92 protein-coding genes and 1 tRNA gene are annotated in these 100,000 nt (G+C 56.7%); 48 read left to right on the top strand and 45 right to left on the bottom strand.

Annotated elements, in window-relative coordinates:
• Positions 1-713: 713 nt before the first annotated feature.
• The 9 genes from K9U38_RS18810 to K9U38_RS18770 all read left to right on the top strand — a co-directional run bounded on the left by K9U38_RS18810 (position 714) and on the right by K9U38_RS18770 (position 9,895).
• Positions 714-1,670 carry an alpha/beta hydrolase gene (locus K9U38_RS18810; protein ID WP_224495883.1) on the top strand — a complete coding sequence of 319 codons (957 nt, stop codon included), beginning with the start codon at positions 714-716 and terminating at the stop codon, positions 1,668-1,670.
• 5 nt (positions 1,671-1,675) lie between these two features.
• Positions 1,676-2,863 carry a CaiB/BaiF CoA transferase family protein gene (locus K9U38_RS18805; protein WP_224495882.1) on the top strand — a complete coding sequence of 396 codons (1,188 nt, stop codon included), beginning with the start codon at positions 1,676-1,678 and terminating at the stop codon, positions 2,861-2,863.
• On the top strand, positions 2,847-4,496 hold the full coding sequence (locus tag K9U38_RS18800; RefSeq protein WP_224495881.1) for a thiamine pyrophosphate-binding protein: 1,650 nt from the start codon (positions 2,847-2,849) through the stop codon (positions 4,494-4,496). The genes K9U38_RS18805 and K9U38_RS18800 overlap by 17 nt, the downstream gene beginning before the upstream one ends.
• A 104-nt stretch (positions 4,497-4,600) precedes the next feature.
• The gene (locus K9U38_RS18795) at positions 4,601-5,332 is read left to right on the top strand and encodes a glycosyltransferase family 2 protein (RefSeq protein WP_224495880.1); all 732 of its coding nucleotides are present in this window, start codon (positions 4,601-4,603) and stop codon (positions 5,330-5,332) included.
• Positions 5,325-5,645, top strand: coding sequence for a lipid-A-disaccharide synthase N-terminal domain-containing protein (locus K9U38_RS18790; protein WP_106710275.1), 321 nt, complete (start codon positions 5,325-5,327; stop codon positions 5,643-5,645). Before K9U38_RS18795 ends, K9U38_RS18790 begins: the two co-directional genes overlap by 8 nt.
• Before the next feature lie 13 nt (positions 5,646-5,658).
• Positions 5,659-7,347: an ArnT family glycosyltransferase gene (locus K9U38_RS18785; protein WP_224495879.1), complete on the top strand. Its 1,689-nt coding sequence runs from the start codon at positions 5,659-5,661 to the stop codon at positions 7,345-7,347.
• A 117-nt stretch (positions 7,348-7,464) separates the two neighbouring features.
• On the top strand, positions 7,465-8,004 hold the full coding sequence (fae, locus tag K9U38_RS18780; RefSeq protein WP_224495878.1) for a formaldehyde-activating enzyme: 540 nt from the start codon (positions 7,465-7,467) through the stop codon (positions 8,002-8,004).
• Between the two features lie 162 nt (positions 8,005-8,166).
• Positions 8,167-9,228 (top strand): hypothetical protein, encoded by a 1,062-nt coding sequence (locus K9U38_RS18775; protein ID WP_224495877.1) that lies wholly within the window; start codon positions 8,167-8,169, stop codon positions 9,226-9,228.
• A 4-nt stretch (positions 9,229-9,232) separates the two neighbouring features.
• On the top strand, positions 9,233-9,895 hold the full coding sequence (locus K9U38_RS18770) for a hypothetical protein (protein ID WP_224495876.1): 663 nt from the start codon (positions 9,233-9,235) through the stop codon (positions 9,893-9,895).
• Positions 9,896-10,129: 234 nt separating this feature from the next.
• Here K9U38_RS18770 and K9U38_RS18765 read toward each other — a convergent pair whose 3' ends face one another.
• From K9U38_RS18765 to K9U38_RS18730, 8 genes are all read right to left on the bottom strand, one after another.
• Positions 10,130-11,449 (bottom strand): UDP-glucose dehydrogenase family protein, encoded by a 1,320-nt coding sequence (locus K9U38_RS18765; RefSeq protein WP_224495875.1) that lies wholly within the window; start codon positions 11,447-11,449, stop codon positions 10,130-10,132.
• Between the two features lie 132 nt (positions 11,450-11,581).
• On the bottom strand, positions 11,582-12,643 hold the full coding sequence (mgrA, locus tag K9U38_RS18760; RefSeq protein ID WP_224495874.1) for an L-glyceraldehyde 3-phosphate reductase: 1,062 nt from the start codon (positions 12,641-12,643) through the stop codon (positions 11,582-11,584).
• A 109-nt stretch (positions 12,644-12,752) separates the two neighbouring features.
• Positions 12,753-13,754: an ABC transporter ATP-binding protein gene (locus tag K9U38_RS18755; RefSeq protein WP_224495873.1), complete on the bottom strand. Its 1,002-nt coding sequence runs from the start codon at positions 13,752-13,754 to the stop codon at positions 12,753-12,755.
• Positions 13,755-13,782: 28 nt separating this feature from the next.
• On the bottom strand, positions 13,783-14,844 hold the full coding sequence (locus K9U38_RS18750; RefSeq protein ID WP_224495872.1) for a Gfo/Idh/MocA family protein: 1,062 nt from the start codon (positions 14,842-14,844) through the stop codon (positions 13,783-13,785).
• A complete protein-coding gene (locus K9U38_RS18745; protein WP_224495871.1) occupies positions 14,841-15,680 on the bottom strand; it encodes a carbohydrate ABC transporter permease in 840 nt (279 codons plus the stop codon). The genes K9U38_RS18750 and K9U38_RS18745 overlap by 4 nt, the downstream gene beginning before the upstream one ends.
• A gap of 12 nt (positions 15,681-15,692) precedes the next feature.
• Complete coding sequence (locus tag K9U38_RS18740) at positions 15,693-16,643, bottom strand: carbohydrate ABC transporter permease (protein WP_224495870.1); 951 nt, start codon at positions 16,641-16,643, stop codon at positions 15,693-15,695.
• A 146-nt stretch (positions 16,644-16,789) separates the two neighbouring features.
• Positions 16,790-18,049 carry an ABC transporter substrate-binding protein gene (locus tag K9U38_RS18735; protein ID WP_224495869.1) on the bottom strand — a complete coding sequence of 420 codons (1,260 nt, stop codon included), beginning with the start codon at positions 18,047-18,049 and terminating at the stop codon, positions 16,790-16,792.
• A 35-nt stretch (positions 18,050-18,084) separates the two neighbouring features.
• Positions 18,085-18,996: an N-acetylmuramic acid 6-phosphate etherase gene (locus tag K9U38_RS18730; protein ID WP_224495868.1), complete on the bottom strand. Its 912-nt coding sequence runs from the start codon at positions 18,994-18,996 to the stop codon at positions 18,085-18,087.
• Positions 18,997-19,194: 198 nt separating this feature from the next.
• Between K9U38_RS18730 and K9U38_RS18725 the strand changes: the two genes are divergently transcribed.
• The 9 genes from K9U38_RS18725 to ugpC all read left to right on the top strand — a co-directional run bounded on the left by K9U38_RS18725 (position 19,195) and on the right by ugpC (position 28,054).
• Positions 19,195-20,082, top strand: a complete 888-nt coding sequence (locus tag K9U38_RS18725; protein ID WP_224495867.1) for a glucosamine kinase nucleotide-binding domain-containing protein — start codon at positions 19,195-19,197, stop codon at positions 20,080-20,082.
• A complete protein-coding gene (locus K9U38_RS18720) occupies positions 20,075-20,863 on the top strand; it encodes a GntR family transcriptional regulator (RefSeq protein ID WP_224495866.1) in 789 nt (262 codons plus the stop codon). Before K9U38_RS18725 ends, K9U38_RS18720 begins: the two co-directional genes overlap by 8 nt.
• Positions 20,864-20,883: 20 nt before the next feature.
• Positions 20,884-21,894, top strand: a complete 1,011-nt coding sequence (locus K9U38_RS18715) for an SIS domain-containing protein (protein ID WP_224495889.1) — start codon at positions 20,884-20,886, stop codon at positions 21,892-21,894.
• On the top strand, positions 21,891-23,051 hold the full coding sequence (nagA, locus tag K9U38_RS18710; protein WP_224495865.1) for an N-acetylglucosamine-6-phosphate deacetylase: 1,161 nt from the start codon (positions 21,891-21,893) through the stop codon (positions 23,049-23,051). The genes K9U38_RS18715 and nagA overlap by 4 nt, the downstream gene beginning before the upstream one ends.
• A gap of 54 nt (positions 23,052-23,105) precedes the next feature.
• Positions 23,106-23,705 carry a bifunctional nicotinamidase/pyrazinamidase gene (gene pncA, locus K9U38_RS18705; protein WP_224495864.1) on the top strand — a complete coding sequence of 200 codons (600 nt, stop codon included), beginning with the start codon at positions 23,106-23,108 and terminating at the stop codon, positions 23,703-23,705.
• 138 nt (positions 23,706-23,843) lie between these two features.
• On the top strand, positions 23,844-25,154 hold the full coding sequence (ugpB, locus tag K9U38_RS18700; RefSeq protein WP_224495863.1) for a sn-glycerol-3-phosphate ABC transporter substrate-binding protein UgpB: 1,311 nt from the start codon (positions 23,844-23,846) through the stop codon (positions 25,152-25,154).
• Between the two features lie 65 nt (positions 25,155-25,219).
• Positions 25,220-26,110 carry a sn-glycerol-3-phosphate ABC transporter permease UgpA gene (ugpA, locus tag K9U38_RS18695; protein WP_224495862.1) on the top strand — a complete coding sequence of 297 codons (891 nt, stop codon included), beginning with the start codon at positions 25,220-25,222 and terminating at the stop codon, positions 26,108-26,110.
• Positions 26,111-26,118: 8 nt separating this feature from the next.
• Positions 26,119-26,967 (top strand): sn-glycerol-3-phosphate ABC transporter permease UgpE, encoded by an 849-nt coding sequence (gene ugpE / locus K9U38_RS18690; protein ID WP_224495861.1) that lies wholly within the window; start codon positions 26,119-26,121, stop codon positions 26,965-26,967.
• 7 nt (positions 26,968-26,974) lie between these two features.
• Positions 26,975-28,054: a sn-glycerol-3-phosphate ABC transporter ATP-binding protein UgpC gene (gene ugpC, locus K9U38_RS18685; protein ID WP_224495860.1), complete on the top strand. Its 1,080-nt coding sequence runs from the start codon at positions 26,975-26,977 to the stop codon at positions 28,052-28,054.
• Positions 28,055-28,081: 27 nt separating this feature from the next.
• On the opposite strand, the gene K9U38_RS18680 is transcribed toward ugpC, so the two are convergent.
• The 5 genes from K9U38_RS18680 to K9U38_RS18660 form a co-directional block, all read right to left on the bottom strand.
• Positions 28,082-28,861, bottom strand: a complete 780-nt coding sequence (locus K9U38_RS18680) for a MetQ/NlpA family ABC transporter substrate-binding protein (protein WP_224495888.1) — start codon at positions 28,859-28,861, stop codon at positions 28,082-28,084.
• 28 nt (positions 28,862-28,889) lie between these two features.
• Positions 28,890-29,555, bottom strand: a complete 666-nt coding sequence (locus tag K9U38_RS18675; RefSeq protein WP_224495859.1) for a methionine ABC transporter permease — start codon at positions 29,553-29,555, stop codon at positions 28,890-28,892.
• Entirely contained in the window at positions 29,545-30,585 is a 1,041-nt protein-coding gene (locus K9U38_RS18670; protein WP_224495887.1) for a methionine ABC transporter ATP-binding protein, read from the bottom strand. Before K9U38_RS18670 ends, K9U38_RS18675 begins: the two co-directional genes overlap by 11 nt.
• A gap of 391 nt (positions 30,586-30,976) precedes the next feature.
• A complete protein-coding gene (locus K9U38_RS18665; protein WP_224495858.1) occupies positions 30,977-31,336 on the bottom strand; it encodes a YybH family protein in 360 nt (119 codons plus the stop codon).
• A 105-nt stretch (positions 31,337-31,441) separates the two neighbouring features.
• Positions 31,442-32,539, bottom strand: coding sequence for an NADH:flavin oxidoreductase/NADH oxidase (locus tag K9U38_RS18660; protein ID WP_224495857.1), 1,098 nt, complete (start codon positions 32,537-32,539; stop codon positions 31,442-31,444).
• A gap of 102 nt (positions 32,540-32,641) precedes the next feature.
• Here K9U38_RS18660 and K9U38_RS18655 point away from each other — a divergent pair, with 102 nt between their 5' ends.
• Positions 32,642-32,944 carry an ArsR/SmtB family transcription factor gene (locus tag K9U38_RS18655; RefSeq protein ID WP_224495856.1) on the top strand — a complete coding sequence of 101 codons (303 nt, stop codon included), beginning with the start codon at positions 32,642-32,644 and terminating at the stop codon, positions 32,942-32,944.
• 354 nt (positions 32,945-33,298) lie between these two features.
• Positions 33,299-35,641, top strand: coding sequence for a putative bifunctional diguanylate cyclase/phosphodiesterase (locus tag K9U38_RS18650; RefSeq protein WP_224495855.1), 2,343 nt, complete (start codon positions 33,299-33,301; stop codon positions 35,639-35,641).
• A gap of 123 nt (positions 35,642-35,764) precedes the next feature.
• On the opposite strand, the gene K9U38_RS18645 is transcribed toward K9U38_RS18650, so the two are convergent.
• Positions 35,765-37,582 carry an acyl-CoA thioesterase gene (locus K9U38_RS18645; protein WP_224495854.1) on the bottom strand — a complete coding sequence of 606 codons (1,818 nt, stop codon included), beginning with the start codon at positions 37,580-37,582 and terminating at the stop codon, positions 35,765-35,767.
• 225 nt (positions 37,583-37,807) lie between these two features.
• On the bottom strand, positions 37,808-39,202 hold the full coding sequence (locus tag K9U38_RS18640; RefSeq protein WP_224495853.1) for a sensor domain-containing diguanylate cyclase: 1,395 nt from the start codon (positions 39,200-39,202) through the stop codon (positions 37,808-37,810).
• A 127-nt stretch (positions 39,203-39,329) separates the two neighbouring features.
• On the opposite strand from K9U38_RS18640, the gene K9U38_RS18635 reads away from it, so the two are divergent.
• Positions 39,330-39,881: a cupin domain-containing protein gene (locus K9U38_RS18635; RefSeq protein WP_224495852.1), complete on the top strand. Its 552-nt coding sequence runs from the start codon at positions 39,330-39,332 to the stop codon at positions 39,879-39,881.
• Between the two features lie 8 nt (positions 39,882-39,889).
• On the opposite strand, the gene K9U38_RS18630 is transcribed toward K9U38_RS18635, so the two are convergent.
• A complete protein-coding gene (locus K9U38_RS18630) occupies positions 39,890-40,393 on the bottom strand; it encodes a peptide deformylase (RefSeq protein ID WP_224495851.1) in 504 nt (167 codons plus the stop codon).
• 223 nt (positions 40,394-40,616) lie between these two features.
• On the opposite strand from K9U38_RS18630, the gene K9U38_RS18625 reads away from it, so the two are divergent.
• The 5 genes from K9U38_RS18625 (at position 40,617) to K9U38_RS18605 (ending at position 47,671) form a co-directional block, all read left to right on the top strand.
• Positions 40,617-42,749 (top strand): sensor histidine kinase, encoded by a 2,133-nt coding sequence (locus K9U38_RS18625; RefSeq protein WP_255607418.1) that lies wholly within the window; start codon positions 40,617-40,619, stop codon positions 42,747-42,749.
• A gap of 719 nt (positions 42,750-43,468) precedes the next feature.
• Positions 43,469-44,815, top strand: a complete 1,347-nt coding sequence (locus K9U38_RS18620; RefSeq protein ID WP_370631993.1) for a PAS domain-containing HWE histidine kinase family protein — start codon at positions 43,469-43,471, stop codon at positions 44,813-44,815.
• Between the two features lie 118 nt (positions 44,816-44,933).
• Entirely contained in the window at positions 44,934-45,332 is a 399-nt protein-coding gene (locus K9U38_RS18615) for a hypothetical protein (protein WP_224495848.1), read from the top strand.
• Positions 45,333-45,450: 118 nt separating this feature from the next.
• On the top strand, positions 45,451-45,636 hold the full coding sequence (locus K9U38_RS18610; protein WP_224495847.1) for a hypothetical protein: 186 nt from the start codon (positions 45,451-45,453) through the stop codon (positions 45,634-45,636).
• A 118-nt stretch (positions 45,637-45,754) separates the two neighbouring features.
• Positions 45,755-47,671, top strand: a complete 1,917-nt coding sequence (locus K9U38_RS18605) for a TPR end-of-group domain-containing protein (protein WP_224495846.1) — start codon at positions 45,755-45,757, stop codon at positions 47,669-47,671.
• An 89-nt stretch (positions 47,672-47,760) separates the two neighbouring features.
• Here the strand turns inward: K9U38_RS18605 and K9U38_RS18600 are convergent, their stop codons facing one another.
• Positions 47,761-48,231 (bottom strand): DUF992 domain-containing protein, encoded by a 471-nt coding sequence (locus K9U38_RS18600; protein ID WP_224495845.1) that lies wholly within the window; start codon positions 48,229-48,231, stop codon positions 47,761-47,763.
• 306 nt (positions 48,232-48,537) lie between these two features.
• On the opposite strand from K9U38_RS18600, the gene K9U38_RS18595 reads away from it, so the two are divergent.
• Both K9U38_RS18595 and K9U38_RS18590 read left to right on the top strand, forming a co-directional pair.
• Positions 48,538-48,954: a GFA family protein gene (locus K9U38_RS18595; protein ID WP_370631994.1), complete on the top strand. Its 417-nt coding sequence runs from the start codon at positions 48,538-48,540 to the stop codon at positions 48,952-48,954.
• Positions 48,955-49,191: 237 nt separating this feature from the next.
• Entirely contained in the window at positions 49,192-49,587 is a 396-nt protein-coding gene (locus tag K9U38_RS18590; protein WP_224495843.1) for an Ohr family peroxiredoxin, read from the top strand.
• Positions 49,588-49,761: 174 nt separating this feature from the next.
• On the opposite strand, the gene K9U38_RS18585 is transcribed toward K9U38_RS18590, so the two are convergent.
• Together K9U38_RS18585 and K9U38_RS18580 are read right to left on the bottom strand one after the other, a co-directional pair.
• Complete coding sequence (locus K9U38_RS18585; protein WP_370631992.1) at positions 49,762-50,265, bottom strand: MarR family winged helix-turn-helix transcriptional regulator; 504 nt, start codon at positions 50,263-50,265, stop codon at positions 49,762-49,764.
• Positions 50,266-50,379: 114 nt separating this feature from the next.
• Entirely contained in the window at positions 50,380-51,567 is a 1,188-nt protein-coding gene (locus tag K9U38_RS18580) for an acetate/propionate family kinase (RefSeq protein WP_224495842.1), read from the bottom strand.
• Between the two features lie 379 nt (positions 51,568-51,946).
• On the opposite strand from K9U38_RS18580, the gene K9U38_RS18575 reads away from it, so the two are divergent.
• On the top strand, positions 51,947-54,406 hold the full coding sequence (locus K9U38_RS18575; RefSeq protein WP_224495841.1) for a phosphoketolase family protein: 2,460 nt from the start codon (positions 51,947-51,949) through the stop codon (positions 54,404-54,406).
• 127 nt (positions 54,407-54,533) lie between these two features.
• Positions 54,534-55,853 carry a glucoamylase family protein gene (locus K9U38_RS18570; RefSeq protein WP_224495840.1) on the top strand — a complete coding sequence of 440 codons (1,320 nt, stop codon included), beginning with the start codon at positions 54,534-54,536 and terminating at the stop codon, positions 55,851-55,853.
• Between the two features lie 4 nt (positions 55,854-55,857).
• On the opposite strand, the gene K9U38_RS18565 is transcribed toward K9U38_RS18570, so the two are convergent.
• Complete coding sequence (locus K9U38_RS18565; protein WP_224495839.1) at positions 55,858-57,045, bottom strand: succinylglutamate desuccinylase/aspartoacylase domain-containing protein; 1,188 nt, start codon at positions 57,043-57,045, stop codon at positions 55,858-55,860.
• 383 nt (positions 57,046-57,428) lie between these two features.
• Here K9U38_RS18565 and K9U38_RS18560 point away from each other — a divergent pair, with 383 nt between their 5' ends.
• The 4 genes from K9U38_RS18560 to K9U38_RS18545 all read left to right on the top strand — a co-directional run bounded on the left by K9U38_RS18560 (position 57,429) and on the right by K9U38_RS18545 (position 60,746).
• Positions 57,429-58,361, top strand: a complete 933-nt coding sequence (locus K9U38_RS18560; RefSeq protein WP_224495838.1) for a DUF2971 domain-containing protein — start codon at positions 57,429-57,431, stop codon at positions 58,359-58,361.
• A 306-nt stretch (positions 58,362-58,667) separates the two neighbouring features.
• Positions 58,668-59,423, top strand: coding sequence for an SDR family oxidoreductase (locus K9U38_RS18555; RefSeq protein WP_224495837.1), 756 nt, complete (start codon positions 58,668-58,670; stop codon positions 59,421-59,423).
• 86 nt (positions 59,424-59,509) lie between these two features.
• A complete protein-coding gene (locus K9U38_RS18550) occupies positions 59,510-59,911 on the top strand; it encodes a cupin domain-containing protein (protein ID WP_224495836.1) in 402 nt (133 codons plus the stop codon).
• 190 nt (positions 59,912-60,101) lie between these two features.
• Positions 60,102-60,746 carry an HD domain-containing protein gene (locus K9U38_RS18545; protein ID WP_224495835.1) on the top strand — a complete coding sequence of 215 codons (645 nt, stop codon included), beginning with the start codon at positions 60,102-60,104 and terminating at the stop codon, positions 60,744-60,746.
• Between the two features lie 79 nt (positions 60,747-60,825).
• On the opposite strand, the gene K9U38_RS18540 is transcribed toward K9U38_RS18545, so the two are convergent.
• Positions 60,826-61,593, bottom strand: coding sequence for an isochorismatase family protein (locus K9U38_RS18540; protein WP_224495834.1), 768 nt, complete (start codon positions 61,591-61,593; stop codon positions 60,826-60,828).
• A gap of 881 nt (positions 61,594-62,474) precedes the next feature.
• Between K9U38_RS18540 and K9U38_RS18535 the strand changes: the two genes are divergently transcribed.
• The gene (locus K9U38_RS18535; RefSeq protein WP_224495833.1) at positions 62,475-63,392 is read left to right on the top strand and encodes an MBL fold metallo-hydrolase; all 918 of its coding nucleotides are present in this window, start codon (positions 62,475-62,477) and stop codon (positions 63,390-63,392) included.
• Between the two features lie 61 nt (positions 63,393-63,453).
• Here the strand turns inward: K9U38_RS18535 and K9U38_RS18530 are convergent, their stop codons facing one another.
• Positions 63,454-64,638 carry an adenylate/guanylate cyclase domain-containing protein gene (locus K9U38_RS18530; protein ID WP_224495832.1) on the bottom strand — a complete coding sequence of 395 codons (1,185 nt, stop codon included), beginning with the start codon at positions 64,636-64,638 and terminating at the stop codon, positions 63,454-63,456.
• 322 nt (positions 64,639-64,960) lie between these two features.
• Positions 64,961-65,761: an SDR family NAD(P)-dependent oxidoreductase gene (locus K9U38_RS18525; protein ID WP_224495831.1), complete on the bottom strand. Its 801-nt coding sequence runs from the start codon at positions 65,759-65,761 to the stop codon at positions 64,961-64,963.
• A 100-nt stretch (positions 65,762-65,861) separates the two neighbouring features.
• Between K9U38_RS18525 and K9U38_RS18520 the strand changes: the two genes are divergently transcribed.
• The gene (locus tag K9U38_RS18520) at positions 65,862-66,416 is read left to right on the top strand and encodes a TetR/AcrR family transcriptional regulator (protein WP_224495830.1); all 555 of its coding nucleotides are present in this window, start codon (positions 65,862-65,864) and stop codon (positions 66,414-66,416) included.
• Positions 66,417-66,479: 63 nt separating this feature from the next.
• Here the strand turns inward: K9U38_RS18520 and K9U38_RS18515 are convergent, their stop codons facing one another.
• From K9U38_RS18515 to K9U38_RS18505, 3 genes are all read right to left on the bottom strand, one after another.
• The gene (locus tag K9U38_RS18515) at positions 66,480-66,842 is read right to left on the bottom strand and encodes a nuclear transport factor 2 family protein (protein ID WP_224495829.1); all 363 of its coding nucleotides are present in this window, start codon (positions 66,840-66,842) and stop codon (positions 66,480-66,482) included.
• A gap of 167 nt (positions 66,843-67,009) precedes the next feature.
• Positions 67,010-67,086 (bottom strand) — tRNA-Ile (locus K9U38_RS18510).
• A gap of 145 nt (positions 67,087-67,231) precedes the next feature.
• The gene (locus tag K9U38_RS18505; RefSeq protein WP_370631991.1) at positions 67,232-68,260 is read right to left on the bottom strand and encodes a sugar-binding transcriptional regulator; all 1,029 of its coding nucleotides are present in this window, start codon (positions 68,258-68,260) and stop codon (positions 67,232-67,234) included.
• Between the two features lie 147 nt (positions 68,261-68,407).
• Between K9U38_RS18505 and K9U38_RS18500 the strand changes: the two genes are divergently transcribed.
• A complete protein-coding gene (locus K9U38_RS18500; protein ID WP_224495828.1) occupies positions 68,408-69,151 on the top strand; it encodes a hypothetical protein in 744 nt (247 codons plus the stop codon).
• On the opposite strand, the gene ptsP is transcribed toward K9U38_RS18500, so the two are convergent.
• The 5 genes from ptsP to K9U38_RS18475 are packed head-to-tail and all read right to left on the bottom strand — an operon-like array spanning position 69,139 to position 73,843.
• Positions 69,139-71,121 carry a phosphoenolpyruvate--protein phosphotransferase gene (gene ptsP / locus K9U38_RS18495; protein ID WP_224495827.1) on the bottom strand — a complete coding sequence of 661 codons (1,983 nt, stop codon included), beginning with the start codon at positions 71,119-71,121 and terminating at the stop codon, positions 69,139-69,141. The genes K9U38_RS18500 and ptsP overlap by 13 nt on opposite strands.
• Before the next feature lie 38 nt (positions 71,122-71,159).
• On the bottom strand, positions 71,160-71,537 hold the full coding sequence (locus K9U38_RS18490) for a PTS glucitol/sorbitol transporter subunit IIA (RefSeq protein WP_224495826.1): 378 nt from the start codon (positions 71,535-71,537) through the stop codon (positions 71,160-71,162).
• A 31-nt stretch (positions 71,538-71,568) separates the two neighbouring features.
• The gene (gene srlE / locus K9U38_RS18485) at positions 71,569-72,585 is read right to left on the bottom strand and encodes a PTS glucitol/sorbitol transporter subunit IIB (RefSeq protein WP_224495825.1); all 1,017 of its coding nucleotides are present in this window, start codon (positions 72,583-72,585) and stop codon (positions 71,569-71,571) included.
• Positions 72,586-72,607: 22 nt separating this feature from the next.
• Entirely contained in the window at positions 72,608-73,366 is a 759-nt protein-coding gene (gene srlA / locus K9U38_RS18480; protein ID WP_224495824.1) for a PTS glucitol/sorbitol transporter subunit IIC, read from the bottom strand.
• Positions 73,367-73,408: 42 nt separating this feature from the next.
• On the bottom strand, positions 73,409-73,843 hold the full coding sequence (locus K9U38_RS18475) for a transcriptional regulator GutM (RefSeq protein ID WP_224495823.1): 435 nt from the start codon (positions 73,841-73,843) through the stop codon (positions 73,409-73,411).
• Positions 73,844-74,013: 170 nt separating this feature from the next.
• Here K9U38_RS18475 and K9U38_RS18470 point away from each other — a divergent pair, with 170 nt between their 5' ends.
• Positions 74,014-74,670, top strand: coding sequence for a hypothetical protein (locus K9U38_RS18470; RefSeq protein ID WP_224495822.1), 657 nt, complete (start codon positions 74,014-74,016; stop codon positions 74,668-74,670).
• On the opposite strand, the gene K9U38_RS18465 is transcribed toward K9U38_RS18470, so the two are convergent.
• The 4 genes from K9U38_RS18465 to K9U38_RS18450 are packed head-to-tail and all read right to left on the bottom strand — an operon-like array spanning position 74,633 to position 79,341.
• On the bottom strand, positions 74,633-75,937 hold the full coding sequence (locus tag K9U38_RS18465) for an acetoin dehydrogenase dihydrolipoyllysine-residue acetyltransferase subunit (RefSeq protein WP_224495821.1): 1,305 nt from the start codon (positions 75,935-75,937) through the stop codon (positions 74,633-74,635). The two genes, K9U38_RS18470 and K9U38_RS18465, sit on opposite strands and share 38 nt — an antisense overlap.
• Positions 75,938-75,940: 3 nt before the next feature.
• Entirely contained in the window at positions 75,941-76,939 is a 999-nt protein-coding gene (locus K9U38_RS18460; RefSeq protein ID WP_224495820.1) for an alpha-ketoacid dehydrogenase subunit beta, read from the bottom strand.
• Positions 76,936-77,970 (bottom strand): thiamine pyrophosphate-dependent dehydrogenase E1 component subunit alpha, encoded by a 1,035-nt coding sequence (locus K9U38_RS18455; protein WP_224495819.1) that lies wholly within the window; start codon positions 77,968-77,970, stop codon positions 76,936-76,938. The genes K9U38_RS18460 and K9U38_RS18455 overlap by 4 nt, the downstream gene beginning before the upstream one ends.
• A gap of 51 nt (positions 77,971-78,021) precedes the next feature.
• The gene (locus tag K9U38_RS18450; protein ID WP_224495818.1) at positions 78,022-79,341 is read right to left on the bottom strand and encodes an NAD(P)H-dependent oxidoreductase; all 1,320 of its coding nucleotides are present in this window, start codon (positions 79,339-79,341) and stop codon (positions 78,022-78,024) included.
• A 141-nt stretch (positions 79,342-79,482) separates the two neighbouring features.
• Here K9U38_RS18450 and K9U38_RS18445 point away from each other — a divergent pair, with 141 nt between their 5' ends.
• A complete protein-coding gene (locus K9U38_RS18445) occupies positions 79,483-80,172 on the top strand; it encodes an HAD family hydrolase (RefSeq protein ID WP_224495817.1) in 690 nt (229 codons plus the stop codon).
• Between the two features lie 15 nt (positions 80,173-80,187).
• Here K9U38_RS18445 and K9U38_RS18440 read toward each other — a convergent pair whose 3' ends face one another.
• A complete protein-coding gene (locus K9U38_RS18440) occupies positions 80,188-80,472 on the bottom strand; it encodes a hypothetical protein (protein ID WP_224495816.1) in 285 nt (94 codons plus the stop codon).
• Between the two features lie 146 nt (positions 80,473-80,618).
• Here K9U38_RS18440 and K9U38_RS18435 point away from each other — a divergent pair, with 146 nt between their 5' ends.
• Positions 80,619-81,350 (top strand): SIMPL domain-containing protein, encoded by a 732-nt coding sequence (locus K9U38_RS18435; RefSeq protein WP_304622565.1) that lies wholly within the window; start codon positions 80,619-80,621, stop codon positions 81,348-81,350.
• A 60-nt stretch (positions 81,351-81,410) separates the two neighbouring features.
• Here K9U38_RS18435 and K9U38_RS18430 read toward each other — a convergent pair whose 3' ends face one another.
• Together K9U38_RS18430 and K9U38_RS18425 are read right to left on the bottom strand one after the other, a co-directional pair.
• Positions 81,411-81,761 carry an antifreeze protein gene (locus K9U38_RS18430; RefSeq protein ID WP_224495815.1) on the bottom strand — a complete coding sequence of 117 codons (351 nt, stop codon included), beginning with the start codon at positions 81,759-81,761 and terminating at the stop codon, positions 81,411-81,413.
• 89 nt (positions 81,762-81,850) lie between these two features.
• Positions 81,851-82,318 carry a YcgN family cysteine cluster protein gene (locus K9U38_RS18425; RefSeq protein ID WP_224495814.1) on the bottom strand — a complete coding sequence of 156 codons (468 nt, stop codon included), beginning with the start codon at positions 82,316-82,318 and terminating at the stop codon, positions 81,851-81,853.
• 74 nt (positions 82,319-82,392) lie between these two features.
• Between K9U38_RS18425 and K9U38_RS18420 the strand changes: the two genes are divergently transcribed.
• Both K9U38_RS18420 and K9U38_RS18415 read left to right on the top strand, forming a co-directional pair.
• Positions 82,393-84,693, top strand: a complete 2,301-nt coding sequence (locus K9U38_RS18420) for an OmpA family protein (RefSeq protein WP_224495813.1) — start codon at positions 82,393-82,395, stop codon at positions 84,691-84,693.
• 109 nt (positions 84,694-84,802) lie between these two features.
• The gene (locus tag K9U38_RS18415) at positions 84,803-85,327 is read left to right on the top strand and encodes a TIGR00645 family protein (RefSeq protein WP_224495812.1); all 525 of its coding nucleotides are present in this window, start codon (positions 84,803-84,805) and stop codon (positions 85,325-85,327) included.
• Positions 85,328-85,411: 84 nt separating this feature from the next.
• Here K9U38_RS18415 and rpoD read toward each other — a convergent pair whose 3' ends face one another.
• Both rpoD and dnaG read right to left on the bottom strand, forming a co-directional pair.
• Positions 85,412-87,436, bottom strand: a complete 2,025-nt coding sequence (gene rpoD / locus K9U38_RS18410; RefSeq protein WP_224495811.1) for an RNA polymerase sigma factor RpoD — start codon at positions 87,434-87,436, stop codon at positions 85,412-85,414.
• 291 nt (positions 87,437-87,727) lie between these two features.
• A complete protein-coding gene (dnaG, locus tag K9U38_RS18405) occupies positions 87,728-89,695 on the bottom strand; it encodes a DNA primase (protein WP_224495810.1) in 1,968 nt (655 codons plus the stop codon).
• A gap of 365 nt (positions 89,696-90,060) precedes the next feature.
• Here dnaG and K9U38_RS18400 point away from each other — a divergent pair, with 365 nt between their 5' ends.
• Positions 90,061-91,731 (top strand): Na/Pi cotransporter family protein, encoded by a 1,671-nt coding sequence (locus K9U38_RS18400; protein WP_224495809.1) that lies wholly within the window; start codon positions 90,061-90,063, stop codon positions 91,729-91,731.
• Between the two features lie 10 nt (positions 91,732-91,741).
• On the opposite strand, the gene K9U38_RS18395 is transcribed toward K9U38_RS18400, so the two are convergent.
• Positions 91,742-91,906, bottom strand: a complete 165-nt coding sequence (locus tag K9U38_RS18395) for a hypothetical protein (protein WP_224495808.1) — start codon at positions 91,904-91,906, stop codon at positions 91,742-91,744.
• Positions 91,907-92,089: 183 nt separating this feature from the next.
• Between K9U38_RS18395 and K9U38_RS18390 the strand changes: the two genes are divergently transcribed.
• A complete protein-coding gene (locus K9U38_RS18390; RefSeq protein WP_224495807.1) occupies positions 92,090-92,626 on the top strand; it encodes a DUF1003 domain-containing protein in 537 nt (178 codons plus the stop codon).
• Positions 92,627-93,059: 433 nt separating this feature from the next.
• Here K9U38_RS18390 and K9U38_RS18385 read toward each other — a convergent pair whose 3' ends face one another.
• A complete protein-coding gene (locus tag K9U38_RS18385; protein WP_224495806.1) occupies positions 93,060-93,509 on the bottom strand; it encodes a GatB/YqeY domain-containing protein in 450 nt (149 codons plus the stop codon).
• Between the two features lie 290 nt (positions 93,510-93,799).
• Here K9U38_RS18385 and carA point away from each other — a divergent pair, with 290 nt between their 5' ends.
• Positions 93,800-95,053, top strand: a complete 1,254-nt coding sequence (gene carA, locus K9U38_RS18380; RefSeq protein WP_224495805.1) for a glutamine-hydrolyzing carbamoyl-phosphate synthase small subunit — start codon at positions 93,800-93,802, stop codon at positions 95,051-95,053.
• Positions 95,054-95,081: 28 nt separating this feature from the next.
• On the opposite strand, the gene K9U38_RS18375 is transcribed toward carA, so the two are convergent.
• Complete coding sequence (locus K9U38_RS18375; RefSeq protein ID WP_224495804.1) at positions 95,082-96,002, bottom strand: aldo/keto reductase; 921 nt, start codon at positions 96,000-96,002, stop codon at positions 95,082-95,084.
• Positions 96,003-96,171: 169 nt separating this feature from the next.
• Here K9U38_RS18375 and K9U38_RS18370 point away from each other — a divergent pair, with 169 nt between their 5' ends.
• Positions 96,172-96,645, top strand: coding sequence for a nuclear transport factor 2 family protein (locus K9U38_RS18370; protein WP_224495803.1), 474 nt, complete (start codon positions 96,172-96,174; stop codon positions 96,643-96,645).
• A gap of 3 nt (positions 96,646-96,648) precedes the next feature.
• Positions 96,649-97,206 (top strand): TetR/AcrR family transcriptional regulator, encoded by a 558-nt coding sequence (locus K9U38_RS18365; protein WP_224495802.1) that lies wholly within the window; start codon positions 96,649-96,651, stop codon positions 97,204-97,206.
• Positions 97,207-97,222: 16 nt separating this feature from the next.
• Here the strand turns inward: K9U38_RS18365 and K9U38_RS18360 are convergent, their stop codons facing one another.
• Together K9U38_RS18360 and K9U38_RS18355 are read right to left on the bottom strand one after the other, a co-directional pair.
• Complete coding sequence (locus K9U38_RS18360) at positions 97,223-98,494, bottom strand: TCR/Tet family MFS transporter (protein ID WP_224495801.1); 1,272 nt, start codon at positions 98,492-98,494, stop codon at positions 97,223-97,225.
• A 157-nt stretch (positions 98,495-98,651) separates the two neighbouring features.
• Positions 98,652-99,116 (bottom strand): Lrp/AsnC family transcriptional regulator, encoded by a 465-nt coding sequence (locus K9U38_RS18355; RefSeq protein WP_224495800.1) that lies wholly within the window; start codon positions 99,114-99,116, stop codon positions 98,652-98,654.
• Positions 99,117-99,265: 149 nt separating this feature from the next.
• On the opposite strand from K9U38_RS18355, the gene K9U38_RS18350 reads away from it, so the two are divergent.
• Positions 99,266-99,988 (top strand): aspartate/glutamate racemase family protein, encoded by a 723-nt coding sequence (locus K9U38_RS18350; protein ID WP_224495799.1) that lies wholly within the window; start codon positions 99,266-99,268, stop codon positions 99,986-99,988.
• Positions 99,989-100,000 lie beyond the last annotated feature (12 nt).

Raw genomic sequence — 100,000 nt, 5'->3', positions numbered from 1 at the left:
TCGTGCAACGGCGCTATGCGTGGTTCGACGGGCTCACCATGAGGGAGGCTGTGGGCTGCACGATAATCACCAACGCTGCAGAGTATAACTGCCTGCAATCAGTCCACGTCCCTCATGGTGAGCTTCATCATAGCGAGCCTGTCGAGCTACGAACCATGCACAGCGCTTTGGCAAGCCGTTATCCTGACACCACTCCTCTACGTCGTCCCAGTCCTCGGGTTTAACCCGAGGATGACGGCATTGATTGTGGTAGTTCGCTCTTAGACAGTCTCAGGATGTCGATCTAACTGAAGTTGGCCTTATGCACGCGGTCAACTTGGCCCAAAACGAGCGAAACCGGGTGCGGATATTTCCGTCACCCGGTTTCCCCTCTGGTGCCGCATTCGGGGAGCGTCCTCTTCTCCCTTGAACGGCCATGTAGCTGGCAAGACCTGGATTGCCGGGATCATCGATTTTCAACCTGCAATGCAACACTCATTTAGCGTGCTTTCGGTTGTATCAATCGACGAGAACATCAGCAGCCGATGTCTTTCGGAATGAAGTTCTGCGGCATGTTTTTGATGTTTGCAAGGGGTATTGCAAAATAAAATTGCATCAAAGTATCCATGATTATTAATTGTGCAGCATCGGACTAATTTAGGCGGATTCAACCCGGATTTTTTCCGCATTGACTAATCGTGCGCCAGCCTTTCAAACTGCGAAGGGAGGCATGAATGGCATTTGACGACGTAGAACCGGTGACATCCGCAACGGGGGCAACGCTCGCCATGCGCTTTTCACCCGCTGATGGCCCACCACGTGCCCTCATCCAGATTAATCACGGCGTTAGTGAGCATTCCGGTCGCTATGGCCGTTTCGCGCGGTTTCTCAACGCAAGAGGCTTTCACGTCTACGCCCACGACCATCGTGGCCATGGATTGACCAAGGCGCCGGGCGCACCGGCCGGGCGCTTTGCTCAATCCAACGGTCTTGCTCTCGTGCTGGATGATGTCGATGCAATCAATGAACTGTCCCACAGCCGCCATCCGGGTCTGCCAGTGATTGTCTTTGGCCATTCAATGGGCGGCCTCATTGCCTTCAACTACGCGTTGAAGCACCCGGGCAAGATCGATGCAGCGGCGATTTGGAATGCCAACTTTTCGGCAGGTGTCCTTGGGCGCCTGGCACAGGGTATCCTGCGGGCCGAACGCATGTTTCTGGGGTCGGATGTTCCAAGCATGGTCTTGCCCAAACTTACGTTTCAGGAATGGGGCCGAAGCATCAAGAACGGACGGACCGCATCTGACTGGCTATCGCGTGATCCGGATGAAGTGGATGCCTATCTCGCCGACCCGCTTTCGGGCTGGAATCCGACCGTAAGCATGTGGCGCGATATCTTTGGCTTTATCTTCGCAGGCTCCGATGATGGCCTCCTGAACAACGTGCCGCGCGACATGCCGTTCAATCTCGTCGGCGGAGCAGAAGATCCGGCCACGGCCAAAGGCAGGGCCATCAGAGATCTTGAAAGCCGCTTACGCAAGTTCGGCTTTACGAATGTCACGGCGAGGATATACGAAGACACTCGCCATGAAGGTCTCAATGAGATCAACCGGGAGGTGGTCATGCAAGATTTCGTAGATTGGGCCGGACAGGTCGTCAGCCGGCGGACAATGAAGCTCAAGAGTGCCTGAAAATCATGGCTGATGCCCCCCTCAAAGGAATACGTGTCATCGAACTGGCCCGCGTCCTCGCCGGCCCTTGGGCCGGACAGATTCTCGCCGATCTGGGCGCGGACGTTATCAAGGTTGAAAACCCCGCTGGCGGCGATGAGACCCGGGGCTGGGGCCCACCCTTCATCACCAGCAAGGAGGGGGAGAATCTTTCCGCCGCCTATTTTCACTCCTGCAATCGCGGCAAACGTTCAATCACCGTCGATTTCACCTCGGCTGAAGGTCAGGAAACCGTCAAGGCGCTATGCCGGAACGCTGATGTGGTACTGGAGAATTTCAAGGTCGGGGGCCTCAAGAAATATGGCCTCGATTATGAGTCGCTCAGTGCAGGCAACCCGCGCCTTGTCTATTGCTCGATCACCGGTTTCGGTCAGTCTGGCCCCTACGCCGCCCAGGCGGGCTATGACTTCATCATCCAGGGCATGTCGGGACTGATGTCGGTAACGGGAGACCCCGACGGAGAGCCGCAGAAAGTCGGCCTTGCCGTTGCCGATGTCTTCACCGGACTTTACTCCGTCATAGCCATTCAGGCGGCGCTCGCGCATGCCGCCAAGACCGGCGAAGGCCAAATGATCGACATGGCGTTGTTTGACGTTCAATCGGCAGTAATGGCCAATCAGGCGATGAACTACCTTGCGACGGGGAAAAGCCCGCATCGCATGGGCAATGCACACCCGAATATTTCGCCCTATGAGGTGGTGCCGACATCGGACGGTCACATGATCCTCGCCGTCGGCAATGACGGCCAGTTCGCCCGGTTCTGCGGCATCGTGGGCCTGCAACATCTTGCCAGCGAGCCGCGCTTCCTGACCAACCGTGCCCGGCTGGAAAACCGCACCGAACTGACGCAGCTGATCAGTGCCGAGACCGTCAAACAGACGCGCGCCGAACTGCTGGCAGCCTGCGCCAGCAACGCTGTACCGGCGGGCCCGATAAACCAGATCGGCGAAATGTTCGATGATCCGCAGATCGTTTCACGCCAGTTGAAGCTTGATCTCGACGATGCACATGGCAGCAGCATTCCTTCGGTGCGCACACCCATTCTCATGTCGAAGACACCACTCAGCTATGACCGGCCAAGCCCACGTCTTGGTGAACACAGTGCAGAAATAACGAGCGAACTTAAGGATATGACTGATGAAAACCGGCGGTGAACTGATCGTTGAGGCGTTGGTCGCCAATGGTGCCGAGCGCCTTTTCTGCGTTCCGGGCGAAAGCTACCTGGCGGTGCTTGATGCGCTGTATGACGCCGATGTCGGCGTAACCGTCTGCCGCGCCGAAGGCGGCGCCACGATGATGGCGGAGGCTTGGGGGAAGCTGACCGGCAAGCCCGGCATCTGCTTCGTCACCCGTGGTCCGGGTGCCACGAACGCCTCTCCCGGCATCCATATAGCCAAACAGGACTCGACCCCGCTGATCCTGTTCATCGGCCAGGTGCAGCGCGACGCCCGCGAGCGCGAGGCCTTCCAGGAGGTCGAATACCGGCGCTTTTTTGCCGATACTGCGAAATGGGTCGCGGAAATCGACGACGCAAGGCGCATTCCCGAATTCGTCACCCGGGCATTTTCGGTGGCGACATCCGGCCGCCCCGGCCCTGTCGTGCTGGCATTGCCTGAGGACATGCTGACAGACGAGGTCGAAGCCGTCTCGGCACAGGGCTGGCAGATGGTTGAAACCGGCCCCTCGCCCAACAGCATCGAGAGGCTGGCTGATCTCCTGCAAGGCGCATCCAACCCTTTCATGATCCTCGGCGGCTCGCGCTGGAGCGAACGGTCGGTTCACTCCATCACTCGCTTTGCAGAAAAATGGCATCTTCCTGTCGGCTGCTCTTTCCGCCGGCAGATGTTGTTCGATAACCTTCATCCGAACTATGCTGGCGATGTGGGAATCGGCATCAATCCGGACCTCGCAGCGCGCATCAGACAAGCGGATGTCCTTCTGCTTGTCGGCGGGCGTTTTGGGGAAATGCCATCCTCCGGCTACACGTTGATGGATAGTCCTTACCCCAAGCAGACGCTGATCCATGTGCATCCCGACGCGGACGAACTCGGACGCGTTTATCGTCCAAGTCTCGCCATCAATGCCGCACCGGACGCCTTTGCCGAAGCGGTCGAACACCTCGCTGCCCCTTCCCATATCAACTGGCCCGGACAGGCCGAGATTGCCCACAAGTCCTATCTCACCTGGTCAACGCCGCCGAAGACCGGACCGGGCAAGGTGGCGATGGGCCCTATAATGACCTATCTCGAAAGTGTATTGCCCGAAGACGCGATCATGACGAATGGCGCCGGCAATTACGCCACATGGCTGCACCGTTTCCATCGCTTCCGCCGCTTCGCAACCCAGGCCGCCCCAACCTCGGGCTCCATGGGTTACGGATTGCCGGCAGCTGTCGCGGCCAAGCAGCTCTATCGCGAGCGCACCGTCGTGTGCTTTGCCGGCGATGGCTGCTTCCTGATGAACGGCCAGGACTTCGCAACGGCCGTCAAATACGATCTTCCGATCATTGTTCTCGTGATCAACAACAATATCTACGGCACGATCCGCATGCATCAGGAGCGTGAATATCCCGGACGTGTGTCTGCCACGGACCTGACCAACCCGGACTTCGCCATGCTCGCACGTGCCTATGGCGGTCACGGCGAGACCGTTGAAACGACGGAGCAGTTCGAGGGCGCATGGGAGCGCGCTGTTGCGAGCCGCAAGCCGGCAATCATCGAAATCCGCCTCGACCCAGAGGCGATCACACCGGCCAAGACGCTGACCGACATCCGCAACAGGCGCTGATTATCCCCCGCACCATTGGGGCGCCGTGACACAAATGAGGATAGCAAGGCGCGGTTTTCAATGTTATGGAGCGCCCCTGATGAGACATTACGAAAGCGTCTGACTTGAGCAATCCGGCAATCACAATCGTCATTCCGTGCCGCAACGAGGCCGCAAATCTAGCCTTTCTCCTCGACGAAGTGGATGCTGCCATGGATGGCCGCAGCTACGAGGTGGTCGTCGTTGATGACGGCTCGACGGATGCAACGGGCGAGGCGCTCGCGGCAAGGATGAAGGCCGGAAAGCCGCTACGCCATGTGCGCCATGACAAGTCCGCCGGTCAGAGCGCGGCGGTACGCTCCGGCGTATTTGCCGCGAAAGGCATGGTCGTCGTCACCATGGATGGCGATGGACAGAACGACCCCGCATACCTGCCCCGGCTGGCCGATGCGCTGCTGCAGGCCGGGCCTGCGGTCGGCATTGCTGCCGGTCAGCGCCTGAAGCGGACCGATACCAAGCTGAAGCAAATCGCGTCGAAATATGCAAACAAGCTGCGCGGAGCCATCCTCAAGGACAATACGCGCGATTCCGGCTGTGGCCTGAAGGCCCTGCATACACAGCTCTTCCGCGAATTGCCGTTCTTTGACGGTTGGCACCGGTACCTGCCGGCGCTCGTCATACGTGAAGGCTATGGCGTCGTACACGTCGATGTGGTCGATCGCGAGCGGCGCCACGGCAAGTCCAATTACGGGATCTTCGATCGCGGCCTGCGCGGCGTTCTCGATCTGTACGGGGTCTGGTGGCTGAGAAAGCGTCGCAAGACCGTTCCAACGATTACGGAGATCAGCCATGGCTGACGCTATCACCAACTGGCTGCACTCGGTTTTCATCGCCCAGTTCGATGCCTGGGTCGTGCTCGGTTTTTTCGCACAGGCCTGCTTTACCATGCGCTTCGTGCTGCAGTGGCTCGCCTCGGAACGGGCAAAACGCAGCGTCGTGCCGGTGACATTCTGGTTTTTCTCGCTGTTCGGCGGCGCGCTGCTGTTCGTCTATGCCATCGTGCGCAAGGACCCGGTCTTCATCGCCGGCCAGGGCCTCGGCCTTGTCGTATACATCCGCAATCTCTGGCTGATAGCCAATGAGAAGAAAGCAATGACGCAGGACACGTGACACAGTGGCATCGATGACCGAAACGCACACTGCAGCCCCCAGTAGCCTGAGACGGCTTCGCGTCAGTCACTGCCTCTTGCTGATCTTCATCTGCCTTGTCTCCTTCCTTCCCGGCATCGGTTCGATACCGCCCCTCGACCGGGATGAATCGCGCTATGTCCAGGCAACGCATCAAATGGCCGAAAGTGGCGATTACGTCGATATCCGCTTTCAGGACGCCTCCCGCTACAAGAAGCCGATCGGCATCTACTGGCTGCAAAGCGCCGCGCTGAAGCTCGCCGGACACGACGGCAATGCACCCATCTGGGTCTACAGACTGGTTTCGGTGACGGGAGCAACCGTAGCCGTGATTGGCACTGCAGCGCTGGGCGCTGCCTTCTTTGGCCAGAGTGCTGGCCTGTTGGCCGGGATCGCGCTTGCCGCAATCGTCATGCTTGGCTTTGAGGCACGCGTGGCCAAGACCGACGCCATGGTCCTTGCTACCGTCGTCTTTGCGCAGGGTGGCCTCGCATGGATCTGGATGGCAAGCCGCATGCAGGCGCCGGAAAGATGGGCGCCAGCACTGGTTTTCTGGGTGGCAACCGCGGTCGGCATCCTGATCAAGGGGCCGATCACGCCGTTTGTCAGCTTGCTCACCATGGCAGCGCTCAGCGCATTCTACCGCGACTGGCGCTGGCTCAAGCGGTTGAAGCCGCTGAGCGGTCTCTTCATCCTCCTGGCGATTGTCCTGCCCTGGCTTATCCTTATCACCCTGAAGAGCGGCGGCGCATTCTTCAACGAATCCGTCAACAAGGACTTCCTCTCCAAAGTCGGTGAGGGTCAGGAAAGCCACGGGGCGCCGCCCGGCTATTTCGCGCTGATCTTCGTCGTCTTCATCTGGCCGTTCGGCGTGCTGGCCCTTCGCGGCGGCCTGCATGCCCTGAGCCGACTGCGTGAGGATCCACGCCTCGCCTTTCTGGTCGCCTGGTACGTGCCGTTCTGGCTGGTGACGGAGCTCATCCCGACCAAGTTGCCGCACTACATCCTGCCGGCCTATCCGGCCCTGTTGCTGATGATGGCATGGGCGATCGATACCGGCATCGCCACTGAACCCTATCGCGGACGCTGGCAGATATGGCTGGAGCGCCTGACGCTGCTGGGTCTTGCCGCGGCAACACTGGCATTCATGGGAGCGGGCCTCGTCCTTCCCTATGTGATGACGGGCTCTTTCTCATTGCCAGGCATAATCGCCTTCTTCACGGCCCTCGCGGCCGGCCTTTTCGCCAGCGGCCTCATCCTGAATCATAATCTCAAGGGAGCAATGCAAGCTGCTGCAACTTTTGCGATTATTACCTTCGGCCTGCTTACCTGGGGTGTCGTCCCGGCCCTGACGCCGATCTGGCTGAGCCCGGCTATTGCCGATGCGTTCAAGGCGGCCCGGCAGTGCGACAACAGCGTGCTCGCCTCCGCAAGCTTCACGGAGCCAAGCCTCGTGTTTTTGGCCGGAACGGCAACGGTGCTGACCAATGGTGCGGGCGCGGCGCAACATATTCTGGCGGATCCGGCCTGCGCCATCGCGGCCGTTGATGAGCGGGAACGTGACGCTTTCTTCAGCAGTCTGCCCGAGGGCGAGAAATCGGTTGCGGCAGTGGCGACGGTTTCGGGGATCAACTACAGCAAGGGCCGCAGGACGACGATAACGCTTTACAAGGCTTTGCAATAAGCCTGCCGGCGGCTTCCCGTATGGCGCCGCCTTACCTCAGGACAAGCGAGCTTTCGTCAAGTGGACGTGAAACAGGCGCTATCGATAGCGTCGGACAGCAAATCAAAGGGAAAAGACATGACCGACATATGGTTTCGTACAGGTGAAGCAACGGTTCTGGCAGCCGAGGGTCAGGCGACAGACGCCATGCCGGAAGTTGTCATCGGGTCAGTCAAGGGTCCTGTGGGACACGCCTTTGCCTCGATGATGGGACAAGTGAAGGGTCATACACGCATGTTTGTCGTCCGCGACCTCAACCAGGCGGTTCGACCGGCAACAATGATGACCAGCAAGGTCACCATCAAGAACATGGCCTATGCCGAATTGCTGGGTGGCGTCGTGCAGGCCGCCATGGGCGATGCGATTGTCGATTGCCTCATTGAAAACATCCTTCCGAAGGATGAGGCCGACGAGCTGTGCATGATCATCACGGTATGGCTCGATCCACGCTGTGTCGACGACGAGAACCTCGACCGCAAGGATCTGTACCGGACCAATTATGAGGCCACCAAACTTGCGATCTCGCGCGCCATGACAGGCTCGCCGACAGTTGACGAACTGATCGCCAATCGCAAGTCGGTCAAGCATTATGCGCTGGACGGTGTCATCGACTACTAGCAGTTGACACGAGCCACGACCGGGCTGGCAGGACAGCCTGGTCATGGCAGGAGTCAGCCCACCAGCCAACGCAATGGGTGATCTGGGCAAATGCTACTAATGTAGAATTGACGATGGCGGACACATGAATAGGATTATAGTCCTTTAACAAGGACATTATTCATGTATCAATCGCCAAAAGAAAATCCTCTTTACCATCAGCTCATTCGCCAAATCAAAACCAACGATATTCGATTGAGGACGCCGAAGCGGGGCATCCCGCTCGCCGAAGAGAAGGCGCAATACCGGTTGCTCGAGCGGCAACAGGATATGCTCTACGAGCAGCTCAGGTTCTGGGACGAACTTGAACTCCTCCTTAAATACGACCCGAACCAACCTCGTGTTCCAGCGGGCCATCCTGACGGCGGCCAATGGACCGATGGCAATGGCGCCATTGATCCGGTTCTGACCGGGGCAACCTTGGCGCAAGGCGCATCCAAACCGGGCAACAGCTCCTGGATAGGGCGAGCCGAACAAATCGGTCGACAGATCGATCGCGAGATTCCGCTTCGGGCGATCGTAAGAAGCAATCCTGTCATCCGTTCAGCTACGAGCCTCTTGTCATTCCTGAAAGCGCCCGAGCTCGAGTACCCGCTTGCCGAAGCCGTGCAGCAGTACAACGCCGTTGCCACAGCGGAGGATCCTTATGTTGTTCCAATATTATCGCTGCGTGCCAAACAGTTCACCAAGGGAGATTCTGATGCCAAGGTATGGGCAAGCGTGCGCGAGGTGGATCGCGAGACGGTGAACAAATTCTGTCCGGAATATTTTACTGTGCAGACTGTCGTAAACAAAATCGCAACCAGTATGGGTGCGTTGCCCGAAGGCGGGTCGCCGCAGGGCTATGGATTGGCTTTTCACCTTGGCGTTGAGCTTGAGATAAACTTGATTGGAGAGGGTCGGCTCTATCCCGAGTTGTACATCAAAAAGCCGCGCGACGGCGCACCAGATGAATATTATCACGAGCGCATAAAACGCAAAGAAAGGGACACAGTCGGCCTCGACATCTACGAACCCGTTGGGGACGACCTAGCCTGCATCTACGACGTCAAGACGGGCAGAACGGGATTTGACGATCGGCGGATGGAGCTACTCTCACGCTCGGCGGCAAAGAAGTTTCCCAACGTCAAGCATTTCTTCCTCATAGAAGTGAGACCTACCAACGGATACAGTCAGGACAGATAACCCAATGACAACGACGCGAGACGTAAGGTTGGCAGTGCAGCCGTTGGTGCAAGGACGCAAGGACTTGGTATCGATCGGTCGCTTTGTCTTCATCAAACCCATCCACCATATTTTGAAGGGGGTATACATTGACAGTTCACGCAATCCCGACGCATTTGTGCCAAGCGTATCAATAGACCTGCTCGTGCCTGCGCATACCCACGTACATCCTGGCTGGGGGGCACGCTTTATCCAGTCCTTTCAAGACTCACCGGTCAAAGAATCGGGATGGGATCGGACCAAGCCCGACACTGTTGCCTATATGCTGAGATCGATCGAAGAAACTCTTTCGCTGTTAGACTCGATACAAACATTCGATGAATACTTTTCTTTTGTTTCCAACCTTAAGATGCCATGGATTGTATCGACATATATAGAATTTCTCGAAATGCTTTTACCAATTATCAAAGGCGATCTGGAATTGCCCAGGAAGATACTTGGCGGCAATGAGAGGATGCGTGCACATGTCGATCGTATTTCACCAGATTTCTATCCGGCACTGGTCGCCGGGGACTGCATCGAACTCGCACGAATTCTCCATGATTGGGAGACCACCTCCGTAACAACCTACAAGATTCAAAAATTCTGGGAACGGACGCCTTTTCCGTTGGAGATGCACGGTACCTAGTAACTCATGTCGACAGGCAGCGGCGGAGTGCGCACCACCCATCTCGGGGAAAGGTGACACGTGTTATGACCACAACAAGGCAGGTAGAACAGGCAGTAAAGCCGCTCGCGAGCAGGTCGCTTTCACTTCGCGCCAATGGGAGGCTATGGTTGTGAGGTCGATGAGGCTTGAGCAGCTTTGGGAATCTGTACCGTTTGAATTTGAATTAACGGACGGTGTCGCAACAAGCCAACGTTAGTCACCCTTCCCGACCAGCGGCCGGCCGACCGAACGATAATCAAGGCCGGTGCCTTCAAGATCCTGGGCGCTGTAGACATTGCGCAGGTCGAACAGGATATTCCCGCTCATCAGGCTTGCCACGCGCTTCAGGTCAAGGGCGCGATAGGCATTCCATTCGGTCAGAAGAACAGCGATGCCAGCACCGTCCGTCGCTTCATAGGCCGACTTGCACCAGATGACGCCGGGCAATACCGGTTCTGCCACGGAGCGCGCTTCGGGATCATGCGCACGCACGGCCAAGCCTGCCTTTTGCAGCGCAGGAATGATGTCCAGCGCAGGCGACTCTCGGATGTCGTCCGTATTGGGCTTGAACGCGATGCCAAGGACCGCAACGCTCTTCGCGCCCGTTTTCTGGGCAGCTTCGATAACCCGCTCAGCCATGGAGCGCTTGCGCAGTTCATTGACGGTTACAACCTGCTCGATCAGCGTCTGCGGCGCATTCATCTTGCGGCCCGTCGCGGCATAGGCACGCGTATCCTTGGGGAAGCACGAGCCGCCGAAACCTGGACCCGCATGCAGGAACTTCGAGCCGATGCGATTGTCCATGCCAATAGCCCGCGCCACGTCCTGCACATTGCCGCCGACCTTTTCGCAAAGATCGGCAACCTCATTGATGAACGTGACCTTCATTGCCAGAAACGCATTGGCCGCATACTTGATGATTTCAGCGTTTTCCAGCGTCGTCACGATCATCGGCGTCTCGCGAAGATAAAGCGGACGGTAGACGCGTTTCATGGCCGCCGTGCCACGTTCGTCGTGGACGCCGACAACGACCCGATCCGGTCGCATGAAATCTTCGACTGCAGAACCTTCACGCAGGAACTCCGGATTGGAGACCATGGAGAACGGAACCCCCGGCCGGGCTCGGGCGATACGCTCGCGTACGTCGGCATTGGTGCCAACGACGACGGTGGATTTGATCACGACCACGGCATCAGGCTTCATTGCGGCCGCAATTTCATCGGCCGCCGCATGGATGTATTGGAGGTCGGCCTCGCCATCACCTCGGCGTGAAGGTGTGCCCACGGCGATGAAGATGACATCGGCCTCGGAAACGGTGGTGGCGAGATCGGTGGTGAACACCAGACGGCCATCACGGGCATTGCGCACCAGCAGCTCGTCCAGACCAGGCTCAAAGATTGTGACTTCACCGGCCTGCAAGCGCTCGATGATCGCCGGGTTCTTGTCCACGCAGGTGACCTGAAAGCCGAACTCGGCAAAGCAAACACCCGACACCAGACCGACATAACCGGTCCCGATCATCGCAATCTTCATCGAACTATTCCAATCCGCATAATTTCATGGCGTAGACATTTCGCACATTAGCGCTGTGCTGCCAATCTCGGCGTCGGGCGAAAAGAACGCCAACGACAGGGATGCGTTGGCGTTGGGATGTGATCACCGATATCAGGCCAGTTTCGGAGGCACACGCTGCGGACCGTCACGTTCGGCGGACGCCGCCCACAGGTTGACATTGGCATCGTTGGCATACTTGTCGATCTCGGCAAGCTCGGCATCCGTAAACTCAAGGTTATCGAGTGACTTGACGCAATCGATAACCTGCTGCGGCTTGCTGGCTCCAATGAGAGCTGTCGTGATACGCCCTTTCCTGAGTACCCAGGCGATCGCCATCTGTGCCAGCGTCTGACTACGCTTGGCGGCGATGTCATTGAGGGCACGAATATTGGCGATGTTGCTTTCGCTCAGGAAGTTCGGATTGAGGGACTTGCCCTGCGCGGCACGGCTCTCCTCCGGCACGCCCTTGAGGTATTTGTCGGTAAGCATACCCTGGGACAGCGGCGAGAAAACAATCGAACCGATCCCGAGGTCTTCCAGGGTGTCGATAAGACCGTCCTCTTCGATCCAGCGATTGATCATCGAATAGCTGGGCTGATGAATGAGGCACGGCGTACCGAGCTCTTCAAGAATGGCCTCGGCTTCGCGGGTTCGCTTCGAGTTGTAGGAGGAAAGGCCGACATACTGTGCGCGGCCGGACCGGACAATATGATCCAGCGCCATCATCGTCTCTTCCAGCGGCGTATCCGGATCGAACCGGTGCGAATAGAAAATGTCGACATAGTCAAGGCCAAGCCGTTTGAGACTCTGGTCGCAGCTGGCGATGACATATTTGCGGCTGCCCCATTCCCCATAGGGGCCAGGCCACATGCCATAGCCCGCCTTCGAGGAAATGATCAGCTCGTCCCGATATCCTTTGAAGTCATTGCGCAGGATTTCGCCGAACGCTTCTTCCGCCGATCCGGGCGGCGGGCCGTAATTGTTGGCGAGATCGAAATGCGTTATCCCGAGATCGAAGGCCTGGCGGCAGATCGCCTGCTTGAGGCTGTGCGGCGTGTCGTGACCGAAATTGTGCCACAGCCCCAGGGAGATGGCGGGAAGCTTGAGACCACTCCTGCCGCAGCGATTGTACTTCATTGTGTCGTAGCGTTTGGAATCCGGTGTCCAGCCCATCGTCATCGTCCTGTTTTTCTGTCCCTTTAAGCGGCACGTGAAATCGATTCCACGGCGCGCCGGACTATGGCCCAAACGTTTGACCATGTCATGACATGAATCGGCAAAATCAGCCCTTGATGACCTGCCCGTCATTATCAAACCGGTAGGTACGACCCGCATCCGGCGTTGCATAGAGAACGCCATCGACATCGTAGTTGTGCTCGCCGAAAAGGCGGACGGTCAGCGGACCGAAATCGGTCTGGAGATAGATGATCGTATCGGCGCCGAGGTGTTCAACGTGGATGACCGAGCCCTTCCATTCGCCTGAGCTCTTGCTGACCTGAATGTGTTCCGGCCGGATGCCAATGGTCTTTGCCCCGCTTTGACCAAGCTTGGTCGCGTCAATCAGGTTCATCTGCGGCGAGCCGATGAAGCCGGCAACGAAGATCGTCTGAGGCGCGTTGTAGAGTTCCATGGGCGAGCCTACCTGCTCGATCCTGCCGTTGTTCAGCACCACGATCTTGTCGGCGAGCGTCATCGCCTCGACCTGATCATGCGTCACATAGATCATGGTCGCCTTGAGCTGCCGGTGCAACCGCGCGATCTCCAGGCGTGTATTGACGCGCAAGGCGGCATCGAGGTTCGACAGCGGTTCGTCGAAGAGGAACAGTTGCGGTTCGCGCACAATGGCGCGGCCGATAGCGACACGCTGGCGCTGACCGCCGGAGAGTTCAGCCGGGCGACGCTCCAGATATTCGTCCAGCGACAACATGTTGGATGCGATCCTGGTGCGCTCCTTGATTTCGTCCGCGGGCTTGCCCGCCTGCTTCAGGCCAAGGCCCATATTGTCGCGAACGGAGAGATGCGGGTAGAGCGCGTAGGTCTGGAACACCATGGCAATGCCGCGCTTGGCTGGCGGGGTGTTGTTGACCTTCTTGCCATCGATCAGGATTTCACCCGACGTCGCATCCTCAAGTCCGGCGATCACCCGTAGCAGGGTAGATTTCCCGCAACCGGACGGCCCGACAAAAATCACAAACTCGCCATCCTTGACCTCGAGGTCGATGCCTTTGAGCACGTCGACATGGCCGAAGGACTTGCGGATATTTTCAATCTTCAAAGAACCCAATGTCTTGTTCCCGTTTCTTGATTCAAATTCAAAGGTTGACCGGCTTGCCCGTCCTGACGCTTTCGTCGGCCGCGAGGCAGACACTGAGCGAGCGGACTGCATCCTGCATATGCCGGCCGAGATCGATGTCTTCGCGAATTGCCTTCAGGACAAATGCCTGTTCCAGGTCACAAAGCTCCTGGTGGCCGGGCTCCCCGGCCATGTTCAGGAGTTCGTCCGGCCTGGCAAAGCGCCCGTCCGGACCCGTTGCTGCTGAATGCAAGCGAATGGTCGAGGTTTTGGTATGGGAGTCGATGTCATCCGATTTGGCGTCCTGGTCCATGACGATCGAGACACAACCGTTGGGGGAGATGACATCCTTCACGAAGAAGGCCGTCTCCGACATCATGGGTCCCCAACCTGCCTCGTACCAACCGACGCTGTTGTCATCGAACAGGACCTGCAGATGGCCGTAATTGTACATGCCGGCGGCAATCTCATCGGACAGGCGCACGCCCATGCCGCGTACCTGAACCGGTTTGGCGTCTGTGATCTGCAGCATCACATCGAGATAGTGCACGCCGCAGTCGACAATGGGTGACGTCGTCTGCATCAGCGACTTGTGGGTTTCCCAGGTAGCACCGCTCGACTGCTGGTTGAGGTTCATGCGGAAGACATAGGGGCCGCCGAGCTTGCGCGCCTCTTCGATCAGTCGCACCCAGGAAGGGTGATGGCGCAGGATATAGCCAATCACGAGCTTGCGGCCATGTTTCCTTGCGGCAGCAACGACCCTTTCCGCATCGGCCACCGTTGTCGCCAGCGGCTTTTCGACGAAGACGTCGGCCCCTGCTTCCATGGCTGCGACGGCAAAATCAGCGTGGCTGTCCGAATAGGTATTGATCGACACCAGATCAGGCTTGAGCTCGGCCAGCGCCTGTTCGAAGGCCGGATGGATCGTGTAGGCGCGCAGTTCTTCCGGAAGGGCCACAACCGAACGATTGACCAGCCCTATAATCTCGAACCCTGGATTGTTGTGGTAGGCAAGCGCATGGCTGCGGCCCATGTTGCCGAGACCCGCCACGAGAACCCGGATTGGCTTTTGTGCCGTCATTTGACCGCTCCAGAGGTAATGCCGCGGATGAGCTGCCGCGAAAAGATGAGATAGAGGACGAGAACAGGCACGATGGCGAGTGTCAGGGCCGCAAGGACCGCGTTCCAGTTGGTCACGAACTGACCGATGAATACCTGACTGCCGAGCGTCACCGTCTTGGTGGCATCGCTTGGTGCAAGGATCAGCGGGAACCACAGGTCGTTCCAGATCGGGATCATAGTGAAGACCGCGACCGTTGCCATGGCGGGCCGGACCAACGGCAGCACCAGCCGGAAGAAGATCGAGTATTCGGAAAGACCGTCAATGCGCCCGGCGTTCTTCAGATCATCTGAGACGGTCCGCATGAACTCCGTGAGGATGAACACCGCAAGCGGCAGGCCTTGCGCCGTGTAGACCAGTATGAGTGCCGTCAGTGTATTGACGAGACCGGCGGCAACCATTCCCTGCAGGATCGCCACTGTACCAAGGCGAATGGGAATCATGATGCCAAGCGCAAGATAGAGGCCCATCATGGTATTGCCTTTGAAGCGATATTCCGAAAGCGCAAAGGCGGCCATGGCGCCGAACAGCAGAACGAAGAAGATCGATACGGCTGTGACGATGAAACTGTTCTGGAAATAGAGGACGAAATCTCCCTGCCCCAGGACCGTATGATAACCGACGAGGCTGAATGTCGATGGTGTTGGCAGGCCGAGCGGATCACGGAAGATCGATGCCCGATCCTTGAACGAGTTGATAACGGTCAGGAACACCGGGAATAGCGCGATGAGCGTGTAGGTGCCGAGCGCGAGATGAACGAGGCCGGTACGAAGGGGCGATGCTGTGGGTTTGGCCATGGATCGCTTCTCCTAGAACTGGTACCGGCGCATGCGCCGCTGAATGGCAAAGAGGTAGAGGCAGACGCCCGACAGGATGATCAGGAACATCACGGTCGCGATCGTCGCCCCCATCGATTTGTCGCCGATCTGCAGCTGAAAGCCGAAGAAGGTGCGGTACAGCAAGGTACCAAGGATATCCGTCGAGCCGTCGGGTCCAGCGAGCGCACCCTGCACCGTATAGATCAAGTCGAAGGCATTGAAATTGCCGACGAAAGTGAGGATCGAGATGATGCCGATCGATGGCAGGATCAGCGGCAACTTGATTTTCCAGAACTGGCTCCAGCCGGTTACGCCGTCGCACTCGGCCGCCTCCAGCACCTCATCGGGGATATTCAACATGGCCGCGTAGATGAGCATCATCGGAATACCGACATATTGCCATACCGAGATGAGCGACACCGCGATCAGCGCAGTGTTCGGCTTGCCAAGCCATGGCGAGAACAGCGACTTCAAGCCGACCAGATCGAGCAGATAGGGGGAAACGCCCCATATCGGCGACAGGATGAGCTTCCATATGAAACCGACGATAACGAAAGAAAGGAGCGTCGGCAGGAACATGGCGGTGCGGTAGAAAGCGCCGAAGCGCAGCTTGGGCACGGAGAGAAGCGCAGCGAGCGCGACACCGATCGGATTTTGCACCAGCATGTGGATCAGGAAGAAGACGAAATTGTTGCGTAATGCGTTCCAGAAGCTGGCCGCCCAACGCGGGTCACCGAACAGGACCTGGAAATTGCCAAAGCCAACAAAAACGCTCTGACCATCCTTGACGTTAAACAGGGAGAGCCGCAGCGTTTCGATGAGCGGCAGGATCATAACGGCCGTATAGACAAGGACAGCCGGGGCCAGGAATACCAGGATATGCCAGCGCCGTTGGCGCTTGTCTGCGCCTCTGTCGATCGAAACTTCTGCGACTGTGGCCATTAATTCGAGACCCCCTGCTCTGGATTTTGGCGCTTGACGCGGCGCACGGCGGCCGTCAGCTGGATGATAGCGCAACAGCGAACGTTATGCTTTCGATAAAGAAATAGCCGGAACGCCCGTGGTGGACGCTCCGGCTATCGATTGGCTTACTTGGCAGGCTTGTACCAGCTGTCGAGACCATCCTGCAGCTTTTTGGCGGCAGCGTCCGGCGTATCGGTGCCGTTGATGACGTTGGCCGATTCAACCCAGGTTTCGTTCTCGAGGTTCGGCGTGCCGCGCGACAGGATCTGGTAGGTCGAGCGGATCGTCGGTTTGCATTTTTCGCGCCACGAGACGAATTCCTGCGCCAGCGGATCCTGCATCTTCACCGGCGTGGAATTCAGGCTGAAGAATCCCGGAAGCGCGTTGGCGTAGATGTCGGCAAATTCAGGCGAGGCAACCCAGTCCAGGAACTTCTTGGCTTCTTCAGGATGGGCGCTCTTGGCATTCAGGCCGGCACCGATATCGTTGTGATCGGAGATGTAGCAAGCGTCACCGGCATTTTTGACCGGTGGCGGGAATGCACCCATCTTGAATTGGGCCTGCGTATTGAACAGGCCGATTTCCCAAGAACCCGCCGGGTAGATCGCGGCGCGGCCGAGCGTGAACAGGTTCTGGCTGTCCGGATAGGTCTGGGCTTCGAAACCGTCGCCGAGATAATCCTTCCACTTCAGAAGAACCTTGTAAGGCTCGACCCATTCCGGATCGGTGAGCTTGGATTCGCCCTTGATCAGCTTGGCGCGACCCTCTTCACCCTTCCAGTAGGTTGGTCCGATGTTCTGGTAACCCATGGTCGCGGCTTCCCAGAGATCCTTCGTACCCATCGCCATCGGAATGTAGGTTCCGTCGGCCTTGATCTTGTCGAGTGCTGCAAAGAACTCAGCTTCCGTGGTTGGAATGGCGATCCCAAGCTTGTCGAAGGCATCCTTGTTGTAAATGAAGCCATGGATAACAGAGGCCATCGGAACGCAGAACGTGTCCTTGCCATCGTCGGTTGTCCATGCTGCCTTGGCGACGTCGGAGAAGTTCTTCATACCCGACAGGTCGTTGAGGCTGGACAGATTTCCGCGCTTGAATTGCTCGAGTGACTTGTCGAACGGACGGCAGGTGATGATGTCACCGGCGCTGCCCGCATCGAAACGCGCACCAAGGGCAGCGTCGTATTCGGTCGGCGGCGTCGGAGCGAACTTGACCTTGATACCGGGATTCTTGGCCTCGAACGCCGGAATCAGCTTTTCCTGCCAGATGGCCAGATCGTCTGTGCGCCAGCTTTCAATCGTCAGCGTCGTATCTTCGGCGTGTGCAAAGCCGGCGGTGGCCAGTACGCTCGTCGCCATCAGCAGTGTTTTAAGTGTCTTGCTTCCCATTTCAGTCTCCTGTTGCACCCTCATGAGCAGTGCCGTTAACGAGAGCCGAGGCTCTCTTTCAATTTCGAAAGCGCCGGGCGAAGCCTCTGTTGATTGCTTTCGAGAATTTCTGTTGCTGTTTCTGCGCTTGGCGCTCCGGCGGCGAGCAGGATTGCCGATTTGACGGATCCTCCACTCAACTCCAACAGCCGTGCCGCATCAGTGATATCGCAGGCGCCGATGGCGGATACGATCCGTGCCGCCCTCTCCCGCAGTTTGATGTTGTCGGCGGTCAGATTGACCATGTAACCATCATGGACATGGCCGAGGTGGACAGCCATCAAGGTTGACAAGAGATTGAGCGCAATCTTCTGGGCCGTTCCCGCCCCCATGCGGGTAGATCCTGCAACCATTTCGGGCGGGGTTGGCAGTGTGATGGCCACATGCGCTTGGTTGAACAGCGGAACGTCCGGATTGTTTGCAATCGAGATGATCTTGAGGCCGCGCCTCGACGCCTCGTCAATCGCCGCAAGCGCATAGGGAGTTGAGCCGCTTGCAGAAATCGCGATGAGACAATCGACTTCAGCAAGACCGGCATCGGCAATATCCTTGGCTGCCTGCACAGTGTCATCCTCATATGTGCCGGCGAGGCGATTGAGGCCGGTAACGCCGCCAGCCAAAAGGATAACGATGCGGTCCGGAGCGATACCGTAGGTGCCCGGCAATTCAAGTGCATCGGCAAGCGCCATCAGGCCGGAACTCCCGGCTGCAGCATAAGCAAGACGGCCGCCCTCGCGAAGGGTTTCGGCGGCCAGGAGTGCAGCCCGCGCTATGGACTCCGTGGCCCCGGCAACCGAGGCTGCCGCCTCGACCTGTGCCTCGTACAGCAATCGCAACACATCTTCTGGCGATCGCTCGTCCAGACCTGATGCCTTGTCGTGGCGCTGCTCGGTACGGGTTGTTCCCACTGCTTTCTCCTCGTTGGCGTAATTAATGCCAAAAAAATACCACTTGTCCAGCAAATCTTAAAAATTTTCCGCAATGATTTTCCAAGCTGAGTTTTTATGTAATAATTTCAATGATCATGGTGAAATCCAAAAAAAGAACAAATTAACGCTTGGCTATTGGTATTTTATTGGTATTCTAGTTTTGGAGGATGATTAAACGTGACTTATCTCCTGGGAATAGACGGCGGTGGAACGGGCTGCAGAGCGGCGCTGGCTGATCTGAACGGCCGCGTTCTGGGTACCGGAAAAAGCGGTTCGGCCAACATCATGACCGACATGAACACCGCACGCCTCAACATTCTGGATGCTACGGAAGCGGCGCTGGCCGACGCAGGAATTGACCGCTCGGCAATCTCCTCCCTGTCGGCTGTGCTTGGTCTTGCCGGTGCAAATGTCGGCAGCAATGCATCACAGCTCCAGGCCATGCTGCCTTTCAGGAATTCTCTAGTCTATTCCGATGGGGTTATCGCGCTTCAGGGTGCGCTCGGCGACCATGATGGAACGGTCGTCATCCTGGGCACCGGCTCGGCCTATGTAACCCGAATTGACAGCGACATCCGGTTTGCGGGCGGATGGGGCTTCAAAGTCAGCGATCTCGGCGGAGGCGCTCGGCTGGGCCGCGACCTCCTCGAAGAGACGTTGCTGGCCTACGACAAATTTCACCCCTCCTCACCCTTGACCGGTGCGATCATGGACAGGTTTGGTGGCAACCCCCATCGCATTGTCCAGTTCGCACATTCGGCCGGCCCAGGCGATTTCGGTTCGTTTGCGCCCATGGTTTTCGAATATGCATCCCGGGGTGACGGTGTTGCCCTTGCAATCCTGCACAGAACGATCGGACAGATCGAAGAGGGTCTGGACGCTATCACGGCTGGCAATCCGGCCCGCCTCTCCCTGTTGGGGGGACTTGGCCCCGTGTATGGACCGCTTTTGTCGCCACGGTTTCAGGCATATTTGCAGACACCTCTAAATGACGCACTCACTGGAGCGATCCAATTGGCGGCGCACAGATTTGCTTCCAAAACCACGGAGGCCATCCATGGCTGATGGCCTGATCGATATTCTGCCCTCACTGAACGACGGATCGGCAGTCGGTGGCCCGCTCTATGTGAAGCTTCAGCGCCTTATCGAGAATGCCGTCCGCGATGGTATGCTTCGTCCGGGAGACGCGCTGCCGCCCGAGCGCGAGCTTGCGGCCATGGCAGACATATCGCGCGTTACGGTGCGCAAAGCTGTCCAGGGCCTTGTGAATAGCGGACTGCTTGTCCAGAGGCACGGTTCCGGCACATTCGTCGCGCCGCGGTCCGAGCGGGTCGAACAATCCCTGTCCCATCTGACATCGTTCACCGAGGACATGGCCCGCCGCGGCATGATTGTCCGTTCGACATGGCTTGATCGCGGCATATATGCACCGTCGCCGGAAGAGATGGTCACCCTGGGGCTTTCTTCCGGTGAAAAGGTAGCACGCATCAGCCGCCTGCGCGTTGCCAATGATACGCCAATGGCAATCGAGCGCGCCGCGCTGTCGATCCATGTGCTGCCTAACCCCGAGTTGGTCACGCTGTCGCTTTATGCGGTGCTGGCTGAGAGCGGAAATCGGCCGGTCAGGGCCATCCAGCGCATTTCTGCAGCCATCTTGAAAGAGAATGATGCTAAATTGCTGCAGGTTCCGGCGGGCTCGGCCAGTCTGAACATCGAACGGATATCCTATCTCGAATCGGGCAAGGTGATCGAATTCACCAAATCGATCTATCGGGCTGACGCCTATGAATTTGTTGCCGAACTGAAACTAGGCGATTCTTCAGAAATATCAGGAGCAGTGCTTTGACGACCACAACGACGACTCTCATGCGGGACGAGATCCTTTCCATTCCGGCTGTCACTGCGCGTTTTCTCGATGCCTCACGTGACACGCTCGCAACGGCCGGCGCAAGATTGCGCGAGAAGAACCCGCCGTTCCTGGCGTCGATCGCCCGGGGATCATCCGATCACGTCAGTGCCTTCCTGAAATATTCCAGTGAGCTTACAGCAGGCATTCCGGTAGCATCGCTCGGCCCTTCAGTTGCATCGATCTATGGTGTCACACTCAAGCTCGGCAGCGCCGCGACACTTTCGATCTCGCAATCCGGCAAGAGCCCCGACATTGTGAGCATGACGAAGGCGGCGAGCGAAAGCGGCGCGCTGACCATCGCCATCACGAACGTCATCAATTCGGACCTCGCCAATGCGAGTGACTTTCCCATCGATATCCTTGCCGGTCATGAACGCAGCGTCGCCGCAACGAAATCATTTGTCAGTTCGGCGGTTGCCGGCCTCGCGCTGATCGGCCATTGGACAGAAGACAAGAAGCTGCTTGCTGCGATCGACGCACTGCCGGCAGCGCTCGGCAAGGCGATCGACTGCGACTGGTCGCCCTTCGCCAACGCCCTGAAGGATGAAAACTCGCTGTTCGTACTCGGACGCGGCCCATCACTCGCCATTTCCAACGAAGTCGCGCTGAAGTTCAAGGAGACGAGTGCGGTTCATGCGGAGTCCTACAGTGCCGCCGAAGTCATGCACGGGCCGAAAGCCATTGTCGGGAAAGATTTCCCCATCCTGGTGCTGGCCGCGCGCGACGCCGCCGAGGACTCCATCGTCGAGGCCGCCGACCGCCTCGCCGAACAGGGCGCGGCCGTATTCATCACGTCGGCAAAGCCATCCAAGGCGACGGCGCTGCCCTTTGTCGCCACATCGCATCCTTTGACTGATCCGCTGGCCTTGCTGGTTTCATTCTATGCGTTCGTGGAAAGCTTTGCCCGCAGCCGGGGACTGAATCCGGATGAACCTCCGCATTTGAGAAAAGTGACAGAGACGATATGAGTTCACCATATGCACTGACTGGCGCCGAGATATTCGACGGCGAGAACTGGCATGCCAATTCCGCACTCGTCATAGAAGGCGGTGTTGTCAAGAACATAGCTGCCAGTTCGGACCTTCCTGCCGGCCTTCGCAAGGTCGCGCTGAAGGGCGGCAAGCTTGTACCCGGATTCATCGATATCCAGGTCAATGGTGGCGGCGGCGTGCTCCTCAATGACGGACCCACAGTCGACATCATCCGCACCATATGCGACGCGCATTTCGCCTTTGGTACCACTGCCCTGCTCCCGACACTGATCACCGATACGCCGCAGATCACGGCTGCGGCACTTGCCGCAGGTAAGGCGGCCGCGCAGGAAAAGGTTGCAGGTTTCATCGGCCTGCACATCGAAGGCCCGCATTTGTCCCTGACGCACAAGGGCACGCATGACCCCAAGCTCATCCGGCCGATGGATGACGCGGATCTCATGGCTCTTGTCGAGGCGGTACGGGAGATACCGGTGCTTCTGACGACCGTCGCGCCGGAAACAGTTCCCGTGGACAAGATCCGGGCATTGGCCGATGCTGGAGTGATTGTCAGCCTCGGCCACAGCGGCGCCTCCTATGAGGTCGCCTTGGCGGCGAAGGATGCGGGCGCCACCATGGTAACGCACCTTTTCAATGCCATGAGCCAGCTCGGCCATCGCAGCCCCGGGGTCGTCGGGGCAGTATTGCAGTCGGGTGAACTGTCCGCAGGTCTGATTGCCGACGGGTATCATGTGGACAAGGCCTCCATGCAGATTGCGCTGCGCGCGAAGCAGGGACCGTCCAAGATCTTCCTCGTCACCGACGCCATGTCGACGATCGGTACGGACATCACCTCGTTCACGCTGAATGGTCGAAAGATCACCCGCGCCGGTGGGCGCCTGACCCTGGAGGACGGTACGCTCGCCGGCGCTGATCTCGATATGATTTCCGCTGTGCGCTTCGTCCACCGCGAACTCGGCCTGCCGCTTGACGAGGCGCTACGGATGGCCTCGCTTTATCCGGCCGCCAGCATCCGCATCGATCATCATTATGGCCGGCTGATCCCGGGATACGTGGCCAATATCGTTCACCTAGACGATAAGCTCGATGTCGATCACGTCTGGATCGATGGAGATGTCCATTACGCTCGTTGACGGCGCAAACCGATTGCCCATATTCATGATCTTCAAAACATTGGAGAATTGGAAATGGCCAAGGAAGCGCTGATTGTCGTCGATGTCCAGAATGATTTCTGTCCGGGTGGCGCACTTGGAGTAGAAGCTGGCGACGAGATCGTGCCGATCATCAACAAGCTGATACTGCGGTTCGACCATGTCGTTGTAACGCAGGACTGGCACCCGGCAGGCCACACAAGCTTCGCCTCGTCGCATCCCGGCAAGGCGCCGTTCGAATCGATCATGATGCCCTATGGGCCCCAAACGCTGTGGCCGGAGCACTGTATCCAAGGCACGTCAGGAGCAGACTTCCATCGCGACCTGGAGTGGACAAAGGCCGAACTCTTGGTCCGCAAGGGTTTCCGGCCGCATGTCGACAGCTACTCGGCCTTCTATGAGAACGACCACAAGACACCCACCGGCCTTGCCGGCTACCTGCGGGAACGCGAGATCACGAACGTGACATTTGCTGGCCTTGCCACGGACTATTGTGTCGCCTACTCGGCACTGGACGCCATTGAACACGGTTTCGCGGTCGATGTTCTCCTCGATGCCTGCCGCGGCATCGACCTTGGAGGTTCACTCGCATCCATGATTACCAAGATGCGCAAGGCAGGCGTGACGCTGATCTGACCAGCACCAAATTGAACAGCTGCGCAATTTTCCACAGCCCAGTAGGGTTAAAGTCATAAGTGTGTTGTTTATCTGTCACATAACGGAGATACTGCCCTCAAGCGCACTTCAGATGACGCCTTATCATGGGAGATTGAAATGACTAATTGCGGTACGCGCCTGAGCCTGGCTCTTGGCATTATTCTCGCTTCATCCACCTCATCCTTTGCCGTCACGGAAATCAGCTGGTGGCACGCCATGACCGGTGCCAACAACGAGGTTGTTGAGACGCTGGCCAAGGAATTCAATGAAAGCCAGAGTGACTACAAGGTTGTCCCGGTCTTCAAGGGAACCTATCCGGAAACTCTGAATGCCGGCATCGCGGCGTTCCGCGCCAAACAGGCACCGGATATCATGCAGGTCTTCGACGCTGGTACTGGCGTGATGATGGGCGCCCAAGGCGCTATCAAGCCGGTCGCGGACATTTTGTCGATGGGCGGCTCTACATTCGACAAGAGCCTCTATCTGCCCGGCATCGTCTCCTATTATTCGAAGCCGGACGGCACGATGCTGTCCTTCCCCTACAACAGCTCCTCGCCGATCCTTTATTACAACAAGGATATCTTCAAGAAGGCCGGACTTGACGAGAACAACCCGCCAAAGACCTGGCCGGAGGTCTGGGAAGCTGCCAAGAAGATCAAGACCAGCGGCGCTGCAAACTGCGGCTTCACATCGACCTGGCTGACCTGGATCCACACTGAGAATTTTGCCGCCTGGAACGATCTTTCCTATGGCAGCAATGAAAATGGAATCGGCGGCACGGATGTCGAGCTGAAGATCAATGCGCCGATCTTCGTCAAGCACTTCCAGGAACTGGCAGACCTCGCCAAGGATGGCACATTCCGCTATGGCGGGCGTACCTCCGAGGCCAAGCAATTATTCATCTCCGGCGAATGCGGCATCTTCACCGAATCCTCCGGTGGCCTTGGTGACGTGATCAAGTCGGGCATGAACTACGGTACGGGCCAATTGCCCTATGAACCGGAAGCCAAGGGCGCTCCGCAAAACACGATACCCGGTGGCGCCAGCCTATGGGTATTCGCCGGCAAGAGCGATGAACAGTACAAGGGCGTCGCGGCATTCTTCAATTTCCTGTCAAAGACAGAAATACAGGCGCGCCTGCATCAGGTTTCCGGTTATCTTCCGGTGACGCTGGCTGCTTATGAAGAAACCAAGAAGTCCGGTTTCTATGAAAAGAACCCTGCCCGCGAAATCCCCATCAAGCAGATGCTGGGCAAGGCCCCGACAGAAAACTCGAAGGGTGTTCGCCTCGTGAACCTGCCCCAGGTTCGTGACATCCAGAACGAAGAGTACGAAAACATGCTGGCAGGCAAACAGACCGCCCAGCAGGCGCTCGACAATGCGGTCAAGCGGGGCAACGCTGCCATCAAGCAGGCCATCGGCCAGTAAAAATCCACACATGACTGCCCTGTCCGTATCCCATACGGACAGGGCAACCCTTTCATGAGGCATCCATGGCATCGTCAACGCGCGTCACGTTCCCGAACAAGTTGTTGCCTTACCTGCTATTGGCACCGCAGCTGGCCATCACAGCGATTTTCTTTTACTGGCCGGCGTCTCAGGCAATCTACCAGTCGGTCCTGCGCGAGGATCCGTTTGGCCTGTCCACACAGTTTGTCGGTCTGGGCAATTTCAGGCGCGTGATCAGCGATCCGAACTATCTGAATTCGCTTCACGTCACGGTTGTCTTTTCGATAGCAACCGCTCTCATTGCCATGGCCCTCGCCCTGCTTCTCGCCGTCATGGCCGACAAGGTCATACGGGGTAAAGGCATCTACCGCACCTTGATGATCTGGCCCTATGCCGTGGCGCCCGCGATCGCAGGCATGCTCTGGCTTTTCCTGTTCAACCCATCGATGGGAACACTTGCCTATCTCATCCGCTCCGCCGGCTACAACTGGGATCCGCTGCTCAATGGCAATCAGGCCATGGTGCTCGTCGTTTCGGCGGCATCGTGGAAGCAGATCAGCTACAATTTCCTGTTCTTCGTTGCGGGACTTCAATCAATTCCGAAGTCGCTGATCGAAGCTGCCGCGATCGATGGCGCCGGCGAGACCAAACGCTTCTGGACGATCATCTTTCCCCTGCTTGCGCCCACCACATTTTTTCTGCTGGTCGTCAACACGGTGTACGCCTTCTTCGACACGTTCGGGATTATCCATGCCGTTACCAGCGGCGGCCCGGGCAAAGCGACGGAAACCCTGGTCTACAAGGTTTACAATGACGGGTTCGTCAACCTCATCCTCGGCGACTCGGCAGCACAGTCAGTGATCCTGATGGTTATCGTCATCGCGCTAACCGCCATCCAGTTTCGCTATGTCGAGCGCAAAGTTCATTACGGTTGAGGTAGGCCATGATCCAGAACAATCCCATCGGCCGTCTGATTGCACACATTATCCTGATCATCGGGATAGTGATCGTGGCGTTCCCGATCTACTACACTTTCGTCGCCTCGACCCAGTCGTTGCAGGAGATCCTGCGGCCGCCATTGTCGCTGCTGCCCGGAAGCCACTTCTGGGAAAACTACTCTGCCGCCCTCTTCGGGGGTGTCGGTCGCATAGGCGGAGTCGGCGTTGATCGCCTGCTTTTCAACACCATCGTCATGGCACTCGCGATCGCCGTCGGAAAGATCGTGATCTCGATCCTGTCGGCCTACGCAATCGTCTTCTTTCGCTTCCCTGGTCGCATGGTCTTCTTCTGGCTCATCTTCATTACCCTGATGCTACCGGTCGAAGTCCGCATCTTGCCGACCTACAAGGTCATGGTCGATCTCGGGCTGATCGATACCTACACCGGTCTCACGCTACCTCTTATGGCATCGGCAACGGCGACGCTGCTGTTCCGGCAATTCTTCATGACAATTCCGGGCGAACTTGTCGAGGCAGCCCGGGTCGACGGCGCTGGCCCGTGGCGGTTTTTCAAGGACATCCTCTTGCCGCTGTCCAAGACCAACATCGCGGCACTGTTCGTGATCCTGTTCATTTATGGCTGGACACAATATCTCTGGCCTCTTCTGATGACCAACCGCAATGACATGACGACAATCGTCATTGGTCTGCGCAAAATGATTTCCTTCGCCGATGCAGATACGGAATGGCATCTGGTGATGGTCACCTGCATTCTCGCCATTGTTCCCCCAATCCTCGTTGTCGTCCTGATGCAACGCTGGTTTGTGCGCGGACTGGTCGAAACGGAGAAATGATACCCACATGGCCAATGTAGAACTCACGAATGTCCGCAAAGTCTATGCAAACTCGGTGGAGGCGGTAAAAGGCGTCAACATCGCGATTGAAGATGGTGCGCTTTGCGTGCTCGTTGGTCCTTCCGGCTGCGGAAAGTCAACGTTGCTGCGGATGATTGCAGGACTTGAGTCGATCACCGACGGCACAGTGAAGATCGAGAACACGGTGGTCAACAATCTCGGGCCGGCCGAACGCGACATTGCCATGGTGTTCCAGAATTATGCGCTCTACCCGCATATGAAGGTTTATGACAACATGGCCTACGGTCTGCGCAACCGCGGCATGCCCAAGGACCAGATCGACAAACGCGTCAGGGAAGCCGCGCAAATCCTTGAATTGACTCACCTTCTCGAACGCCGTCCACGAGAACTTTCCGGCGGTCAACGCCAGCGCGTTGCCATGGGTCGCGCCATCGTGCGCAATCCGAAGGTTTTCCTGTTCGACGAGCCCTTGTCCAATCTAGATGCCAAGCTTCGCGGGCAAATGCGGGTTGAAATCAAGAACCTCCAGCGCCAATTGGGCGTTACCAGTGTGTATGTGACACACGATCAGCTTGAGGCAATGACGCTCGCGGACACGCTTGTCGTGATGAATGGCGGCTCGGTCGAACAAATCGGCGCACCGCTTGATGTTTACGAAAAACCGGCAAGCACGTTCGTAGCGAGCTTCATCGGGGCACCGCCAATGAACCTTGTGCACGTCACCGCCGGTAAAACCGGGCTGATTCTGAAAGATGGCACGCATATCGGCGCAGAAGGTCTGTCCGTGCCGGCAAGCGGGGCTGTGATCGGCTTCCGGCCGGAAGACCTGGAGGTCGCAGCCGGAGATGAAAGGCATGCTGGCGGATTGCAGCTCGACCTGAAGGTCCTGGGCGTGGAGCCCGTGGGTGCCGAAAGCTATGTGTATGGGATAGTCGGCGGTGAGCGCGTCGTGGTTCGGGTGGCCGGCCGCTCACCGTCAAAAACGGACGATCATCTGCGGGTAATCATCCCCAAACAAAAACTGCACCTGTTCGATGCAGATGGAAAAAGGATCTCACCCTCGTAAGGTGAGATCCTGCCTCAGGCGAAAGACTTACCAGCTTGGGACAGCTGCGCCTTTGTACTTATCGACGATGAACTGCTTCACCGGATCCGAATGATAGGATTCGACAAGAGTCTTGACCCACGGCTTGTCCTTGTCGGCCGTGCGAACCGCAATCAGGTTGATGTACGGAGCCTTCTCGCCTTCTTTCAGGATGGTGCCATTCATTGGATCGAGGCCGGCCTCGAGTGCGTAATTGGTGTTGATCGCGGCCGCGTCCACGTCATCGATCGAGCGTGGCAACTGCGCAGCATCAAGCTCGACAAACTTGAAGTTCTTCGGGTTCTCCGTGATGTCGGCCGTCGTGACCTTGAGGCCGATGCCGTCCTTCAACTTGATCGCGCCCTTGTCGGCGAGGATCAGGAGGGCACGGCCGCCATTCGTCGGATCGTTCGGGATCGCGATTGTCGCACCATCGGCCAGCTCATCAAAGGTTTTTACCTTCTTTGAGTAGACGCCCATCGGGAAATTGACCGTGTAGGCAACATCCACAAGATCGAACTTGCGGTCAGCGATCTGGTTGTCGAGATAGGGCTTGTGCTGGAAGGAATTGGCATCGAGTTCGCCATCATTCAGCGCCTGGTTGGGAACGACGTAATCGGAGAACTCGAATATCTCGATATCAAGTCCCTTCGGCTGGGCGACTTCCTTCACTTTTTCCATGATCTGCGCATGTTCGCCAGGCGTCACGCCGATCTTGATGGTTTCGGCCAGAGCGCCTGTCGCGCTCAGGACTGCCGCCACTGCGGCGGTAGCAAGGATTCTCTTCAGCATTTCAAACTCCTGTTTCATGAAGGTCTCAACGGGGGCGTACGCGCTTGTCGAATTTGCGGGCGAGACGGTCGCCAGCGCTCTGAACCAGCTGGACAAGCACGATCAGCACGACAACAACGGTGGCCATGACATCGGGCATGAAGCGCTGATAGCCATAGCGGATGCCAAGATCGCCAAGTCCGCCGCCACCGACGGCGCCAACCATGGCCGAATAGCCGATCAGACTGACGATCGTCAGGGTCAAGGCCGAGGCGATGCCCGGACGTGCCTCGGCAAGCAGTACTTTGAACACGATCTGCATCGGACTTGCCCCCATTGCTCGCGCAGCCTCGGTCAATCCGGGATCAACTTCGCGGATCGCTGTCTCGACGAGGCGTGCTACAAAGGGAATGGTCGCGATCGTCAAAGGCACGATAGCGGCAGAAGTGCCGATGGACGTTCCGGCTATGAGGCGCGTAAAAGGAATGATCGCAACGACAAGGATGATGAACGGTGTCGATCGGGTGGCGTTGACGATTGCACCAAGCACCTTGTTGACCGATGGGGCAGGAAACAGCTCGCCCTTTCCGCTGGTCGCCAGAAACACGCCGAGCGGAATACCAAAGAGCGACCCGACGAGGCCGGCAACGGCCACCATGTAAAGGGTCTGCCCGGTTGCCTTGATGAGAAGTGCGAGAATATCAGCGGACATAGCCGACCACCTCCGAAGCGAGACCGTGACTGGCGAGGAACTGCCGGGCATCGGCGATTTTCGCCTCATCGGCACGAAGCGAAACAACAAGCATGCCGAAAGGTCGCCCGGCGATTTCATCGACCGCACCCGCCAATATGTTGACCTCGATGCCAAGATCGCTGCCCAGCCGTGCCAGCATGGGTTCCGTCGCATTCTCACCCTTGAAGATCACGCGCAATATTGTGCGCGAGTCCGGTTCCGGCTGCTCCGTCATGCGGTTTGTCAGGAATTCCGGCAGGCGCATGCCGGCGAGACCACCCAGCAAGGCACGCGTGGTTTCATGGGCGTGCCCCGTGAAGACGTCAAATGTCGGTCCATTTTCGACGATGCGTCCGCCATCAATGACCGCCACATGATCGGCGATGGTCTTGACCACTTCCATCTCATGCGTGATCAAAAGCACAGTCAGACCGAGTTCCTTGTTGATTTGCCGGAGAAGGGCAAGGATGGAGCGAGTCGTTTCCGGGTCTAGGGCCGAGGTTGCCTCGTCGGAAAGCAGCAGCTTGGGCTCAGTCGCGAGTGCGCGGGCAATGCCGATGCGCTGCTTCTGACCGCCCGAAAGTTCCGATGGATATCGGTCGCGCTTGTCGGAGAGGCCGACAAGGTCGAGGAGCGGTGTGACACGTTCTTCGATCGCCTGGCTGTCCAGCCCGGCAATTTCCAGCGGCAGGGCAATATTGTCAAAGGCAGTACGCGAGGACAGCAGATTGAAATGCTGAAAAATCATCCCAATGGAGCGGCGCACGGCCCGCAAGCTCTTCTCATCCAATCCCGCCACGTCGACACCATCGACCAGAACACGACCGGAGCTTGGCTTTTCGAGGCCGTTCACGAGACGGATAAGCGTGGATTTACCCGCACCCGAACGCCCGATAATACCGGTTACCGAACCACGCGGAACGATGAGGTCAATACTATCCAGCGCGATTACTTCAGCACTGGATCGAGCCGCCGCAAACCGCTTGGAGACGCATTCGAAAGCCACCATCGGGGTGGCTGACTTTTGCATTTGCGGCTCGTCATTTGCAGCCGTATGAAGCGGGTCTTTCACCCTGTTTTTTACAATCGCCATGTTCATCTGCGGTGCTCGCACAACCGCCCTGTTGTCTTTTTGCGACCGTCTATACAGACCATCTGCGATTTTCGATAGACCCTGACGACAGCCATGAACATTTCGACGTGATTTGAGATGAAGTGGAGAACGCGGCCCAAAATGCCGCGGGGACGCTGACAATAGGAGATGTTCTGCGGAGCCGACACGTCCTGCATTCCATATTTTTCGCCATTCCGAGAATGTTATTCCAAATAACCGGGCGCGTGCCCAGGTAGAACGCCTTGCGGGCCATCGGTTCCATGCAGGTGCAATGGAGCAACCGGCCTTACGTGACTGAAAAACGGTCGATGACCCACAGCCATGTTCCGTCGCTTTGCCGCCGGGCGACCTCGGCCGTGACACTACCATCAGGAAGGTGTGTTGACGTCAGCGCCAAGTCGCCACTGACTACAGCCGGACTTTGCTTTCCGGCAGCAAATTTCTTGCCAGTTGCATTGATGTCCATGAACAATGACCGGATTGCCGCTTGTCCGACCGTCAATTGCCCCTCGCCGCTGTCGACGACCGCATTGGGCTCAAACAGCGCTACCATTCCATCAACGTCGCCGATCCATTGCCGGGCAATGAGCAGGCGCTCCAAATCCTGAGGATTCCGCGCCGGCTCACGCTGTGCTTTATCGTTCATGGCGCTAACCTCCATTTCAATCCGTACGGCCTCCACTTTATTCGAATGGATGTCCGGTTTCGACGGATTTGATCGAGGTCAGGGTTTCACCATTTACTATTCGGGTTAAGCGGCCCGATACCGGTCAAGCCAATGGGCATAGGGCGCCGGCAGCACCCATGACGGCTTTTCGACGCCAAGCTCTTTGGCCGCCTTGTAGGGCCAATGGGGATCATTGAGAAGCGGCCGCGCCAGCATGACCAAATCTACCGAACCGTCGCGTACCAGTTCCTCGGCCTGCTGAGGGGTGCTGATGTACCATGACGTCGAGGCTGGCAGGCCGGATTCTCGGCGTACGCGGGCAGCAACGGGACCAAGGAATGCAGGTCCCCACGGTATGTTGGCCTTGCCGAGCGAGAAACCGATGCTGACATCGATGAAGTCAAGTCCGTTGGCCTTCATCTGCCTGACGAGTTCGATTGCTTCACCGAGCGTTTCCTCATCATTGCCATCAAACTCGATGACCCCGAGACGCGCTGCCAGGGGCAGATTTTCCGGCCACACAGCCCTTACTGCACGAAGGGTCTCGAGGATGAAGCGGCTACGGTTTTCAAGGCTGCCGCCATATTCGTCGGTGCGCTGGTTCGAATGCTTCGAAAGGAAACTCTGTGCAAGATAACCATGGGCAAAATGCAGTTCCAGCCACTGGAAACCACTTGTCAGAGCACGTTTTGCACTATCAACAAAGGCCTGTCTTACGCGTTCGATGTCTGCTTTCGTCATCTCGTGCGGAACCTTTGACAGGCCGCCGCCATAGGCAATAGCCGAAGGCGCAAGTGTCTCCCACCCACGCGGATCGTTTGCGGCAATGTGGTCGTCGCCTTCCCACGGCCGGTTGGCGCTGGCCTTGCGCCCAGCATGGCCGATCTGAATTCCGGGCACAGCACCGGCGTCCTTGATGGTCTGGACCGCCGGAGCCAAAGCAGCCGCCTGGTCATCACTCCACAAACCCAGACAGTTCGGCGTGATACGACCTTCTGGCGTGACGCCAGTCGCCTCCACGACCAACAGTCCGGCACCGCCGCGCGCCAGTGCGCCCAGATGCACTCGATGCCAATCGTTGACTATTCCGTCTGTTGCCGAGTACTGGCACATCGGCGACGCGGCAATCCGGTTGCGCAACGTCACATCCTTCAATGTGAAGGGTTCGAAAAGAGAGGCCATCAGTCATCACTCCATTTTGGTCAGCGGCGAACGCCATATGTTTTATAGTTCGATAATATTCGAACAATAGCAATACACGATAATTTGTGCTAGAACACCTGCATGAGACAGTTTCGCCATCCGCCTATCAGCGATATCCAGCTTGAATCCGTGCTTTATGCACTGAGTGATCCGGTTCGCCTGTCGATCGTTCGGCAATTGGCACGCGAGGGGGAAGCGACATGCGCGGCACTGGATGGGGGACGTCCCAAGTCCAGCATGTCTCACCATTTTCGGGTGCTGCGCGAGTGCGGCATCGTGAAAACACGCAACGACGGCACATCGCACATGAACGAGTTGCGCCGCGCTGATCTGGACTCCGCCTTTCCTGGCCTGCTGGCCGCAGTTCTTGCCGCACCGAATTGAATGCGTGATCCGGTCCATATTCAATTCATGCAGAGAGGGATCAAACTTGGACGGCACTGCAGATTCTGCTCAAACTTGAGATAAAAAGCCGATTTTCAATATAAAAGTGCGTTACTTTATCATTTACTGGATAATCTATCCAGTTATTCTTGCTAGTACACGTATTCAGTAAAATTGTATCGATTGTTCTTTTTAAGAACGGTCAATTCAAAAAAATACATCTTTACCAAAGCAGGCACGGCAGGCATAAAGACATTGGTAACTATTACAAAAAATGTTAAGTATATTAACCAATGCCGAACGTTAAAAAACTAACATGGGGTAACGATGAACTCACCTGCCTGAGGTCTTTGCGTGCGACTGTCCAACTTTCATACCTTTGACGCGATCCGAGCCATGTTCGGAATGCGCGGGGCCATAAACCCGGCGGTCAAGCGCCGTGTCTATGCCGAACAGATGGATGTGGCATTGAGACTCGCGCCTTTTACCGTGCTCGTCGCGATGTGCGTGGTGTTCGTCGTCTCGTTTGTCTTTTGGAATCTCGGTCCCCGTGTCTACCTGGCTGGAGTTGCCACTGTCGTTGCCCTTCTGACTGTGGGGTCGCTCATTGCCTGCTGGCAGTGGTACAAGGTGCCGAAGGTCAAGGAACTCAGCTTCGACGCGATCAAATATCTGATCATCGTGTCGTCGCTCTATGGAATCTGCCTCGCCAGCATTCCTTTAATGCTGTTTCTTGATGCGGACGCTTATCATCGACTGTTGATCGCGTGCACTGCGGCCGGCCTGATGGCGACCGGCATAGGAGTGGCCGTTGTGCCCTTGGCCGCGATTGCCTATTCGGGCACCATCATCACTGGCTCCTTTTTTGCACTCGCATCCACGGGCGAAGATTTTTTTCTTTTTATTGCAATTCTTCTGGCTTTCTATGCCCTGTTCATTCTCTTCACCATCGTTCACATGAGCAATCTCATCGTGATGCGTACTCTCGACCAGATCAAGGTCGAGCAGCAGAAGGAAGTCATCAGCCTGCTTTTGTATGATTTCGAAGAGAATGCCAGCGACTGGATATGGGAAACCGACGCGGATCTCAAACTCCAGCATACTTCCCCTCGCCTCGCCCAGATCGCGGCAAAGACGACCAAAGAATTGCAGGGGATGCCGTTTGCGCAACTGTTCAAGATTGACCAGTCGCATGCGGAGGAAGCGGTCAAAGTCGGTTCGATTTGGCAGGCTATCGAAAACCGCACGACGTTTCGCAACCATATCCTGCCGATCAACATCAAGGGTGAAACGCGCTGGTGGTCGCTGACGGGCAAGGCAATCTTTGACAATGCGGGCCAGTTCGTCGGTTATCGTGGCGTGGGCTCGGACGTGACTGCCGCGAAGCAATCGGACGATCAGCTATCCTATCTTGCACGTTATGATGTGCTGACAGATTTGCCGAACCGCACGCTGTTCACGGACCAGCTTAGCCAGGCGACGAAGGACCTTGAGAAGGGACTGCGCAGCTTTGCGGTCTTTTGTATCGATCTTGACGAGTTCAAGACCGTCAATGACAGCTTCGGCCATGGGATCGGCGACCAGCTTCTGAAACAGGTGGCAGAGCGACTGCGCAATTCCTCGCCTGCAACCTACGTGGTTGCCCGGCTGTCCGGAGATGAATTTGCGATTCTTGCGCGCGGAGCCGACCAGGCAGCCGCCACGGAACTTGCAGAACAACTGGTTCAGAGCATCTCCCAGCCGTTCTGGATCGATGGCATTCAGATCAACATCCACATAAGCGTCGGCATCGCCATTGCGCCAACGGACAGCGTCAATGACATCATGCGCTGTGCCGATCTCGCCCTCTACCGCACCAAGAACGAAGGTCGTAACAGCTTTCGCTTCTACGAGGTCGAAATGGACGCGCGTATCGAGGCCAAGCGCGCACTCGCCATGGACTTACGCGGGGCTTTGGCCCGGGGCGAATTCATTCTGCATTTCCAGCCAATTGTCTCCGCACAGACGCTGAAGACTGTCGGGTTCGAAACCCTGCTTCGCTGGAAACACCCGGTGCACGGGTTCATCTCGCCGACGATCTTTATTCCCATCGCCGAAGAAACCGGCAATATCATTCCGCTTGGGGAATGGATCATTCAGGAAGCATGCCGCATTGCTGTGTCATGGCCGCAGGATATTCATGTCGCGATCAATATCTCGGCGATCCAGTTCCGGCACTCCGACCTCGCATCCATCGTTCGTGAAGCTCTGTCCAAAAACAAGCTCAAACCAAATCGTCTCGAACTGGAAATCACCGAGTCCGTATTCCTCGAGGCCAACGTCGCAGCAATTTCATTGTTGCGCCAGTTCCGCGCCATGGGCGTAAGCATTGCTCTCGATGATTTTGGTACAGGTTATTCCAGCTTGAGCTATCTGCGTAAAATGCCTTTTGACAAAATCAAGATTGACCAGTCGTTTGTCCGCGACCTTCCCCACAACAGGGGTAGCCTGGCCATTATTCGCGCCGTGATGGGTCTTGGTGCCAGCATGGGAATGAAGATCACCGCCGAAGGCGTTGAAACGCGCGAGCAGCTTGCATGCCTTCAGAAAGAAGGTTGCGATCAGGTCCAAGGGTTCCTGTTCAGTCCTGCAGAGCCCGTCGAGAAGACTTTTGAACTGCTGGCCTTTGACCGCGACCGCTACCAGGTCGCAAGCTAGAACAGCTCACCATTCCGGGAAGGTCTATTGCGCAGAGCGGCATCCAACGCGATCTGCCAGCCCAACCTGTCCGCGACAGTTCTTGCCAAATGCAGAGCGATGGTGGCAACCAGCACTACCGTGTCATGCCTGGCGTTTGGTCACTTCCTGGATCTTGGGACGATAGTTCGGAGACAGTCGCGAATCCTTCGGCCAATAAGGAAGGAAGCCCTTGATCACCTCGCCCGGTATATCGAGAGGGTTATAATGCTCCCTGTCAACAAACATGAGAGATTGCTCGCCGTGCCCCAGCAATCCTTGGGCGGCGCTGTGAATTTCATGCTGCAGTGTCACGAATTTCCGGTTATGGCGCGCGATCTTGATGCGGACAGTGATCTGTTCGAACTCCTTCGACTCACGACGGTAATCATGGGTGAATGAACGCGTCAGGATGTAGAACCGCGTGGTCGCCAAATCAAAATCCGGCATACAGACGTTGAAGAACAGCTCACGCGCCTTCCCTACCCAGCGGACGTAGTTGGCGAAGTACACATTGCCGACCGAGTTTGTATCGTCGTAGGTCGGCACCAGCTGCATCACGAACCATTCACCGTCAAAACCATGCGATGGCGAGATTTCGTCGGTTCCGGGCGTCCCGGCAAGGGGAGACGGCGTCATCATTCGAATGGGTTGGTCGACAATCTCGACTGGCACGGCCCTTCCCTGCGGCCCGATCAGTTCGATGATGGCGGGTAAAGCACCGATCAAACCTATGAAAGGCGCGATAAAGAGGAAACCCGGTACCGGCTGGATATAGCCGATCACAAATATGAGCGATGAACCACACCCGATCAGGAAACTGAGCACCGGATCGAACTTCGGTTTTGCCCCCAGAGACTCGCATACCAGGTTGGCCGATGCGCTGATGAATAAGGTCGCAAAGGGCATCATGAAGTACATAAGCGAGAAATTCGCGGGAACGGCCGTAAAGGCTACCCACGTGGCGCCAATCAGGAGCCAGAGTGGCGAGGAGGCGATGCCATCCGGGATCAACGCGAGCAGCGGACTATTGCTGCGCAAATGCTTGCCCTTGAGAAACCAGGACGTTGCGCAATAGAAGCTGTCCACCGTTGAAGCCAGCGCAATTACGGTCCAGATGACAAAGGCGATCGCTAGATAAGACTGACCATTCTCCGCAGCAAGCACGGTTGCCGCAGAAACCGCACCCTGAGCGCTCGGCAGGCCATCGATGGAAAGAATGCTGCCGATAGGGCCGACCGCGGACGCGGTCAATGCATTCAGATAAAGGAAGCCAAAAAACAGCAACGCGCCGGCGCCATATGCCAAACCCACATTGCCGCCTTCACGCTTGATGACAACGGCCCGCTGCCAGTGCTGGATATCGAGCCAGGGCCCTAACAGGAATCCGACGAGAGTCGGCATGATCAGCCCGTAGAAGCGGCTGTCGAAATGCTCGAGGGGAACCCCCGGATAATTCGATGTTTGTCGCAGGCCAACGAGCAGAACAATGCCTGCCGCAACGCCTATCACCGTGTAAAGAATGTGCAACAGCTTCAGTTGCTGCAGCGACAGCGCGTGACCGATGGCGCAGGCGAACAGGAGCAACAGGGCTACACCAAGCGCCGAGCCTTCACCAACAATCGGTTGCCAGAGATAAGCGACAAATCCAAAGATCGTCACCACCAGTGCAGCCATCTGGAAAAGCAGGAACACCCCGGCATACCGGCCTTCGATATCCTTGATGATTTCGTCTGGCGAGCGCTTGGTCCGGCCCAGAATATAGCCGAAGAGCCACAGACCACCGACGTTGGCGATCGCAAATCCGAAGAAACCAAGCCAGCCGTAGGTCAGTGTGACATGGATCGAGTAAAAGAACCCAAGCCCCCACAACCAGGATAAACCTATTGTTGGCGCCCACAAAAGATTTCGCACGACCGTCATGACTACCCAGCTTTTCAAGGTATGCTGATTAACAGCATTGTACTTTAGTCGATGTTATTCGCTGAAATAAGTCAATGATTTGCGTTTCTGATGCACGGGAGAAAATGGATATTTTTTGCCCCGCCCGGGCCTTCCGGTTGGAGAAAGGTATTGCGCTCCCGCACTGGAAAGCGACGTTATGAAATGAACTACTGCCCTGGCCAGCCGATCGATACGGTCCAGACGTTACCTTGCAGAATTACCCCAAATGCTCAGTCGTCCGCGCCCATCGCGTTTGGACTGGTAGAGCGCACTGTCTGCCCGGTTCAGAATATCGTCCGGTCCGCCGATGGTATCCCGGTTCTCATCATCGAATACGGCAATGCCGATGCTGACAGATATTTGTCCGGTGGAACTTCCGCGATGCTCCATTTGCATGGCGGCGACAGCATTCAACATTTGCGTTGCGATTGTGGCGGCTTGCTCCGTCGTGACACCTGAGATCAGCGCGGCAAACTCTTCTCCGCCGAAGCGGGCAACCGAGCCGTCATTTTGCTTGATGACCTTGTTCAGGGCACGCCCGACATGTACCAGGCACTTGTCTCCAGCCAGGTGCCCGTAGAAATCGTTATAAGCTTTGAAATGATCGATATCGATCATCAGAATAGCCAGCAAGTCGGCATTTTCGGTTGCGCGGGCGAATTCCCGCTTCAATAGATGATTGAACTTCCGGCGGTTAGGCAGGTTAGTCAGGTGATCGCGCTCTGACTGGTTCTTTAACTTGCGATTTGCTTCGAGAAGTTTCTGTTCCAGTTCCAGCCGCAACTGAACGGTCGTGCTGAGCTGCTCCTCGATATGCTTCTGCATGCTGATGTCGACGCTTGTCGCAAGCAGACGCAACGGCGCGCCGTCGGGCCCATACTCGACAATCTTGCCGCGGCTTAATATCCAGGCGTGGCCGCCTTTGCCGCGCGGGACACGGTAAACTGCCTCAAAATGCGGTGTGCGACCGCTTACGGCGTCTTCAAATGCCTCGATCGCGCGTTCTTTGTCGTCGGGATGAACGATATCCCAGGCAACACTCGCGCTTTCCGCGCCGTTTGGATCGAGGCCAAGAAGTATCCTGTACTGGGGCGAGCGCCAAACACGCATCGTGGCGATGTTCAGGTCCCATATCCACTGACCAGCGCTTTCGAGCGCATAGGTGGTTCGCTGCTCGATCTCCTGCAACTTGTGCGCAATTGATTTTACATTGGAGATGTCGGTGTAGGCCACCGAGATGCCAGCAATCTCGCCAAGGTCATTGGTAACGGACGCTGATGAAACCATGAACGTTTCCTCACCGCGCCGGATCTCCTGGTCGGGAATTTGCGCGCCAACCAGAGCAGCTTGAAGGCAATCACGCAGCAAATGCGCATGATCCGGCACGATATCCTCGACTGACCGGCCAACAGCTATTTCGCTGGCGACACCGAGCATTCGGGAAAGTTGATCGTTCACCGTAACGAAGACGCCGTTGCGGTTGAGGTAGCACAGACCGACAGGAACCTTGTCATACACTGCTTCGATCTGCAGCAAACGATCGCCACCGCGCTCATTCCGGGTATCGAACGGTGACTGTCGCGATTTACTGATTGGCATCACCCAGCTTCTGTCAGTGGCGGAACGATCGCACCGCAGTTAATCACTTTGGCGAGGCAAGAGCTAAACCGTCAAGACAAATACTCAGGGCAGAGGTTAAATTATTTGTCATTGTGCCTGATCTGGCATGATGCAGCATTGGGCACTAGACTACGCGGCCATCCACTATAATCAGGAGGCAACCTTGTCAGGCGAACACCATCAAGGCGGAGGAGGCGCCAATCACGGACCGATCGACTGGAGGGAACATGGCGTCAAGGTTATCCCGGGTAACTCCCTCGATCCAAACACGGCTCAAACGCCGGGCATGAACCGAGCTACCGCCGTGGATCGTGCCCGCGCCGGCGCGGAGAAAATCTGGGCCGGGACCGTGCACATTCACGCCAATGCCAAGACCGGCGCCCACCACCACGGTGACCTTGAAAGTATTATCTACGTGGTGAAGGGCCGGGCTCGGATGCGCTGGGGCGAGCAACTTGAATATGTAGCCGAAGCCGGACCAGGCGATTTCATTTTTGTCCCTCCCTATGTCCCGCACCAGGAGATAAATGCCAGTCCGGATGATGAACTGGAGTGTGTCGTCGTCCGTTCCGGCCAGGAACCGGTTGTCGTCAATCTTGATATAGAGCCGGTGGAGAAGCCCGAGGGCGTCCTGTGGAAAGATCCCATTCACCGCTGAAAGGCGCCCTACCCGTTCGATGCACGGTGCAGCTTGTCAAAGCGCTTGATCAGTCGGTCACGCTTCAATTTCGACAATCGGTATATCCAGAACAGTCCGTCCAGTTGATCGATCTCATGCTGCAGGCAAACCGACAGCAGGCCACTTGCCTCTTCAACCTGCGTGGTACCGGAAAGGTCCTGATAGCCGACCCGGACAGATGACGGCCGCTCTATCTCGTCGGACACACCTGGCATCGAAACGCTTCCTTCCTCATACCGGCTCGTTTCGGTAGATGCCCATTCGATCACGGGATTGACGTAGAACCGCGGCTTTTCACCTGGCAGCTCGATCACGACCAGACGTCTGAGGACGCCGACGTGTGGTGCGGTGATCCCGATCCCGGGAGCCGCACGCATGGTGACCAGCAGATCCTGTGCCAATATTTGCAGATCGTCACCGAATACGTCGATTGGCTCTGCACGCGAACGCAAAGCGGGGTGCGGAAATCGCAGGATCGTACGGGTGGTCATGCACTGCTCCAATATTATTCGTGACACAATGGCAACGTTTGCCAAGGCGCTTGCTGCAAAGCGCAGCCGTAAAGCATGGTTCCTTTACAAGCAGCTTCATCACCGATAATCGACTAGGAAAATATGGTCCACCGCGAACAGGCGGTGCACCCAACGAGGCAAATGGATGTCCTCCAGCGAGACCAACTTGAAGCAACAGGTTCTGCCACGAGGCGCGTTGATCATGACGCTCCTGGTCCTGGCGATGACAATTGTTTCGTTCATCGTCATGATGGGCATTACCAATATTTCGCCGACGCAGCAGATAACGCAGTTCATCATTGCCGCCAACGCGATTTCGATCCTGGTGCTTATCTACCTGTCTTACGCGACACTGAGAAAGCTGTTCCTGTTCAAGAGCAAGGCCAAGAATCGGGACCTGCACACCAACATCACAATCATCTTTGCTTTGATTGCCTCGATACCCTCGATCATCGTCGCGCTCTTTTCACTGATTGTTCTCGATAACCGTTTGAATTCATGGATCAATCCAGCGAATAATCAGATTATCGACATGTCGATCAAGGCGGCGCAATCCTATACGGAAGACAATGCGCAGAGCCTTTTGACGACCACGCTTTCGATGGTGATCGATCTGGATCAACGCCGGATGCTCTACAGTCTTGACCGCGGAGCGTTCTCGGATTGGCTGACCTACGATGCCGGACGCAACAATCTGCTCGGTGCGTCGCTTGTAAAATCCACCGGGGAAGTTGTCGTCAGCGCCCAGCTGTTCAACGATCACACACTTCCCGCCGTTCCCCTGGAGGCTTTGAAAGGTGCAGCAGGCGACAAGCCCGTGCTGATACCGCCGGGCGCCACCAATCTGGTCGGCGCAGTCATCAAGACCCAGAACCTCCCGGATCTGTATCTCTACACGATACGCGCCGTCGATTCTTCGGCGTTGGACAACATGCGCGTCATGAACGACAACAACGTCGAGTATCAGTCGCTGGCGAGCAACCGATCCAACACGCAGATCGCTTATGCGCTGCTCTATATCGAGTTGACCCTGCTGCTTTTGCTCACGGCCGTTTGGACCGGCATAGCCGTCGCAAATCGGGTCGTTCAGCCAATCCGTCTGCTGATCGGCGCTGCGGAAGATGTTGCGACCGGCAATTTTAACGTCTCGGTGCCAGTACGGGGATCCGATGGCGACATCGGTTCGCTCGCCCATACGTTCAACAACATGGTGGAACAACTGAAAACCCAGCACAGCGACCTGATCTCAGCAAAGGATGAGATCGATGAGCGGAGGCGTTTCACCGAGGCCGTCCTGTCAGGCGTTACGGCCGGTGTGATCAGCGTCAACGCACAAGGGCACATTGCCGGCCTCAATCGCCCGGCAGAATCGATGCTCGCAATCTCCAGCGAACAGGCAATTGGCAAGACGCTTGGCCAGCTCTCGCCTGAGATCGGCTCCGTATTCGAGGCGGCGCGCGAAAACGGACGCTCCTCCAGCCGCAAGCAGATCAACATGACACGCGGGGGCATTGTCCGCTCGTTCAATGTCCAGATCACGAGGGAAGACGCCGACACGAAGAACACCTCCTATGTCGTGACTGTCGACGACATCACCGACCTCGTCGCCGCCCATCGCTCATCGGCATGGGCGGATGTTGCCCGGCGCATTGCCCATGAAATCAAGAATCCGCTGACACCGATCCAGCTTTCCGCCGAACGCATTCGCCGGCGCTATGGCAAAGTCATCGTCGAGGACCGCGAAGTCTTCGACCAGTGCACGGAAACGATCATACGGCAGGTCGGCGACATAGGCCGCATGGTGGACGAGTTCTCCGAGTTCGCCCGCATGCCAAAGCCGCAACTGGCTGCAACAGACATTCGTGACGTCCTGCGGGATGCGTCCTTCCTGGTCGAAATCAGTAATTCTCAAATCGCGTTCGAGCATGATTTTGCCGGCGAGCCTCTTGTTGGCAACTTCGATAACCGGCTCCTCGGGCAGGCATTTGGCAACATCATCAAGAATGCTTCGGAGTCGATAGAAGCGGCGCTTCAATCGGGAGCGATCGCCAAGGGCCATATCCTGGTTCGCGCTGCAAGCGCCGATTCATCGGTCGTCGTCGACGTGCTCGACAATGGCAAGGGATTGCCCGCCGAAAATCGCCAACAATTGCTGGAGCCATATGTGACGACACGGGAGAAGGGTACCGGCCTCGGTCTCGCTATCGTCAAGAAAATTGTTGAGGATCACGGCGGCCATCTTGAGATGCTCGATGCTCCCGAGAGCTTCCATGGCGGTCGCGGCGCGATGGTCCGCATGGTTTTTCCTATGCTCGTGGATGCGATCGCGAGCTAGAAATGGAAGTACCACTTTCTTTTCATTGCATATCAAAATGTGATGAGATGTTGATGTCTGACAAATTGAGAGACTAACCTGAAAGTGCTATAGTCCCCTCAGCTGAAATCGGGATGGCGGTACTAAGCCTTCCGCGCATTCCGGCAGCAGAACTTGATCACCAAAATTCGAAGGATCGCTGGCAACTCAGTCAGCGGCAGGTGCTGATGGTTTTTGAGAACGCACCGGTCCCCATCCGGTTACGCTCAGGAGGATACAGGCGATGATGCGGCATACGAAAGAAAACGGCGATATCTCCAATTGGATGACATGCTCAATGATTTTGTTTGGCGCGCTGGCAGTTGCAGCTGTCGTCTTTGCGGTTTGACGGTCGATCCCAGAATCGATCGATAGATAGATATTCATGAATTCGACGCATCTCATGTGATGCGCTGCGTTGAAGCATGGGCTGGTTTCCGCTGAGACCGGCCCATGTTTCTGTTTGCGCACTGTAACGAATGGTCCATGCGCAATGTGGTGCGATGTGGAATTTTGGGAATCAACGTGGAACCAAGCTCAATTATAGCGGTTTAACGTGCACGTAGGTTGCGGCCCGCATTCTATTGTAAACAATAGCTCTTGAATCTAAGTTATCCTTGAAATAACCGCATCTGGCCCCAGGAAAAATTGTGGACATTCCGCAAAGCAAATTCGCTCCCTCTCTTGCTGCTTTACATGACATGGACAGTTTTAGCCGTGATTCGATAATCATGTGCTTGCCCGCGGCGGTATATACAACCGATACTTCTGGCATCATTACTTTCTATAATAAGGCAGCCGCTGAACTTTGGGGCCGCGAACCAAAGATCGGCGAAGATGAATGGTGTGGGTCGTGGAAACTATACAGGCTGGACGGAACGCCGATGGCCCACGACGAATGCCCCATGGCCGTGACCTTGCACGAGCAGCGGGAAGTGCGTGGCTTGGCGGCAATTGCCGAGCGCCCGGACGGGAGCCGTGTGACGTTCCTCCCTTATCCCACTTTGCTGCGTAACAAGCACGGCGAGATCGTCGGCGCGCTCAATATGCTTCTCGATATCAGTGCTCAAGCCCAGGAAGAAGAATCGGTACAGCGCCTTGCGGCAATTGTTGAATCGTCGGACGATGCAATTGTCAGCAAGGACCTTACCGGCATGATCAAAAGCTGGAACAAGGGAGCCGAGCGAATTTTCGGCTATACCGCCGAGGAAATAATTGGCCGCCCGATCACTGTCCTGATTCCGCTGGATCGCGCAGAGGAGGAGCCGGGCATTGTTTCACGGATCCGTGCCGGCCAGCGAATTGACCATTATGAAACGATACGTCTGCGCAAGGATGGTCGCCGAATTCATGTATCACTTACGGTCTCACCGGTAAAAAATTCGGCAGGCGTTGTCATCGGAGCGTCCAAGATCGCACGCGACATAACTGACAGGAAGGAGACAGAGGAGCGTATCCTGATGCTGATGCGCGAGGTGAACCATCGCGTGAAGAACCAGTATGCCGTGATCCTGTCCATGATCCGTGAAACGAGTAACCGCACCAGTAACGCAGTAGAGTTCGAACAGCAGATCCGCGAAAGAATCATGGCGCTGGCGCGATCCCACGATCTGCTGGTACACGCCGAATGGCGTGGCGCGACCGTTTCTGAACTGATACTTGCACAGGTAAAACCGTTTGGAAACGAAGCGAACATCACCCTGGCGGGTCCGCCGATCGTGCTCCTTCCGAACGCCGTTCAATATCTTGGGATAGCATTCCATGAATTGGCGACAAACTCTGCCAAGTATGGCGTATTTTCGGTCGAACGCGGCAATATCATCGTCGATTGGCACGTGGGCGACGAGGGCCGCACATTCTATCTCGCTTGGACTGAATCCGGTGGCCCCCCTGTCAAGCTCGCCCGCAAACAAGGCTTTGGCAAGACCGTGCTGGAACGTGTTACTCCCCTGTCACTCGGGGGAGAAGGCATGCTGGGAACCGGCTCCAACCGCATTGTCTGGACGGTACATGCGCCAATGGAAAACATCGCCGCCCCTCATGCTTGACGATTGAGTGTTAAGGCGCTTCGGACCTCACCATTTCTGCTTAGCTTCACTCGCTGGAAAGACAAGTTACGCGCGTGTATTCTTTATCCCAGATTTGGAAGCATCGGAGGGGGTTACAATGCCACAAATTTCTCAATTGTTTTTCAAGACGGCAGTCGTATGGCTGATACTGGGCTTGGCGATTGGCCTGCAAATGGGCATGTCGGGAAACCACACGACGATAGCAGCCCATGCTCACGTCAATCTCCTCGGCTGGGTTACGAGCGCGATCTTTGGGGGCTATTATGCTCTTAACCCGGCAAAGGCGCAGAAGCGGTTGGCCATGGTTCACTATGGCATCTATACAATCGGCCTCGTCATCATGCTTCCGGCTCTTTACTTTATGGAGCTTGGCAATCCGCAGTTGGAACCGCTTCTCGGAATAGCTTCGCTGATAACATTTGCCGGCGTGCTGGTCTTTGCCGTGGTAATCTTCTCGAAGGAATCCGTGAGCGTTCATCAAGCAAGGCAAGCGTGACGCCCACTGCACACAGCAAACATTCTTATAATAACTTGATAAGTGCAAAGGTCGGCGTAGATCGTAACCTTATGCCAAACCCGATAAAGTGTTTAGCTGCTGAAGAAAGCTGTTAAACATGCATGATCTTACACTTCTGCTGGCAGCAATTGCAGTTATCCTGCTTGCCTTCCAGACGACACCCAGCCGCGAGAAGTCGACGGTGTCGCCTCATCGCAGGCATGTGGGTGATACCGGCCTCGCTGTCATCGTATTTACCATTGCATTGATCTCCATAATGGCGATGGTGTTTTTCATCCGCTGACTTGTCTCAATCGATCGCCAAACAAACCTTTCACATACAGAAATGTATTCAGGCGACGCGGCGAAGCGATTGCGATAGACTTGCCACCTAATCAATTGTTGTTTTTCCTGGAGGTTGCGTGGAACGTCGACTGACTACCATTCTTGTCGCCGATGTTGCAGGATACAGCAGGCTCATGAGCAGTGACGAAGCGGGCACCCTTTCCGCCCTCAATGGGCACAGGGCGGAACTTCTCGATCTGCGGATTGCTGAAAATCACGGGCGGATTGTGAAGATGACGGGCGACGGCCTGCTCGTCGAATTTTCCAGCGTCGTCAACGCGGTAGGCTGCGCCGCTGAAATCCAGCGTGGTATGCGAGCGCGCAACGAAAATGTCCCGCCGGACCGGCGCATAGAGTTCCGTATTGGCGTCAACCTTGGAGACGTCATTGTCCAGAACGGCGATATATTCGGTGACGGTGTCAACGTTGCAGCGCGGCTCGAGAGTATCGCCGCCCCCGGTGGCATCGCCGTATCGGGCTCGGTTAGGGAACACGTGGGCAGCCGGCTCGACCTCGCTTTCGAGGACCTCGGCGAGTACAGGCTCAAGAACATCGAGCGTGCCATACACGTCTACAACATCGTCCTGAATCCCTCTGCGACGTCGCGCCCGCGCCCGCCAGCAGCCGTGTCCGCCAAGGACAATCTGGGATTGTCGATAGCGGTTCTGCCATTCACCAATATGAGCGGCGATCCCGAGCAGGAATATTTTTCTGACGGCATCACGGAAGACATCATCACCGACCTGTCAAAGATCTCGGGACTGCATGTCGTCGCACGCAATACGGTGTTCACCTACAAGAACAAGTCAGTCAAGGTGAAGCAGGTGGCCCAGGAGCTTGGCATTCGGTTTGTGCTGGAAGGCAGCATCCGCAAAGCCGGCCAGAGAATCCGCATAACCGGTCAGCTCATTGACGCCACCAGCGGCGCTCACCTTTGGGCTGACCGCTATGATCGCAACATGACCGACATTTTCGCCATCCAGGACGAAATCACGCGCGCCATTGTCGAGGAGTTGAAAGTCAAACTGCTGCCCGAGGAGAAAGCCGCTGTTGCGCGGGCGCCGACGGAGAACGTGGAGGCCTATACCTATTACCTTAGGGGCCGCCAATTTTCACACGAATGGACAAAGTCCTATCTGTTGCTGGCACGCCGGATGTTCAAGAAGGCTGTGGAACTTGACCCACATTATGCCCGTGCCTATGCCGGGATCGCCAATTGTGACTCGGCCCTGCATGGGTGGCATTCCGAAGAAGTTTCACTTGACGACATTCTTGAGATGAGTGCCAGAGCCCTGGCTCTTGATCCGGAACTCGCCGAAGCGCACGCGGCCCGAGGCCTTGCCTTGCACAGCAATGATCGGAGGCCGGAAGCGATCGCACAATTCAAGCGGGCGCTGGAACTGGAACCGGAGCTTTACGAGGCGAACTATTTCTATGCCCGATTACTCTACACCCAAGGCGAGATGGAGGCTTGCGCCAAGTACCTGGTAAAGTCGGCAGAGATCCGTCCTGACGACTACGTTTCACCGATCCTTCTTACGTCGGTCTACACAAAGCTGGGAATGGTCACCGAGACCGAGAACTGGGCCCAGCGCGGCATCGAACGTGCCGAACGCGCACTGCAGCTGCATCCCGAGAACTCCAGCCCGGCTCACAGGGGAGCACTGGCGCTGGCCCATCTGGGCGAGCGGGAGCGGGCCCGGGATTGGGCGGCCCGTGCTCTCGCGATTGCCCCGGACGATGTCTATGCCTATTACAACATCGCCTGCGCCTACTCGATCCTCGGCGATATCGAAAAAGCTCTGGACCTTCTTGAACATGTGGTCCCGCGCAACACGGCAGAACAAATGTCATGGTTCGACAATGACTCTGACCTTGACCCACTGCGTGGCCATCCACGATTTCAGCAGATGTACGCGGCTCGGTTGAGGGAATTGCAGCTGGGTGACGGTTCAACATTCAGCGATGCAAGACGCGTTCAATCGGCCCCGTGAACGAGGTTGTGGTCACAGCAGCACAACCATGCCCGCCGAGATTCCAACGACGTCGATCTTCCGATGATGTGTGGTTCGTCGCCCGCCGCTCAGGGCGCCGGATTTAGCGTGACGGTCGTTACGCCGCCCGCAATATTTATACCTTCCTGGCCCTCAACCGAGATGGGCTGCAAGGAAAATGCCTTGCCCGTGCCGCCAACCAGTATGTTTGCGCCTGCGCCAACGCCGACCGAAGCATTCGCGCCCACGCCGCTATAGGTGCCAGCCAAGGCTCCTGCTGCAGGGCCGCCGGTGGCTGCCACAACGCTCCAGAGCAGGTGTCCAGCCGCGACCTCGCCGAGCGCAACGCCATATTGGTCAATGGAACCAGTGTAGGCGTTGGTGGTACCTCCGCTAACCGGCTTGAAGACACACGACATCTTCTGCTTCTCGACGACAAACATGCCTATGCCCTTGGACACGTCGCATGACAATGTACCGATTTGGGTGGACTCTGCATTTGCACCGAGAGGAACGATCGCAAACAAGCAACCAAGACATGTCTTCTGAAAGAAATTCATCACATCTCTCCATTGATCTGAAGGGTCAGTTTCCGAAATATATTTCGCTGGTCTGTGATTGATCTTGGCGATACGGCGGTCCGCCGCTTGCCGTATATCGATGAGCGGTGCCGCGATCATGTTTTGCCAATCCGCGGGGGCGCAAGTACGTAACTGTTACAAGGCTCCAGTCGAAGCCGCTGGCACATCGACAACAACCCGATCGAACTCGGTGCTCTGGCAACACTCCTTTTCAAGGGCTTCAAGGAGGCATAATGTAAATTGGAGTGGCCTGGTAATGTTGATCGACCCGATCAAGAACTGCCGATGGGGTGCCCAATGCGTCGTTTAGCTTCATGTTCCTGCGGTCAGCTGTGTATTGAAGTTCAGGGTGAACCGAATGGCGTGGGCGTTTGCCACTGCCTCGCCTGCCAGCGTCGTACCGGCAGCGTTTTTGCAGCTCTCGCCGGTTTTGCATTCCCGTATAAGGTGTTCGGAACCGCGACCGAATATGTTCGCGCTGGAGACCAGGGAGCGAGATACAATTTCCGGTTCTGCCCCATCTGCGGGACGAATGTGTTTCATACAGAAGAAGGTCGCGAAAAATTTGGAGTGTCTGTCGCGGTCGGCACCTTTGCTGACCCAAACTTTCCTCCACCTCAAGATTCCGTTTATGAATGTCGACGACATTCCTGGGTTCAACTTCCGCCAGGAGTGAATGCCTACGAGAAGGACCCGCCATAGGCTTGTGGAAAAGGCTCCATGGAATTCGGTTCTCTCACGCCAGCTTTGACCGCAAAAATCTTTTCACCTTACGCAGTACGGTCGCAGCCCCGAGTGAAAGTCCGCACTGAGAATACCACACGCTGAATATAATATCGCATGCGATTAAATAGCACTTGACATTCCACTGCCCGAAGCATATTTACATCGCATCCGAATTAATCGAATGCGATTAAAACCAACTGAAAGGATTTTACGATGACTGAGAAGGTTCTGTTTACCGGCAAGACACACAACAAGAGTGGCCGCGAAGGATTTGCGCGCAGCAGCGATGGCAAGCTGGAGATCCAGTTGCCGCAGCCGCACCCAGCAGCCGAAAACCTCTTCGGCGCGGCGTGGTCGGCATGCTACATGGGGGCAATCGAGGCTGCCGCTGCCCAGAGGCATATCAAGCTTCCGGAAGCTACGGAGGTTGATGCGGAAATCGACCTGAATGCCGATAACGGCTCCTACTTCCTGCGGGCACGCCTCAATGTGCGGGTCCCGGGGATCGATCCAGCGGTTGCGCGTGAACTGCTCGATGCAGCACACCTCATCTGCCCATACTCCAAGGCAACGCACGGCAACATCGACGTGACGACAAACCTCGTTTAGTCGGACCGGTTGGGCCGGTTCAATGAATTGGCCCAACCGCTCGCACGTATAGTGACATTTCCACTAAATGATTCTCACAAGCAGCCGTGAACGTTCACATGGAATGCTCATTCTGCTTCAAGACCCCATGACCCGCCAGCTTATTGCGACGGGTCATTTGCATGTGGAAGTCGATCACGACTTCTCCGACCTGGCTCTCGTGGCGCGCAGGAGATTGTCGCGCAGCCTCGTCACACTCTCTTGTACTTCCGCAAAATCAGCCCCCCCCAGCCCGGTGGCATCCATCAGCGATGCCGCAGGGTCAGTGTCAAGCAGACGGCGGCCAGCGCTCGTCAGGGTCACACGCACCTGCCTTTCGTCGGCAGCATCGCGTTGGCGACGGACATAACCCGCCAACTCCAACTTTTTGAGGATCGGCGTCAGCGTGTTGGATTCCAGGAACATCTTTTCACCAAGCTCCCCAACAGTCTGTTCGTCTCCCTCGGAGAGAGCCTGCAGGGCAATATACTGTGTGTAAGTCAAGCCTAGCTCATCCAGGATTGGCTTGTACGCGCGACCAAAGGCGAGATTCGCCGAATAAACCGCAAAGCACAGGAATTTCGAGAGCTTGCGACCTGAATTGTCTGGGCTCTTGGTACTGGGCAGATTTGAAGTTTTCATTTTTGGGGACGTGGTCATGAACAATCCTGGCCTTTGCTGTTTGCCCCCTTATATATATCGCATGCGATTAAATTGGAAGTAGCCGGTTATATTTTGTCGCCGATATCTGGCAGCACCGGCACAAATGACAGGTCAAAGGGAGGAATTGCTCTCGGTGATGACGCCATGCGTATGTCTTGCGATCATCAATTCTTCATCCGTCGGCACCAGATAGAGTCCGACTTTGCTATCGTCTGTCGATAAGCGTGTTTCACCGTTTTCGTTGCGCATTGGATCCAACTGCGCCCCCAGCCAGGCAAGCTTCGTTGCGATGCGCTCGCGCATGACAGGCGAATTCTCCCCTATCCCGGCGGTAAACACGAACGCGTCGAGGCCACCGAGCGCTGCAGCCAGCGAACCTGCATTCAGGCTGATCCGATGGACAAAATGGTCGAGGGCCAGGATGGCGCCGGGATCTTCGCTCGCCAGAAGATCGCGCACGTCATTGCTGATGCCAGACAAGCCTTTCAGCCCGGATTCATTATAGAGCATGTCCTGCAGATCCGACGAGCTCATCTTGCCTTGCTCGATCAGGTAGAGCAGAACCCCGGGGTCGATCTGCCCGCATCGCGTCCCCATGGGCAACCCGTCAAGGGCAGTAAAACCGAACGTACACTCCTGGCTGCGACCGTCTCGCATTGCGCACAAGGAAGCACCATTGCCAAGATGAGCAACGATAACCCGCCCCCTGGCGATGTCCGGTGCGATCTCCTGGAGACGACCAGCCACATATTCATAAGACAGCCCGTGGAAGCCGTATCGCCTGACGCCCTCGGCGAAAAAATGCGCAGGAATTGCATAATGGTCTGTCACAGGGTCGTGCCCACGATGAAACGCCGTATCAAAGCAGGCAATTTGAGGCAGGTCTGGCCGCAGTTCCAGCAAGGTTTCGATGAGCGCCAGATTGTTGGGCTGATGAAGTGGCGCCAACGGTATGTAACGCTCAAGGTCTTCGAGTACGCGGCGGTCGACACGAACCGGGCGACCGTACTCGGCCCCGCCATGAACGACACGATGGCCAACCGCGACAAGCTCTCCCTCATGCTGCTCTCTCAACCACATTCCAACCCGGTGCATGGCAGAGGAAAGATCGGGCACCTCGCTCGAAGAGTAACGCTTGTCCACGATCTTGTCGCCGCCTGCGTCCTTGACGATGAAGTATGGCGCGGTCCCGATCCCCTCCACGTGGCCCTTGACCAGCTTCGTCAGGCCGGAGCCAACCGCAAAGAGCTCGAATTTCAGGCTGGACGAACCGGCATTGGCGACAAGAATCGTGTCCATGAACTCCCTCCCCTGTCACGCAGCTGCGGGTCAGCCAACGACACTCATTCGTTGGTCTTCGTGGCTCGACTCTTCTTAGCATATGAAACGCCCAACTGGCAGGGCACCATTGTCCGGTCTAATTCCGATCTGGTCCTGCATTCATGCGTATCGATCGGGACGAAATCGTTTTAATCCGCTATAGTTTGCACTTGCAGGGCATGAGGGGTTGGTAAGTCGAAGTAACGTTCGCGGGAATCCGCTTCGAGCCAATATTGAGAGCACCGCAAAACCTATTGGCGAGCAGTTTCCTTAACGTTTCACTTAGAGCAGCGAAAGAGCAGATCAGTACTGAGCTACGCGACCCGGTTCCAGTCTGGGTCCTCAACGGGAGGCAACAATGGTGTCGCTTAAAACAGCACGCAATGCGTCGAATGACGTGGGTACAGCCAGCAAGAAACCACTTTCCACCCAGGAACTAAAGTCGATGGACGCCTATTGGCGCGCGTCGAACTATCTGTCGGTGGGCCAAATCTATCTCCTTGATAATCCGTTGCTGAAACAGCCATTGAAGCGCGAGCACATAAAACCGCGATTGCTTGGCCATTGGGGCACGACGCCGGGCTTGAACATGCTCTATGTTCACCTCAATCGCGTGATCAAACGCGATGATCTCGAGATGATCTACATCATTGGACCTGGCCATGGCGGCCCCGCACTGGTCGCCCACGCCTATCTCGAGGGCACCTACAGCGAAGTCTACCCCAACATCAGCCAGGACGTAGATGGGATGAGGCGGCTGTTCAAGCAGTTCAGCTTCCCCGGTGGCATCCCCAGCCATGTTGCTCCGGAAACACCCGGCAGCATCCACGAGGGCGGCGAACTGGGCTATGCCCTCAGCCACGCCTATGGGGCGGCATTCGACAACCCCAACCTGATTGTCGCATGCGTCATAGGTGACGGCGAGGCGGAAACAGGTCCACTCGCGACGGGCTGGCATGGCAACAAATTCCTCAACCCGGCACGCGATGGTTGTGTTTTACCAATCCTGCACCTGAATGGTTACAAGATCGCCAACCCATGCTTCCTCGCGCGCATTCCCAAGGACGAGCTGCAGAAGTTTTTCGAAGGCATGGGTTACAAGCCGTATTTCGTCGAAGGCAATGATCCAGCGATCGTGCACCAGCAATTGGCCGGGACACTGGACACGGCCTTGGCCGATATCAACAAAATCTGGAAAGAGGCCCGCACAAAGGGCAACCTGAAACGCCCGGCCTGGCCGATGATTGTCTTCCGTACGCCGAAGGGATGGACCTGCCCGCCTGAGATCGACGGCAAGAAGTGTGAAGACTATTGGCGGGCCCACCAGGTGCCGATGGGCGACATGGACAAGCGGGAACACATCAGCATCCTGCAGAAGTGGATGAAAAGTTACGGGCCGGAGGAACTCTTCGACGATACTGGCCGGTTCAAGCCCGAACTGGCTGCGCTTGCCCCTGCCGGGCATCGCCGCATGAGCGACAACCCTCACGCAAACGGCGGGTTGCTGCTTCGCGATCTGAAGATGCCCGACTTCCGGGACTATGCAGTGTCGGTACCAACTCCAGGAGCAACCATCACCGAGTCCGCGCGCGTCATGGGCAAGTTCCTCCGTGATGTCATGAAGCTGAACCTGGAGAGCAAGAATTTCCGCCTGTTCAGTCCTGACGAGAATAACTCAAATCGATGGCAGGATGTTCTCGAAGTCACCAATCGTTGCTACATGGCTGAGATCTACCCCGAGGATGATCACCTGTCGCCGGACGGCCGCATTATGGAGGTGCTCAGCGAGCATCAATGCCAAGGCTGGCTCGAGAGCTATCTTCTTACTGGCCGCCATGGATTTTTCTCCTGTTATGAAGCCTTCATCCACATCATCGATTCAATGTTCAACCAGCATGCCAAGTGGTTGAAGGTCTGCAACCATATTCCCTGGCGGCGACCGATCGCCTCGCTCAACTACTTTCTGAGTTCGCATGTCTGGCGGCAGGACCACAATGGCTTCAGCCACCAGGATCCGGGCTTCCTCGACCATGTGGCCAACAAGAAGGCAGATGTAATCCGGATTTATTTGCCGCCCGATGCCAATACGCTTCTATCAGTTACTGATCACTGCTTGCGCAGCCGCAACTACGTCAACGTCGTTGTCGCGGGCAAGCAGCCTGCACCACAGTGGCTCACGATGGATCAAGCCATCAAGCACTGCAATCAGGGCGTCAGCATTTGGGAGTGGGCAAGCAACGACAAGGACTCCGAGCCGGACGTGGTGATGGCGTGTTGCGGTGACGTGCCCACACTCGAGACATTGGCCGCTGTCGAACTGATACGGGAGCACTTGCCCGAGTTGAAGGTCCGCGTCATCAATGTCGTCAACCTCATGAAGTTGCAGCCAACCAAAGAGCATCCGCATGGACTGTCGGATCCCGATTTCGACGCGCTGTTTACCAAGGACAAGCCGATCATCTTTGCCTTCCATGGCTATCCGACCCTTATCCACCGGCTGACCTACCGCCGCACGAACCATCGCAATCTGCATGTCCGCGGCTACAAGGAAGAAGGTACGACGACGACGCCTTTCGACATGGCCGTTCTGAATGAGATCGACCGTTTCCATCTGGTCGAAGACGTCATTGACAGGCTTCCGCAACTGGGTGCGCGTGCCGCCTATTTCAAGCAGGCCATCCACGGCAAGCTGGTCGAACACAGACAGTATATCGAGCAACACGGCGACGACATGCCCGCGATAAGCGGCTGGAAATGGGGCGTGAAGGTTGGCTCGGGCCAATCAGCGCGGACTTCAACGGAAGGAGACAACACCTGAGCTGGTTGCAGCCCATCCAATTCGAAATATCATTACCGGCAAACGGATCCCGGTGGTTACTCGGTGATAAAATTCGCTCCGAGACGCCGCTGGATGAAGAATGTGGATTGTCCACCGGTTGGCGAGCATGAGCGAACTGCTTTCTACTGACATTGAACACAATCGTTTGCCGACAGACGAGGATCTCGCACGGCTGCAATTCACTACCCTGCTCTACTACCTCCATAGTACAAACCCCGACAACGGCCTTGTCCGCGACAAGACGGCACCGAACGCGCCGGCGAGCATCGCCGCCATTGGCATGGCACTGGCGACGATTCCAGTCGTTGTCGAACGCGGTATCATCATCCGCGAATTCGCGGCAAAGATCACCCGCAAGCGCTTGCATTACCTGATGTCCCTTCCGCAAGGACCGGGATTGGACGCATCCGGCTACAAAGGGTTCTTCTATCATTTTCTGGATATCGAGACGGGGCAGCGGGTGTGGCAGTGCGAGTTGTCGACGATAGACTCGGCCTTCCTGTTTGCCGGCGCGCTCACTGCGGCAACATACTTTGATGGTGACACCGCTGACGAAGTGGAAATCCGCCAGCATGCAATGGCGCTATACGAGCGTGCAGACTGGAACTGGGCCACGGACGGCGGGGCGACGTTGACGCATGGCTGGCGTCCCGAAAGCGGTTTCATCCCCTATCGATGGCGTGGTTACGACGAGGGGCTGCTGCTTTATGTCATCGGTCTTGGTTCACCGACCCATCCTTTGCCGCCCGAGAGCTTCACCGCCTACACGGATTCATACGAATGGAGAAACATTTACGGCCGTGAGCTGCTCTATTCAGGGCCCCTGTTTACTCATCAGCTGTCGCATATGTGGATAGACTTTCGCGGCATTCAGGACGAGTTCATGCGCCAGCATGGTAGCGACTATTTTGAGAACAGCCGGCACGCAACTTATGTCCAGCAACAATATGCCATTCATAATCCGATGCAATTTAAGGGTTATGGCGAGCATTGCTGGGGCTTCACCGCGTGCGACGGTCCCGGCTGGGGAACCCAAACAATTGATGGCGTCCGCCGGGAATTCTTCGACTACAACGCCCGCGGCGCGCCCTTCGGCCCGGACGATGGAACTGTGGCACCCTGGGTCGTCATAGCTTCACTACCTTTCGCACCTGAGATCGTCATTCCAACAATCCGCAATTTTGGTCGGATGGATCTTGGCATGAAGCGCCTTTATGGTTTCAAACCGTCGTTCAACCAGACACATGCTGTCGCGGACAATCCTACGGGATGGTGGGTCAGTCCCTATCACTTTGGCATCGACCAAGGCCCTGTGGTGTTGATGATCGAGAACTACCGCACGGGTTTGCTCTGGAACATCATGCGTAATTGCAAGCCCATCGTGACCGGATTGCGCCGCGCAGGGTTCTCCGGCGGCTGGCTATAGGATACTACTCAGGATAGTCTTCGACACCCTCCGGCGCCGCCTTCTTGAACAGGATGAATACCAGCGGATTGCCAGGCTCCGCCATTGCGTCGCTGCGCTGGCCGGATATTTCGCCATCGACGCCACTTGTATATTCCGCAACCACTTCCCCGAAGCTATTACGCTGGATCGCCACTTTTTGGCCGGCTGCGACCTTGTCGTTGAGTTCGACCAGATGCTCAACGAGCCCGCCTTCCGTAGCCAGGATCGGAAACGCGCTGTTGCCGACAAAGACAGTCACGTCCTTGCCTGTCCGTCCCATCGGTCCGGGAACGATGCCGTGATGCTTGAGTACATTCATCGTGCCTTCCACGAAGAGCGAGATCATCTCCGGGTCCAGGTGGCGGGCAGCCCCGATTTCCGGGCAAAAGGAGGGGATGCCCGCGGCGACGAACGCATTATGAAGGACGCTGGGATATGTAGGGTTATCGAAGATCTGGCCGACGGGGTAGAGATCCACCAAGGCCTTGATCTCGGGCACGTCCATCTCGGCAATATTGAATGCGGCAACCTCGAATCCGGTCGTTCCGGTGTGGAAATCGATCGCAAAGTCGGCGTTCGGCCGTAGCAGCCGGTTGAACAGCAGTCCGGCATGTCGGATGGGTGCGGCGACGCCGTTCTCGTCCCCGGGCCATACCCGATTCATATCGACCAGATCAATGCCCCTGCCCTGGTTGGGCCATCTACGCTGCATGCTTTCAAGGGCCGGGCGTGCGATGTCCGTGACTGCCGTAACGGTGCCCGACATCTGCGCCGGATCGAGCTGGTTCATCACCGTTTGAACAGTATGGATGGAACTCATCTCGTCGCCATGTACGCCGCTGGTGAGCACGCCGCGCTTGCCCGGCTTTGCTCCCTTGGCTACCGTCACGGACACATACCAGTGCTGTCCAGTAGCCATCCCAACGCCCTGAAAATACAAAAGGTGCTTTTTGCCGGACTCAAGGTCGTTGACGTCAAGGCTGCTGACAACCTTTTTTCCTTGGATCGTATCGCCGGTGTAGACCGTTCCTGATGTCGGATCGGTAGTTTTGGCATCCTGGGCGTTTGCAGTGCTGGTGTTGACAGCAAGGGCAGCCGACGCGCCGACCGTGGCAATAGATGCGATGATGAAATCACGGCGATCCAGGCCTTCTTTATGATTATCGGACATGATGGGGACCTTTGTGATTTGGGACAGGATGTTGAACGACAGCAGGCATATCTGTCGCGGGAATTCCCTTGGGACTTGAGTCACAACCATGTCCCCAACCATTCAAAGTTGCAAGACGTCTGCTGAGTCGTGTCGCGACTTGCGACAGACTCTGAAGGGCCTCGTTACCGTAGTGCTCGAACCTGACATTTCGGCAACCTCAAGACTGCATCGTTAGAAGCCGACAATAAGGTTGCTAAGCCTTGCATATCATGTCAAATCGCGGGGATGCCGGCATTGATGATCACCAGCGTATGTCGCACAGTGCCGCAATCAAAATCGAGTCGTGGTAATGTGTCATGCAGGAATGGGATCCGGTCGTCATTAAAACGTTTAGCATTTTCATGCCGAACGCATTCGAGCGACGGTCGGCAATAAGCAGCCAGTCCCGCTTCGTCCATTACACGACGGCGGAGAATCTTTTCCACATCCTCGACAGCCAGGAAATCTGGTTCAGAAACACGCAGCTCATGAACGACCACCGCGACGTCGAGGTCGGCATCGCCAAGGTTCGTGCGTGGCTGGAGGATGCCGAACGCCGGGATTCACTGGTCGAAACTGTAGAGACGTGCCTGCCCGGGATTTGGCAACAAGGCGTGGACAAATACCATAACTGGCTGCCCAAGATAGTTGACCACACCTACGTGCTTTCCATTGCCGAGCATGATCCGAAAGAGGATGCGACCGGAAGGCTGTCGATGTGGAGGGCGTTCGAGCGCGACGATGCTGCAGTCGCCGTGGTCGTCGATGTCGCCCCCTTCGTGCAAATGACCGAGACACTCCAAGCCTATCCCGTCCCGGTGACTTACTGGACAGACAGCCAGCTCGACGACGAATTCAAACTGGTAGCAAACCAAATAGCATCCAACCGGGACTTCCTGTCGAATTTGAACAAGGCGGCGCTGGTCGAGATGGTGTTCCTTACCCTCGTTTTCGCGGCGATCTGCTGGAAGTCTCCGGGTTTGCAGGACGAGCGCGAATGGCGGGTACTGACGCATCCGCAACTATGGCCTTCGAAACGGCTGTTTGCCCAGCAACGCACGTTTGGCGCGATTCCCCAAACCCTCTACACACTGCCGCTGAAGAACGAACCTTCCAGCAACCTGACAGGGATTGAACTGCCCGAATTGATCAAACGCGTCATTATCGGACCGACCCAACGGCCCCGCCCGATACGCGAAGCGCTCGTGACCAAGCTGGCAACCAAGAACATCGCCGACCCTGACTCGAAAGTGGTCATTTCGGGATTGCACTGGCGAAGATCAGCTATGGGCTGAGTGCCCGCAAGCCGGTTGGACTCAATAGCGCGGCGCGCTGCGCGTTTATCCCGGCACGGACACGAAGATCATGGAAGCATGCACAATGCATGAGTGCTACTCTGCCCGCCCAACGTCCGGGTGAAGTACTGCGGCTGAACCTCAGCCGGTGCATCCTGTGTATCGCTCCTATCATTGAGGACAATTCAGCTATACCTGCCGACTAGAGCCCTACACCTTCTGCACGATAGAATGGATTTGTTTCCCCGGTCATCTTTCGATGCGATCGAGTCATTGGCCCGAGGGCCACAACGAGGGAGATTCGCTATGAAAATAGTCATTATCGGCGGGACTGGGCTTATTGGCTCCAAGACTGCCGCACGTCTACGCGAAAAAGGCCACGAGGTTCTTGCGGTATCGCCGAATACCGGTGTCAACACCGTCACCGGTGAAGGGCTCGCGGAAGCGCTGGTCGGCGCAGAGGTCGTCATTGACCTTGCAAACGCTCCTTCGTGGGAGGACAAGGCCGTGCTGGAATTCTTCGAGACGGCCGGACGCAATTTGCTCGCCGCCGATGCCAAGGCGGGTGTAAAGCACCACATTGCCCTGTCGATCGTGGGAACGGAGCGGTTACCCGACAATGGCTACTTCAAGGCCAAGCTTGCCCAGGAAAGGCTCATCAAGGAATCGTCCATTCCCTACACGATCGTCCATTCCACCCAGTTCATGGAGTTCCTGAAGGGCATTGCCGATGAAGCAACAACCGGCACCGTCGCCCGTCTTTCCCCGGCCGCTTTCCAGCCGATCGCCGCGGACGACGTGGCTGATGCGATGGCGGATGTCGCCCTCGGGAAGCCGCTTAACGGCATGATCGAGATTGCGGGTCCCGAACGCGCTCCCATGAGCGAGATCATAGCCCGGTATTTGAACGCCGCCAACGATCCGCGCACCGTCGAGGCGGATGTTCATGCACGGTATTTCGGGTCTGAACTCAACGATCAGTCGATCGTGCCCGGCGAGGGTGCGCGGATCGGCAAGATCGGCCTCAAGGACTGGTTCCGTTCGTCCCAGCAGCCGAAATAGGTCCAGGCGGCATGCAACCTGGGCACTGGTCTTTTGCCCAGGATTGTACCGCACAGATGCCATCAACAACCAAAGGGATAACGACCATGAAATCAGCTTTGTTATCGCTACTGATATCCGCTTCAGTTTGCCTGCCTGGAAGTTTGGCGCTTGCCGCCGACGCTGTGACCGTCACATCGCTTATGAGCAAGGAGCTTCCCGACTATCCCGGCAAGGAGGGACTGATGATTTCGGTCGTGTATGGGCCCGGAGGTGCTGACCCCATCCATAAGCATGACGCGCATGCGTTCGTCTATGTTCTGGAGGGCTCGATCGTGATGCAGGTCAAGGGAGACAAGGAAGTCACCCTGTCGCCGGGCGATACTTTCTACGAAGGTCCTTCCGACATTCATCTGGTCGGCCGCAATGCGAGCACCACCGAACCTGCCAAGTTTATCGTCGTGCTGCTGAAGAACAAGGACGCTCCGGCTCTCATGCCGGTGGAGTGACTGCGTACGGGGGCGGAGTTCGGATGCCTGTTTGCCGCTTGCACTAGGTAACACTTATCCAATCGCCGCTTTGCGAAATTGTTGGAGCACCCGGCCCATTGAGGCGTCGAAACGACCACACATTGCTTGTGGAAGCACGTGTGGTCGATGCGGTTTGTCTACTGACCACGCGGCAAAATTGGAGATGGAAATGAACGCAGCCAGCCGAACGCTTGCAGGGGTTTCGGTTCCTGACACGCCGATTGTGACCCAGGCACTGGAATATGCCCGCGAACGATGTGAGCCATATCTGTTCAACCACGTTGTCCGCTCCTGGCTTTTTGCAGCTCGGTTGGGACAGCTTCAGTCCATCGAACATGACGCCGAGGTCGTCGCCGTCGGTACGCTGCTCCACGACATCACGCTGAATGAGCGCTTCAACGGGCCGAGGCGATTCGAAGTAGAAGCCGCCGATATTGCCAGGACCTTTGCGAGGGACTCGGGCTTCGACGAACGCCAGGCACAGCTGATCTGGGACAGTGTCGCACTTAACTCGACGGCCTCCATTGGGCTGTACAAGGAGGCCGAGGTGGCGCTCTGCACGGCCGGTATCTGCCTCGATGTGATAGGCTGGCAATATGATCTGCTACCTCCGAACGAGATCGCAAAGGTTGTTGAGGAGTTTCCTCGCCTGCAGATGAAACGCCGCATGTCGCAATGTTTCTGCCATATTGCGGAGGTCAGGCCCGAGACAACTTACGACAATTTTGCCCGTGATTTCGGAACCCGCTTCGTCAAGGGCTATGCGGCTGTTTCAGCTGTCGATCTTGTGATGGACGCTCCCTTCGCGGAATAGGGCGCCCCCCATACAGATCAGGCCTCGCAGGTGCATCACCCGGAAGGCCTGATAAAATGCTGCAGTCAGTCGCCTGGGGTCAATCGGTTCGCTTGGCGACCTCTTGAGCCTTGTAGTAGCTCTCGCTAACAGCTGCATAATTGGGTGATACGAGAGAATAGAGCTTGGCAATCTCTGCTGCTTCCGGACGGTTCCAGGTGCGGTGAACTTCCGAGAGTACGGCATTGGTCGTTGTTGGAATGACCCCACCCTGAACCAGGCGTGCAAGTGTGGTTCGGTTTGCCATCTCGCTCACATCGCCTGAAGCGTCCATGACAGCGTACACCTTATATCCCGCCAGTTTTGCGTCCAGCGCAGGAAACATCACGCATACACTTGTCCACACACCGGCCATGATTAACGTCTTGCGACCAGTCGCTTCCACTGTCTTCACGAAGTCTTCGTTATCCCAGGCGTTCACTTCGCCATTGCGAGGCACATAAACGGCGTGCGGGGCGTTTTGATGGATTTCAGGCATAAGCGGTCCGTTTGTACCGTTCGGCTCCGACGCTGTTGTGATGACAGGAATGTTCATCAACGTGGCGAGCTTCGCAAGCATCACAGTGTTGGATCGAAGTTCGGACACGCTAATGTCCTTGACGGTTTGAAACAGACCAGCCTGGTGATCCAGCAGCAAAATTATCGTATCGGACGGATCGAGCAGTGCTGCTCCACCCCCGGTTGGCAAGACGCTCGTTGAGGTTTTGGCCTGTGCGGTCTGAGCGACGGCATTCGGCCCGGGTGAAGCAATACTGATCGACAAAGCGCCGATGATTGCGAGTATTATTCTTTGGAATGGTATCGACATGACCTGATGCTCCTAAAGTCGGGACCACGGGCAATCCTACCCGCGCACCCACCCATTATCGAAGGCTCTATGGGAGCGATAACTATCCGATGGTGCAGGCCGATCACATAAAGAGAATAGGCTACGCTACAAGGATGCTGAGGTGTGCTTGCGGCTAGTTTTGCTGGAGCCACACAAAACGACCGGGGTGTCCGCAATCTGGACTAAGAAAGCCAATCTTTAGTAGTCGGCCGTCTATCTTAAAAGTGCGTTTCGCTCGAGTTAAAAACGGCGCAGTAAATCAGGAGTTTACGTGCGCAGTAGACGCGGTCGCGATAAGCAAACCGATAGAAATCATCATCCTGCGAAGCTTGCGACGCTCGTATGAACTCGATGGCGCATCTGACGGAGGAAGGTTTTGATGGTTGGGCAAATGCTCGCTAGAGCTCTGGCATCGGCGGTGAGAAGTATTGCCATCGCGTCAGTGACGCTGATTTCTCTGGCAGGATCAGCAAGCGCGATCGAACGCTATGATCTCGAACGCATGACCTGCTCACAGATAACGGAGGCGCTCAGTCGCGATGGCCGCGCCGTTTTGCAACGTTCGTCAAAGAACGTGCAGCAAATGAAAATTTTCGATGTCTATGTCGGCAGCCCCATGGCTTGCCCGGCTCCGCTGCTACCCCAAAAGAAAGCCGTTCTTGCAAAGGATGCGTCATGCGACGTGTTTCAGTGTGTTCCGCTCATTCGATCGTGGTCACGTGTCCCCAGAGGTCCAATGCCCAAATCGTTCTAGTCACTATGCGTGGGATGTAAGCAGCCTATACCACAGGGTGATTCCATCTCAGTCGTAAACGGGAGATCTTAATACGATCGCGAACGTATTTCAGCAGGAGGTTAACATGAGCTTGGACAACACTTTAAACCACGGCAGACCGGGGCCTGACGAGCTGGTTCCATCGCGCTACGCGCTGAAGATCGGCGACATCGACGTAATGGTCATCAGCGACGGGGTTCTGGGGTTGCCGAGCAAGATGTTGGGGCACAACGCTGACCCGGCCGAGCGGGCAGCCTGGTCGGCCTACAACTTCCTGCCGGCGGACAATCTCGATTGGGGACTGAACGTTGTCGTCGTGCGCAGCGGCGGCCGGACCATCCTCATCGATGCCGGGCTGGGTGACGATCCGAACTTGAATTTGCCGAAGGCCGGGCAACTAGCCCATCGACTGGAGGCTGCCGGCATCGATCTTGGTTCCGTGACCGACGTGGTGCTTACCCACATGCATATGGATCACATCGGCATGTTCCTCGTCGGCGGAATCAAGGACCAACTGCGTCCAGACCTGCGAATCCACGTGGCGGACGCCGAGGTCAAGTTCTGGACACATCCCGATTTCTCCCACGTAGTCATGCCGGACGGATTCCCGGATGCGCTCCGTGCGGCAGCCAAGCGGTTCGCTGAAGATTACCGCAGCTATCTGCGGACGTTCGAGGAAGAGTACGAGGTTGCGCCGGGCGTCGTCGTCACCCGCACGGGCGGCCATACACCAGGACACAGCGTGGTGCGCCTTGCGTCCGGTACCGATCGGCTGATGTTCGCCGGCGATGCCGTATTCGCGGTCGGGTTCGAGCACCCCGACTGGTTCAACGGTTTTGAACACGATCCCGAGGAAGCGGCCCGCGTCAGGGTTCGTCTTTTGCAGGAGGTGGCGGCGAGCGGCGGACTGCTGGTGGCCACGCACCTGCCGTTTCCATCCATCGGACACGTTGCCGCCGACGGCGAAACCTTTCGTTGGGTCCCGATATTCTGGGACTACTGATCGCCTCTGTGATCGAGACGTACGCTTCGCCGTCAAGGCGGAGCGTACGCGCGTTTGATGCTCATGCCTGACTTCCGTCGTCGGCAGCAATAGTGAAAACGTCATGTTCACCGGTCAGGCCCTTCAGCTTGAACTGACCGATGTTTCGCACCGACTCGGCTGGCAGATCGGAGGCAAAGCTTCCCGAACAAACCAATGTCTGCCCGCTCGCCTTGGCAATTTCCTCCAGACGGCTGGCAATGTTCACCGCCAGGCCAACGACCGTAAAATCCAGTCGGGTGAGACTTCCAACGTTTCCATACATCACCGGCCCGACGTGGAGAGCACCGACGAAGGGAGGAAGCCCCTCCGCCCGTGCCCGCGCAACGGCATGCGACGCGGCGCGCACGGCAGCGCCACAGGCGGCCGCGCGGCCGCTATCACTCACTTCGAAGATTGACAGGACCCCGTCGCCCACAAACTTGAGAACATCGCCTCCCTCTGCCCGCACCGCATCGACAACCACCTCGAAGTAACGCCCAAGCGTGGTCAATAGTTGGGCCGGCGAAGAGGTGAGCGAAAGTGGTGTGAACCCGCGCATATCCGTGAGCAGGATGGCCGCTTCGGTCTCAACGATATCGCCGCGCCTGATTGCACCGTCCTGAACACGAGCTGCCGGCCCCTCGCCGAGGAAGGTGGCCAGCAGGCTCTCGGTCGAGCGGCGCATGGCGATCGGCTCAAGCGCAGCCGAGAGCGGCACGGAGAGGTTCTTGATTATAGTAAGGTGACTGTCGGCAAACCCGTTAGGGTTGCGCGTGGCGAACATCGCGCCTTGGCTGATACCATTGCCGAATGCAACCGGGACCGCGATGTAGTCTGTAAAGCCCTCATTCGCCAGATCCTGAAGCACCATGTGATCTTCAGGCCCAAGCTGGTCGAGCCGCTGCCGGAACCAGTTACCCCTCTCGATGACCTGTTGCGCTGGGCTGCCGATATAGGTCGGCGTATCCAGCAAGGCACGGCTGATCGAAAAAATTCGGGCGGCCATTTCTGGTTCCCAGAGAATCCCCCAGGCGGTCAACAACGGATTATCGACCCGCATGGCGAGGCGCAGCCGGTGCAATGGCACTCCCATCCCGGTCAACCGCTGCGCGAGGCCGGATGTCACTGTGGCAGCATCACCGGACAAGCGCCCGGGACCGATCAGCCACGCTGCGAGTTCGTCCGATTCTCGTGGTGATGTCTCCAACGTTGACGTGGTACGCATGAGATAGATCCTAAACCGCTCCAACAGTAGTACACGCTCCCGACCGGTGGGGGAACGATGTGTCCACGCAGGTGCCTACGGTATCAAAATAAACATAATGAGAATGAATATCAGCTCATTTAATCAAGGCGTTATTGGCTTAATCAGGATTTGGACAAGCAGATCGGCCATTGAGCGCACAAGAAGGCTGGAGAGCCTTACGTTGCGGCCCCTTAGAGCTAGCTCCGGCCTGACGTCGCTCTGCGCGTGGGAGGCGAGCGACGGCAAGGTCGTCGACGGCACTAATGCAATGCCGCACGTGCCTACGGCTGCGATAAATGCCCTATGCCGCAGGCTCTTTTGCCGGCTGGTAACGGTCCGCAGCGTGAACTTGAGCAAAGTTTGGAATCATGCGTTGGCGAGCCGCCTCGAAAGCCGTCCATTGATCGGCATCAGGTAGCGGCGGGATGGTCACTGTCTCGCGACGATCGAACCCCACCAATGCTGCGTCCACCAGTTCATCGACCTCCATCACGGCCGGAAGCGCGTTGACATCCTTGCCAGCACGTTCCCAAATTTCCGTTCGCGTCGCCGCTGGCAGCACGACCTGGACATATATTCCCTTTGGCCCCAGCTCCAGCTGGAGCCCCTGGCTGAGAAACAGCACGAAGGCTTTGGTCGCTCCATAAACGGTCGAGCCGAATTCCGGGGCCAGTCCCACAACCGAAGCGATATTGATGATCGCGCCCTCACCCGCTCTGATGAAACGTGGCGTCACGGCACTGGTCAGCCGAGTCAGTGCCGTCGTATTGAGGCTGATCACCTTGGCGACATCGTCCGGGGTTTGATCCGCGAAGGTGCCTGCTACGCTGGCCCCGGCATTGTTGACCAGTATACCGATGCGCGCATCATCGCGAACCCTCGTCTCCACCGTTGCGAGGTCAATCTCGTCGGTAAGATCCGCTTTGACAATATCTACCTTGACCCCGGTTTCGCGCTGGAGGCGCTCGCCCAGCGTTTCCAGTCGAGCCCGGTCGCGGGCCACCAGGACGAGATCGTGCCCGCGCTTGGCGAAACGATCGGCATACACGGCACCGATGCCCGTGGAGGCACCCGTTATAAGGACAGCAGGTTTGGCGGTCATTGGATTTTCCTTGTGCTTAACTCATTTTTCATGATAATCATCATGTAAACTTATTAATGATGATAGTCATCATTAATGTCAAGCGAATGTTTGAGGATCAATGAAAGTCAGTCGTGAGCAGGTGGCCGAAAACCGGCGAAGGATTCTGGACGCAGCTGGTAGACTCTTCAGGGCCAAGGGATACGAGGCCGTCACGGTCGCAGAAGTCATGAAGGCTGCCGACCTTACCCATGGCGGCTTTTACGGCCATTTCAGTTCGAAGGATGACCTGATAGCTCAAACCCTGGCGCATATAGTATTCAGCGGAAAACCGGAGAATCCTGGTCTTTTGACGCATGCGGCCCAATACCTCTCGGGAAGTCACCGCGACGATATCGCCGGAGGGTGTGCCACTGCGGGGCTCGCCGGCGAAACCATTCGGCAGTCGCCTGGTGCACGCGCCGCAATGACTGCAGGCCTGAGAAAACAGATCGAGTATTTTAGCCAGACGGCTCCCGGAGCTACGGCGGCAAAACGACGCCAGGCTGCCATCGGGAGTTGGGCGGCCATGGTAGGCGCCGTGATCCTGGCGCGGATGAGCGACGACCCACGGCTTTCAGACGAGTTGCTGATGCAGACACGTGAGTGGATCAGCACGGCATCCCGCCAGGATTGAAATCGTCCGTCGATGGATCACGTGGTCCAACGCGATCCATGTGCCGGGCACATATAACAGCCCTCAGGTTTCCAGATAGTAGAAACGCTCCTCGACAATCTTCCCGTCTTGGACGGTATAGATCCCGACTTCATCCATGGTGATGCGTTGGCCGGTTGCCTTTGGCGTTACATCCATGGTGAAGCGCACAACAAACTGCTCTCCATTAACGTATGGACCCTCCACAGAAGCGCCATGCACCTCGTGGTTCGCTTGCCACCAGTCACCCTTGGCCCTGACTTCCTCTTTTCCGCGGCAAACTGCCATCGGACCTTCCATGGCTTCATAGCTTGCGATGGAGTCGGAATTGTATTTTGCCGCCGCGCCTTCGTGATCGCCGGTCCTCAGAATGTTTGTGAAATCCTTGGCAAGTTCTAGCGTTGTCATCAGCTGTCTCCTTGTTCAAGCGGTGGGGGAACCATCAACCCTAACCTACCATACCATTGCGGATTGGTGGTGAATATGACGGGCTGGGTCCGCTCGCATAGGCTGACCCGATTTGCCAGATAATGGGTCAACTGCGTATCTAACCAATTGAAAAAAACAAAGGATTTTGGTGGGCCCGGAGGGACTCGAACCCCCAACCAAGCGGTTATGAGCCGCCGGCTCTAACCAATTGAGCTACAGGCCCCACCTGAAATCAGATGCACATCGGTCTACGATGTGAATCTGCCCGCGATCAATAGCGGGAAAAATCGCGAATGCAATCCCTGACTTTGCCTCCTTTGCCATCTTGTTCTGATTTTCTACCGAAAACCACAAAACGCTGGGAAAGCTCAGCCACCCTCCTGTTCGGCCAGAACAAGCAAGCGCCGCGCGCTTTCCTCATCGGTGATGAAAACGGTGGGGCGGACGAGCGCCATCGCACCATAAAGCGCCCTGATCTTTTCCTTGCCCCCCGACGTCAGTACCCGCGCCGGTACCCGCTGGACCGTGTCGATGCCGACGGACATGACCAGATCGTGGATGGGATGGTCGACCAGTTGGCCCTGCTTGTTATAGAAATGAAACAGAAGGTCTCCGACCGCGCCGCGTTCTGCAAGGGAGGCTTGATGCCCCGCATTGAGGAAGCCTATATGATAGGGCGTACTTGATGCAGTCTCGATTGCGCCGACACTGAGAAGGACGAGATCGAGGTCTTCGGCCATTTCAAACACGCTTTTCAGACCGCAGCGCTCAATGAGTGCAGTCTTGGTCTCGATACTGTCGACCATGGCGGGCGCAGGAATGAGGTAGCCGTCGCCCTGGAACAACTGGGCAAACTGCCAGGCAAATTCCGCTGGATTGAACCGGCGCGGCTGGCTGATGCCTCCCAATAGAGAAATGACGGTAAAATCCTCAAGTGCCCGTGCCTCAAGGTATGATAATGTGTTGAGCAAGGTCCGCCCCCAGCCAACGCCGACGCGCATTCCATTGCTCACCACGCTGGAGAGATAGTCGCCAGTGGCCGCCGCGATCGACGGTATTGGATCATTATCCGGATGGGACAGCGGCGCGACGATGACCTTGTCGAGGCCGAACCGCTGCTCGACCTGCCTTTCCAGTGCGACGAGATCCGAAAGATAGCCCTGAATGCCGATCTTGACCTCATTGCGGGCCCGCGCCTCCGCCAGCATGCGGACGATGGTCACGCGTCCAACACCAAGTATCTCGGCGATCTCATTCTGGGTCATCTGCTCGATATAATACATCCAGGCGGCCCGCATACGCATCCGGCTGATTTTCGTATCAGGCTGCCCAACCTCCAGGGGTGTTTTTTGGAGGCTGTTCGTCGTACCACCCGTTCGCTTGCGTCGATCAGCCAATCATCCCCCCTATCGTCATTTGTTTGCATTGGCACCGGCAGTGCCACGGCAAAGCATTATCCGCAGTACACTCCACCAGATTGTTGTTTAGCAAGCCATGAAAAACAGATACAAAGTCTTATCCACTTGCGAGCAAAGGTCAGCAAAATGATCCGGGACTTTTCGAACGAGATCGTCGTCAGCCTGAAAGACAGGTTGCGCGACGTCCGCCACCTGATCCGGTCGAACCGCCAGGCCGTCGAACCGTCGCCCCAGAATTTGCCGGAGATCCTGTTTGGCAAGGCGGCCCGGGTGGTCGACAAAGCTTTGACGACTGCCGAAACCATTTCGATCTCGCTGGTTTCGCAGGACCCGGCAGCGCATAACACAACGATCGAGGCCCGTGGTCTTGATTTCTACTTCCCCGCCGGTGCAGCACCCTTCCGGCGCGATGCTTATTATCTGACCAAACGTTTGTTGGGTATGCTTGGAGATGATAACGCGCTGATCCATGAGGCCACTTTCTCCACTGTCCATGCAGCGATGCTCCGTCGCCATGCAGCACGGTTACAGGCCGCGATAAACAATCGCGGGCTGAACGATATTGCGATGGTCTCGGCAATTCTGGCGTGCGAATTGCAATCCCATTACAGTTCTTCACAGTGGGGCTTGCCGGCGCTCCACGAGGGGCAGCCCGACAAGCTTACCTTGTCCCTTTGCTTCTCATCGATCGCTCTGGCGATCGGGCTCGCGACCTATGCGGACCACGAACCTGGCGAAGAGAAGCTCGTCGAAAGCGCCCTGTTGGCCCTGCAAGCCCGCCAGGACAGGTTTGACGCCACCATCGAAGGACCCGATCGTATCCAGGCTTTGTCTGATCTCTTTGCGTTTCTCATCCCTCACCTGCCCTGAGCCGCAGTCTCCAGTTCAACGACGCACTTCTTCGCACGCTGGATTGATGAGGGACTCATGCTGAGTTCAGTGATGCCCATCCTGACAAATGCCGGTATCAGATCTGGGCGCCCTGCGGCTTCACCGCACATGCCGACCATGATGCCGGCTTCGACACCAGCCTTGGCCGTCAGTTCAATGGCGGCCATGACAGCCGGGTGCGTCACATCGTTCAGTTTTGCGACCGCCGGATTGAGGCGGTCGGCAGCCATGATGTATTGGGTCAGATCGTTGGTACCAATCGAAAAGAACGCGACTTCCCGGGCAAGCAATGGTGCGATCATGACCGCTGCTGGCGTCTCGACCATAACGCCAAGATCAAAATTGGCATAGGGCGTGCCCTCCCTTTCCAGTTCCTCCGTGCACTCCGCGATGAGCAAGCGGGCAGCACGAACTTCAGCGAGATCAGAAACCATCGGCAACATCACCTTGATGTTGCCATGTATCGCCGCGCGCAGCAGCGCACGAAGCTGCGGCTTGAAAACATCGGGGCGATCAAGGCACATGCGGATGCCGCGCCAGCCAAGGAACGGATTTTCTTCGGCGGGAAAATCGATGCCGGAAATCGGCTTGTCACCACCGATGTCAAGTGTTCGGATAATGACAGGATAGGGTGCAAAGGCCTTCGATAGCGTGGCATAGGTCTCTACCTGCAGATCTTCCGAAGGAAGGTGAATGTGCCGCATGAACAGGAGTTCGGTGCGAAACAGGCCAACGCCCATGGCACCAGCGTCCTGTGCAGCTTCGATTTCTTCCAGAGATCCCAGGTTGGCGGCAATTTCAATCACCATGCCATCAGCACGCTTGGGAACTACGTCCTTGTAGACCTTGAGCGCTTGCCTATCGGTTTCCGCCTTGCCAATCTGCTCGTGGAACCGATCGGTGGTGGCCTCGTCCGGCTCGGGAAATACATCTCCGCTATGACCATCAACCGCAACATATTTTACATGCTGCAATTCCCGCACCGAACCGCCCAGCCCAAGAACAGCAGGAATACCATGCGCGCGGGCAATGATGGCAACGTGTGAGGTGGCACCGCCATGACCGCAAATGACACCGGCAATGCGTTTCAGCGGCGCACGAGCCAGATCCCAGGCCCCAATATCCTCAGCAATCAGAATGGCACCGGCCGGAATGGCATCGAGATTGGCATCATCCTGCCCCAGCAGGGCGAGGCAAATCTGACGGCCGACGGCGTTCACGTCATCGGCACGTGCATTAAGATAAGGGTCATCCATCGAAGCGAAGTCGGCGGCAATCCTCGATGTCGCTCCGATCACCGCTGACACCGAGTCGATACCACCTTCGACCAGTGCGTTGATGGCACCGGTCAGTTCGTCGTCGCATGCAATATCCTTAAGCGCTGCAATGATGCCGCGATCGCTTTCTGCCAGGCTCTCTTCTTCAAGGGATTTGTCCATCCGCTGTTGCACGGTCGCGAGGGCTCGGTTCAGTCGCGCGCGTTCAGCAGGTACCTCTTCGGCGTTGAGGAGCCGGTTTTCATGTTTGATTTCGGCCGGAAAGAAGCCGAACGCAGGCCCCATCGCTACACCTTCGCTCGCCGCTACTCCCTTCAGCTTTCCGGCAGCATCGACGCCTGCGGTACTCACTCTTGCGTCCGTAACGGTGATCGCGACCGACGTTGCCGCTTCCGCGCTTTCATCTGCATGTAATCCGGAACCAGGGTTTTCGAGGTATCCGATCAGTGCTTCTATAGCCTCAATCGCATCGGCGCCCGTTGCACGAACCGTGATTTCATCATTCTCCTTGACGCCGAGTAGCATCAACTTGACCGAACTCTTCGCGCTGACAGACTTATCCGCCTTCACAAGCTCGATATTCGATTCGAAACTCTTGGCGAGTTTGACAAATCGGGTGGCTGGCCGTGCATGCAATCCGTCATGCACTCGCACAATGGTCGAGCGTTCCATCAGTTCTCTCTTTGGTTCACAGTGTATTGGCCACACAATCACCCGATGGTGATCGTCGTACCTACCTTAAGGGCTGACACGAGTTCCTCGGCATCGATCTGCGAAGCACAAATCTCACCAGGCCGTTCAACCTGTTCCGAGCCGTTGAACGTGATGACCACGTGTCCGATCTCCTTGACTTTCTGCCACGCATATTCGCCGATACCGGTAATCCTTGCCGACACGTCACCGATCTGGATCACCGAGCCCAACGGCGGCGGTGTATCGGAAGGTTCGTTTTCGATCTGGTGAAGGATCGAAACTTCCGCAAGTTCGGGCGGCGCACCATCGGCGAAAAGGATGACCACGCCTCCTTCTGCGAGGTCCGCCACTTCAGGCCCGACGGCTGTTACCCGTGTTTTCAACAGCACTGACATGGTGGCGAACCTCTTTCTCTTGTTGCGTCAATCAAAATACGATCAGGCTAACGACCCAGGCAATCAGCACGGAGACCGGTCCCATGATCTGGCGGCTGATCAATACTGCCGGAACGCCAATCTCAATGGTTTTTGGCTTGGCTTCACCAAGCGCGAGACCAACCGGAACGAAGTCGCAACCCACCTGGGTATTATAGGCAAACAGCGCCGGAAGGGCCATCGCAGGCGAAATCGTGCCATTGGCGATTTGCGGACCAATGATCGCGACACCGATGACCTGTGCAATGACAGCGCCCGGTCCCAATATGGGGGACAGGAATGGCAGACCGCAAATCGCAGAAATAATCAGCAAGCCGACGATGTTGTTCGCAAGAGGACCCATTGGCTGGGCGAGCACATCGCCAATCCCGGTATAAAGGATGAAGCCGATGAGCATTGTCACGAACGCCATGAAAGGCAGCACGTTGCGGACGACCTGATCGATGGTGCGGCGGCCGGCATTGAAGAAAATGCCGACGACGCGGCCCATGACACGGCCGACCGAACTGATCAGACCAATGAGCCCACCCTCACTGCTATCCGACGCAGCCGAGGTACGGCTGGACATTGATGCGGCGAGTTCGGCCGGCGTGGGCGGAGAGGCTGCGCCTGCAACGGCAGCGGGCTGCGATCCATCAGCAAGTTCGATGTTGGATTCCTTCACACCCGAGACATAGATATCCTCGGTGATGAACTGCGCGAGCGGACCTGCCTGGCCGACTGGTGTCAGGTTGACGGTTGGAATGCGCTTGCGCGGATAGACGCCGCAACGGGCCGTACCGCCGCAATCGACGACAACGACACCCATTTCACCTTCGACCGGAGGTGCCTTGAAACCATCCACGGCCTCTCCGCCAGTGAGTTCGGCGATGCGACGCGCAACAGGATGTATCCCGCCACCGGTGACGGAAACCACCTTGTTGCGCTGTGGTGTAAGCTGCACGACAAGCGGGCCGCCCCAGCCATTCGATCCCCTAGAGATTTTAACTGCTTTGTAGGTCTTTGACATTGTTGCTGCTCCCCAAACCGAATTAAAGCTCGACACCCTGACGGCGCGCCATGATGGCAGTAATGCGCTCGGTCAGCATGCCTTTGAGGAGGATGACGACCAGACCAACGAGCGCATACCAGATGGCGACGTTGATGTGATAGCCGGCGGGAACAACGCCTTTTTTCTCGAGTTCGAGAAGCGCGACAAGAATACCGCCCCAGACGAAATATTCGCCGGGATTGATGTGCGGAAACAGGCCGAGCGGCGGGTGGACATAGGAAACGGCCGCATCGTAGAAGGCCGGCTTGTACTTTTCCTCGAGGAACGATCCGAAGGTATAGGCCATCGGATTGGTCAGGAAGAACACTGCGAGCACAGGCAGGACTGTATAGCGCGTCAGAGCGATCCGCCCTGCGCCGCGGGCGATGCCGTGCACGCGTTCTTCGCCGACGAGTTCCGTCAAGGCATAGAAAGCCGTCATCAGCACCACGAGTGTTGGAATGATCCCCGTAACGAAACCGGCAAAGACCTCACCACCCTTTTGGAAGATGCCGATAAAATATTTGCCCATGCTGGTCAGCCAGCCAAGCTGTTCTTCCTGCTGGACGTTCTTCAACCTGTCCTTGAATTCTTCAACGGTTATATCGCCGGTTGACTGGGCGAGAACGACCAGATCGTTGCCCGCGTGATCGATTGCGTGCTTTCCATGAAGCGCAGCATCCGAGACCATCGATCCGGCCACCGAAATATGGTGCGCGGCGATGTCAGCGTGCTGAGCCAGCATTGTTAGAATTGACATGTTCCCTCCTCCAAATCGACCCCCCCTTACGAACGGCCGTCCCTATGCATTGACTGTCTTTATTCCCGATAGACCTGGTTTGTTGGGCTCTGCCCTGGCCTTGTCTATTAGTTCGATCGCCCGCTCGGCCGCCTTGGCCAATGCTGGCTCCTCCACACCGGTCATGACCGGATCCGCACGCAGCGCGTTGAGCGAAATGCCTTCGAGCTCCGTGCGCCGCTTGAATTTTGCAAAGACTGACCGGCCACTCATGACCAGAAAACGCTGAATGATAAGATCCGGCGTGACAACGATCACAACGATCACGCCCTTGCCAAGGCGGCCCCGAACATTGCCCGCGCCGACGAAACCATCAGTATACTTGGAAGTGATACCCTTCAGGACGTCGCTGTAGTGGCGCATCTGGTACCAGACACCCAGCGATTGCAGCGCCCACAAAAAACCAAGGGCAAGCAATCCCCATTGCCACATTGCCATGTCTCATCCTCCCAACGCCCGAAAGCCAACATATGCCATGATCGAGCGAAAAAATATAGAACATTTGTTTTCTTCAATGTCAATATGTATGATTTCTCGACACAGTGCAAACTTGGCTTATGATGCGCTAAGGCGTATGAAGTCATATACTGAAACGAGAGTGAGAAGGCATGGATTTTCTATTCAGCGACGAATTGGTTCACATGCCGGACTTGAGACATCGATTGCGCCAACTCCGTTGGTTTCGCATGGCTTTTCGCAAGAATGCCGCGCTGATAGCGGATCATTACGGCTATCATTTCGCTATCGATGAAACCAAGCTGACGAGGGCTTTTCTTAACTGGATCGAGACGGTCGAAAAGCAAAAATCCTACGCCCGTTTTGACAGAAAAGATTTCATCATTTTCGCTGCCGGGCTTGTGCTCAAGGAATTGATAACAGAAGCGCCGGCGACGCTGCGGAGCGCGCCCAAGTCGGGGGATCCCAAATCCTCAAGAATGCAGGAAATCATAGCCTTCTGGCCTGAGGGTTTCCTCTATACCAATTATTGCGTCGGCGCGATCGCCGCGATTTGCGAACAGGAATTCGGCACTGCGCCCGAAATTGATGCCTGTGCCAATGACCTTCGAACGTGGTGGTCCTACCGCGAGAATGTCCAGGAAATGCCCGGTTACGCGATCGCATTTCTCGACAAGTTTCTTGGCGCCGAGCCCAATTGGATCATGCCCAATCTGGCGTCTGCCCGTAGCGCCATCCAGCGGACAATGATTCCCTCAAAATCGGCAAGCGCTAGGCTACCGACCGGATCATCTCGCCGAGAATCCTGATAACTTTCTCACGCTGCTCAAGTTGTGGCATGTGACCTGTATTGGCAAAGACATGCACCGCAACCTCGCCAGGCAGGCGCCCTGCGTGGGCTGCCGGAATGACACGGTCGGCAGCACCGAAAATGACACGCACTGGAATTGCCAGAGTGCCCAAGCTTGGCCGGATATCAAAGGTTTGCGTGCCATCCGCGAAGAACCGATCGGCTGTGATTTGCTGCGCGTCACGCAGAGCCACATCCTGCGATTGCGCAAGGGTTGCTTTGACGAACGATTTCGTCAGCAGGCCGTCATCCTGCACCAGCTGTTTCATCCAGGCCACAAGACTCGCTTCGGTGCGGGCGCGCACAAAGCCTGAGAGAAAGGCGCCGTTGATTTCCGGACCAAGCCCGGCAGGCGCGATCAGGGCTAGTGCACGAACATCGACATTCGTGCGTGCCGCAACCATTGCCGCGATCGCACTACCGAAAGAGTGTCCGACCAGCATGACTGGGCCGGCATGATTGGCAATTATGGTTTGTTCAACCAGACCAGCGATTGCGTCAAGATCGTCCGGAACGTCGCGCGTCGAACCGCCGTGCCCCGGCAGGTCAATGGCAAGCACAGGACTGTCGACCTGTCCTGCGCCCAGCATCGGTCGCCAGCTGTTAAGATCCGAGCCAAAACCATGAATCAGTACGAGCGGTATGCGACCTGAACCTTTGCCCTCGCGCAACCAGACAGAGTGCAGCCGAGCATCTGCAATATGGATCGCCGAGGTCACCGGCAGCGTAGATGGCTTGGAGACATTCGCCTCGACATCCTTCTTCTGAATACGCCCCTTAGGGCCGGAGCCTCGAAGAGAAGCCAGGTCAATACCAGCTTCACGGGCGATGCGGCGCGCCAGCGGCGTCGCGCGGACACCATTATCACTCTTGGGAGTTGTCGTTGCCAGTGTCTCCCCGACCTGACCGGGCACAGGTTTCGCTTCGTCGACGGCGACTGCCTGTTCGGGCTTGGTCTCTGATGATGCGACCCTACCGTAGGCCTCACCTTCGGCATAGATCCAGGCGACGGCCTGTCCGACCGGAACAGTAGCCCCCTCCTCGGCCTTAACATCGCGCAAAATGCCCGAGGCCGGCGCGTCCACTTCCATGGCCGCCTTGTCGGTCTCAATCTCGAAAAGCAACTGGCCCTTGGAAACATTGTCACCGTCCTTGGCGTACCAGCGCGAGATCTGGCCGCTTTCCATATCCATGTCGACCTTTGGCAAGATGACTTCGACGGGCATGGCCTAACGAACCCCTTTGACGAGATCACGAGCGCTTTTGAGAATGCCCGGCACTTGCGGGACCGTGGCCTTCTCGAGCTCAGGATTGTAGGGAATTGGCGTTTCTGCACCACCAAGCCGGACAATGGGTGCGTCGAGATAGTCAAAGGCCTCGCTTTCGGCGATCATGGCGCTGACCTCCGCACCCACGCCCAGCGTCTTTACGCCCTCGTAGACGCACATCAACTTCGACGTCTTCTTGACGCTGGCGATAATCGTTTCCTTGTCCATCGGGCGCACAGTCCGCAGGTCGACAACCTCGATGTTGATCCCTTCTTTGGCGAGCTCCTGCGCCGCTTCGAGCGCCTTGTGCACCATGATCGCGGAGGCCACGATTGTCAGATCAGTGCCTTCTCGAACGACGGCCGCCTTGCCGATAGGCACTTTATAGTATCCCTCAGGAACGGGGCCCTTCATCTTATAGAGCAACTTATGCTCGAAGATCATCACGGGATCCGGATCTTCAATGGCGGCAAGCAGCATGCCCTTGGCATCATAGGGCGTCGATGGCTGGATGACCTTCAATCCGGGCACGTGGCCGAACCAGGCTTCAAGGCTTTGGCTGTGCTGCGCGGCCGCACCAGTACCGGAGCCCGCCGGAAACCGCATGACCAGCGGCACCGAAACCGCGCCGCCCAGCATGTAGCGGATTTTCGCAGCCTGGTTGACGATCTGCTCCATCGCCAGCGCCGCGAAATCGGAGAACTGGAACTCGAAGATCGGCCGCATACCCGTCAGAGCGGCACCGACAGCAACACCGGCACCACCGAGTTCGGAAATGGGAGTGTCCATCACCCGGTCTTCACCGAAACGATGCACCAGATCTCCAGTCACCTGGAATGCACCGCCATAAACTCCGATGTCCTCACCCATCAGGAACACGCGATCGTCAGCCTCCATGGCAATCGCCATGGCTTCCTGGATAGCCTGTGAATAGCTCAGTTCGCGGATGATCTCGTTCATGTTCGGTCCGTGTAAACGTCACGCGTCAAATTGCTCAGGTCAGGCGATGGGCTGTTCTTGGCGAATTCAATAGCCGCGGCAATCTCGTTTTCCGCATCTGTGCGAATGGCATCGATGTCAGCATCGCTGACGAAGCCTAGCTCCTTCAGCTGGTCTTCGAACAGGAGGATAGGATCACGATTGGCGATCCAATCCTCGATCTCCTCCTTGGTCCGGTAGCGATTGCGATCGCTCTTGGAATGGCCGCGATGCCGGTAAGTCTTGCACTCGATCAGCGTCGGACCTTCACCTCGGCGTGCGCGCTCAACGGCCTCGTGCGAGGCTTCGGCAACGTCCGACAGATTGTTCCCGTCCACGATGACGCCCGGCATGTTGTACGCCCCCGCCCGCTCGGCGATATTCGCCACGGCGGTTGATCGTTTGGTTGAAGTAGACATGCCGTAGCCATTGTTCTCGCAAACAAAAATCACCGGAAGTTTCCAGACGGACGCCATGTTGAGGGCCTCATGGAAGGCACCTTCATTATTGGCCCCGTCGCCGAAATAGGACACGACTACCTTGCCATTTTTCTGCTTCTTGGCCGAAAGCGCCGCACCGACGGCGATGGGTATGCCGCCACCGACAATACCATTGGCCCCAAGGTTGCCCTTGGAGACATCGGCGATATGCATCGAACCACCGCGCCCCTTGCAATAGCCCGTCTCCTTGCCGAAGAACTCTGCAAACATCTTCGAAACTTCAGCACCCTTGGCAATACAATGGCCGTGACCACGATGGGTTGAGGTGATCATGTCGTTTTCGGCCAATGGCAGGGAAATGCCGACGGCGCTCGCTTCCTGGCCAATCGAAAGATGCATCGTGCCGTGAATGAGCCCGCGCGTGTAGGATTCTTCCGCTCCCTCTTCAAACCTGCGGATGAGGTACATCTTGCGCAATGCATCCTTCAGCTGTTCCGGCGGGTAATGCCGGAAGGCGAAAGGCAAATTGCTGCCATCCTTTAACTTGGCATTTGAAGTACTTGCGGAAGCCATGCTGGCTCTCCCTGTCTGGTTTGCCGTGTCGTGGTATGGATGCGTGCCCCTTCAGGCGCCGTAGACCAGCCTGTCCTGGCGGGCTCGAAGTTCGACGATCCTGGAGCCGGCGGCGGGGGTGGCATTGGCGCTGGTGATGAGTTCGCCCTTCTTGATCGCGGCAGTAACCGTGCCGCCCTGCAACAGCCCGCAGGGGATGGCGCCGGCTTCGCGCGCTTGCCCCGCCGTCATGATGAAGGCGCGGTAGCAATATTCGCCGATGGCATCGAGCCGCTCACCAGGCTTCAGATCCTTCTTGGCCACCGCACAGACCTCGGCCACGGGCTTTGCCAGCGGCACCATGTCGGCCTTGCCGTAAAGCACGACCCGGGCGCAGGTCAGCGGTACCTCCAGCGAGGTCAGGTGGTAGGGCCGGTGGAAGGTGAAGTACGGACCCTTGCCCATCTTCAGGTCTTCCATGCGCTCGGAGATGCGCGGATGCGACATGTCGGCAACGACGAAGACGCCGGGCGCCACGCCCTTGCCGATCGAATAGTCGACGACGCCCACCCTTGAGAGCACCCCGCCATCCTTTTCCGGGATCAGCGTTGTCGACAGCTGGTCGAGCGTGGCCGCCGGGCCATGCATGCCCGGCTTGTCCGGCACGAGCCCGGTGGCATTGGCGATCGCCGCCATCTCCACCATGGTCTTGGAGCCGTCGACGAACTCGACCAGCATGCGCACATTCATGTGGCGGCGCGCCGCTTCCTCTTCATAGTCGTCGGGAATGGCATCGATGTTGAGCGGATTGTTCTTGCCCTTGCCGGCAGCGACGATCGGATGGCCCATCGCCGAGACGAACTCGATCAGTTCCATGCACGAGGATGGCTCGTCGCCGGCCCCGAGCGAATAGGTGACCCCGAGCCGGTCGGCCTCGCTCTTCAGATAGGCGCCGATCGTCACGTCCGCTTCCACGTTCATCATGACCAGGTGCTTGCCGTGCTCCATCGCTTTCAGGCCGATCTCCGCCCCAACTGCCGGAACCCCGGTCGCATCGATGACCACATCGATAAGGCCGTTTTCGAGGATGAGGTTGGCATCGTCGGTGACGGCGATCTTGCCGGCCTCCATCGCCGCGCTCAAAGCGCCGGCATTCGAGACCTCGCGGGCATGACCCGGCGCCTGATAGGCGATGTCGACCGCTTTTACCGCATTCGGCAGCTTCAGCTCCGAGATCGCCCCGATTTCGATGCCGGGCATATGCGCCACCCGCGTGACGATATCCGTGCCCATCTCGCCCGAGCCGATCAGCCCGATGCGGATCGGACGGCCCGTCTCCGCCCGCGCCTGCATGTCACGCGCCAGCCCCGTCAGTGCAACATTCGTAGCCATATCGTCTCCTCCGCGGCCTCTTGAGCGTTTTCGAAGCCGTCCAATTTCATTCATCGAATATTGAACATTTGTATTTTAGTCAAGACCTATGTGCATTATAAGAGCAGAAACGAAACGATCGATGACGAGGTAAAACGGACAATGACGAGCACGAAAATGCCACAAGGTCGATTTGAGCTTCTGATTTTTGATTGTGACGGCGTGCTGGTAGATAGCGAACCGCTGGCGGCGCTTGCGTATCACAATGTCTATGCTGATCAGGGGATGACGCTGCCTGAAGGAACCATAGCGAAATGCGTTGGCTTGAAGCAGTCGGACATCGTCAACCGCGTTGCCGAACTTACCGGCCACGAACTATCCGAGGCCGCGGAAACGGGGTTGTGGCCGGAAACGAAACGCCTCTTCAGTCAATCGCTGCAGCCAACGCCCGGCATCAAATGGCTCCTCGAAGAGCTTGACACGCCCCGCTGCGTGGCTTCGTCATCTTCGCTGGAGCGTATCTGCTTTAGTCTGGATACGACAGGGCTCCATGGCTACTTCGGAAATTCGATCTTCAGCTCGTCGATGGTAAAGCGCGGCAAGCCCGCGCCAGATCTTTTCCTGCACGCTGCAAAGGCAATGGAATCAGATCCTGGCAAATGTGTCGTGATTGAAGATTCGCCGTTCGGCATACAAGGGGCCATCGCCGCAGGTATGAATGCCATCGGCTTTACCGGCGGCGCTCACACCGACGAGGACCATGCCCAAAGGCTTCTGGACAAGGGCGCCACAGCAGTGTTTTCCAACTGGAAGGATGTCCTTTATTGGCTTCGCGCGGCCAGTGCTGCGTAGCAACCGACGACAAGCCTAGTCGTTGAAGCGCCGCCCTGCCCGTTCCGGGTCGCGCCCAATCTCCTGCTCTTCCTCGTCGTCGGGCAAGGCATCATCACTGTTCTGGTATGGATTATCGTCGTCGTCTTCCGAAAGGTCTCCGGCGTCTTCTGATTCGACCTGTCGCTCGCCGCGAATGGCGAGTTCGTCATCGGCGATGGTCTCCTCTTCCGTAAATTCCTCCCAATCCCGCTTGTCTATCGGTGCTGTCGAAACCTCAACCGGCTTGATCTTGACGTTCTTCACAGTTTTGCCTGACATTGTGCAATCCTTTCGTCGAAGAAGAAACGCACGTGAAAACATTTGGATGCATAAAATACATCCGCCTCCGAATGTTTTGCCTTTTGCCCTAATCCACCCATATTCGCCTGCGACGCATCAGCTTCACGTCACTTGGGGAGATATCCATGACATCCAGAATTTTGAGCCTGGCATTCGCCACAACTGCATTGATGGCCGTACCATTCGCCGCATTGGCAGAGGAGGATCCGCGTCCACGCATTACAGTAACAGGAGAAGGCGAAGCGGCAGCTGCTCCAGACATGGCCATCCTTTCGCTGGTCGTGTTGCAGGAGAAGCCGACCGCGCGCGAGGCGCTGACTGCCAACAATGAAGCCATGACCAAGGTATTGGATGCGATGAAGAAGGCGGGCATTGCCGAGCGCGATCTGCAGACGTCTGGTTTCAGTATCGATCCTCGCTATGTCTATCCGGAAAACAAGGATAATACACAACCACCACAAGCACCAAAGATCGTCGGTTATGCGGTTTCGAACTCACTGACTGTTCGCGTGCGCGATTTGAAGAAGGTGGGTGAAATTCTCGACCAGTCCGTGACGCTTGGTGTCAATCAGGGTGGCAACCTCACTTTCACCAATGACAAGCCCGAAGCTGTTGTCGAGGAAGCGCGAAAGAAGGCTGTTGCCAATGCATTGGCCAAGGCAAAGACCTTGACCGAAGCTGCCGGCGTTGGCCTTGGAAATGTCATCGAGATCAGCGAACAATCCTTCAGCCCTCGCCCAATGCCCATGGGCCAGGCGAAGATGATGGCGGCAGCTCCGGCCGATTCGGTACCAGTTGCCGCTGGCGAGAACACCTACAACGTAAACATCAACATGACTTTCGAGCTGAAGAACTGATCCAGCCACGGAGGTTGAAAAAGGGTGCCGTGCGGCACCCTTTTTTGTTTTGTGTTCCGCTTATCGAATGAACGGGCAGCCGGGTGCGCGCGCAAAAACTGCGATCGTGCGCAAGCCACGCTTCCATCCGGCAACCCGGACGACGTTGCGGTTCACAACCACATGTTGATTGCGAATGCCCATGCGGCTGGCCTTATGGGCGGCCTGACGTGGCGTGCAGGCAGCGGGGTGGTAATGTGGGCGGTAGTAACGATAGTCAACCTGCGCAAGCGGTGAGGCGGCGCTGCCAAGTTCAATGGCCATCGGCGCAGCAGCAGCGACCGGCGCGGCATTCGACGTTTTTGCGCCGAGAATGGCACCGATGCTGATCGCAGCACCGACTGCCAGCAACTTCAATGAAAGACTAGCCATGGGCGTTCTCCTTTTGGGATTCAGACATTCTGAAATCCGGACACGCCCTTTCTTTCATATGGTGGCTGAATGAACGCTCAACACTCCGTTCACCCGCGGTTCAGCGATGGCAATTCGGCCTGCATCATATGTTCGAAATACTCTTCGTCGGTCGAGAGATCGTGGTCAAAAGCAGTGACCTTGCCGCGCACGGAGATACCAGCCTCGTGCACGGTCTCCGGACTCCCCGATACGAGCGGATGCCACCAGTAAAGATCCCTCCCCTCGTCGATCAGCCGATAGCCACAGGTATCCGGCAACCAGTCAACGGTGCGCACAATCTCTGGAGTCAAGAAAACGCAGTCCGGCACCTTCTTCTTCCTGTGCGTATAATCCGAACACTGACATGTTCCGGCATCCAGCAGGGTGCAGGCAACCGTAGTGAAATAGATCTCTTCCGTGTCTTCGTCTTCCAGCTTGTGCAGACAGCAGCGACCACAGCCATCGCACAGGCTTTCCCACTCGGAGCGGCTCAGTTCGTCGAGGGTCTTGGTTTTCCAGAATGGTTCGGTTGGCATGCGCTCAAATACATCGCATGAGCACTGACGTCCATAGCGCCGAACCGTTCCTGAACATGAACGCAGGATGAATGATGTCTTCACACGACATACAGGCGGCGGCTGCAATCCTGACGATATCGGATTCGGCCAATGTCGCGGCCGGACACATTGCCAGCGGCAATGCAACTGCATTGATGATCGCAACGGACGAGCCGCTGCCACAGAGCGGAACCAAGGTGCGATCGCGAACATTTGACGTGTTTCAAACTAAGAAGGAACGCGAGACAGGGATGAAAATGAAACGGACAGCGCTCTTTTTTGCTTCGACGGCAATTCTCTTTTCTTCGCCATTGGCGATGGCAGAACAACCCCCGCTAAACCGGCCGTTTATCTCCTCCAATTCGAACGTGCCGCCGCTCATGCTGGCGCAAGTTGAGGAGCCAGCGCCGCAGGAGGATCCGGCAGCCGAAGAATTGAAGCGGAAGGCGGCACAACAGGCCGAGGATGCCCAAAAGCAAGCGGCTGAAGAGGCAGAGGCCGCTGCCAAGGCGCAGCAGCAGGCCGAAGAACAGGCAAAGCAGCAGACTGAGGAAGCGGCGAAAGCTTCCGAGGCACAGGCTGCTCAGAAAGCGGAGGAAGCGCAACGCGCTGCCCAGGCCGAGGCCGATAAGGCGGCCGAGCAGCAGCAGGCCGTAGAAGAGGAAGCAAAGCGCAAGGCTGCCGAGGAGGCCAAGGCGGCCAAGGCCGCAGAAAAGGAAGCCGCGCAGGAGGCTGAAAAAGCCAAGCGTGCAGCAGAGGCCGAGGCGAACAAGGCCGCTGAACAACAGAAGGCTGTCGAGGAGGAGGTTCGCAAGAAGGCTGAAGCTGACGCCAAGGCAGCCAAGGCAGCCGAGCAGGAAACTGCCAAGGAAACTGAAAAAGCGAAGCAAGCAGCCGAGCAGGAGGCCGCAAAGGCCGCTGAGGCTCAAAAGGCAGCGGAAGAAGAGGCTCGCAAGAAGGCCGACGGCGCCCAGAAGGCAGCCGATAAGCAATCGGACAAGGCTGCCGAGGAAGCCAAGAAAGCAGCGGATGAGGCCACCAAGCAGACGGCCACTCAGCCGAAATCAGAAACTCCCGCAACGGCAGAGCAACCTGCGAGCGACCAGACGCAGGAGGCCGAACCAGCAACACCACCAATTGATCCATCAACCGGTCAACCTGCTCCCACAGGCACAGCGGCAACTCCGGTTGTACCCAGCACTCCAGCCGAGCCCGGCCAACAGGAAGCCTCGCCCCTTCCGGCAAACGCAGCACCCGTCCTCGATAGTGCCAAGCCTGCCGCTAACGGGAGTGGCAAGGGCGAAACGAACGGACAAGCAGCGCAAGTTCCGGCGGATCAACAGCAACAGCCCCAGAAGCCGGCAGTTGCGGCCGCACCACAGCCAAGTTCTGATGCCGACGTCCAACAGACGCTCGCCCCCATCAAGATCGAGCCGGTTCTGGTCGAAAAGGGTACCCGCATCAAGCAACGTCCGCGTGACGAACGGCCTCGCGACGTTCAACTGATCAAGCAGTTCGACAACCGGGCAATTGTAGAAGTCAACAATAACGTATTTGTCGAGAGTTCGGATCGTCCGCGCATGTCGCGCGATGCGCAGGAGGTCTATTATGAAGATCTTCCGCGACGCCGCACTCGCGAAACAATCGTCCGGGAAAATGGCGTTCAGATTGTCACGATCCGCAACCGCTATGGCGACGTGATCCAGCGCTCGCGAGTGATGCCCGACGGACGCGAGATATTGCTGACTTACACGCCCGATTACGATCGTGAGGAGCGCCTTGCCTGGCGTGACCCGGGCGATGACCTGCCACCGCTCCGTCTGACGATTCCGGTTCGCGAATATATTCTGGATGACGCCGAGGAAGCCCCTGAAGAGGACGTTTACGCGTTTTTCGCCCAGCCACCGGTGGAACGGGTTGAACGCATCTATTCGATTGACGAAGTCAAACGCTCAGCCCGGATCCGCGACAAGGTGCGCCGTGTCGATCTCGATACGATCACATTCCAGTTCGGTTCGGCGGAAATCGGCGAGGACCAGATCGAACGCATCGAAAGCGTCGCCAAGGCCATGGCACAGGTCCTGAAGAAGAACCCCGCGGAAACCTTCCTGATCGAGGGTCATACGGACGCTGTTGGCTCGGATCAGGCAAATCTCGTCCTGTCGGACAAGCGCGCCGAGTCGGTTGCCCAGGCCCTGACCAACGTGTTCGACATTCCGCCGGAAAATATGGCCACCCAGGGCTACGGCGAGCGTTACTTGAAGATCAAGTCGGATACTCCGGAACAGCAGAACCGCCGCGTTGCCATACGGCGCATAACTCCACTTGTTACCCCCGTGGCCAGCAACCAATAGTGGCAGATCAATCCAGATAATGAAAAACCCGGACTTTTGGTCCGGGTTTTTTATCACTATATGTTGCGTTCATGCCCAGAGCCCAGTTTACGCAACCGGACCCCGCCTTATGAAACATATCGAAATATTTATCGAAAACATCATCCTCGCCTCGCGCTGGCTCCTTGTGGTTTTCTATCTTGGACTGGCCGTCGCACTGGCAATCTACGCCTTCTCCTTTGCGGGGAAGCTCGTTGATTTCGTCGCCAAGGTCACGATTCTCAATGAAACGGACACGATACTTAAAATGCTCAGCCTGATCGATGCTGCCCTCGTCGCCAGTCTCGTCGTCATGGTCATTATTTCAGGCTATGAGAATTTCGTCAGCCGCTTTGATAAAGCCGACGAGGTTCACTGGCTCGGGACCATCGATGCGGGATCGCTCAAGATCAAGGTCGCGTCGACGATTGTAGCCATTTCATCGATCCATCTGCTGCAGGTCTTTTTGAACCTCACGCAATTCAGCACCGAACAATTGACGTTCTTCACGATCATTCATCTCGCCTTTGTCTTCTCAGCGCTGTTCCTCGCCTATATCGACAAGCTGATGGTCAAGGAAAAGGGCGCGAAGCAATCCGAAGAGCCATCGCTTTAAAGGCGGATATAGTCGGTAATGAAAAAAGAAAACGGGATGGGTTCGCACCCATCCCGTTCATTTTTCAAAGCTCGCAAGAGTTGATCAGCTGTCGAGGAACGAACGCAGCTTGCGCGAACGGCTCGGATGCTTGAGCTTGCGGAGCGCTTTGGCTTCGATCTGACGAATGCGCTCGCGCGTCACCGAGAACTGCTGGCCAACTTCTTCCAGCGTATGGTCGGTGTTCATGCCGATGCCGAAGCGCATACGCAGAACGCGCTCTTCACGCGGTGTCAGTGAAGCCAGAACACGCGTTGTCGTATCACGAAGATTGGCCTGAATGGCCGCATCGATAGGCAGAAGCGCATTCTTGTCCTCGATGAAATCGCCGAGATGTGAATCCTCTTCATCGCCTACTGGTGTCTCAAGCGAAATCGGCTCCTTGGCAATCTTCAACACCTTGCGTACCTTTTCGAGGGGCATTGCAAGCTTCTCAGCCAATTCTTCCGGCGTTGGTTCACGGCCGATCTCATGCAGCATCTGGCGCGATGTACGAACGATTTTGTTGATCGTCTCGATCATGTGCACCGGAATACGGATCGTCCGCGCCTGATCGGCGATCGAGCGGGTGATCGCCTGCCGAATCCACCAGGTTGCGTAGGTCGAGAACTTGTAACCACGGCGATATTCGAACTTGTCGACCGCCTTCATCAAGCCGATATTGCCTTCCTGAATGAGATCAAGGAACTGCAGGCCGCGATTGGTGTATTTCTTGGCGATGGAGATGACGAGACGCAGGTTTGCCTCGACCATTTCCTTCTTGGCAAGAGCAGCTTCGCGCTCGCCCTTCTGCACCTGGTTGACGATGCGGCGGAATTCCGAGATCGAAATAGCGGTTTCCTGCGCCATGTTCTGGATTTCCGTGCGCAGGTTCTTGATCGTGTCCTTCTCGTTCTTGGTGAACTCTTTCCAGCCACGAGTCGTCAGGTTCGAAACGGCCTTGAGCCAGTTCGGATCAAGTTCGTTGCCTTGGTACTCCTTGAGAAAGTCTTCACGGCGCACGCCATAGGACTCGGCAAGACGCAGGAGGCGGCCTTCGTTCTGAACGAGGCGCTTGTTGATGTCATAGAGCTGCGCGACCAGCGCTTCGATACGGTTCTGGTTCAGCGAAAGCGACTTGACCGCCTTGATCAGCTGATCCTTGAGCTCCTTGTAGCGACGCTCCTGGCTTGGAGATAGCGAACCCGAAGCTGCAAGCCGGTTTTCGACCTGCTGGTCCTGCAGCTTGCGCAGCTTCTTGTATGTATCGGCAATAACGTCGAGCGTCTCCATGACCTGCGGGCGCAGTTCGGCTTCCATCGCAGCCAGCGAAAGATTGGCCTCATCATCCTCGTCGTCTTCTTCTTCGACAGGCGTATCGCCACCGACATTCGTGATGTCGTCATCGTCGCGCGAGCGGCGCGGCTTGTCGTTGGCAGCCGGCTTCTCTTCTTCGACACGCTCGATGACCGGCGCCTGCTTGGCCTCAGGGCCCGCATAGGTGGTTTCGAGATCGATGATCTCGCGCAGGAGAATCTTCGATTCGTTCAAATCCTCGCGCCAGATGATGATTGCCTGGAAGGTCAACGGGCTCTCGCACAGGCCCGAGATCATGGTCTCGCGACCGGCCTCTATGCGCTTCGCAATGGCGATTTCACCTTCGCGAGACAAGAGTTCGACAGTACCCATCTCACGCAGATACATGCGGACAGGATCATCGGTGCGGTCGGTCGGTTCCTTCTTGGTCGTTGTGGGTGCCACCGCAGTGCCGGTTGCATCGGCCAGCTCGCGCGCCTCGTTTTCCTCATCGCCGCTGTTGTCGGCTTCTTCGGCGTCGGCGTCTTGCTCGTCATCCTCGACGACATTGATGCCCATATCGCTGAGCATGGCCATCGTGTCTTCAATCTGCTCGGAAGTGACCTCTTCGGATGGAAGAACTGCATTGAGTTCGTCCATCGTGACATAGCCGCGCTTCTTCGCAAGCTTGATCATCTTCTTGACAGCGTCATCGGAAAGGTCGAGAAGCGGACCGTCCGGCGCACCTTCGCGCTCGACTTCTACTTCTTCATTTTCCTTTGCCTTTGTTGCCATATTCTCTAATCTCCAAGCGACGTTCGCTTTGTTCATGCGTAGGATCAACGAGTGCGGCACGGCACCGGTTCCCTACACAATAAAGGTAATAATGATCGACTAGCCGAAATCCCGTTAATGTCGGATTAACCTTGTTATCCCGGTGGCGAGCACGCTACACATATGCCGAATTTGCTGGTTTTTCCGCTGGTCCCGCAAATGTCTTCAATTCTGCGCAATCTGATTCCGTCATTATTGACCCACGTCAACCCCGACTCAACTGATTCGCAATAAAAAAGCGAATCAATTCGATCAAAACCCCTTACCTGACCGTCCCGAGGGTATTCCGAACCCTTCGATCAGCGCTTCCGTTGCCTGCGCATTGCGAATATCGTTCTGGATATCAAGCAGCCGGTTGAGATTTTCGTCGGTAGCTTCCGTAGCCAAGGCGGTTTCTGCGACTTTCAGCTCTTTATGTAGTGTGCTCGCGCGCTGATGCAAGTGAACGGCCTGCCTCAATGCTTCCAATGCATCCTCTTCGGCTGCTTCAGCCGTTGCAGTCCAAATACGGGCACGACGCATCAGAGCCTCCAGGGCTTCAATAAGCGCTCCGTGGTTGGTGTCGACCATTGCCTTGCGCATGGCGACGCCGCTTGCGACGTGATGCTCCGCCAAGGCATTGAGCATGGCCGTGTGAAACCGCTTGAGATCAGGATGGCTGAATTCAAGCCGCACTACCGTCTCAAAATCTTCCTCGATCAGGCGCGGATGGTTGAACAATGTCATCAGGATTGCGGTCTCGCGCAGCGGCGGTGCTGCTGACGTCGTCTTCACCAATACCGAACGTGCCAGACTGTCGGATACGGCCAAGCGGCCATTCGCCGCGCCCCTGCCCCTTTGACCATATCCATTCGATTGGCCGAAGCCATTCTGATTGTTGCCGCGCTGGCCATTGTTGCGCCTGTCATTGCCGCGCTGGCCGGAGTTGAAGAATTGCTGGATACGATCGCGCACATCCTGCGCGTAATGGCGCCGGACATTTTCGTCACCGATCAGTGCCGTCATTTGCTTTAACCGCGCTTCAAGTTCCGCGCGCCGCTCTGGCGTATCGAAGACACCGCCGCTGGTCTCACGCGCCCAAAGCATATCGGCCAGCGGGCGCGCATCGTCTATTACCGCCTGAAACGCCTGCGGCCCCGAATCCTTCACGAGATCGTCGGGGTCCTTGCCCCCCGGCAGCACCGCAAAACGCAGGGAGCGGCCAGGCTTCAACGCTGGCAATGCAAGATCGATCGCCCGATGTGCCGCCTTGATTCCCGCATTATCACCATCGAAACAAAGGATCGGCTCGGGTGACATGCGCCAGAGAAGATCGAGCTGATCTTCCGTCAGCGCAGTGCCTAGAGGCGCGACCGCCTGAGCGAAGCCTGCCTGGGCCAAGGCGATGACATCCATGTAACCTTCGACAGCAATCACCGCCCTTGCCGGCAGGCCGCCCTGCGGCTGCGCTGCCTTCCTGGCGCGCAAGGCATTGTAGAGCACCTTGCCCTTGTGAAAGAGCTCGGTCTCGTTGGAGTTCATGTATTTCGCGATTGCGTTAGGCGCTAGCGCCCGGCCGCCGAAGGCGATGATGCGGCCGCGCAAATCCTCGATGGGAAACATGATCCGATCGCGAAAGCGATCAAAGGAAACCGGCTTGTCGTCGCCATAGACGACAAGCCCGCAGGCCTCGATCTGTTCCTTCGTGGCACCTTTCAAGGCAAGGTGCTCCTTCAATGCATTGCGGCTTTCGGGGGCATAGCCCAAACGATAGGAATGTTGCGTCGCGGCACTCAAGCCACGATCGCGCAAATAGGCACGTGCTTTCGCTCCTCCCGCCGCCTGTAACTGCTCCTCGAAGAACTTGGTGGCCATCTCCATGACGTCATAGAGCGTCGCGCGCTTTGCCTCGCGTATTTCCATCTCCGCGTCGCGCGCGGGCATCGGTACCCCCGCCATATCCGCGACGCGCTGCACGGCCTCGGGAAAGCTCAGGCCCTCAAGTTCCGTCAGGAAGCGAAAATGATCACCGGTAACGCCGCAGCCAAAACAATGGTACCGCCCCTTGCGGTCCTCGCAGTGGAAACTTGGCGATTTCTCGCCATGGAATGGGCAGCATGCCCAGAAGTCGCCCTTGGCTGCATTTGTCTTTTTCCGGTCGAACGAAACCCGTGTTCCGATCACGCTGGAGATCGGTACACGCTCCCTGATCTCGTCGAGAAAGGATGGCGGAAATCGCATGCTGCTCTTCGTGCTTCAAATGGACGGTTCTGAAAGCCGGGGTGTTGGTTGACCTGAAGCCCGGATTTCAGGTCTTCCCGATACTGCAACAAATGGGAGCCGGATGAAAGTGCAGCAATGCTGTCGTCCCCTGTTCATTTGCCAGCATGGTCCGTGCAGCGCCGTATTTTATACCGACAGGTCCAGCGCGGAGTTATCCACAAAAAAACCGTCATAAAACTGTTACACTTTGTCAAAAACGACAGCTTTTTGCTTAGCCGAAACATATTTTTTTCGCTTTCTGAACCATATGTTATTGTTATTGACTGAACTTAAAACCGGCAAAAGGCGTTACAGCCTTTTTCAACGCATCAGGATGGCCCCACGTGAACGGCTCCGAAGTTTTGTTGCATTTGGCGGGAGCCGTGGCACTGCTGCTGTGGGCAACCCGCATGGTGCGCACGGGCGTTGAGCGGGCGTATGGAGAACGCATGCGTCAAAGCCTGCGTGGCGTCCTGCACAACCCTGTTCTCGCCGTGCTCTGGGGCTTGTTACTTTCCATCGCGCTGCAAAGCTCGACGGCGGTCAGCCTGCTCGTCGGCTCCTTTGTCGGATCAGGTTTTGTCAGCGGCATTGCAGGCCTGATGGCCGTGCGCGGCGCTGAAGTTGGATCGGCTCTCGTCGTCAAGATCCTGAGTTTTGATCTGACATTGCTGGTTCCGCTTTGCCTTGTTGCCGGCACCGGCATTTTTATGGCGACGGAACGCAGCAACTGGCGTCAGGCAGGGCGCATCCTTGTCGGCATCGGCCTTTTGATACTTTCTCTTGAAATGACCGGCCAAGCAACCGAGCCGCTCCGCAACAGCCAGCTCCTGCCTATCATCGTTGGTTATCTCGACACGGATCCGGTGACAGCCTTCCTGCTTGCGGCGTTGATGACGTGGCTATTCCATTCCAGCATTGCCGCCGTGCTGCTCTTGGTTACATTTGCCTCACGCGGGCTGATTCAACCGGAACTTGGTATTGTGATGATCTTCGGCGTCAATCTTGGGTCCTCCTTCATCGCTCCGGTCCTGACCCGCAACGCGGCCCCGCAAGCTCGTATTGTACCAATGGGCAATCTCCTGATGCGCGGTGCGGGCTCGGTAGTGATCCTCATTCTCTATCTGACATTCAGGCCGTCGATCGGGTTCCTGGGCACTGAACCGGCCGACCAGGTGATCAACGGCCACATCCTCTTCAACGTCATCATCCTTGTTGCCGGCGTTCCGCTTTCCGGTCTTGTTCTCAAGATCACCAAGGCCGTCGTTGCTCTGAATACCCCACCACAACAGTCGCCATCCCTGGACCACGAGGAACTCAGCGCCCTGGACGAAACCGTTCTCGACACGCCCAGCATGGCTCTGGCAAACGCGACACGCGAGACTGTGGCGGTTTGCGAAACGATAGAAATAATGCTCAGGCGGATCATTGAGCTCTACGAGAACCCCGAGCAGGATCGCATTGACGAATTATCGGCCCTCGATGACAAGGTCGATCGCAAACACGCCGCCATCAAACTTTACCTTGCCAAACTGACGACGGGTTCGCTGACCACCTATGAGGTCGCGCGTGCGCGGGAGCTGCTTGGAGCGTGCGTCAAGCTCGAACAGGTAGGCGATATTATCGTTCGCAACATGCTGGCGCTCGTGCAGAAAAAGATGGACCGAAACCTCAAATTCACTGACGAAGGCTGGCTGGAACTCAGCAATTTTCATGCAAAAGTGCTTACCAACGCCCGTATGGCGTTCAATGTTCTCGTTTCGCGCGATCGCGAAACCGCGCACCAGCTGGTTCTGGAGAAAGATCATCTGCGCGACTTGGAAAAGCAGAGCAGTGACCGTCATTTCACGCGTTTGCGCGATGGTACCACCCGCAGTCTTGAGACAAGCTCGATTCACCTGGATACGATCCGGGATTTGAAACAAGTCAACTCGCTGCTTGCTGCAATGGCTTACCCCGTACTGGAAGAACAGGGGCTTCTCAACACTACGCGTTTACGTACGCTGCACAGCTGATCGTTTGGATTTAGTAGTCGCGATGAATGTGGGTGTTGGAACCGATAAACGCACCCATGGCGCTACCGATAAGCAACCCCAGGAGAATATTTCCCATCATCGCTTCGCCGATACCTGCACCCACGGACAACCCCGCCAAAACACCAATAATGGTCGACCATCTTTGTTCTTTCATTGTCGCCTCCATTCCTGTGAACCAACAACGCGGATGTGGCCTTCAAGTTCCACTCTGCCAATCCGGCATGTTACTTCGGGCGGACCATCATGCTGCCAGCCCTGGCAAACAGGTCTATGATAGTTTCAATGTCGCAGCATCGTGAGCGCAAAGCAGTCAGACCAACAGCTGGGGGAACAGTCCATGCCGAATGTAGAAGACATGAAGAAGGGACTGTGGGAGGCGGAACGCAAGCTGCTGCATCAACTTAGGGATGCTCGTCGGCACGAGCGCCGCAAGAAACCATCTGAGCTTGAGAATGAACTTACACCCGGACAGAAAATCGCGGATGTTGTCGCAGCAACAATGGGATCATGGTCGTTCATCATCATCCAGACCACCATATTGTTCTTCTGGATCGTGCTGAATGTAACGGCCTACGTGCGCGAATGGGACCCCTATCCGTTCATTCTGCTCAACCTGGCTCTATCATTTCAAGCCGCCTACGCGGCACCGTTCATCATGATGAGCCAGAACCGCCAGCAGGATATCGATCGCAAGGAAGCTGAGAATGACTACCGCATCAACATCAAGGCAGAGCTTGAAATCGAATTGCTGCACGAAAAGATCGAACTTCTCCACCACAAAATAGATCAGATTCGCGAAAAGGAAGTCGTATCACTCACGGAAGCTGTCGAGGAGCTGTCGGATCCAAAACGGCCGCCAGAAAAGGCCGACTGAAAACCAAAAAACAAAAAAAGGATCGCTGCGGGAGGAGGTGCAGCGATCCTGATTGTAAATGTACCGCGGGAGGAGGTGCGATACATTCGATGTTGGGGGATCTGGGAGGAAACGAACCCAACGAATGAAAATATAGACCAATCGCGAAATATGGCCAGATTCAAAACTGCATGATAGCTATGCAAATTGTTCCATTGACCAATTGCGCACGCCTTGCCGAATCCGGTGCTCGCCTCTTCAACGAAATTCAACTGGCCAAACTACAGAACCCTAAACGATTGCGAGAATGCCAAGGGCGTTGATGTGGTGTCCCCCGCAATTCTCTTCAGCAATGTGCGAGCGAAGGAACTGATCCTCACCCTGTTTGGCTTTTCTACCTCTCCCCGTAATTGAGACCGGGCTTTTTGCCGTCAGCGCAACAGTTATCGTTGGCTTATTGCAAGAGTTCCTTCACGATGCCGCTGGCGCGGCTGAAATCCATCTGGCCGGCATATCTTTCCTTCAATGCGTTCATGGTTTTGCCCATGTCACGCAGACCGGCCGCGCCAATTTCATCAATGATGCCCTTGGCGGCCTGGCGCGTTTCCGCTTCAGTCATCTGCTTGGGCATGAAATCGCGAATGATCTCGATTTCGGCACGCTCCTGCTGGGCAAGTTCAGTACGATTGCCCTCCTCATAGAGCTTGGCCGACTCCTCGCGCTGCTTGATCATTTTTGCGAGAATAGAACTGATCTCCTCACTTGATGCCGGCTCCTTGCCAGTACCTCGATTGAGAATGTCCCGGTCCTTGATGGCAGCCATGATCAGGCGCAGTGTCGGGACGCGAAGCTTGTCCTGTGCCTTCATAGCTGTGTTCAGTGCCCCGGCGATTGTGTCGCGCATTCTGTACTCCTGCTGCTTTTCGCGCACCCTAATGTTCGCTTCGAACAAAAACAATCATCGCGAAATGCCAATTATGGCAAAATTCTCCAAGAGTTCTTGTGTCGCAATTGACCGGAGGTGCAGCTTTGTTTATGGCTTCGGTCTTAGCCAGACAGATTTTTTGTTGTCATGCGGTGAGGAGATCATCCAACACCGCGCTTTGCCACGTCATATCGAACAATTGACGACGTTTTTCAATGTAGGGCGACCGTAAGAGACGACACACGCCAGCTGAAGCTGAAGGAAACCGCATGACCTCGACCGCAACAACAGACGCAGGTATCCACGCAGCCAGTCCAACGACCGAAGGTTGGACCGAATTCAGGCCGACCGCCGTATTGGTTCTGGCCGACGGCACAGTCATCGAAGGCAAGGGTCTTGGGGCAACGGGGACATGCGAGGCAGAGGTCTGTTTCAATACAGCCCTCACCGGCTACGAGGAAATTCTCACCGATCCATCCTATGCCGGCCAGATCGTCACGTTTACTTTCCCTCACATCGGCAATGTGGGCACCAACAAGGAAGATATTGAGGATCTGACACCAGCCAATCGTGCTGGGGCGGTAGGGGCGATCTTCAAAGCCGATATTACCGCGCCTTCTAGCTATCGCGCTGCCGATCACCTCGATCATTGGTTGAAGGCACGCGGTGTCATCGCTCTTGCGGGTGTAGATACGCGTGCCTTGACTGTGCTGATCCGCGAGAAGGGCATGCCCAATGCGGTGATCGCACACGATCCGGATGGCAGATTTGACATTCCTGCTCTCAAGGCACGTGCTGCCGCATGGCACGGCCTGCTGGACCTCGATCTCGCCAAGGATGTCACATCCGGGCAAAGCTCGGTCTGGACAGAGAAGCCATGGGTTTGGAACGAGGGGTTTGACGAACAGTCTGCTCCGCAATTCCATGTGGTGGCCATCGACTACGGCATCAAGCGCAATATCTTGCGTCTTATTGCCGGTCTTGGCGCCAAAGTCACCATACTTCCTGCTTCAGCCAGTGCGGATGATGTCCTCGCCCACAAGCCGGACGGTATATTCTTATCCAACGGCCCTGGCGATCCCGCAGCGACCGGCAAGTACGCCGTGCCGGCCATCAAGGAACTGATCAAGACCGACATCCCGGTCTTCGGAATCTGCCTTGGCCATCAGATGCTGGCGCTTGCGCTTGGTGGGGATACAAAGAAGATGCATCAGGGTCATCACGGGGCCAACCATCCGGTCCGTGACGACACTACGGGCAAGGTCGAGATCGTCTCGATGAATCATGGCTTTGCCGTTGACGCCACATCCTTTCCGGACGGGGTCGAGGAAACGCACGTTTCCCTGTTCGACGGCAGCAATTGCGGGCTGCGGGTCGTGGGCCGTCCGGTGTTTTCAGTTCAGCACCACCCGGAAGCGTCGCCCGGACCGCAGGATTCACACTATCTCTTCCGCCGGTTCTTCAATCTGATCCGCACGAGAAAGGGGCTCGAGCCTCTGCCCGAGCGCGAACAAGCTGCCTGATCTATCGGGGAGGTTGCCCGGCTAAGGCTTACGGAACCTCCTCCCCGGTGCTCGCCTGCAATATCTCAAACCATTGCTGGCGCTCAAGCACGATGCCGAGTGCCGACGCCATTGAAGCTAGACGTTCGCGCTTCAAACTGCCAAGCACGGGGATTGGACGTGCCGGATGGCGCAAAAGCCACGCAATCGCGACTGCAGAGATGTCGACGCCGCCGAGTTGATCTGACACCATCTGCAGAGCCTTGCGCACCTGCCTCTCCTGCGCGCCATCACCGGTAAACAGACTACCGCCACCAAGGGGCGACCAGATCATTGGCGGATAGCGCAAGAGTTGCGCATGATCGAGGCTGCCATCGACAAGCGGAGAGGTGTGGATGACAGAGACCTCGATCTGATTGGTAACCAATGGAAAAGGTAACCGCGAAGCGAGCAGATCGAATTGCGATGGCGAAAAGTTTGACACGCCGATTGCCCGCACCTTGCCTGCCTCCACGACGGCCTCGAGTCCGCGGGCGGTCTCATCCGCGTCCATCAAGGGATCGGGCCGGTGGATCAACAGCACGTCCACATAGTCGGTTTGCAAATTTTTCAGCGAACGGTTCACCGATGCTTCGATGTGCCCAGCGCTGGTATCGTAATGCTTGATGCGATTGTCCGGGCGCGCTCCAGATTTCAGCATTATGTCGCATTTGGTGATCAGTTCGATCCGCTCCCGCTGGCCGCGCCATTGCTTCAGGCCAGCGCCAAACACTTCCTCCACCCCATAGTCACCGTAGATATCGGCGTGGTCGAAGCTGGTCATGCCAAGGTCGATGGCATCATTGATCAGATCTGCAACACGATTGGCGTCAGGTCGTTCGGGGCCGCTCAACAGCCGCCATGCACCGAGCACAAGTCGGGACAGGCTCAAACCCTCAGCATCGAGGGCAATACGTTCTGAATAGGACATCGGGGAGTCACCTTGGCTGGATCAGCGGTACTCCTGATTAAATCAAACCGTCTGCAGAGAAAAGCCCTCTGCATTTCGCGGCCATTTTTGATCCGGGTTGACAATCGCGAGCCCGAATTGTACCGATTGATAAACACTTTACCGATCAGTACAAATCAAGGAGATTGCCATGGCTGAGCAGCGCGCCCCTGTGCCGCCATTCACCCGCGAAACCGCAATTCGGAAAGTACGTGCGGCGGAAGATGGCTGGAACAGCCGCGATCCCGAGCGGGTATCCCTCGCCTATACGACCGACAGTTATTGGCGGAACCGGTCGACATTTATGCAGGGGCGTGAGGACATTATTGCCTTCCTTACCGCCAAGTGGCACAGGGAATTGGAATATCGCCTCATCAAGGAACTCTGGGCATTTGCCGACAACCGTATAGCCGTTCGTTTCGCCTACGAGTATCACGATGATTCGGGTAACTGGTTCAGAGCCTATGGCAATGAAAACTGGGAATTCGACGAGAATGGCCTGATGGAAAAGCGCTTTGCCTCCATCAACGATTTGCCCATCAAGGAGACCGAACGCAAGTTCTTCTGGGATCGTTCGGGACCGCGCCCGACGGATCATCCTGGCCTGTCAGACCTGGGATTGTAATCAATGGCAAGAACCGTTGCCGAGCGCTCAGATGTCATTCCGGTACTTGCCGAAATATTCCGCGAGCACGCCTTTGAGGGCGCCAGCCTTTCGATCATCAGTGAGAAAACCGGGCTCGGCAAAGGCAGTCTGTACCATTTCTTCCCCGGCGGGAAAGAAGAGATGGCAGCTGTCGTTCTGAAGGAAATCGACACATGGTTCGAGGTGAATATCTATCGTCCGCTCCGTGATTCCGACGACCCGCGTGCGGCGATCATCGCGATGTGCCGTTCCGTGACGGACTATTTCCATTCAGGACGGCGTATCTGCCTTGTCGGTGCATTTGCACTCGATAATGTACGGGACCGCTTCGCCGGACAGGTCAGGGAATACTTTGCCAATTGGAAAAGTGCCCTGGCCTTGGCTCTGCAAAAGGCCGGGCAAGACGGCGTCCAATCGTCAGCTCTTGCAGAGGAGGCGGTCATAAGCATTCAGGGCGCGCTTGTACTTGCCCGTGCACTCGATGATCCGTCATTGTTTGAACGCGCCATCAGGAAAACCGAGCAACGGCTGCTGTCATAGCGGAAGCAATGAAATTCTAACCGGCTTCATTCGGAGCCAGTTCTCCCGGCACAAGAACCTCATCCTTGGCCAGTGAAGGCTTTTGGACACGCAGAACAAAAACGATCAGACCGATCAGAACGAAAATACCGCCAAGCACATATGGCGCTCCACTGAACGCAATCGAAGCGTCAGACGCAGTGAAGATGGCGAAAATCTGCGTGAAGATGAGTGGTCCAATGATATTCGTGATGCTGAACAGGCTGGTCAGGGCACCTTGCAACTCGCCCTGCTCCGACGCGGGAACCTTGGCCGCTGCGATACTGCGCATGGCGGGATCCGCCACGCCTTCAAGGCAGGTCGCTAAGATAACCACGTAGACCAGCCATCCTTGCCAGGCCGCTGCATAGCCGAAGAAACCGAGAGTCGCAAAAGTGAGCCCAATGACTGCCGTGCGCCATTCCCCAAAACTCGCCACGATCCGCGGCAGGACCAGCCCCATCACGATCGCGCTGCACAATCCGTAAATGCCCAGCGACATGCCAATATCGCTCTCGCTCCAGTTGTAGCGATAACTTCCGACATAGGCCCACACCGCGGGATAAGACATGTGTCCGAGCGTCAACATGAAAAAGACAAATCCAATCCAAAGGATACCCCTGTGGTTCCGCATCTGCTTCAACGCACCAAGCGGATTGGATCTTTTCCACTCAAACTTCCGGCGGTTCGCTACCCCAAGAGTCTCAGGCAGGAGGAAATAGGCGGCCACGAAGTTCAGAAAGGAAATGATTGCCGCCCCGAAGAAGGGGACTCGTGGGCCAAACTCACCCAGAAAGCCACCAATGATCGGTCCGAGAATGAACCCGACGCCAAATGCTATGCCGAGCAGCCCGAAGTTTTTCGCCCGGTTTTCATCGGTGCTCACGTCGGCAATATATGCCGAGGCAGTTGAATAGCTGCCGCCGCTGATGCCTGAAAGGATCCGGCCGATCATCAGAATGGCGAAGTTTGGGGCAAGCGCACAGATCAGATTGTCGATGGCGAAGGTTATGACAGAGGTCAAAAGTACCGGACGGCGACCGAAGCGATCGCTCAGGTTCCCGATCAGCGGCGCGAACATAAACTGCATTCCAGCATAGGCGAGAAGCAACCAGCCTCCATAGATCGCCGCCTGCCCCACGTTTGCCCCGGTCAATTGCTCAAGATATTCGGGGAGAACTGGAACGATGATCCCGATGCCGATGATGTCCAGAAGCAAGATCATGAAGACAAGTGTGAGGCCGCGCTTGGCCAGGATCGGGTCAATCATCGGAAACTCGCTACTTGCGTTTACATCCGCAATTGACGCGGATATTGGCCTATCGGCTTCATCAAAGCGAAACAATACGTGAACATGATCAGGAAAACATCAATCTCGCCACCGAAAAATGCAGTTTAAAGATAATCCTCCTGACAGATCCTGCCAGCTAACGTAAGTAACGGGTCGGCAAAGCGGTCGTTGCCTTTAGCACTTCCATCGATACTGACGCCGATATGTCGAAGAACTCGACCTTCTCCACGAGCGTCTTGTAGATGTCATCATAAGCTTCGACGCGGGGAAGAACGATCTTCAGAATATAGTCGATCGTACCGGTCATGCGATGCACTTCAACGATTTCCGGTATGTCCGTGATCGCCTTGCGAAACTGTTCTAGCCAATCGGCAGAGTGACGCGCCGTCCGCACAATGACGAACATTGTGGTCGGCAGGCCCATCAACGGTCGATCAAGCAAGACAACCCGCCGCGCAATGTACCCCTCGTCCTCAAGCCGCTGGATACGGCGAGAACAAGCGGAAATGGAGAGATTTACCCTGTCCGCCAATTCTGAGACCGCTAGCGAAGCGTTTTCCTGCAGCAGATCCAGTATCTTTCGGTCTCGATCGTCGATCATCATTACATCCACAGTAATTCATAGCGTTAATGCCGGATTATGCGCTGAATTTTTGCAGACTCTCAAGCGAACAACACAAACTTTGCGAACTTTTCGCGCACATTTCGATTTATCATCCCGCTCAGATTTTACATTCAGGGGAATTTGCAATGCGTACGATTGGGTTGATTGGCGGTATGAGCTGGGAAAGCACCGCAGTATATTACCGCCAGATCAATGAAAATATCCGGACACGGCTGGGCGGTCTGGCCTCGGCAAAAATAGCGCTGCAGTCGCTCGATTTCGCCGAAGTCGTCGCGCTTCAAAAGAACAACCGCTGGGACGATGCTGCTGCGCTTCTGGCAGAGTCCGCCAAGCGCCTCGAAATCGCTGGCGCTGACTGCGTGCTCATCTGCACCAACACCATGCATCTCGTGGCTGATCCGGTCGCCGCTGCCGTTGGCGTGCCGCTCATCGATATACGTATGGAAACCGGGAAGGCGCTGTCGGCCGCCGGCAAGAAGCGCCCGCTGCTGCTCGCCACCCGTTACACAATGGAACACGGATTTTATGCGGATTATATGCGCGACAAGTGCGGCATCGAGGTCCTCGTCCCTAACGAAATCGATCGCGCCAAGGTGCATGCGGTAATCTTTGACGAACTCTGCTGCGGCATCGTCAAGGCAGATTCCCGCCACGCGCTGGAAAAGATTGTTCAGCGCGGCAAGGACGCCGGCGCCGATAGCGTGATTCTCGGATGTACTGAAATCTGTCTGTCGCTTACGGACGACAATCTGGAGTTGCCCGTATTCGACTCAACTACGCTCCATTCCAAAGCCGCCGTCGCCCATGCGCTCGGCCTCGATCGTGACCTGGACCAAGCCGCGATCTAGAACAGGTTTTCC

The sequence above is a fragment of the Phyllobacterium lublinensis genome (genome assembly GCF_020164435.1).
In the GTDB taxonomy this organism is placed as follows: Bacteria; Pseudomonadota; Alphaproteobacteria; order Rhizobiales; family Rhizobiaceae; genus Phyllobacterium; species Phyllobacterium lublinensis.
This window is presented reverse-complemented; position numbering and strand designations above follow the sequence as displayed.

Coding starts and splice junctions, on each gene's coding strand:
- K9U38_RS18810 (WP_224495883.1), top strand. CDS start 714: ATGGCATTTGACGACGTAGAACCGGTGACATCCGCAACGGGGGCAACG.
- K9U38_RS18805 (WP_224495882.1), top strand. CDS start 1,676: ATGGCTGATGCCCCCCTCAAAGGAATACGTGTCATCGAACTGGCCCGC.
- K9U38_RS18800 (WP_224495881.1), top strand. CDS start 2,847: ATGAAAACCGGCGGTGAACTGATCGTTGAGGCGTTGGTCGCCAATGGT.
- K9U38_RS18790 (WP_106710275.1), top strand. CDS start 5,325: ATGGCTGACGCTATCACCAACTGGCTGCACTCGGTTTTCATCGCCCAG.
- K9U38_RS18785 (WP_224495879.1), top strand. CDS start 5,659: ATGACCGAAACGCACACTGCAGCCCCCAGTAGCCTGAGACGGCTTCGC.
- fae (WP_224495878.1), top strand. CDS start 7,465: ATGACCGACATATGGTTTCGTACAGGTGAAGCAACGGTTCTGGCAGCC.
- K9U38_RS18775 (WP_224495877.1), top strand. CDS start 8,167: ATGTATCAATCGCCAAAAGAAAATCCTCTTTACCATCAGCTCATTCGC.
- K9U38_RS18770 (WP_224495876.1), top strand. CDS start 9,233: ATGACAACGACGCGAGACGTAAGGTTGGCAGTGCAGCCGTTGGTGCAA.
- K9U38_RS18765 (WP_224495875.1), bottom strand. CDS start 11,449: ATGAAGATTGCGATGATCGGGACCGGTTATGTCGGTCTGGTGTCGGGT.
- mgrA (WP_224495874.1), bottom strand. CDS start 12,643: ATGGGCTGGACACCGGATTCCAAACGCTACGACACAATGAAGTACAAT.
- K9U38_RS18750 (WP_224495872.1), bottom strand. CDS start 14,844: ATGACGGCACAAAAGCCAATCCGGGTTCTCGTGGCGGGTCTCGGCAAC.
- K9U38_RS18745 (WP_224495871.1), bottom strand. CDS start 15,680: ATGGCCAAACCCACAGCATCGCCCCTTCGTACCGGCCTCGTTCATCTC.
- K9U38_RS18740 (WP_224495870.1), bottom strand. CDS start 16,643: ATGGCCACAGTCGCAGAAGTTTCGATCGACAGAGGCGCAGACAAGCGC.
- K9U38_RS18735 (WP_224495869.1), bottom strand. CDS start 18,049: ATGGGAAGCAAGACACTTAAAACACTGCTGATGGCGACGAGCGTACTG.
- K9U38_RS18720 (WP_224495866.1), top strand. CDS start 20,075: ATGGCTGATGGCCTGATCGATATTCTGCCCTCACTGAACGACGGATCG.
- K9U38_RS18715 (WP_224495889.1), top strand. CDS start 20,884: ATGCGGGACGAGATCCTTTCCATTCCGGCTGTCACTGCGCGTTTTCTC.
- nagA (WP_224495865.1), top strand. CDS start 21,891: ATGAGTTCACCATATGCACTGACTGGCGCCGAGATATTCGACGGCGAG.
- pncA (WP_224495864.1), top strand. CDS start 23,106: ATGGCCAAGGAAGCGCTGATTGTCGTCGATGTCCAGAATGATTTCTGT.
- ugpB (WP_224495863.1), top strand. CDS start 23,844: ATGACTAATTGCGGTACGCGCCTGAGCCTGGCTCTTGGCATTATTCTC.
- ugpA (WP_224495862.1), top strand. CDS start 25,220: ATGGCATCGTCAACGCGCGTCACGTTCCCGAACAAGTTGTTGCCTTAC.
- ugpE (WP_224495861.1), top strand. CDS start 26,119: ATGATCCAGAACAATCCCATCGGCCGTCTGATTGCACACATTATCCTG.
- ugpC (WP_224495860.1), top strand. CDS start 26,975: ATGGCCAATGTAGAACTCACGAATGTCCGCAAAGTCTATGCAAACTCG.
- K9U38_RS18675 (WP_224495859.1), bottom strand. CDS start 29,555: ATGTCCGCTGATATTCTCGCACTTCTCATCAAGGCAACCGGGCAGACC.
- K9U38_RS18670 (WP_224495887.1), bottom strand. CDS start 30,585: ATGGTGGCTTTCGAATGCGTCTCCAAGCGGTTTGCGGCGGCTCGATCC.
- K9U38_RS18665 (WP_224495858.1), bottom strand. CDS start 31,336: ATGAACGATAAAGCACAGCGTGAGCCGGCGCGGAATCCTCAGGATTTG.
- K9U38_RS18660 (WP_224495857.1), bottom strand. CDS start 32,539: ATGGCCTCTCTTTTCGAACCCTTCACATTGAAGGATGTGACGTTGCGC.
- K9U38_RS18655 (WP_224495856.1), top strand. CDS start 32,642: ATGAGACAGTTTCGCCATCCGCCTATCAGCGATATCCAGCTTGAATCC.
- K9U38_RS18645 (WP_224495854.1), bottom strand. CDS start 37,582: ATGACGGTCGTGCGAAATCTTTTGTGGGCGCCAACAATAGGTTTATCC.
- K9U38_RS18640 (WP_224495853.1), bottom strand. CDS start 39,202: ATGCCAATCAGTAAATCGCGACAGTCACCGTTCGATACCCGGAATGAG.
- K9U38_RS18635 (WP_224495852.1), top strand. CDS start 39,330: ATGATGCAGCATTGGGCACTAGACTACGCGGCCATCCACTATAATCAG.
- K9U38_RS18630 (WP_224495851.1), bottom strand. CDS start 40,393: ATGACCACCCGTACGATCCTGCGATTTCCGCACCCCGCTTTGCGTTCG.
- K9U38_RS18625 (WP_255607418.1), top strand. CDS start 40,617: ATGACGCTCCTGGTCCTGGCGATGACAATTGTTTCGTTCATCGTCATG.
- K9U38_RS18620 (WP_370631993.1), top strand. CDS start 43,469: ATGGACAGTTTTAGCCGTGATTCGATAATCATGTGCTTGCCCGCGGCG.
- K9U38_RS18615 (WP_224495848.1), top strand. CDS start 44,934: ATGCCACAAATTTCTCAATTGTTTTTCAAGACGGCAGTCGTATGGCTG.
- K9U38_RS18610 (WP_224495847.1), top strand. CDS start 45,451: ATGCATGATCTTACACTTCTGCTGGCAGCAATTGCAGTTATCCTGCTT.
- K9U38_RS18600 (WP_224495845.1), bottom strand. CDS start 48,231: ATGAATTTCTTTCAGAAGACATGTCTTGGTTGCTTGTTTGCGATCGTT.
- K9U38_RS18595 (WP_370631994.1), top strand. CDS start 48,538: ATGGGGTGCCCAATGCGTCGTTTAGCTTCATGTTCCTGCGGTCAGCTG.
- K9U38_RS18590 (WP_224495843.1), top strand. CDS start 49,192: ATGACTGAGAAGGTTCTGTTTACCGGCAAGACACACAACAAGAGTGGC.
- K9U38_RS18585 (WP_370631992.1), bottom strand. CDS start 50,265: ATGACCACGTCCCCAAAAATGAAAACTTCAAATCTGCCCAGTACCAAG.
- K9U38_RS18580 (WP_224495842.1), bottom strand. CDS start 51,567: ATGGACACGATTCTTGTCGCCAATGCCGGTTCGTCCAGCCTGAAATTC.
- K9U38_RS18575 (WP_224495841.1), top strand. CDS start 51,947: ATGGTGTCGCTTAAAACAGCACGCAATGCGTCGAATGACGTGGGTACA.
- K9U38_RS18570 (WP_224495840.1), top strand. CDS start 54,534: ATGAGCGAACTGCTTTCTACTGACATTGAACACAATCGTTTGCCGACA.
- K9U38_RS18565 (WP_224495839.1), bottom strand. CDS start 57,045: ATGTCCGATAATCATAAAGAAGGCCTGGATCGCCGTGATTTCATCATC.
- K9U38_RS18560 (WP_224495838.1), top strand. CDS start 57,429: ATGCCGAACGCATTCGAGCGACGGTCGGCAATAAGCAGCCAGTCCCGC.
- K9U38_RS18555 (WP_224495837.1), top strand. CDS start 58,668: ATGAAAATAGTCATTATCGGCGGGACTGGGCTTATTGGCTCCAAGACT.
- K9U38_RS18550 (WP_224495836.1), top strand. CDS start 59,510: ATGAAATCAGCTTTGTTATCGCTACTGATATCCGCTTCAGTTTGCCTG.
- K9U38_RS18545 (WP_224495835.1), top strand. CDS start 60,102: ATGAACGCAGCCAGCCGAACGCTTGCAGGGGTTTCGGTTCCTGACACG.
- K9U38_RS18540 (WP_224495834.1), bottom strand. CDS start 61,593: ATGTCGATACCATTCCAAAGAATAATACTCGCAATCATCGGCGCTTTG.
- K9U38_RS18535 (WP_224495833.1), top strand. CDS start 62,475: ATGAGCTTGGACAACACTTTAAACCACGGCAGACCGGGGCCTGACGAG.
- K9U38_RS18530 (WP_224495832.1), bottom strand. CDS start 64,638: ATGCGTACCACGTCAACGTTGGAGACATCACCACGAGAATCGGACGAA.
- K9U38_RS18525 (WP_224495831.1), bottom strand. CDS start 65,761: ATGACCGCCAAACCTGCTGTCCTTATAACGGGTGCCTCCACGGGCATC.
- K9U38_RS18520 (WP_224495830.1), top strand. CDS start 65,862: ATGAAAGTCAGTCGTGAGCAGGTGGCCGAAAACCGGCGAAGGATTCTG.
- K9U38_RS18515 (WP_224495829.1), bottom strand. CDS start 66,842: ATGACAACGCTAGAACTTGCCAAGGATTTCACAAACATTCTGAGGACC.
- K9U38_RS18500 (WP_224495828.1), top strand. CDS start 68,408: ATGATCCGGGACTTTTCGAACGAGATCGTCGTCAGCCTGAAAGACAGG.
- ptsP (WP_224495827.1), bottom strand. CDS start 71,121: ATGGAACGCTCGACCATTGTGCGAGTGCATGACGGATTGCATGCACGG.
- K9U38_RS18490 (WP_224495826.1), bottom strand. CDS start 71,537: ATGTCAGTGCTGTTGAAAACACGGGTAACAGCCGTCGGGCCTGAAGTG.
- srlE (WP_224495825.1), bottom strand. CDS start 72,585: ATGTCAAAGACCTACAAAGCAGTTAAAATCTCTAGGGGATCGAATGGC.
- srlA (WP_224495824.1), bottom strand. CDS start 73,366: ATGTCAATTCTAACAATGCTGGCTCAGCACGCTGACATCGCCGCGCAC.
- K9U38_RS18475 (WP_224495823.1), bottom strand. CDS start 73,843: ATGGCAATGTGGCAATGGGGATTGCTTGCCCTTGGTTTTTTGTGGGCG.
- K9U38_RS18470 (WP_224495822.1), top strand. CDS start 74,014: ATGGATTTTCTATTCAGCGACGAATTGGTTCACATGCCGGACTTGAGA.
- K9U38_RS18465 (WP_224495821.1), bottom strand. CDS start 75,937: ATGCCCGTCGAAGTCATCTTGCCAAAGGTCGACATGGATATGGAAAGC.
- K9U38_RS18460 (WP_224495820.1), bottom strand. CDS start 76,939: ATGAACGAGATCATCCGCGAACTGAGCTATTCACAGGCTATCCAGGAA.
- K9U38_RS18455 (WP_224495819.1), bottom strand. CDS start 77,970: ATGGCTTCCGCAAGTACTTCAAATGCCAAGTTAAAGGATGGCAGCAAT.
- K9U38_RS18450 (WP_224495818.1), bottom strand. CDS start 79,341: ATGGCTACGAATGTTGCACTGACGGGGCTGGCGCGTGACATGCAGGCG.
- K9U38_RS18445 (WP_224495817.1), top strand. CDS start 79,483: ATGACGAGCACGAAAATGCCACAAGGTCGATTTGAGCTTCTGATTTTT.
- K9U38_RS18440 (WP_224495816.1), bottom strand. CDS start 80,472: ATGTCAGGCAAAACTGTGAAGAACGTCAAGATCAAGCCGGTTGAGGTT.
- K9U38_RS18435 (WP_304622565.1), top strand. CDS start 80,619: ATGACATCCAGAATTTTGAGCCTGGCATTCGCCACAACTGCATTGATG.
- K9U38_RS18430 (WP_224495815.1), bottom strand. CDS start 81,761: ATGGCTAGTCTTTCATTGAAGTTGCTGGCAGTCGGTGCTGCGATCAGC.
- K9U38_RS18425 (WP_224495814.1), bottom strand. CDS start 82,318: ATGCCAACCGAACCATTCTGGAAAACCAAGACCCTCGACGAACTGAGC.
- K9U38_RS18420 (WP_224495813.1), top strand. CDS start 82,393: ATGTCTTCACACGACATACAGGCGGCGGCTGCAATCCTGACGATATCG.
- K9U38_RS18415 (WP_224495812.1), top strand. CDS start 84,803: ATGAAACATATCGAAATATTTATCGAAAACATCATCCTCGCCTCGCGC.
- rpoD (WP_224495811.1), bottom strand. CDS start 87,436: ATGGCAACAAAGGCAAAGGAAAATGAAGAAGTAGAAGTCGAGCGCGAA.
- dnaG (WP_224495810.1), bottom strand. CDS start 89,695: ATGCGATTTCCGCCATCCTTTCTCGACGAGATCAGGGAGCGTGTACCG.
- K9U38_RS18395 (WP_224495808.1), bottom strand. CDS start 91,906: ATGAAAGAACAAAGATGGTCGACCATTATTGGTGTTTTGGCGGGGTTG.
- K9U38_RS18390 (WP_224495807.1), top strand. CDS start 92,090: ATGCCGAATGTAGAAGACATGAAGAAGGGACTGTGGGAGGCGGAACGC.
- K9U38_RS18385 (WP_224495806.1), bottom strand. CDS start 93,509: ATGCGCGACACAATCGCCGGGGCACTGAACACAGCTATGAAGGCACAG.
- carA (WP_224495805.1), top strand. CDS start 93,800: ATGACCTCGACCGCAACAACAGACGCAGGTATCCACGCAGCCAGTCCA.
- K9U38_RS18375 (WP_224495804.1), bottom strand. CDS start 96,002: ATGTCCTATTCAGAACGTATTGCCCTCGATGCTGAGGGTTTGAGCCTG.
- K9U38_RS18370 (WP_224495803.1), top strand. CDS start 96,172: ATGGCTGAGCAGCGCGCCCCTGTGCCGCCATTCACCCGCGAAACCGCA.
- K9U38_RS18365 (WP_224495802.1), top strand. CDS start 96,649: ATGGCAAGAACCGTTGCCGAGCGCTCAGATGTCATTCCGGTACTTGCC.
- K9U38_RS18360 (WP_224495801.1), bottom strand. CDS start 98,494: ATGATTGACCCGATCCTGGCCAAGCGCGGCCTCACACTTGTCTTCATG.
- K9U38_RS18355 (WP_224495800.1), bottom strand. CDS start 99,116: ATGATCGACGATCGAGACCGAAAGATACTGGATCTGCTGCAGGAAAAC.
- K9U38_RS18350 (WP_224495799.1), top strand. CDS start 99,266: ATGCGTACGATTGGGTTGATTGGCGGTATGAGCTGGGAAAGCACCGCA.